The sequence below is a fragment of the Streptomyces sp. 135 genome (assembly GCF_020026305.1).
Classification (GTDB): Bacteria; Actinomycetota; Actinomycetes; order Streptomycetales; family Streptomycetaceae; genus Streptomyces.
In genome coordinates this window covers 7907913-8023255 of record NZ_CP075691.1, presented here as the reverse complement: position 1 = coordinate 8023255, position 115343 = coordinate 7907913, and the positions used below count along the sequence as shown (strand labels likewise).

Sequence of the window (115343 nt, the reverse complement as noted above, 5' to 3'; positions counted from 1 at the left end):
TCCCCGCGATCTCGCCCTTCACCGAGGAGGAGGGCAGCACGCCCGCCGTCTCGTCGTCGATGCGCTCGGCGGAGCCGGTGGCGGTGGCCTCGGTGACCGCGCGGTCGTGGGCGGTCTTGGCGGCGCGGCGCTCCTGGCGGCGGCGCTGCTTCACCGTGCGGTAGATCCCGGCCGTCGCGCGGCGCACCGCGATCGCGTCGGGGTGGTCCACGTCCAGCTTGTCCAGCTCGTCGAGCACGCTGAGGCAGACGGCGAGACGGTCCGGGTCGATGCCGGGGCCGTACGCGACGGTCCCCTCGTGGCTTTCGTCTGTCACCGTCATCGCCGCTGTCCTCGTGTCATTCCGTGCCGCGGTCCGTCCGGTCGTCCGCAAGCTCTCAAAAGCGGAACTTTACGTAGCTCAGGGCCCCGTCACCAAACCCGTGACCTGGCGCACACCGTCCCGTGGGCTCGCGCACACCGCCACGAGGGCCTCGAGCTCGTCCCGCACGCTCCGCGCGAGGAGGTCCAGGTCGGGTACGGCGGCGGCGTCCGCGACCAGGCCGTAGTGCACCCGGCCCCGGTACGTGGACACGGCGACGGCGAGCGACTGGCCCCGGGCGAGCGGCGCGAAGGGGTAGACCTCTGCCAGACGGCTGCCGCCGAGCCGCAGGCCGATGCCGGGCAGCGGGACGCTGGTGACGAGGACGTCGAAGAGCAGCCGCGCGGCCTGGGCCACGACCGGGCCGACGAGGCGGTGCCCGAGGGACGGCACGTGTTCGGCGAGCAGGGCGAGGGCCCCCGCGCCGCGCTCGGGCCCCGCCTCCTTGTTCCGGTCCATGGCGGCACGCACGCCGCGCAGCCTGGCCAGGGGGTCGTCGTCACCGACGGGGAGCCGGACCAGATAGCCCGAGAGGCGGTTGCCCGGCGGCTGGGCGGTGCGCGGGCGGCGCCGCGAGACGGGGATCAGGGCCCGCGGCTCGACGCCCTCGCTGCCATCGCCGCGCTCGTCGAGCCAGCGCCGCAGGGCTCCGGCGACCACGGCGATCAGTACGTCGTTGACGGTGCCGCCCACGGCCTTGCGGACCTGGTGCACGTCGTCCAGGTCCAGGACGATCCCCGCGGTGCGGCGGGTGCCGGTGGCGGACGAGGTGAGGGCGGCGCAGGAGCGGACGCCGAGGCCGGCGCGCGCGACCGAGGCGCCGATGCCGAGGGCCCGGCCCAGTTCCGTGACAGCGGCGCGGGGGTCGTGTTTCTCGCCGGGGAAGGGAGGCGTCGGCTCTGACGTCACCTGCGGAGTGTCGTCCGGTTCGCCTGCACGGGGGTCGTGCTGGCCCTGTGCCGGTGGAAGGCCTCCTGCGAAAGTCGGGCATGGCCGCACCGCGTTCCGCACGGCCGGCCAAGATCGTGACGTGCGTCGGGTTCCCTGCGCCTGTGAGGACAAACGGGAGCAAACGGCGTCTTTGGGTTCGGCCGGGTAGGCGGGACTTCGGGGGGTGCCGGTGGCGTCTTCGGGGGGCGCGGGCTTCAGGGGGACGCCCCGCTATGCGGGTCACGCATAGCCTTGGAGCCCCTCGGCGGCCACTCCCCCGACCCGCGCCCAACAGCCGCTCACTCGACCCGTTGCCCCTTCCCCAGCGCGATCACCCCGCCCTTCGAGACCGTGTACAGCTCCTCGTCCCGCTCGGGGTTGACACCGATCGTCGCGCCGGGCGGGACGTCGACGTTCTTGTCCAGGACCGCGCCGCGCACCACCGCGCCCCGCCCCACCCGTACGTTGTCGTGCAGCACCGAGCCCTGGACCACCGCGCCCTGCTCGATCGTCACGCCGGGCGAGAGGACGGAGCGGGTGACCTGGCCGCGGATGACACAGCCGGGGCTCACGACGGACTCGCCCGCGATGCCGCCCGCGCAGAACTTGGCGGGCGGCAGCCCGCCGGAGTGGGTGTAGATCGGCCAGAGCCGGTTGTCCAGGTTGAAGACCGGGTGGTCGGAGATCAGATCCATGTGGGCCTCGTAGTACGAGTCCAGGGTGCCGACGTCACGCCAGTAGCCGTGGTCGCGCGGCGTCTCGCCGGGCACGTGGTTGCCGTCGAAGTCGTACACCTGGGCCAGCCCCCGTTCGGTGAGCATGGGCAGGATCGAACCGCCCATGTCGTGCGCCGACTCCTCGTTCTCCGCGTCCTGTTGGAGTGCGTCGACGAGAATCTTCGTGGTGAACAGGTAGTTGCCCATCGAGGCGAAGACCTGGTCCGGGGCGCCCGGCAGGCCGGGAGGATCGGCGGGCTTCTCCAGGAAGCTCTCGACACGCGTCCCGTCGCGCGCCGGCGTGATGATGCCGAACGACGGCGCCTCAGCGCGCGGCACCCTGATCCCGGCGACGGTCACGGCCGCGCCGTTGTCGATGTGCTGCTGGAGCATCTGCCGCGGGTCCATGCGGTAGACGTGGTCGGCGCCGAACACCGCTATGTAGTCGGGCTGTTCGTCATGGACGAGATTGAGCGACTGGAGGATCGCGTCGGCACTGCCCGAGAACCAGCGCGGGCCGAGGCGCTGCTGCGCGGGCACGGGTGTGACGTAGTTGCCGAGCAGGCTCGACATCCGCCAGGTCGTCGTCACATGCCGGTCCAGGGAGTGGGACTTGTACTGCGTCAGGACACAGACACGCAGGATGTCGCCGTTGACGAGGTTGGAGAGGACGAAGTCCACGAGGCGGTACGTCCCGCCGAACGTGACCGCTGGTTTGGCCCGGTCGGCGGTGAGCGGCATCAGCCGCTTCCCCTCCCCGCCGGCAAGCACGATTCCGAGCACCGAAGGTCCACCGCGCATACCAGTCTCCTACCTGTCGGCGTGCAGGATCTCCTCGTACACCTCGACCGTGCTCCGGGCGACGGCGTCCCAGCCGAATTCCCCGACGGCCCGCCGGCGTCCGGCCGCACCCATGGAGGCGGCCCGTCCGGGGTCGGTGGCCAGTTCGTTCAGGAGCAACCCGAGGTCACGTTCGAAGCCGTCGGGGTCCTTCGGCTCGTAGGGGACGAGCAGCCCCGTCGTGCCGTCCTGTACGACCTCCGGAATGCCGCCGACGCGCGAGGCGACCACCGCCGTGCCGCAGGCCATCGCCTCCAGGTTGACGATGCCCAGCGGTTCGTACACCGAAGGGCAGACGAACAGCACGGCGTGGCTGAGGAGTTGGACGACCTCGGGGCGCGGCAGCATCTCTGGGATCCACTGGACGCCCGCACGGCCGCGGCTCAGCTCCTCGAAGAGCACGCGGAACTCGGCGTCGATCTCCGGGGTGTCGGGGGCTCCGGCGCACAGGACCAGCTGGACGCCCGGGTCCAACCGGCGCGCGGCGCGCAGCAGATGGGGCACACCCTTCTGCCGGGTGATGCGGCCGACGAACAAGACGTACGGGCGCCCGGAGTCGATGCCGAGGCGCTCCAGGACGTCCGTGGCGGGGTCGGGACGGTACAGGCCGGTGTCGATGCCGTTGTGCACGACGTGTACCTTCGCCGGGTCGACGGCCGGATAGCAGGCGAGGATGTCCTCACGCATCGCGCCGGACACCGCGATCAGCGCGTCGGCCGACTCGGCGGCCGTGCGCTCGGCCCAGCACGACAGGGCGTAACCGCCGCCCAGTTGCTCGGCCTTCCAGGGCCGCAGAGGCTCCAGGGAGTGCGCCGTCATCACGTGCGGAATGCCGTGCAGGAGCTTGCCGACATGGCCCGCGAGGTTGGCGTACCAGGTGTGGGAGTGGACGAGTTCGCGACCGGCGAGCGCGGCGGCCATGGCCAGGTCCACGGAGAAGGTGCGCAGCGCGTCATTGGCGCCGTCGAGCTCGGACCAGGCCCGGTGGCGCACCAGACCCTCGGACGCGCCGTCGCCCCAGCAGTGCACGTCGAGGTCGACGAGGGAGCGTAACTCCCTTGCGAGGAACTCGACATGGACGCCCGCCCCGCCGTACACATCGGGCGGGTACTCCCGGGTGAGCAGTCCCACTCGCACGCAGAACCCTCCGTCGTCCGCCTGATGTCGGCCGCGCCCCCTCATGGTCACCCAGACGCGGCCCCGGGGGAAGAGCGCTGCGGCGGCCGGTCGAAGCAGCAGTCGCCGCACACGCCGCCGCCGGGGCACCGGTAGTACAGACAGCAGCTGCGGCGCCGGAACGCGGTGCCGTCCAAGGTCCCGCTGCCGCGCAGGTCAGGGTGGTCGAAGAGCGCCGAGGCCAGGCCGAGCGCCTGCTCCCCCACGTCCTCGCGCCCCTCCCGCACCGCCCAGCCGTGCAGTTCCCGCGCGGCTCCCGCGAGCGCGGAGCCCGCGTTGCCCCACAGCAGCCCGGCGGAGATCCGGTACCGGGAGCGCAACGCGTCGGTGAGCGGCGCGAGATGCCCGTGCTGCACGACCTCCCGCACGGTCCCGGCGTCGGCGGACAGGGTGCGGTTGCCGCCGAGCCACAGGTCGTCGGGCGAGGTTCCGTCGGCGTCCCAGCACAGCAGGGCCGGGTCCAGGTCGGGCACCGCGCCGTACAGCGCCGCGGAGCCGAGCGCGACGGACCAGAGCCGGGCGGCGAGCCCCAGCTGCGCCACGGACACCGCGATGCGCTCCTCGGGGGCGCCGAGCCGCAGCGCCACCTTCCCGACGCGGAAGGCCAACGGGTCGGCGCCGGTCGGTGGGTCGTACACCTTTGTGAGGGGCACGGCGCCGACGGGCCCGGGAGCCGGGCGCAGCGCGAAGAAGCCGCCGACGGATGCGAGTTCTGCCAGGTCGATGGGGGTGTTCACGAGAGCAGTACAGCAAGCCCCCCGCCGCCCGTGCTCCGCGGGGCCTCCGCCTCTGCCCGTAGGCGCCGCACGCCTTGGGGAGGACACGGGCGGGGGCGTACTCCATCGGTAGTAGGACCGATTGCCTGCTCAGGTACGACGACGCGAGGCGATCCGCGCGGCATCGTGGTAACCATGGAAGCCGACCGTTCGCCTCGCCGGGACCACCGGACGCACCGCACGCCGGGGAGCACCTCATGAGTGCCCTCGCGCTGTCCGTGCTGCTCTCGCTCGTCTCCGCCGTTGCGTACGCCGGCGGGGCGATCCTCCAGGAGCGCGTGGCGGCGACCACGCCGGAGCGGCGGTACGCCCCGCTGCGCCGCGGCACCTGGTGGACCGCTGTCGCGCTGAACGGCCTTGGCGCCCTCCTGCACGTCGTGGCGCTCGCCTACGGTCCGCTCAGCCTCGTCCAGCCGCTGGGCGCCCTGACCATCGTCTTCGCCCTGCCGATGGCCGCGCTGTTCGTACGCCGCCGGGCCGGGGCCACGGCCTGGCGCGGCGCGCTCATGGCGACGGTGGGGCTCGCCGGGCTCCTCTCGCTCACCTCGGCGTCCGGCGCGCAGTCCCTGGACAGCGCCGAGCGCGTCGTACTGGCCCTGGCGACGGGCGGCGGCGTACTCGCCCTGATGGTGGCGGCACACGCGGTGCACCGGCACCCCGTGGTGCGCAGCGTGCTGCTGGCCTGCGCGGCCGGCGCCGCCTTCGGCATCGCCTCGGTCTTCACGAAGACGGTGGCGGTGGACTGGGAGGACGGCATGGCGTTCGGCCGGCAGCTGCCGAGTCTCGGCGTCATCGCCGTACTGGCGGCGGCCGGGGTGCTGATCTCGCAGGCCTCGTACCGGGGCGCGGGTCTCGCGGCGCCGCTCTCCACGGTGACCGTCGTGAATCCCGTGGTCGCTGCCGCGGTCGGCCTGACCCTCTTCGGAGAAACCTTCCGCTACGGCACCATGGGCACCGTTCTGGCGCTCGGCTGCGGTGTCGTCGCCGCGGGCGGCCTGATCCTGCTGACCACGGAGCGGATCGCCAGGGAGACGTCGACCGCCCCTGAGGCCGGGGCCCCGGAGGCCGGGCGGCTGCCATCGGCGGCTGTGGCGTCACCGGGGTTCCAGGGGGCTCCGGGGTCCCAGGGGTCGCTGACGCCCTCCGCACCGGCGCTGCCGGCACCCGCGCCGCCGGTCCCGGCCCCGGCCCCGGTGGAGCCACTATTCAGGCCCGAGGCGGCGCTTCCCGCCGTGCCGTCACAGCTCGTTCCGCCGGTGACGGCGCCGACGCACCGCCTGGTGTCGCACCGGCGCCCGAGGCGCCGGGAACACATCGGGTCCTGAGCGGCATCGCCGCACCGCGGCGTCCTGGAGCCGGCCCGCCTCAGATGCGCACGCCTCGGGCCCGCAGGTAGGCGAGCGGATCGATGTCGGAACCGAAGCCGGGCCCCGTCCGCACCTCGAAGTGCAGATGCGGGCCAGTGCTGTTGCCGGTGGACCCCGACCGGGCGATGCGCTGGCCCGCGCCGACCTGCTGCCCGGCCCTCACCGAGAGCGCCGACAGATGCCCGTACTGGCTGTACTTCCCGTCGGTGTGCCGTATGACCACCTGGTAGCCGTAGCTGCCGCCCCATCCCGCGGAGACGACCTGCCCGGCGGCGACGGCCTTCACGGACGTTCCCGTGGGCACGGCGAAGTCGACACCGGTGTGATAGCCCTTCGACCACGAGCCGCCCGCCGCGCGGTAGGGCGTGCTGGGGGACGCGGCGATCGGGGCTGAGGCGGCCGACGAGGTGGCGGGCCGGGCCTGCTTGGTGGGTGCGGAGGAGGCCTTCGAGGAGCGCGGCTTCTCGCGCTCCTTCTCGGCGGCTTTCCGCTCGGCGGCTTTCTTCTCTTCCGCCTTCCGCTCGGCAGCTTTCCTCTCCGCGGCCTTCTTCTCCGCGGCCTTCTTCTCCACGTCCCTCTGTCGCGCCGGAGCCCCGGCCCGGTCCTCGGCGCGCCGATCGGCCTGGTCCGTGCCGTGGGCGACGCGCCCGCCCTGACCGTGTACGGAGAGCCGCTGCCCCGGCGTGATCAGGTCGGGATCGGCGCCGATGACCCGCCGGTTCGCGTCGTACAACTGCTGCCAGCCGCCGCGGACCCGGCGCTCGTCGGCGATCCCCGAGAGCGTGTCGCCGCGCACCACGGTGTACATCTCGGCGGTACCGGCGGTGGACTGCGGGGTCACCTCCGGCTTGACGTCCCTGACGTCGCGCTTGGGCGGCTTCGGCTTGCTCGGGGCGCGGGCCGGGGCGACGTCGGGCGAGCCGCCGCCCTTGGTGAGGCCCGCCTTCGCGGAGCACACCGGCCAGGCGCCGGGGCCCTGCGCACCGAGAACCTTCTCGGCCACGGCGATCTGCTGGTCCTTGGTGGCCCGGTCGGCACGCGAGGCGTAGGCCGTGCCACCGTACGCCTCCCAGGTGGACTGCTTGAACTGGAGGCCGCCGTAGTAGCCGTTGCCGGTGTTGATGCTCCAGTTGTTGCCGGACTCGCACGCCGCCACCTTGTTCCAGGTGTCGACGTCGGCGGCGCCGGCGGTGCCCGCCACGGTCAGCGGGAGCGCCATGCCCGCGCCGCCCGCGGTGACCGTGAGCGACGCACGGTTGATGCGGTTCGGCTGATACTTGCGGTGCCGGCCCCGTACGGCCATGGCGAGCCCCCTCGGACACACGTCATCACGGATTGCACACATCGGACACACGACAAGCCCGCAAGCTAGCCGGTCGGACCAATCCATGACAAGGGCCGGGCATCGAGGGGGCGTTGACAAATCAGCCCTTCAAGTACCCTTCGATCCAGCGGAGCTGGACTCCCTGCTGGTAGGGGCCACCGCCCTCGTGATCGTTGAAGGAGTACACCTCCATCGAACGCTCGCTCCCCGCGTACGCGTTGAAGGCGGCGAACACCGTGGAGGGCGGACACGTCTGGTCCTCCAGGGCGGCGGAGAAGAGGGCGGGCGCCCGCCCCCGGGCGGCGAAGTGCACGCAGTCGAAGTAGGAGAGTGTCTGAAAGACGCGCTCCTGCCCGCCCCGCCGGGCCTTCAGATACAGCGCGATCTCGTTGTACGGCGGCCGGTCGGTGAGGGTCGTGGCGCGCGGGAAGTCGCACAGGAACGGCACGTCGGGCGCGATGGCGGCCAGGTCCGGCACGAGACCGCCGACCGCGAGCGTGAGGCCGCCGCCCTGGCTGACGCCGAGCGCGGCGACCCGCGAGGCGTTCACGAGGGGGTGGGCGCGGACGGCCTCGACGGCCCGGACCGCGTCGACGTAGAGCCGCCGGTAGTAGTACTCGTGCGGGTCCTCGATGCCGCGCGTCATGTACCCGGGGTAGGCGGGCCCGCTGCCCACGGGGTCCGGGGTGTCGCCCTGCGCCCACCCGCCGCTGCCCTGCCCACGGGTGTCCATGACGAAGTGCGCGTACCCGGCCGTGGCCCACAGCAGATGCATGTGCGGCAGGCCGCGTCCGCCGCCGTATCCGATGTACTCGACGACGGCGGGCAGCTGTTCCCTCGCGCCTGCGGGCAGAACCAGCCATCCCTTCACGGGATGCCCGCCGAACCCGGCGTACGTGACGTCGAAGACCCGCACACCCTCCAACGGCAGTTCCACCGCCTCGAACCGCGCGTCCAGGTCGTGCTGCCGCGCCTCCAGCAGTGTCTTCTCCCAGAAGGCGTCGAAGTCCTCGGGCTCCGGCAACTCGGGGCGGTAGTGGCGCAGTTCGTCAAGGGGCAGATCGAATTGGGGCACGGGCGGCTCCTCCTTCGTACACGGCGTCGGAGCCTCACGCTATGCCAGTCGTCCCGCGCCCGGCAGGGGCGCTGACACGCCACAGGGGCGGGACCGGTCGGTCCCGCCCCTGTGGGCGCGTGTCAGGACACCCTGTGCGCATGTGTCAGGACAATGGCCCCGGCTGGGGCTCGGGCGGCGTAGGTTCCGGTCCCGGCGGTGTGGGGATCGGGGACGGCGACGGCTCCGGTGCGGGCCGGGGCTCCGGCCGCGGCACGGGCTCCGGGTCCGGGAAGGGCCTGTCCGGCCCCGGAGACGGCGGTCCCGGAGAGGGCGGCGCCGGCGGTACGGGATCAGGGAACGGATGGGTCATTGCGATCCTCCAGCCAGTGGTTCGTCGGCTTCTCCCCCGCCTACCCGACACCCCCGGCCCCAAGCCTGACACCATTCCGGATCCGTCGCCCAGCCGGTGGGGCAGACGCGCGACCGCCCCTGGGCGCTATCGGACCCCGGCCGGACCCGCCGCATTCGGCGCCGTCACCCCGGGCGCCTCACCCGCACCGTCCGCGACGACGGCGGCCGCGGCAGCCGCGAGCCCCACCCGAGGGCTGGCGAACACCGGCACCGGCCCGTCGGGGACGAGCTCCGACGCCGCCGCCATGGACGCCTGCGCCAGCACGACCGCGTCGGCGTCCCGCACACCGCGGATCGCCGCCGCCACCGCCCGCGCGTACCCCTGCGCATCCCCCGCCAGGAACCGTGCCCACGCTCCGTCGACCACGACAGGGCGCACCACGACCCCGCGTCCCGCCGTGCGCGCCTCCTCCTCGACCAGCGCCACGGTCGGCGCCAGGGTCGACTCGACGGTGGCCAGTACGACGACACGCGAGCCGGCGGCGACGGCCGCGGCCGCCATGGGCCGGTCGACCCGCAGCACGGGAACACCCACCTGCGGGCCGAGGGCCTCGGCGACCGCCCCGATGCTGGAACAGGTGCACAGAACGGCCCGCGCCCCCTCCCCCACGGCCTTCACCAGAGCGTCCCGCACCGCCGGAGCGACCGCCTCGGGCCCTTCCCGCCCGGCCCGCTCCAACAGGGACTCGTCGACGTGATGCCGGAGCGCGAGCCCCGGATGGTGGGCGTCCCGCAGGCCGTCGAAGACCGGCACATGGACGGACGACGTATGTAGCAGCCCCAGGGTCACCATGCCGACGGGTCCGTCCGGACCTCGTCCAGCGCGGCCCGCATCAGCGCGTCGGAGGCCGCCGGGGCCTGCTCCGGGTGGCGCTCGGCCCACTTCACGACGTACGAACACAGCGGCGCGACCGCGGCGCCCTCCCGTGCGGCGATGGCGTACAGCTCCGCGGTGAGCTCGCCCGCGATGCCCTTGCCCTCATGGGCGGACGCCACTTCCGTGTGCACGGGCACGAGCGCGGTCTCGGCCGCGCCGCCGGGCACCTCGTCGGACTCGGTGCCGGGCACGTCCAGCGTGAAGTAGTCGATGTGCCCGACGACCTCACCGCCGTCGGACGCTTCGAGCACTCCGCGGGCCCGGTCGTCACGGATCTCCACGCTCATCGCCTCTCCTCGCAAGTGACGCGGGACGCGCGCCCCGCTTCAGACGCTCAGCGGACTCCGCGCCGTCTCCGGGTCCCCGGGCACGGCCTCGGCGGGATCGTCACCGAGGGCGACCACCCGATTGGCCTCGTCGACGTGCACGACCCGCGGCCGCAGCGCCCGCGCCTCGGCGTCCTCCACCTGGGCGTAGCTGATGATGATCACCTTATCGCCGGGATGGACCAGGTGCGCGGCCGCGCCGTTGATTCCGATGACACCGCTCCCGCGCCGCCCCTCGATGGTGTACGTCTCCAGGCGGGCGCCATTGGTGACATCAACGATGTGCACGAGCTCGCCGGGCAGCAGATCAGCGGCGTCGAGAAGGTCGGCGTCGATGGTGACGGACCCCACGTAGTGCAGGTCGGCCTGGGTCACCGTGGCGCGATGGATCTTGGACTTGAAGAGAGTACGCAGCACTTCGGACTCCTGTAAGACGGCTCCCTGCCTGCTTTCTGCAGGTCAGGTGCGCTTTTCACTGTACATCTGATGCCGTTCTCCGCGGTCGGAGCGGACATGCGCGGTGAGCACGCTCTTCTACGGCAGCGGCGTCAGGACCGGCGCGGTCACCTCGCGCAGGCGCCTGCGCATGTCGCCGTGCCAGGTCAGCCGCCGGCCGCCCGCGCCCTGGGCACTCGCCTGCCACCGCGGGTCCGCCTGTGCCGTGAGGTCCAGTTCCTCCAGGATGTCCGTCCCGAAGAGGGCGTCGGTGTGCGCGCAGACCCAGGCCATCGGCTCGGCCAGGCCGAACTCCGCGACGGCGGCCCCGACGTCGCGGCGTACCTGAGGTGACGAGCGCCGCCACTGCCGCAGGATGTCGGCGAACTGCGACAGCGCGAGGTCCTTCGTCACGATCGTCCGCTGGAGCCATCCCTCCCGGAAGACGTGCAGGCACAGGAAGAGGAAGGCGTGGGGTGTGCTCAGCGCGGGCAGGACGCCGCCGACGACGGGTACGGGTGCGATCTGCTCGACCACGCGGCGCATCGGCACCTGCCACGCGCTGCCGTGCCAGGTGAGGCTGTTGGCGACGTCCACGGAGACATGCGGTACGCAGATGTCCTCGGTGAGCAGCCTGAAGTGCGGGAGGTGGTCCGGTGACATCCGGTACGACCGCCGGTCGAGCCGGGGCATCTCCTTCAGTTGCCCGGTCTCCGGGTCGAAGACGGCGTCCGGCGTGTAACCGAGGTCGATCAGTGCCGTCCTCGTCCGCTCGCGGTCCTCCGGAGCGATCATCAGGTCGATGTCGTTGAAGGAACGCACCGCGGTGTCGTCGTACAGGGTCGTCTGGAGCGTCACCCCCTTGGTCCAGGCGGCTCGCACCCCGGCGCGGGCGAGCCCGTCGGAGACCCGGGCCGCCTCCCGGGTGAGCAGTCGGCCCCGGTGCTCGCTCAGCCGCAGCTGGTTCAGCACGGGGGTGCGCAACCGGTGCGGCAGTGCCTTCCGCAGCCCGTGCCGGTTGAGGAAGTCCGCGAGGGCCGGCAGCAGGTTGTGGCGCATCGCCTGCTGGATGAGCTCTCCGTGGTCGAAGTCCGGCCGCTGCAGATGAGTGGCGCGGGCGTCCGGTTCGGCGTCCAACCCCTGGTGCTCGGCGACCAGTTCGATCACGGCCCAGGCGGTGTCGTGGCCGCCGAGCGGATCGAGGCGGTCCCGGGAGTACCGCACCGTCATCAGGCGCCGTATCCGTGGTGCTCCCCCACCGGCCCGGCGGTGGAACGGCGCAGATCATGCGAGACGCGCATGCGTCGGCGGGCCTCGGCGCGGTCGATCGGGTGGCTGTCGTCCCAAGCGATCGAATTGCGCATCAGCGCGGCGAGCGCCGGGTCGATGCCGTCGAGGTATCCGGGGTGGCGCATGTACGAGTACGAGGTCTGGCCGCCGGTCGGTTCCTCCATGGACTGGACGTTCATGTGCAGGGTCCTGCGGAACTGGTCCGGTGCGCACGATCCCCGGTGCAGCATGTGGTAGTTCATGTAGATGACGTCACCGGGGCCGCACTCCACCTGGACCTCACCGGGCAGCGGGCCGGTACTCCGGGCGTAGACGGCCTCGCGCTCGACCTCGGTGAGGGGCCGCCGGTGGGAGCCGGGGATCGCCCGGAACGACTTGTCATCGGTCAGGCAGACGTTGAACTGCACGTGTCGGGGCTTGCCGTTGGGTTCGAAGTGCTCGTGCTCGTGGTTGTCCTTGTGCCAGTTGAGCTCGTAGGGCATGAATTCCGGCGACCAGAGCAAGTGGGCCGCCCAGAAGCGCAGGTTCGGGCCGAGCACGGCATGGCTGAACTCCATGAACTTCCGGTGGCCGAACACCGCGCCCAGTTCCGGCTCGTAGAGGTTCGGCGCGAACATGTTGTCGACGCCCCAGGTATCGACGGCGCCCTCGACCCTGTTGGTGTATCGGGGTACGGTCGGCGCGTCGAAGGCCGACGGATCAGCCCGCACTTTGCCGACCACCCGCTCGCTCGCGGCGAGCATGCCGGCTACTTCTTCGGGAGCGAACACGTCCCGGACAACTGTGTATCCCTGGACGGCGAACCGCTCCACATGAGCTTCCAGGGTTTCTTCCGTCGGTGCCGCACTCATCTGAGCCGCCGCCTTCCCGTCGAAACGGTTCGGACTCGATTCCTTGCGGGCTGAGGTTATCAGCGCTTTACCCGACCGGCACCGACTTCAAGTTTCCGTTTAAAGTCCCACGCCGCAGGTAGAAGGCGGCCGCTTCGCACCCGTACAGTCACAGGGAATTGGAGCCCTTCATGCCAACGACAGTGCTCGTGACCGGCGGAGCCGGTTTCATCGGCAGCCACACCTGCGTCGAACTCCTGAGGAACGGCCATTCCGTGGTCGTGGTCGACGACCTTTCCAACAGTTCACCGCAGGCCCTTGCGAGGGTGGATCAGATATCAGGGAAGCCGGTCCACGCATTCCACCGGGTGGACATCAGGGACCGGTCCGCTCTCGCCGACGTGTTCACCCGCCATCGCCCGGACGCGGTGATCCACTTCGCCGCTCGAAAGGCGGTCGGCGAATCGGTCGCCCTGCCTGTCGAGTACTACGACACGAACGTGGCCGGAACTCTCACCCTGTTGTCCGTCATGCATGAGCACCATGTGCGGCGCCTGGTCTTCTCGTCGTCCTGTTCGGTCTACGGAAACGCGACCAAGGTACCCCTGGGCGAGCTGGACCCGGTCGGACCCACGAATCCGTACGCCGCGTCGAAGCTCATCTGCGAGCAAGTGCTCGCCGATCTCTGCCGGCGTCTGCCGGACTGGCAGGTGCTGGCCCTGCGCTACTTCAACCCGATCGGCGCCCACGCCAGCGGCCTGCTGAACGAGGAGCCCCGGGGCGCGCTGAACAACATCATGCCGCTCCTGACCCGCATCGCGGTCGGCCGGCTGGACCGGCTCGACGTGTACGGGGATGACTACCCCACCGCTGACGGCACGGGCGTGCGCGACTACATCCACGTCGTGGACGTCGCGGAGGCTCACCGCACGGCCGTGGAGCGCATCGGCGAGGCGAACGGCATGCGCACCTTCAATCTCGGCACCGGCCAGGGCACGTCGGTCCTCCAGCTCGTGCGCGAGTTCGAGCGGGTGTCGGGGCGCACCATTCCCTACCGGGTCACGGGGCGCCGCCCGGGGGACGTGGCCGTCCTCGTCGCCGATCCGACCGCGGTCGCCCGGGCGTGGAACTGGACCACCACCCGGGACCTCGCCGCCATGTGCCGCGACGCCTGGCGGGCCCAGCAGCGCAATCCGGTGGGCTACCGCGCCTGACGCACGGCGGGCTACCTCGCCTGACGCGCATCGCACCGCAGCAGATCGCGCGGGTCCACGGTCTCCAGGTAGGCGCCGAGAGGCCGGTCCAGGCAGACGCGGGCAGCCGCGCGGGCAGCCGTGGAGCAGCCCTGGACGGCGACGCCGACGCGGCTGGCCGCGAGCAGGTCGGCGTCGTTGTCGCCGTCCCCGAAGGCGACCACTCGGCTCAGGTCCTGCTCGCCGAAGCGTTCGGCGAGCAGTTCGGCCAGGCCGGTCGCCTTGCCCCGGCCGGCCGCCGTGAACACCGTGGCGTCGAAGGCGTTGAGGGGCCGTCGTCGCGTGCCGGCGACGTCCGCAGGTGCGGCGTCGAACACCACCAGCCGGCTGACGGGTCCCGCCGGTGCGGCGACGTCGATGTCCCTGCGGGGGATGCGGTACGCCATGGCGTACGCAGCCGCGGCGCGGCGACTGGAGGCGACGAGCCGGCCCCCGCCGCACGAGGCGACGACGTCCGCGCAGGCCCGCACCACCTGGTCCACGGCCGGCAGGGGCAGCGTGGCCGCCGTCCGGCAGTGCCCGCCCGCTCGGTCGAGGACGACGTCACCGTCTTCAAGGAGCACCTCGGGGTGGAAGAGGGTGAGCAGCGGGTCGGCCCCGGCCAGCCGCAGGAACCCGGGGAGCGATCGCCCGGTCACGACGATCGGGAGCAGGCCCAGGTCGCGCAGCCTGGACGTCCCGGCCAGCACCGCCGCGGTCGTCGCGCCGCCCGCGTCGAGCACCGTGCCGTCCAGGTCGAAGGCTGCGTACCGCAGTCCGCCTTCGGCGCGGTCGGGCAGCGCGGCGCCTATTCCGCCACCTTCTTGTCGAGGAGGCCGACGATGCTTTCGAGGGTCGCGAAGTTCTCTATGCCCAGTTCGTCGTCCTCGAAGAGGACACCGAATTCATCTTCCAGATACAGGGTCAACTGGACACTGGTCAGGGAATCGAGGCCGTGCGCGGAGAGCAGATCGGTCTCCGGGAAATCGGTGGGCGAGTTCAGCAGGGCACCGACGTTTTTCCGGACCTTCTCGGTTATCTCGCTTCTTTCCAATGGAGTCCTCACAGCCTCGCGAAATGGGCAGCCATTTCGGATCAGCCTAGGATCGGCCTCGGTTACCGTCAACGACATTCAGTCTCCGCTGGATGACCCCAGATTTCGTTGGCGCGGGTTTGTGTCCGCTGCTACGATCCACGACCGGCTCGCGTGCCATCGGCGCAACCGGACCTTTTCGGGCGAGAAAGAGGTAAGCACTCCGTGATCATCCGAACCGAATACGCCAAGCTGTACATGGATACGCAGTTGAACCACAGCTCGGGGTATTTCACCGACGCCGACATGTCGTTGGACAGCGCTCAGCGGGCCAAGACCGACGCGGTGTTGCGCAGTTGTCGGATCCGGCCGTCGATGCGCCTCCTGGACATCGGCTGCGGCTGGGGCTCGACCGCGCGCGCCGCGGCCGACGCGTACCGGGCCGAGGTGACCGGCATAACGCTGAGCAGTGAGCAGCACGCGTACGCCGTCGCGCGGGAGACGGACCGACCGGCCGGCCGGCGCGTCGATTTCCGCCTGCAGCGGTGGGAGGAATTCGACGAGCCGGTGGACCGCATCATCTGCGTCAACGCATTCGAGACCTTCGAGAACAAGGACTCGTTCCTGCCGCACTGCCGTGCCCTGCTGCCGCCCGGCGGGGTCATGGTCATGCTCGCGGTGACGGCGGAACGGCCGATCTTCCGGGTCACCCCCAAGGGCCGGGTCGTCACGCTCGGCGAGAGCGCCGGGTTCGATGTCGCCGTCTCCGATTCCCTGAGCGCGCACTACGCGAGGACCCTTGAGCTCTTCGTCGAGAACCTCCGGCGGAACAGGGCGGAGGCGGTCGCGCTCGCGGGTGAGGTCGAAGTGGACAAGCAGGTGGCGCACTACGCGCAGTGCGCGGAGTTCCTCCGGCGCGGCATGAACGACATGTTCGAGTTCGTGTTCACCGCTCGATGAGCTCCGCACGGCCCCGGCGACCCGGCCGCTCAGGTGATGCGGAGGGGAACCGCGGGCGGGCCGTCGGCCAGCACCGCGCGCACGAGGGCCACGAATCCGGGCGGGCGCACCACTTCCGACGAAGCCGCCAGTTCGTCCAGTGGCCACCACCGGGTCTCCTTGATGACCTCGCGCTCGCTGTCGGTCATGAACTCGCCGGTGGTGCGGGTCTCGCGGCTGAGGCAGAGGAAGTAGCGCTCGTGGCTGCGCACCCGTCCGTGCTTCGGCAGGTCCAGTTCGAGCTCGCGGAGCCACACTTCCCTGCCGATCTCGACGCCGACCAGACCGGTCTCCTCGTACAGCTCGCGGGTGAGCGCCTGCTCGGCCGTCTCCCCCTCCTTCACTCCTCCCCCGGGCGTCACCCAGTAGTGGAGCAGGTGCGGATTGGCCGGGTCCACCGGCGTCGAGTCCTCGGCCCGCAGGAGCAGGACCTCAGCGGATTCGTTGAGCACCAGACCCCGCGCCGAGGGCCGTACGCGCATGTGTCCGTCCCTCCTCATGCCGCCGCGGCACGCGTGTGCCGGCGCAGTCGCTCCGCACCGGCCGCAATCTTACGGAACGCCTCTGCCATGCCCGTCAGCATCCGTGTCGACAACGGCTGCGGATAGGCGGGCAGCCGCCAGGCCGATCTCACGTACTCCTCGCTCCGCGGCAGGTCACCGGCCCGGTACAACCGCCGGTCCGGGTCGACGGGGTACGTGGTGATGCCGGTCTCGGCGCGGGAGAAGAACGGTTCCCTGTGCAGGGGCAGCGACGTCGGCACGGTGGCCGGGACGCCCTCGGCCCGCAGGGCGTCGATGAACACCGAGCGGGGCAGCCCGCCCCACTCCGCCGGGTCGTACAGCGGCTGATAGCTGTAGCCGCCGTGCCGGGAGACGTGGTCCTGCCGGGGCGCCGGGGCGAGTCCCGGTGTGTCGCGGAGGATCTCGTCGTACGCGCGGAAGTTGCCCGCACGCCATTCGAGGTGCTGGTCCAGCCGTTCCATCTGCCCGATGGCCAGCGCCGCGCCGAGCGGATGCATGCGGTAGTTGAGGCCGTAGCCGAGTTTCGCGAAGGGCACCAGGTCCGGTGTGCTCACCTCCGTTTCGGACCGCGCCGCGAAGTGGCCGAGCATGACCGCACGCTCGTAGACGGTGGTGTCCGATGTGACGAGCATCCCCCCTTCGCCGGCGGCGACGAGCTTGCGCCCCTGGAGGCTGAACGCCGCGACGTCGCCCCTGGTGCCGACCTCCGCCCCGGACGTCGCGGCGCCGTGCGCCTGGGAGCAGTCCTCCACCACCTTGAGGCCGTGGCGGCGCGCGAATCTCAGGGCGCGCTCCATGTCGACCGGGTGTCCGGAGAGATGGGTCACCACCATCGCGCGCGTACGCGAAGTGACGTGCCGTTCCGCGTCGTCGATGTCGATGTTGCCGGTGTCGGGTTCGGCGTCGACGAGGACCGGTGTCGCGTTGCACGCGACGATCGGCATGACGGTGGCCAGATAGGTGTACGTCGGGGCGAGCACCTCGTCGCCCGGGGCCAGCCCGATCCCGAAGAAGGCCGAGTGCAGGGCCGCCGTGCCCGAGCTGGTGGCCAGCGCGTAGGGGCGGTCGAGCCTCGTCTCGAACAGGCCTTCCAATTCGGCGACCATGCCCTCGCTGGCGTCGTACGAGATCTCGCCCCGCCGGGCGGCGTCGGCGACGCGGGCCACGTCGGCCTCGCTGACGACGGGCCACACCGTCCGGGCCGGTTCGCGCACCGTCGGCTCGCCGCCGAAGATGGCCAGTTCACTCATGCGTGGGCTCCTTTTCCAGGGCGTCCGCCGTGCGCAGCGCACGGACCAGGGCGTCCGCGTCCGGGTGTCGGACGCGGATCAGCCGGACACCGAGAGGTGCCAGGCGCCGGAACAACTCCTTGTTCGCCCGGCGTTGTTCGCGGTGGACGCAGATCGCGTACCAGATGATCGAATCGGGGCCGATCGCGTGCCACCACGTCTCGACGTTGCCGGCCGACCACAGCGGCTGGCGGCGCCGGGCGCGCCCCACCGTCCGCCGGACCAGGCGCGGCAGGCCGACCCGCAGCGGGGTGTCGACCCAGACGACCACGTGCGCCCGGGCGGCGTACGCCTGGACCGCGGCGCCGTACTGGCCGTCGACCACCCATCCCGGCTCGTCGGTCCGCGCGGCCACCGCGTCCAGGAACTCGGCGGTGTCGGTCGGCACCCATCCCGCGGCCCAGAACGCGTCGTCCAATTCGACGTGCCGCAGTTCGAGCGCGGACGCCAGCCGTCGCGCGAGGGTCGACTTGCCCGCGGCCGGCGTACCGACCACCCAGACGTTCACTCCAGCGCTCACGTCCGGTCCAGGGCGGCTACGAACTTCACGGCGTCCGTCCAGTCCATGTCCTCGGTCAGTTCGAACAGCGGACCCGTGTGCTCCCCGCTCTCGACATCGGGGTCGCCCGCCACCCACGCGACCGCCTCGGCGGACAGGCCCGCCTCCGTCAGCCGCCGCCCGAATGCGGTGTCCTGCGGACGGATCGCGGAACCGCCGACCGAGAAGTAGCGGACGATCGTGGCCATCCCCTCGGGCGCGCCCGGGGAGACGTGGACGCCGTTGCAGCGGGTCGACACCCGGTCCAGCCCGAGCGACCCGCGCTCCCTGAGCAGGATGCCCTTGATCGAGTGCGGCTCCGCGTCCCTCGGGTCGGTCGCACCGATGAGGTCGCGCCGGATCACCGGCAGCGCCAGCTCGGACCAGCATTCGAGCAGCGCGATCGCCCCGCCCGGCGCCGTGAAGTGGGCGACCTGCTGGGGGTGGAACGGATTCAGCACGACCAGGTCTTCGCCGTCGACGGACGCCCGGATCGCGTAGGTGCCGGTGCCCAGCTTCGCGACCTCGGTGTTGCGGGTCAGCAACTCCAGTGCGAAGGGCGTCAGTTCCGGGACCTCGCCGAGCAGCTGGAATCCCCCCACGACGCGGCCGCCCGCGGCTCGGAACCCGGGGTAGGTCTCGTCCAGACGCTCGACGGCGGCGGGCGACATGCCGGCCTCGCCCGTGCGGGCGATGCGGTTGAGCGCCGGGTAGTGCGACTCGACGACGGCGTGCCGGGCGACGAACCCGCTCGACAGGACACGGACCGCGCCGATCTCGACGCCGCGCTCCGTCAGGACGTCCAACACCCGGGCGAGCGGCCTGGAGCCGTCACCGCCCCGGGGGAGCACCAGCTCGGGTTTGAGCATCACCAGGAACTGGTGCCGGTCGGCATGGCCGGCCGGTGCGTACGGCCGGACCCATGCCTCGGTCTCCGCCAACGGCTGTGCGGCGCACCGCCGGACGGCGGCGGCGATCGTGGCGGCGAGTTCGTTCACCACATCGTGATCCCGTCGAAGACGAGCTCCCTGGTCACGTCGCCCATGTTCGCCAGCCGCTTCGCGATGATGGCGTCCGCGACCGAGCGCTGATCCTCGCTCAGCTCGCCGTGCGCCTCCACCACCACCTCGTCCGGTTGGTCCAGGCGGGCTTCCTTCGAGGTGAAGATGTGCGTGTCCACCGGCAGGCCGATGGCCTCGCTCACCTCCCTGGCCAGTTGGTGTGCGAGCACGCCGTACAACTTGCCCGTGTGGTCGAGCGGGTTCTTGCCCGCCGGGGCCTCGATGCTCATCGAACGCATCGGTGTGATGAGGCCGTTCAGCCGGTTGCCGCGGCCGACGACACCGACGTCCCCGGTGTCCGCGACCGAGCCGAGCGCGGTCAGGTAGGGCCGCTTGTTCCGGTCGGTGGGGTTGAACAGGAGGTCGGGCTCCAGGCCGAAGGTCTCGCGCAGGTACTCCGCCACGTGCTGCCGGCATTCGGCCTTGCGCCGCAGGTAGGTCTCCATCGAATCGATGTGGCGCGCGAGGAAGGGCATGTTGACGATCAGCCGGTACTCGTCCTCGCGGCGGCTGCCGAAGACCTTCACGTCCCACCCGGTGTCCGGGTGCTTCTCCTTGAACCCGGCCCCGTTGATCAGCTGTTCCGTGCCGTGCACCATCGATTCGAGCGTGCTCAGCGGGTAGTAGCCGTGCAGCAGGTTGCAGTCGTTCGACACCAGGTCGGTGTCGCCGATCTCGATCAGGTCGTCGATGACCTGCGGGCGGTAGCGGGAGTGCCCGCGCCCCGATCCCTGGTGGTCCACCACCTCGCACTGGACGGTGAGGTGGCGCTTCGGGTCGAACCCGGTGGTCACCTCGGAGAGTGTGTCGGCCGCCGCCCGGAACAGGATCTCCTCGAGCGGGATCGGCTGGTCGGCGTAGCGGTACGCGCCCTTGCCCGCGTACAGCACGGTGTAGGGCTTGGTCAGTTCGCCCTCACCGAAGTCGATGGTGGCCTCGCCGCCGAAGAGCACGACCTTGTCGAACCAGTGGTGTGCGACCCGGCCGAAGTGCTCGACGCAGTACTGCGCGTAGTAGCGCGAAGCGCGTTCGGCGATCGCGTCGCACATCGTGTCCGGATGGCCGACCCCTTTCCGTTCGACGAGTTCGTAGGCGGGTGTCGCCGCACTGCCGTGGGAGGCGGAAACGATGGAGACAAAGGTCCCGGTCACCGGGTTCCTCCGTGAGTAGGTCCGACGGGAACGAGTGGTTGCTACAGGGGGAGTTCGATCCGGCGGTGCCGCTCGAAGACGTACCAGTGGCGGTGGCCGAGTTCCCGGAGCGTGCGGCGTACTTCCTCGTGCTCCTCGCCGACGCGTTCGGGGTCGTGCGCGTCGGACCCGAACGTCATCCTGACGCCGTAGTGGGCGGCCATCTCGAGGATGTCCGGGTCCGGGTACCAGCCGCCGCACTCCTTGGTGCTGCCCGACGTGTTCACCTCGACCACCACGTCGGTCTCGGCGAAGGCGCGCACCATCCGTTCCGTCGCCGGGGTCGCGATGGACGACATGGCGGGGCACGCCGCCTTCACGGCGTCGACGTGGCCGAGTACGTCGAACAGCCCGCTGCGGGCCGACTGGGCGACCAGGTCGCAGTACTTCTCCTTCGCCCGCTTCAGGTCGTCGTCGGTGGCGCCCTGCCAGCGTTCCGGCCGGAAGAGGTCGACACCGTCCATGACGTGCACCGACCCGATGACGTAGTCGAAGTCGTAGCGGCGCAGCGTGTCGCCGTAGAGGCCCGCGTGCTCGGGGAAGAAGTCCGACTCGACGCCCACCAGGATGCGGATCCGGTCCGCGTACTCCTTGCGCAGTTCCTCGGCCTCGGTGACGTACCGGGGGAATTCGCTCTTCGCCATGGCCACCCAGGGGCGGTGGTGGTCCTCGGGCTCGGCGAAGAAGGGGGTGTGGTCGGAGAAGCCCAGTGTGTGGAGTCCGGCGTCGATCGCGGCGTGCACGTAGTCGCGCATGGTTCCCCGCGCGTGGCCGCACCGTTCGTGGTGCGTGTGGAGGTCGAACATCCGCGATCAGTCCCGGGCGACGCTGTCGACGTACTCACGGAACCTGCGGATGCCCACCGACTCCGGTGCGCCCTGCGGCGGGTTCTTGAACAGGAAGGCGCACACCTCGTCGACACAACCGGCGTGTCCGCGTTCGGCGGCGGCCTTCGCGATGCGGACCGCGTTCACCAGGACCCCGGCCGCGTTCGGGCTGTCCTCGACCCGCATGCGTACGTCGAGCACGAGGTTCGAGTCCAGTACCGAAGCCGCTTCGATGGAGATGAAGCAGGTCTTCTCGTCGCCCAGGAACTCCACGAAGCCGTTGGGGCCCGCCGAGACGGTGCTGGCGTCGATGCCCGCCGCGCTCAGGGCGCTGCGCTTCGTCCGCACCTTGCCGGCCGCGCGCCCCGGGTCGGAGAGGTTGAGGAAGTCGGTGTTGCCGCCGACGTTCAGCTGATAGGTGTTGACGACGGAGAGCCCGCGCGACTGGAGCAGTTCGATCAGCGCGGTGTGCAACGTGGTGGCGCCCAGGTGGCTGCGCAGGTCGTCGCCGAGGAGCGGTACGCCGCCCGCGACGAACGCCGCGGCGAGCTCGGGCTCGTGGGCCACCGGCTCGGGCGTCGCGTTGACGAAGGCGACGCCCGCCTTCACCGCCGCGCGGGCGTACGCCTGTACGGCGCGGGTGGAACCGGTCGGCAGGAGGCACACGAGTACGTCCGCCGCGACCTCGGTCAGCCGGTCGGCCACGTCGTCGACCGTCACCTCACGGCTCGTCGGGTGCGGCTCGATGACGCCTTCCAGGTTGCCGCCGACGCCGTCGAACAGCGGGCCCGGCTCCACGATGACACCGGTCGGCTCGACGTCGACGTGGAGCACCGCGGCCACCGGCGGGCTGGTGATCGCCTTCACCACGTCCAGGCCGACCTTGCGGCGATCGACGTCGAACGCCGCGACGAAACGTATGTCGTTCACCCGGTACCCGCCGATGCGCGCGTACATGATGCCGTTCATCGGTCCGGTGCCCGCCGGGGTGAGACCGGCCGTCTGCACGAGACTCGAAGCGCACGATCCTATTCCCGCGAGAGCAACTCTGATTTCGCCCATGGGTCCTTCCGTCCGCATAAGTAGGGTGAACGCCTGGCCGGCCGCTCAAAGGCCTCGCCGGATCACATAGCGGTGTAACCACCATCGATCATGAGATTCTCCCCGGTGATGAAACTGGCGTCATCGGAAAGAAGGAATGCGATCGGACCCGCTATCTCCTCGGGGTCCGCCACCCGCTTCAGCATGTGCCGACCGCCGATCTCGGGGTCCTTTTCGGCGTTTTCCCGCGTCATTCCCAGTACGTCGCGGTGGAAACGTTCGTTGTTCGCGTTCCACACCGTTCCCGGGTTGACGGCGTTGACCCGGATCTTCCGGTCCGCCAGGTCCAGGGCCATGCAGCGGGTCATGTTGGCGACAGCCGCTTTCGCCGCGTTGTACACCACGTAGTCGGGTTGCGCGATGTGTCCGGAGATCGAGGCGATGTTCACGATCGCGCCGCCCCGGTCGGCCATGTGCGGCACCACGTGCTTGACGCACAGCGCCTGGCCCATGATGTTCACGTCGTTGCTGCGGCGCCACTCGTCGACCGTGGCGTTCACGCCGCGCATGATGAACACGGCGGCGCAGTTCACGAGGAAGTCGACCCGGCCGTGCCGCTGGACCGTGCCTGCCACCGCTGCGGCCACCTGCTCCTCGTCCGACACGTCCGTGAGTGCGTGCCAGGCGGTGCCGCCCGCGGCCGTCACCTCGGCCTCGGCCGAGGGACCGAACTCCGGATGTGCGTCGGCGATGGTCACCGCGACGCCCTCGTGGACCAGCCGGTCGACGACGGCTCGGCCGATGCCCTGGGCGCCGCCGGTGACGACGGCGACCTTCCCGTCCAACCCGCGCATGACGAAGTCTCCTTGTGTCGGATGGCGGCAGCTCGGGCTGCCCGGTGTCGGCTTGCCGCGGGTCACCATGCCCACGCTTCGGGTGCCGGTCCCCCCTTTCCCGGCGGTGGGAACAGCTCGTCGAGCCGGGCGGTCACCGCGTCGTCGAGTTCGAAGGTGAGCGCCGCGGTCGAGACCGTCAGCTGTTCCGCGGTCCGGGGGCCGATGATGGGCGCGGTGACGCCGGGCCGGCCGAGCAGCCAGGCGAGCGCGACCACGGAGGGGTCCTGGCCGAGCTCGGCGCAGAGCTTCTCGTACGCGGCGATCGCCCGTGCCCCGCGCCGGAGGTCGTCGGCAGCGCGGGCGCCGGTGGAGCGCACCGTGGAGCCCTCGGCCTGGCGGCGCAGCACTCCGGACAGCAGACCGCCGTGCAGCGGGGACCACGGCAGCACGCCGAGGCCGAGGGCGGACGCCGCCGGGACGACTTCGAGCTCCACGTAGCGGGCGAACAGGTTGTACAGGCACTGCTCCGACACCAGGCCCAGGAGGTGACGTTCACGTGCCACGGCCTGGGCCGCGGTCAGGTGCCAGCCCGCGAAGTTGCAGGAGCCCACGTAGCGCACCTTGCCCTGCGCCACCAGCGTCGCCATCGCCTCCCAGATCTCGTCCCACGGGGTCGAGCGGTCGACGTGGTGCATCTGGTAGACGTCGATCCAGTCGGTGCCGAGTCGTCCGAGGGAGGCGTCGCACGCCTTGATGATGTGCCGCGCGGAGAGGCCGCGGTCGTTGGGCCAGTCGCCGGTCTTGCCGTACACCTTGGTGGCGAGCACCACCTTGTCGCGCCGGCCGCCGCCGTGGCCGAACCACCGCCCGATCAGGGCCTCGGTGCCGCCGGGACCGGACTTGCGACCGTAGATGTCGGCCGTGTCGAAGAAGTTGATGCCGAGGTCGAGCGCACTGTCCATGATCGCGTGACTGTCCGGCTCGCTGGTGTGCGAGCCGAAGTTCATGGTTCCCAGGCCGAGTCGGCTGACGACGAGCCCGGTGCGTCCGAGGTGGGTGTGTTCCATCAGTTCAGTGCCGCCAATGAATGCCCCTCAAATGAATTCCGCCGGGAAATCCGGGAAAGCCGACGTCATTCTCTGAATTCGGATTCGGCGGGTCATGTCGCGTCATGACGCTCGCTTCACCGCACCGGTAAGATCGATCACGGATCGTAGCAGCGGGTTCGGATACGCGGCAACGAGATCCAGGGTCATCCAGCTGTGACTAAATGTTGTTGACAGCCCATGCGGCCGATCCTAGGCTGCCCGGAACTGACCATTCCTTTCTTCGCTTTCGTTCGGCGGTCGCCGCTCCCGCATAAAGAACACCGCAACTGTCGTGCAGCGCGCCGCATTCGGGATTCGTTTAAAACGGAGGGCAGACCGGGTGAGTTCGGAGGGCAGGATCGTCGCCCGATGCGCCGGTGCCGACGTCGGCACCGGCGGACGGACGGTCGAGGTCGAAGTACCGGTCGGCGTCTGGCCGGTCGTCGAGGAATACCTGTCCGGATTCGTCACCACCGGGCCCGCCGGCCCCGAGGACGGGCGCTGGCGCGTCGCCCTGGCCGTCCGGCCGGAGGGCACGCGCGCCGCGACGGCGGCGCACTACGGCGACTACGACGACACCGGCGTCTGGCGCGAGGTCGACGGCGCGCACCGCTCCGTCCGGCTCACCGCGGCCACCGCGTCGGCCTACGCACCGGTGCACGTGGTCCGGATCGTCCGTACGCTGCTCCGCCTCGACGCGGCCGAGCACGACCCGTCGGCCCTCTTCCTCCACGCCGGAATGGTCGCGTGGCGGGGTCTCGGCATCGCGCTGGTCGGCAACAAGCGCAGCGGGAAGACGTCCACGGTGATCGCCGCCACCGCGGCCGGCGCGCACTTCGTCAGCAACGACGACCTGTCCTTGCACGAGGGACCCGGCGGACCGACCGGCGTCGGCTGGCCGCGTTCCGTGTCGATCCGCCTCGACACGGTCGAGCCGCTCGGACTCGCGCTCCCTGCCCGGCCGGTCCACCCGGCCAACGCGCACCGCAGCGAAGCGCGGTTGCTGATGCCTCACGAGATCGGCGGGATGTTCGACGGCCGGGTGGCGCCGAAGGCACCGCTCTGCGCCGTGGTCTTCCCCTCGTTCGCGGCGCACGGCAGCGCCGTGCTGACCCGCGTCGCCCCGGACGAAGCGGCCGAGCGGCTCTTCGCCAACCTCCTGGCGCCGCCCGTGAAGGACGACGAGCTCACCTCCTGGTTCAAGCTGCCGGACGCGGCGGAACTGGGTGCGCGGGCGCGCCGGATCGCCGCCTCCGTCCCCGCCTTCGAACTGCGCCAGCGCCTGGACCACCTGGGAAACCGTCCGGCACTCGCCCGTGTCCTCGACGAGGCGGTGGCGTGGTGAGGCTGCGCGGGGGCGACGACAGCGCGCTGCGCCACGTGGACAACGTCTATTACGACGGCCCGCACTACGACCAGCGCTACGCGACGTACACGCACGACATCGGCTTCTGGCGCGAGGCGGCCCGGTCCAACGGCGGACCCGTACTCGAACTGGCAGCGGGCACCGGCCGGTTGAGCCTGCCCATCGCCGAACACGGCATCGACGTCGTCGGCATGGACGTCGCCCCGGGCATGATCGACCAGGCCGTGCGCAAGCGCGGCCCGTCCAGGGCCACCCCGACGTTCCTCGTCGGTGACATGCGCCGCTTCGAGCTCGGCCGGCGTTTCGGCCTGGTGATGATCGCGTGCAGCAGCGTCTGCCACCTGCTGTCCGACGAGGACGCGCTGAGCTGCTTCACCTCCGCCGCGCGGCACATGCGGCCCGACGGGACCTTCGCCATCGACGTGGCGGCCCCCCGGCACGAGACCGCACGCGCCGACGCCAGGTGGAAGAGCCGTTTCTCCTACGACCACCCGGTGACCGGCCACCTGGTGACGGTGCGCGGACGTCGGACGTACAGCCCCGCGTCCCGGCTGCTGACGGACGAGATGGAGTACACGTTCACCGAGGACGGCAGGACCGAGCACGCCACCCGCGTGAGCCGGATGTACTCCGCCGACGACCTCGCCGAGCTCCTGGGCCGGGCAGGTCTGAGGGTGGAACGCACCTTCGGAGACTTCGACGGCGGCCCCCTCACGGCCGACTCCACGACTCACATCCTCATGTGTTCGCTCGGCGGCCCGGGCCGCACGCCCTGAGCCGCCACCACCAGGAGGGCAAGACATGCTGTCCGAACTCGCTCGCTACCGTGTCGACTGGACCGACCTGGGCAAAGTCCACCTGCAGAACTCCGAGTTCCTCACCGCCCTCTCGGCGGACAAGGAGGCCATGCGGGAGCTGGTCGACGGGGTGCGCGCGGAACCGCGCCTGTGGGACATGTGCGAGCACAACCGGCTGTTCGACAAGCTCGTGCTGCACGACGCCCCGGACCGGGGCTTCCGGATCCGGCTCCACGTGTGGTCGAACATGGAGGTCGCCGCGCCCCACGACCACCGCTGGTCGTTCACGACGCGGCTGCTGACCGGGTCCTACGACCACGTGCTCTACCACGTCGTGGAGGACGCCGACGCGTCGGTCGCCCCGGCGTTCGAGCAACGGTTCCAGTCCACGGAACGGGCCGGCGACTCGTACACCATCCATCACGAGACGGTCCACGCGACGACCACGAAGGCGAACACCATCTCGCTGCTGGTGCGCGGACCGGCGGAGAAGGACGTTTCGCGCCGGATGGACCCGAACACCGGGAAGCTGTGGTTCGGTCTCGGTCGCAAGGACCAGACGGACGCCGACGTCGCCCGGCGCCGCATGACGGTCGAGCACTTCGACGCCATCCGCGCCCAGCTCGTCGACGCCGGAATCATCTGAGTCCGCCCCGCCCCCGAGCCCGACCGAACGCCTACGAAGGAAGTCGGCCACCCCATGGGTCTGTACGCGTCGCTGATAGCCAGGCCGGAGCGGATCGGCGCCCTCCCGCCGCTCACCGTCGACTGGTACCGCACGAGGCTGCGGGTGTGGACCCGCGACCCCGCCGCGCACCGGCACATAGCGAGCCAGCACCAGCTCGTCGCCCCGACCCACCGGGTGCCGGCGCCCCACCCGGTGGCCGAACTCCACGCCGTGGCCGACCCGGAGCTGATCGCCGGACTGCGTCTCGGCGCCCCGACGGGCCGCCGTCAGGCGTTCACCGGCGAGTGGTACGCGGAGCACGCGGGCCACGGCGGCGAGACGGTGCTCGTCTCCGAGGACACCGACAAACACCCGCACGTCCTGGTCACACCGGACTTCCGGTCCTGGGCGGTGGTGGCCCGCGAGTCCGGCAGCGTCGGACTGCTGGCCGGCCGCACCGTCCGGGAGCTGGTCAGGGAGGCGGTCGTCGCCGACGGCGCCCTGATGTTCCACGGAGCCGCGGCCCAGCGTCCGGACGGGCGAGGGGTCTTCCTGGCCGGTGCCTCGTCAGCGGGCAAGACCTCGTCGGCGGTGTGGCTCGGCCGGCGGGGCGGCCGACTGGTGGGCACCGACCGGACCTTCCTCGCCCCCACCGGTACCGGATGGCTCGCCGTCGGACTGCCGGTCTCGACGCGGCTCGGCGCCGGGTCGGTGGAGGCGCTCGGCATCCTCGACGCGGTGCGCGACCGCGTGCCGGTCCGAGCCATCAACCCCTTCAGGACAGGCGGGAGCGCCGCTCCGGCGCCGCGGTCGGAACCGGGAATGCCCATGGACAAGGTCTGGCTGAGCAACGGCGAGATCAGGGAGATCGTCGGCTCGCCGTTCACCGCGGCCACGCGCCTGGACACCGTCGTCGTCCTGGAGCGGGCGGCGTGTGCCGAGCCCCGCGTCGAGCGCCTGGACGCCGCGGACGCCGCTGCCGCGCTGCGCCCGCACCTGTTGGCCCCGGACCCCGACTACCGTTCGCGGTGGCTGGCGCGCGACGCGGCGCCCGAGACGGCGGAGCGTGCGCTGTCCGGCCTGTCCGCGCTGCTCGGCGAGCACACCGTGGTGCGGCTCAGCTGGGACCCGGCACGGCACTGCGACGCCCGGCTGCCCCACCTCATGGACGAGGCCGACGCCCTCGCGCGGGACTCCGCCGTCGTGGAAGGGATGGCCCGCCCGTGAGCGCCGGCTGGCAGGCGGACGTCGTGGGCGAGGCGCGCCACGTTCTCGAAGCGACGTACGGCATCAGACCGCGGTCGGTCGAGCGGCTGACCCGCGACAGCCCCAACCAGATCTGGCGGTGCGCCACGGCCGACGGGACGTACACGCTGAAACGGCTGGGCCGGCCGGGGCAGGACCGCTGGCTGGCCTTCCAGGACGCGGCCATCGCGCGCGCCGCGCGGTACGGCGTGCCGGCCGAACCCCTGATCCGGGCGGCGGACGGCTCCCCCACCGCGGCGGCGGACGGCGCCCTGTGGCAGTTGCGCCGCTACGTACCCGGCCGGCACTTCAGGGACGGCGACCCGGCGGACCTGCGCGCGGCTGCCGAGACTGTCGCCGCCGTCCACGCGGTACCGGTGGACGGCCTGCCGGAGGCCGGTGCCAACCCGATCCAGGACATGGAGTTCTGGCTCGCCGCCGATGAGTCGGCCGTCGACGAGCTGGGCGAGCTGGTGTCCGCGGTCGCGTCCTCCGCACTGTGGGACGAGGTGAACGACGCCTGGCGCACCGCCTACCGGCGGGCGCGGGCCACCCTGGACCTGCCCGCGTACCAGTCGCTGCCCGTGACGCTCACGCACGGCGAGATCGCCGGCTCCAACCTCGTCTTCGACGACGAGGACCGGCTGATCTCGCTGCTCGACTGGGACGGCGTGGACGTCCGGCCACGGGTCTACGACCTCGCCCGGGCGGTGCTCTTCCTCGCCCGGACCGGCCGGGGGAGTTTCCGTGTCCACCGGGACCTCGCCGCCGACCTGGTGCTGCGCGCCACGGCGGCGGACCCGCCGGGACCCGACGAACTGCGGGCGATCGTGCCCGTTCTCGAACTGTACTGCGTCCCCACGGCCCGTTACGTGCGGCAGATGGCGAAGACCGGCCCCGCCACGCTCACGTGGTACCTGCGGTGGACGGCGGAAGGGGCCCGCACGGTGCGGGACAACGTCCTGCCGGCCGTGACCCGGCTCGCCGAGCACCTCGAACGCACGGGCGCGGTCCGGGCGGACCGCTCCTAGTCTGGAGGACCCATGACTGTCGACGTCCCGGCCCTCGCCTCCGCCGAGTTGGTCCACGACCTGCTCCTGCGCGCCGCCGACGTCCACCGGGACCGCCCCTCGGTCCGGGACCACGACGGCGCCTGGTCGTACGCGGAACTCCACGAGAACGCCCACCGCGCGGCCGGCTGGCTCGACGGTCTCGGGCTGCGGCGCGGGATGCGGCTGCTCTGCCTGCTCCCCGGCAGCCGTGATTTCGCGGCGCTGCTCTTCGGCGCGATGTCCCGGGGCGTCATCCTTGTTCCGGTGGCCGAGCACGCGTCCGCGTACCAGCTGCGCCACCTGCTGGCGGACGCGGACCCGGCCGCGGTCGTGACCACCGCGGACCGGGTTGCGGAGCTCACCGACGTCACGTCGGTGCCGGTGCTCGCCCCGGCGTACGCCGATGTGCCGCCCGCGGCGGCGACCGGGCCGGCGGCGACGCCCGACGATCCGGCCCTGCTGGTGTACACGTCGGGGACGACCGCCCGGCCCAAGGGGATCGTGTGCCCGCACGGGGCGGTCGTCTGGGCCGCACGTGCCGTCGCCGAGCGCGTCGGGTACCTGCCGACCGACGTCGTGTACTGCCGGGTGCCGGTCTCCTTCGACTACGGCCTGTACCAACTGTTCCTGGCGGTGCTCGCCGGGGCCGAGGTGGTCTACCCGCACGGCGCGGCGTCCGCGCGCGAACTGGTCGCGATCCGCGGCGCGGGGGCCACCGTGGTGCCCGTGGTGCCCACGCTCGCCCTCCTCCTGGCGCGGCTCGGCGAGCGCGACCCGCGCCCCACGTCGGTGCGGTTGCTGACCAACACCGGCGCCGCCCTGACCGGCCGGGACGCCGAGCGGGTCCGGGCCGCTTTCCCGGACGCCGCCCTGATCTGCATGTACGGCATGAGCGAGTGCAAGCGGATCTCGATCGCCGCGCCGGACGAGGACCTGGCGTTCCCCGGTACGGTCGGCCGACCGCTGCGGGGAACGCGGCTCTTCGTCGTCGGCCGGGACGGCGAGCCGGTTGCGTGCGGCGGCGTCGGTGAGATCGTCGTCGCCGGGCCGCACGTGATGGCCGGGTACTGGGGGCCCGCGGCAGCAGCGGAGCAGCGCGAGCGCTTCGTCGCCGCGCCGGACGGCGTGGGCAGGGCCCTGCGCACGGGCGACTTCGGGTGGGTCGACGAGGGCGGCAGGCTCTACTTCCACGGTCGGCGCGACGACCTCTTCAAGCGGCGCGGCTGGCGGGTGAGCTGCCAGGAGGTGGAGAGCGCCGCCCAGGACGTCGAGGGGGTCGAGCAGGCGGCGTGCGTCCCGCCGGGCCCGGACGGAACGTTCACCGTCTGGACGACCGGGGCCGCGGCGCCGGACGAGGTGCTGCTCGGCATCGGCGCACGCCTCGGCGCGGCCAAGACGCCTGATCGCTGTGTCCCGGTGGAGCGAATGCCGCTCACGGCGAACGGGAAGGTCGACAAAGCGGCATTGGAGGCCGGCTCCTTCGGCGGCTGACGCGAGCCTTCGAGCTATTCGTAACTCCGTTCACTGGGAACGGACTTGGCGGCAAGGATAGGGTGCGGGGATGAGTTTTCGGTTGGCGGCCTACGCCGTGTGCATCAAGGACGGGCGGGTCCTGCTCGCCCATCACGTGTCGGGCAACTGGACGCTGCCCGGCGGCAGGGTCGAGCACACGGAGGACCCGTTCGACGCGGTGATCCGCGAGGTCGCCGAGGAGACGGGCTGCGACGCCGTGGTAGAGCGGCTGCTGGGCGTCGACTCGCGGGTGATCCCCGCGTCCGAGCGCAACAGCCCCGGTGACGGCCCGCACCAGAACATCGGCATCTTCTACCAGGTGCGGCTCACCGGTGGCCGACTCAGGCCCGAGCCGAACGGCGACACCTCGGAGTCGCGCTGGACCCCGGTCCCCGACGTCACGGGGCTGCGGCGGTCCTCGCTCGTCGACGTGGGGCTGGCCCTCGCGCAGCAGCTTCCCGCGACCGGCCACGTCCCTGCCGTCCCGGTCGGCGACCTGATCCAGCATTGAGAGCGCGCCGCACGCGGGGCCGACCAGTCCGGGATTCACCAGCCGCCCGGGCCGGTCGCGGTGCCTGCGGCGTACGCCGCCCGGTGGTCCCGTACGTCGACCACGGCTCCGTCGGTGCCGAGGACCACCTCGGTGGCGACGGGATGGCTGAGGAACCCCGTCAGGCTCGCCGACAGGCCGTACGCGCCCGTGTTGTCGATGCGCAGGACGTCGCCGACACGGGGCAGCGGCATCTTGGCGGCACGGGCGAGGACGTCGAGCGGCGTGCACAGCGGGCCCACCAGTGTCACCTCGGCCAGGCCGCCCGCCGCGGCACCGCCGTCCGGGTCGGCCGTGGGCCGGACCGCGGGGGTCAGGAGCCGTCCGATGCCGGACATGCCGCCGAGCACGTTGACCCCGGCATCGAGGACCGCGTAGGTGGTACCCCGGCTCTGCTTGACGTCGAGCACCGTGGTCAGCAACGAGCCGCAGTCGGCGGCGAGATGGCGGCCCGACTCGAAGGCGATCCCTGGCCTCCCCTCGCGCCAGCTCGGCACCGCCCCGTCGAGCAGCTCCTCCAGGACCGCGCGCAGCCCGGTGTACGCGGGCCGCTCGCCCGGTGCGGCGAACGGCGCGGCGAAGCCACCGCCGAGGTCGATCAGCGCAGGGGTGCTCCCCGCGGCCTCGAACGTGCTCAGCGCCGTCCGCAGGACCGCCCGGAACTCCTCGACCAGAGCCCGTTCGTCGACGATGTTCGTGGCGGAGAACAGATGCGCACCGGCGGCGTGCGCACCGGGCGCGGAGTCGAACATGCCGGCCGCGAGGGCGGTGTCGGGGTCGGTGCCGAACTGCGAGGAGCGCCCCGTCATGCGCAGGCCGGTGCCGACCGCCCCGGCCTGGGCGTTGAGGCGGACGAGGTAGTCGAAGGCGACTTCGGCCCCGGTGCCCAGCTCCGTGACGCGGCGCAGGTCGGTCGGTGATTCCACGGAGAACAGGCGCACCCCGGCCCGCAGCGCGGCGGACACCTCGGCGGCGGTCTTGCCCGGGCCGGTGTAGAGGCAGTGCTCCGCCGGATGGCGGACGTGCTGCGCGACGGCCAGCTCACCGGGCGAGCTGATCTCCAGGTGCAGGCCCAGTCCGCTCAGCTCGCGCACGAGGGCCGGGTGGGGGTTGGCCTTGAGGGAGTAGTAGAGACGGGCGCCGGTCGGCAGTGCGCCGAGCAGGTCCAGCGCAGCGCGCCGGACCCGGTCCAGCCGGTAGACGTACAGCGGTGTGCCGAAGCGTTCCGCGAGTCGGCTCAGCGAGTTCACTGGTGGTCAGCCTCCGGTGCCGCTCCGCTCGGGGGCGAGGTCGGACGGGTGGTCGGGAGAGGGGCCGTTCGCGTGCGCGGGACCGGTTGCGGTCCCCTCCTTGAGCAGGCGCCGCAGGATCGGCCCTGTGGACATCGTGGTCAGCACCGCCATGGTCACCAGGAGCGTGTAGCTGACGTCGTCGAGCAGGCCCAGTTCCCGGCCCGCGGTGAGCACGATGAGTTCGGTGAGTCCCCGCGTGTTCATCAAGGCTCCCAGCGCCGCGGAGTCCCGCGGCTTCAGCCCCAGCAGCCGCCCCGCGGCCATCACGGCGAGGAACTTGCTGCCGCCGGCCGCGACCAGCAGGATCACGAGGTCGAGCAGGTGGGACGCGTCCAGTCGTGACAGGTCCACCTGCCAGCCCGCGACGACGAAGAACACCGGCATCAGGACCCGGCTGTCGAGGGAGCCCAGGCCACGGCGGAGTTCGGCGTCGGCCTCCGGCCCGTGTTCCTTTCCCCGCCCCCTCAGGGCGTGCGTCCGCACGACGCCGAAGACGAAGGCGCCGACGATGAAGTGGAGCCCCATCCACTCGGTGGTAGCCGCTGAGGCCAGGACGCCGATGCAGGTGAGGGACAGGTCGAGCGAGGTGTGTCCGGAGCGTGTGAGCCTGCGGAGCACGGGACACACCACGGCCACCATCACGAGCAGGTACGGGACGAACCACAGCAGGCGCCAGGGGGTGTCGACGCCGCACAGCACCATGACGACGCCGAGCATGGACCAGGCGAGCACGTCGCAGAGCGCGGCGCTGGCCACGGCCAGTTGACCGAGCGGAGCGCGCGAGAGGCCCCGGTCCTCGATGATCCGGGCCAGGACGGGAAACGCGGTCACCGACAGCGCGACCCCCATGAACAGCACGGGGGCGACGCCTTGCGTCGAGGAGCCACCCGGATGCCACCAGAGGCCGAGCCCCGCGCCCACCACGAACGGGAACACCATCGCGGCGGCCGCGATGCCCGCCGATGCCCGCCGCATCGAGCGCCCGGCGGCCCATTCGGACTCCGCTCCGAGCTTGAACATGAAGAGGGCGAGCCCGAGGTCGGCGAAGGCCCCGAGCTCGCTGCGCACCTCCAACGGGAAGACGTGCTGGGACAGTTGCCCGCTCAGCACGGTCGGTCCGAGCAGGATTCCGACGACGATCTCACCGATGACGGCCGGCTGACCGCAGCGTCTGGCGACGGCCCCGGCCAGGTGGGCCAGGGCGACGATCAGGGCGAGGTCGACGAAGAGGACGGTGAGCCGGCTGCTGGGCACGGCGCTTCCCCGCCGGCTCGCCTAGTTCCGCGCCTGCGCCCGCATGGCCGCGAAGTACTCGTTCTGCGTGGGGAGTTCCTCGACCAGTCGGCGGGCCTTGTCGCGGATCGCCTGGAACTCCAGGAGGGCCGCCTTCTCGTCGGCGAGGTCCAGGGCGGGTGAGGGCCGCACCGGGATGCCGCCGGTACCGAGCAGGATGCAGTTGTACGAGTACGGGGGGAGCCCGTGGTAGTAGGGGAAGACGGTCTCGGAGTCCGGCAGTTTGGACTGCCACCGTGCCATCCGCTCGGCCAGTGCCTCGGGGACCTCACGGGTCTTGGTGTCCCGCCAGTACTGGTTGTCCGCGCGCTTGGCACCCCGGTAGTGCAGGACGAGGAACTCGCGGACGCCGTCCATGACGTGGGCCACCGAGTTGTTGTAGAGCGTGCGCAGGGAGGGGTCCCAGTCCCCGCCGGGGAAGAACTTGACCAGCTGCTCGATGGCGTGGTGGATGAAGAAGATGCCGGTCGACTCCAGCGGCTCGACGAAGCCGGAGGAAAGTCCGATGGCGACGCAGTTGTTCACCCATGACCGCCGGGTTCGGCCGATGCGCATCCGGATGTGGTTGGCGGGGACGTCGGCGGCCTCGGGGCCGACGAATTCGCGCAGCGTGCGCTCGGCCTCCTCGGGCTCCAGATAGTCGCGGGCGTAGACGTATCCGGTGCCCACCCGGCTGATCAGCGGGATGGTCCAGATCCAGCCGGCGTCCTGCGCGGTGGCGGTGGTGCACGGGCGCAGGGGCTCTCGGTCCATGTCCAGGGGAACCTGCAGTGCCACCGCGCTGTCGTTGGGCAGGGAGTCCTGGTAGGACTCGAAGGGCTCACCCAGCGCCTTGTTGATCAGCAGCCCCTTGAAGCCGGTGCAGTCCACGAACAGGTCGCCCCCGACGGCGCCGTGCTCCTCGGTGCGCAGGCGCTCGATCCAGCCGCGGTGGTCGCGCTCGACGTCGAGGACGTCGTCGACGACGTGTCGTACGCCGCGCTCGATGGCGTAGTCGCGCAGGAACTCGGCGAGCAGGCTGGCCTCGAAGTGGTACGCGTAGGGGAACTGGGCGCCCTGGAACTCGGCGATGGTGGAGCGGGCCAGGGGCTTGTCGCCGCGCTCCACGAAGTCCTGGTCGATCAGCGTGCCGTCGAGGTAGCGGGGGCTGCGGTTGGCGTCGCACAGGGAGGCCATCACGAAGCAGTCCGTGTCGAACCGCGTGGTGGTGGGGTGGCGCAGCCACCAGTCGGTCAGCGGGAAGCCGTCCACGGAGCGCAGCTGTTCGAACGGGTGGTAGAAGTGGTGGCCCGGCTCCCGCCAGTTCTCGAACCGAACCGCGAGCTTGTACGTGGCGTTGCAGGCCGGCATCCAGTCCTTCTCCTCCAGTTGGAGGAACTCGAAGAAGTGCCGGATGTCGCTGAACGTCGCCTCTCCGACGCCGATCGTGCCCACCCGTCCGGATTCGACGAGCGTGACGTCGACGCGGTCGCCGAAGGCGGCGACGAGGTAGGACGCGGTCATCCAGCCCGCGGTGCCGCCGCCGACGATGACGACCTTGCCGATGCGCCCTGTGGTTTCGCCCTGCCCCTGCTGTGCCATCGAAATGCACTCCCCGGGATGAGATCGCGCCGCGGAATTCCGCGGCCTGCAGAAGTGATGCGGTGCGCGGGCTCGCTGAAGGAGCCTTTTTGAGGAGGTCCAATGGTCCTGTGGAGGAGACCGGAGACATCGGAGAATGCGTGCTCGGAATCGGACCTCCGGTCACGCTAGCCGGGCGGCCACCGAGGCGGAAAGCATTTCAGTCACGGCTGACGGACGGGCCTTCCGCCGTTTCCGTTCGGCCAGACGTCGGGCACGAGGCGCCGGCGCGCGGCGCGCCACAGGTACGCGGCGCCGTCGGACCCGGCGGTCCCGGTGCCGCCGCCGAGGAACCGTTCGGCGAGCACCGCGTGGCGCGCCCGCCAGACGGCGAAGGCTTCGTCGAAGTCGAGCAGCGCGCCGCGTACGCGCTCGACGGACTCCCGCTCCGCTTGGCCGGCGGCGAAGTCGCGGTACGCCTCCTGGACGGATCGCTCGTCCAGGCGTGCCCGCAGCCGCTTGCGGTCGGCGTCGGTGAAGCCCGCGGTGTTGAGGAAGCGGGAGTCGCGCAGGCCGCAGAGGTATTCGATCTCACGGTACTGGGCGGACTGGAAGCCGCTGGCGTCCCCGAGTGCGTCCCGGACGGCGTGGAACGCCTCGGGAGGGAGCGTCGCCAGGCCATCGAACTGGTGCACGAGGGTGGCGACCAGCACGGGCAGCGGCGCGGCGCGACGCACCGCCAGCGCACCGTCACGGGCGTCGAGGGCGGCCCGTACCGCCTCCAGGTGCCGCAGCACGACGGCGAAGTAGATCTCGCAGGACTGGTGCGTGGCCAGGAACAGGACGTGGTCGACGTCGTCGTCGTGCACGCGCGCGACCTGCAACAACTCGTCCAGTCGGAGCACCTGTCCGTAGGGCAGGGACGCGTTCGGGCCGCTCATCGGCGGTTCTCCTTCTTCAGGGACCGGTCGGTCCTCGCCGGTGTGGATGCCCACAGGAATTCCAGCAGCGCGCGGTTGACCGCGTCGGGCCGCTCCAGGTAGCCGAGGTGTCCGCAGCCCTCGATGACCTCGAAGCCCGCGCCGGGCACGGCGGCGGCGACCTCCCGGCCCGCGGCGGGCGGCGCCATGACGTCGTCGGCGAAGGCGATGACGTGGCAGGGTGCGTCGATGCGCCGGTAGGCGTCGAGGCGGTCCGGCATCGGGTAGAGGCGCCGCTGGTCGCGCGCGGCGCGGCCGGGAGGCGGGGCCAGCTCGAACACCTCCAGCCAGTCCGTGAGCGCCTGTTCGTCGGCGAAGCCGCGCGGTGACAGCTCGGTCAGTGCCTTGACCACGGCGCGGTAGCGCGGCGGCAGTTCGATGCCCCGGTCGTCCAGTTCCTGTTCGGCGAGGCTGAGCGCGGTGTGCAGCGGGTCGCTGCGGCCCCTGGTGGCCATCAGGACGAGGGCGTCGACCAGGTCGGGGCGGGCGAGCGCGAGTTCGGCTGCGAGGCGTGCACCCAACGAGGTGCCCACGACGGTGCACGGTCCGAGGTCCAGCCGGGTGACGAGCCCGGCGATGTCGGCGACCAGGTCGTCCACGGTGAGGCCGGGGGCGCCCGGACCGTCGGGGCCGAACCCGCGGTAGTCGAAGGTGACCACCCGGTGGCCTGCGGCGACCAGGGCGGGGACCTGGTGCAGGTGCCAGGCGCTGCCGGTGGCGCCGGCTCCCATGACCAGCAGTACGGGAGGACCGTGACCGAGGTCCTGGTATGCGAGCCGTACGCCGTTGACGGCTATCACGGGCATGGCACTCCTCGCTTCCGATGGACTGCCTGAACAGTTTCGGGAATCCCGGCCGATGGGCAAGAACCATTACCCCAGACTGAAAGACTTCCGCTTCGTCCGATCGCTGTTACGTTGCGCTGCGGGGGGTCGCGGCAGCGCTCCCTCGTCATTTTCCGATCCTGCGGAACCGAAAGGGCGAATGAATGCCGTACAGCGATGTCGACCGATTCGCCGGCGAGTCGATACCCGTTTCCGAGGATGCGGTGCCGGTCGTGGACGCGGAGGCGGCGGCCGGGGACGGCCCCGGTTGGCTCCGTGCGCACGCCGGCGCGCTGCGGTCCGTCGCGGTCGAGCGGGGCGCGGTCCTGGTGCGGGGGCTGGGACTGCGCGAGCCGGCCGACGCGGCCGGGGCGAGCCGGGCCCTCACCTCGGAGCTGATGACGGAGTTGGAGGGCTTCGCCCCGCGCACGGCGCTGCCGGGCGGGGTGTACTCGTCCTCCCAGTGGCCGCCGGACCAACCCATGTGCATGCACCACGAGTTGTCGAGCGCGGCCCGCTACCCGAGGTGGCTCGTCCTGTCCTGCCTGGAGCGGGGCAGCAGCGGCGGAGCGGTGTCCGTCGCCGACGCGCGGGCGGTCCTCGCCGACCTGCCCGCCGACGTCGTCGCGCCGTTCGAGCGGGACGGCTGGCAACTCGTACGCAACTACAGCCCGTTGCTCGGGGTGGCGCTCGCCGACGCGTTCGGCACGGACGACCGGGCGGCCGTGAGCGCGTACTGCGCGGCACACGGCATCGCCCACGAGTGGACGGACGCGGGCGGGCTGCGCACCCGCCAGACCCTGCCCGCGGTGGTCGAGCACCCGCGGACCGGTGAGCGCTGCTGGTTCAACCAGATCGCCTTCCTCAACGAGTGGACCATGGACCCGGCGGTACGCGAGCTGCTGCTCTCCGAGTTCGGTGCCGACGGCCTGCCCTTCACGACGTTCCGGGGCGATGGTGCCGCCCTGGACCGGGCGACCGTCGACACCATCAACGAGGTGTACGACCGGCACACGGTGCCGGTGCCGTGGCAGGAGGGCGATCTGCTCCTGATCGACAACATCGCCGCCGCGCACAGCCGCGCGCCCTACCGCGGGGAACGGCGCGTCGTCGTGGCGCTGGGCGATCCACTGGCGCGCGTTGGGCCGTAGGTCGCTCAGGCTCTCCGCACCCACACCGACCTCACTCCGTCGTGGACACCCTCATCAACCCGTTCCCGCCCGTCAGGGGTCCTGCCGGAATCCCAGCGTCAGGTAGGTGGCCACGTTTCCGGCGAGGTCGAAGCAGCCCCGTGACGCGTGCACGACCTTGCGGGCCCACTGCGGGTCCGAGCGGTCGACGAGAATGCCCAGGGACGTGCCGCTGTGTGCGACGACGACGCCGAGACCGCCGATCTCCTCGCACAGTGCGATCATCCGGTCGAGCGTCCGCTTGGGCCGCAGCACCTGGTTGAGCACCGCGCTGCGGGTCGCGACGGCTCCGGCCTCGGCGAGGTCGTTGACGCGTACCGCCTCGGTCAGGCGCGCGAGCAGCCGCGCGTACTCCCTGCGGTCCGCGTCGGAGAACGGTTTGGGGAGCCGGTTGAAGGCGACGGTGTCGACGGTGCCGCCTTCGTCGATCCCGACCACGGACATGGGGTGCAGCGCCCCGAGCGCGCGGCGCAGCTCCACCCGGCGGTGGTCGAAGGCGACGATGCCGTCGTAGAGGACGCCGTCGGTGGGCTCGATGCGGCGCAGGTACGACTCGATCCTCGCCGGCGGCATGGCGATGCCCAGTGCGTTGCCCACGGCCCGTGCCGTGGCCACCAGGTCGGCCGACGAGCTGGCGAACCCCTTGCCTTCCGGCAGGGTGCTCTCCAGGACGAGCACTCCGCCGACGGGCACCGGATGGTCGTCGAGGATCATCGACAGCAGGCGCCGCGCCTTGTGCTTGTGGTCCGGTACGACCCGCAGCCGGCGCGCCGCGGGGTCGCTGCGGAAGGTCGCCACGCTCCAGCGCGCGATGGGCAGCGTGACCAGGAAGTCCTCGCCGCCGGGCAGGACGCCTTGGAGCAGTTCGCCGAAGGTACCGAAGGCGGTGCTGACCCCCGTCATGCCGCGGTAGGGAGGCCCGACCCAGCCGCGTTCGGTCAGCAAGGCGTCCTCGCCCAGGTGATGTCCGCGAGCGCCTGGTCCGGCTCGGCGGCGCGCAGCAGGTCATCGGCCGCGGGCACGGGGTGGCCTGCTTCCTCGGCGATGCGCTGGAGCCGGGCACGGATGCGTTCGAGCACGGGGAGGTTCTTCTTCTGCTGGTCGGACCCGAGCAGTCGCGCCATGCGGGCGCGGTCCCCGGGCAGTTCCTGACCCGCCATCACCCGGCCCCCAGCGGGCAGGCAACGCTGCGGTGCACCGCTTCGATCCGGCGCATCGCGTGGAGTACCTGCTCGACGAGGGCGGACAGGTGATAGGCGGAGCTGATGCTCTGTGCGGGCTTGCCGAGTTGCCGAACGGTGCCACCGCTGGCCCCCAGTCACATCGATCGGAATGCCCGAATGGGACGACGCGCTCGTGGATCAACGGTGCCAGTGACGCGTCAGCGGTGTCAACGAGCTGTACTTGAGGCGGAAAGTGCCTGCGCACGGCTGGCTCCACGGGGTTGAGGACCGCGTCTGGGCATTGGGTAGCCTCGGCGGGTGATGTGGCGTACCGACAAGGGCGGATGGAGTGCGGGCCGCCGGGTCCCGGCTCGTTTGGTGGCGGCGGGGCCGGTACTGCGCGACGTGGCGCTGTGGCTGTTGCTCTCCGGGGTCGGACTCGTGTGGTTCCTGGAGAACGACACGGCCTCCTCCGCGCTCCTGGACGTGGTGGTGCCCGCGCTGGTCCTCGCGGTGGCGGTGCCCGGCAGCCGCAAGCGCCCCGGTGCGGCGCTGCTGGCCGTCAACGGTCTCTGCGCGCTGGGCCTGATGCAGGGGACCAGCCCGGCGAACCCGTACCTCCTGGCGCTCGCGGTGTCGAGTTACCTCCTGGGTGCGGGCTCCGCCACGACCAGGACGTCGCTGCTGGCGTTCGGCGGTTCCATAGCCGTCGACCTGGCGCTCTGTGCCGCGTTGCGGGTCCCCCTCGTCTGGTGGTTCTACGTGGTGACGATGGTGCCGGCGGCACTGTTGCTGCCCTGGCTCGTGGGCCGGTACCGCCAGGCTCGCGCGGCCCTGGTGAGGGACGGCTGGCAGCGGGCGATGAGCCTGGAGCAGCGTCAGCGCGCGGTGGCGGAGGAGGCCCGGCTGCGGGAGCGCACCCGGATCGCGGCCGACATGCACGACTCACTGGGGCACGAACTGAGCCTGATAGCGCTGCGTGCGGGCGCCCTCGAGCTGGAGCCCGACCTGTCGGACCGGCACCGGGCCGATCTGACCGAACTGCGGACGGCCGTCTCCGACGCGATGGACAACCTGCGGGACACCATCGGCGTCCTGCGCGAGAGCACCGATCCCGTGTCGACGGCTCCGACGGCGGAGTCGGTGGAGGACCTCGTGCACCGGGCCGCCACGTCCGGTGTCGAGGTGTCCTTGGTGCGCGAGGGCGCGGCGCCTTCGCTGGCACCGCTGGTGGACCGCGCGGTGTACCGGGTGGTCCAGGAGTCCTTGACCAATGCCACCAAGCACGCGCCGGGCAGCAGGGTGGAGGTCCGAATCCGGCACGAGGCCGGGGTGACCGAGGTGCGCGTGGTCAACTCGGCGCCGCCCGGCGCGGCTTCCGCCGGACGCGGTCGCCGGCCGACGCCGGGCAACCGCGGTCTGACGGGTATGCGGGAGCGGGTGGCGGTGATCGGCGGAACGCTCCGGGCGGGCCCCCGCGGGGACGGCTTCGAGGTGAGGGCCACGGTGCCCGACCGGGTGAGCGCGGACCGGTCGCACGCAGCCGGGGGCCCCGCACGGGCGACGGGTTCTGCATCGACGCGGCAACTGGCGGTGGCGCAGCGGCGGGCCCGGCTGCGCTTCGCAGCCGCGTTCGTGGTGCCCGCGGGAGTGGCGCTGACCGCGCTCCCGGCGGCGGTCGTGTTCGCGTACCAGCTGAGCACGTGCGTCCTGCGGCCCGGGGTCTACGAATCGCTGCGCGTCGGGCAGGAGCGCGCCGAGATCCAGCAGCGACTTCCCGAACGGCACTTCCCCTATCCGACCGACGACATGCGGGCGGCCCCGAGACCTCCCGGCGCCACCTGCGCGTTCTACCGGTCCAACGGAAACCTCCTGGAGGAGGTGGACGTGTACCGCCTCTGCTACGCGGGCTCCCGGCTCGTCGCCAAGGACGTGCTGCCGGGCCGTTCGGACGGCTCCTGAGCGCCGTTCACCGAGAGCCGTGCGGCCAGTGAGCGGCCGATGGTGGCGATGTGGGCGGGCACGGTGAGCAGTTGCTCGTGCTCGGCGTCCACCGGGTGGTCCTCGATCACGCCGTCCACGAAGGGCCGCCAGGCCGTGGCGTCCACCCGGCCGCGCAGCTCGAGGGGCAGGTGCACGGCCGAGAACATCAGCAGGTCCCCGCGGTAGTGCCCGGGCCGGTGGGTGGCGAGGAGCCTGCTGTGGTGTATCCACGCGTCCTTCATGGCCAGCAGTGTGCGGTCGCCGACGGCGGCGAGCGGATGCTGCCGGGCGTGCAGGAACTCCAGGTAGCGCGCGACGAGTGCGTTCCGGTCGCCCGCCAACTCCGCCTCCTCGAAGGGGAAACCGGCTGCGGTGAGATTGTCGACCAGCAGCTTGTCCTCCAGTTGCCGCAGGGCGCCTTCCAGCACGTCCTGCTCAAAGACCCCGGATGCCCCGGAGCCGTCCGTGCCGTCGGAGACGTTGGGGTAGGAGTCCACGAGGCCGAGCAGCTCCACCTCCTCCCCCTCGTGCTGGAGCCGTACCGCGATCTCGTGGGCGACGACCCCACCGAAAGACCAGCCGAGCAGCCGGTACGGGCCTTCCTGCTGGATCTCGCGGATCTGCTGGAGGTAGTCCGCGGCCATCTCGCCGACGTCGGCCGGCGCCTCCCCCGGCCGGCTCAGCGCGCGGGCCTGGAGCCCGTAGACCGGGATGTCGCTGTCCAGGTGGGTCAGCAGGCCGGAGTAGCACCAGGCGACGCCGCCTCCCGGGTGCACGCAGAACAGCGGGCGTCCCTCGCCCTTGGTCCGCAGCGGCAGCAGCGGGGCGAAGGAGTCGCGGGTGCCGCGGCTCTCCACCGCCCGGGCGAGGTCTGCCGGGGTGGGTGCCTCGAACAGGTCGCGCACGCCCAGCTCGGCCTCCAGCTGCTCGTTGACCCGCACGGTGACCTTGGTCGCGAGGAAGGAGTGCCCGCCGAGGCGGAAGAAGTCGTCGTCGGGCGTGACACGGTCGATGCCGAGTACCTCCGCGAAGATCGCGCAGATGCGCTTCTCCGCCTCGGTGGCCGCCGCACGGGCCGTCGGCCTGGCGATGTCCATGCCCAGCAGCGCCCGGCGGTCGAGTTTGCCGTTGCGGGTCAGTGGAAGCGCGTCCACGACGACGAAGTCGGCGGGCACGAGGTGATCGGGCACGGTACGCAGCATCCTGGCCCGCAGCTCGCGCGGGTCGGGGGCGCCACCGGGGGCGGGGGTCACGAAGGCGATCAGCGAGGTGGCGTCGCGGGCGAGGACGGCGGCGGCGTTCACCTCGGGGTCCCTCCGCAGCGCTGCGGCCACCTCGCCGGGCTCGACCCGGAAGCCCCGGATCTTGACCTGGTCGTCGACCCTGCCCAGGTGGTGCAGCCGCCCGTCGGCGGAGCGGCGGACCCGGTCGCCCGTACGGTACATCCGCTCCCCGGGCGCACCCGAAGGACAGGCGACGAAGCGCTCCGCGGTGAGCCGGGGGCGCCCCCGGTATCCGCGGGCGACGGCCGCCCCCGACACGTACAGCTCCCCCGGTACGCCCGGGGGGACGGGCCGCAGCCGGTGGTCGAGCACATGGACGCGCACGTTGGGCAGCGGACCGCCGATGGCGGGGGCGGCCGGCCAGTGCGCGGGGTCGACAGGCAGGGGCTCGGCCGTCACCACGTGGGTCTCGGTGGGCCCGTAGTGGTTGTGCAGCCTCGGCCGGTGGGTGGCCGCCGACCAGTGGCGTCCGATGGCGCCGTCCGTGAGCAGGGCCTCACCGGCCTGCGCGACGTGCCGCAGTGCCGTCAGCTCCACTCCCGCCTCCAGGGCGCTCGCGCACACCGCCTCGATGACGAGAGTGGGGGCGAGCAGTTCGTGGACGCCGGTTTCCTTCAGCCAGGCCACCATGCGGTCGGGGTCGCGGCGGACGCCCTCAGGGCAGATCGCGAGGGTCTTGCCGCAGAGCAGGGCCGACAGGATCTCCTGCACGCTGACGTCGAAGCCGGTGTCGGTGAACTGCGCGGTGACCGATCCGTCGGGGGCGGGGAGCGCCTCCTGGTGCCAGTGCAGCAGGTTCTGCACAGCGCGGACGGGCATCTCGACGGCCTTGGGCTCCCCCGTGGAGCCCGAGGTGTACATGACGTACGCCAGGTGTTCCGGCAGCAGGGGGCCGCCGCGTTCCTCGTCCGTCACGGAAGCCTGCGGCGCTGCCGCGAGCGTGGTGTCGTCGAGCAAGAGCGTGCTGTGGTGCCGCGGCAGCCGCGCGGCGATGTCCCGAGTGGTGAGCAGCACCGCAGGTCGGGCGTCGCGCAGAACGAACTCCTGCCGGGCGGGCGGCAGTTCGGGGTCCAGGGGAACATAGGCGGCCCCCGCCTTGAGCGTGCCGATGACCCCTCGGACGAAGTCGGCGCCACGGGGCAGCGCCAGGACCACGACGGCGTCCGGGCCCGCACCGTGGGCGAGCAGGGTCCTGGCCAACGCGTTCGTCTGCGCGTCCAGCTCGGCGTAGGTGAGGGTGCCGTGCTCGTGCAGGATCGCGGGGTGCTCGGCGCGGCGTCGCGCCTGGGCGCCGAACAGCTCCGGCAATGGAGTGGAGGGCACGTCACGCGCGGTGTCGTTCCAGGCCCGCATCGCCTCCAGTTCGTCGGGGAGCGTGATGCGCGTGGCCCCCGCGGTCAGTTTCGGGTCGCCCGTCACCTGTTCGAGTACGGACGCCAGGCGCAGCGTCAGGCGGTGGGCGGTGGACGCGTCGAACTGAGCCGTGTCGTACTCCAGCGCTCCGTTCAGCCCGTCCGGCTCGCCATGGGCCGTGCGGAGTTCACCGAAGGACAGCAGCAGGTCGAACTTCGCGGTGGCGGTTTCGGCAGCCAACGGCCTGACCGTCAAGTCGCCCCCGGCGGCGGCCGCGCCGGTGATGCCTGCCGTGTTGTTGAGGGTGAGCATGACTTGGAAGAGGGGGTGGCGGGACAGGGACCGCTCGGGGTTGAGGATCTCCACCAGCCGCTCGAAGGGCAGATCCTGATGCGCGTACGCCTCCAGATCCGTCTCCCGCACCCGCGCCACCAACTCACGGAACGTCGGATCCCCCGACACATCCGTACGCAACACCAGACTGTTGATGAACAACCCCACCAAGTCATCCACCGCATCATCACCACGCCCGGCGACAGGGGTGCCGATGGGTATGTCCTCACCCGCGCCTGAACGCGCGAGCAACACACCCAACGCCGCCTGCAACACCATGAACACGCTCGCACCGCACTCACGAGCCAGCCTCGCCACGCCGGCGTGCACAGCCGCGGGCACGGTGAACTCCACCCGATCACCACGCTGCGAGGGAACCGGTGGACGCGGACGGTCAGCAGGCAACGCGATCTCCGCGGGCAGGTCGGCGAGCTGCTCACACCAGTACGCGACCTGCGCCGAGACCAGGCTCTCCGGATCGTCCTCCGAGCCCAGCATCTCCCGCTGCCACACCGCGAAATCCGCATACTGCACCGGCAACACCGGCCACCGCGGGGACTGACCGCTCGCCCTCGCCCCATACGCGGCGACGAGGTCGCTGACGAAGGGGCGTAGTGACCACGCGTCGGTCGCGATGTGGTGCACGAGCAGGAGCAGGGCGTGCTCATCGGGACCGAGCTCGAACAGAGTGGCCCGGACCGGAACGTCGACCGTCAGATCGAAGGCATACCGAGCAGCCTCCTCCAACCGCTCCGAAAGCTCCTCCTGCCCACACGACGAAACAGACCACGGAACCGCGACTCCCGCATCCAGCACGACCTGGTACGGCCCCTCAGTGTCCTCCGCGAAGATCGTGCGCAGGCTCTCGTGCCGCCCCACCACATCACCCAGCGCCAACCGCAGCGCCTCCCGGTCCAGCCGGCCGCTCAACCGCAACGCCAACGGCACGTTGTACGCCGCCCCCGGCCCCTCCAGCTGATGCAAGAACCACAACCGCTGCTGACCGAACGACAACGGCAACCGCCCCGGACGACCCCCCGCCCGCAGCACCGGCACACGACTACGGCCCGCACCCTCCACCACACGATCCAACCCCGCAACCGTCGGAGCCTCGAACAACTGCCGCACCGACAACTCGGCATCCAGAACAGCACGCACCCGACCCACCAGACGCGTCGCCAACAACGAATGACCACCCAGAGCAAAGAAGTCATCGTCAATACCCACCGCCGGCACACCCAGCACCTCGGCGAACAGGCCACACAGAATCTCCTGCCGAGGAGAACGCGGCCCACGCCCGGAAACCACAACCGCCTCAGGCTCCGGCAAAGCCCGCCGGTCCACCTTCCCATTCGGCGTCAACGGCACCTCATCCAGCACCACCAGCGCGGGAACCATGTAATCCGGCAGACGCCGCCCCAACTCCACACGCACCGCAATCAAATCGAGAACCACACCATCCTCGGGAAGCACACCGGCAACCAAGCGACGGTCCCCCGCCACATCCCCCCGGACCACCGCGACCGCGCGGGCCACACCCGCACAACCCATCAACGCCGCCTCGACCTCACCCAGTTCAATACGGAAGCCCCGCACCTTCACCTGGTCATCGACCCGCCCCACGTACTCCAACACCCCAGCGTCACGCCACCGCACCACATCACCCGTGCGATACATCCGCTCACCCACACCACCAAACGGACACGCCACAAAACGCTCCGCCGTCAAACCCGCCCGACCCCAATACCCCCGCGCAACACCCGCACCCGCCACATACAACTCGCCAGCGACACCCACCGGCACCGGCCGCAAAAACCCATCAAGGACGAACACCCGCGTATTCGCCAGCGGCCTTCCGATGGTGACGTCCGGCCCTGAAATCTCGGTCGCGGTTGCGTAGACGGAGGCTTCGGTCGGTCCGTAGCCGTTCCATACGGAAGCCAGGGATTCCACCAGCGTTCCGGCCATGTCGTCGGAGAAGGGCTCACCGCCCAGCATCGCGTGAACGTGCTTCAGCCGATCCCCCGCAACCGCCAGGATCTCCCGCCACAACGACGGCGTCGCCTGCACCACCGACACACCCGACGACACCACCAAATCCACCAACAACCCCGCATCACCCACCACTTCCGAAGACGCCAGAACCACACAACCACCCGCCGTCAACGGACCGAACAACTCCAACACCGCAATATCAAAAGCGAAAGTCGTCAACGCCAGAACACGACCCGAACCCGAACCCACCACACCCCGCAAACCCGCCAACACATTCACCACACCACCCTGCGACACCACCACACCCTTCGGCCGCCCCGTCGACCCCGACGTATACAACACATACGCCGCCTGCTCCCGACCAGAAACCACCCCCAAAGAACCCGAAGAAACCTCACCAAGCCGCGACACCACCACCGGATCATCCAACAAAACCACCGGCACACCACCACACCCGGCAACCCCGGCCCCCGACACCGAAATCACCACCGACGGCGCACAATCCCCCACCACAAAAGCAATCCGCTCCACCGGATACGACGGATCCACCGGCACATACGTGCCCCCCGCCTTCAACACCCCCAAAAACGCCACCACCGCATCCACCGACCGCGGCAACGCCACCACCACACGCGACTCCCCACCCACCCCCAACAACCTCAAAAACCGCGCCAAACGATTCGCCCGCCCATCCAACTCCCCATACGACACCACACCACCCTCGAACTCCACCGCCACAGCACCCGGATCCCGCACCACCCACTCCTCGAACAACCCCGCCAACGACGCCTCCGGCAGGGCCAGGTCCTCCCCTCGGTGCGCGGCAGGGTGCAGGCGCTCGGCGGGAGCGCGTACGTCGAGACGGCCGACCGGGATGCGCGTCTCGTGGACGACGGCGCGCAGGGCCTGGAGGAGCTGCTCGCCCAGCGACCGCGCCCCGGCTTCGTCGACGGTGTCCGTGCGGTGTTCGAGGCGCAAACGCAGGCGCTCCCCGGGGTGGACGAGAAGGGTCAGGGGGTAGTGCGTGGCGTCACGGCCGCGCATGCCGGTGATGCGCAGCTCGCCGCCCGCTTCGGCGCCGCCCACCGTGCCGCGTGGCGCGGCCGGGTAGTTCTCGTACACCAGCAGCGTGTCGAACATCTGGGTGGTGCCCGACAGGCCGCTGAGTTGCCGGATGGAGGACAGGTCCAGGTGGTGGTGCGGCAGGAGCCGGGTCTGTTCCTCCTGGACCCTGGTGATGAGGTCGGCGAGGTGCTCGGCGGGCCGCAGGCGCACGCGTACGGGGACGGTGTTGATGAAGAGACCGACCATGGTTTCGACGCCTTCGACGTCCGCGGGACGCCCGGACACCGTCGCTCCGAAGACGATGTCGTCCTTGCCTGTGAACTGGGCGAGCACGAGGGCCCAGGCGGTCTGGACGAGAGTGCCGGCGGTGACTCCGAGGCGGCGGGCGACCGGAGCGAGAGCGGCGGTCGTGGCGGAGTCCAGCTCCAGTTCGAGCTCGTCGGGCAGCTCGGGGGCGGGAGCCGTCCGCGCGGCCGGTGCGATCAGCGAGGGTTCGTCGAAGCCGCCCACGGCCTCGGCCCACGCCGCCCGGTCGGCGGCGCGATCCCGCCGGGAGAGCCACTCCAGGTGGTCGCGCGGCGAGCGCACCCTCGGCAGCTCCGAGTCGTCGCCCCCCGTGGCGTACAGGGTGACGAGGTCGCGCAGCACGATCGGCAGCGACCACCCGTCGAGCAGCAGGTGGTGGTTGGACATCACGAAGACGTGCCGGTCCTGCGCCACGCGGATGCACAGGAAGCGGACCAGGGGCGGGGTCGCGAGGTCGAAGCGCTCGTAGCGGTCGGCGCGCAGCAGTTCCTCCAGGCGCCGGTCGCGCTCCGCCTCGGGGACGTCCGTCAGGTCGTACTCACTCCACGGCAACGGGACTTGACGCGGTATCAGCTGCACCGGTCTGCTGAGCCCCTCGTACCGGAAGGCGGCCCGCAGGCCGGGGTGCCGTGCGAGAAGGGCCTGCGCCGCCTGCTTGAGCGAGGGCACGGAGAGGTCACCGGTCAGCTCGACGACCAGTTGGACGGCGTACACGTCGGGGGCGTCGCCGCTGTAGAGACGGTGGAAGAGGAGACCTTCCTGGAGCGGGGAGAGCGGCAGGATGTCTTGCAGGCCCGAGGTGTTCACAAGGTCCTCCACTCGGCTTCGAGAGCGTCGATCTCGTTCTGGCTCAGTCCTGCTCCGAGCAGGTCCGACGGGGTACGGCCGCCCGCGTCCGGCGCGGCGGCGTGGTCGGCCAGGGCGCCCAGGACGTCGAACCAGGTCCTGGCCAGTTCTTCCATGCGGTGCTGTTCGAACAGTCCGTCCGCCCAGGTCCAGACGGCGACGAGGTGGGTGCCGGTGTCGTCCTCACGCACCATCGTGTTCAGTTCGACGGCGTGGGGCAGGGGGATGCGGGCGTCGTCCGTACCACCCAGGCCCTCCAGCCTGCCCAGGCCGTGGCTCGTCCGGTCGGCCGAGCCACGGGTGCGGCCGAGGTTGTTGTATCCGATCTGCGCGGTCGGCAGCGCCTTGAGTGCCTCGGCGGTACGAGGGTTGAGGTACCTGAGCAGTCCGTAGCCCGACCCGTCGCCCGGTACGGCCCTCAGCTGTTCCTTGACCGTCTTCAGCGCCTGCCCGGCCGCGGGTCCTGCGGCCAGCGCGCCGGCGATGTCGACGCCGGCGAGGTCCAGACGTACCGGATGGATGTCGGTGAACCAGCCCACGGTCGTCGTCAGGTCAGCCCCCGGCACCAGCTCCTCGTGCCTGCCGTGGGTCTCCACGTCCACGAGGAGGCCGGCTCCCGTACCGCGCCAGTGCGCGACGGCCAGCGCCAGGCCGGTGAGCAGCACGTCGTCCACACCCGCGTGGAACGCCGCGGGTACGGCGTCGAGCACCCGCCCCGCGACGTCGGGGGGCAGGGTGAGGGAGAGGCTCCGCGCGCTGCCCAGCGTGTCCTTGGCCCGGTCCAGGGGGCGGCTGCCGAGTTGCTGGTCGGGGCCGGACAGTAGCCCGACCCAGCCGTCGGCCTCGGCCGTGCGCTCGGGGCTGTGGGCCGCGGTGTGCATCGCGTGGGCCCAGCGGCGCAGTGACGTGCCGATGGGGCGGAGTTCGGGGGTGCGTCCCTCCCGGTGCGCGTTCCAGCACTCGATCAGTTCGGGCAGCAGGATGCGCCAGGACACCTCGTCGACGGCGAAGTGGTGGATGACGATCAGGACCAGGCCCGGCTCTCCGGCGCCGCGGTCGAACCACACCACCTCGACGAGACGGCCCTCGCGCGGGGAGAGCCGGGCCCGGGCGGCGTCGGCCTCGGCGGCCACGCGGGCGGACACGTCGTCGGGGGATTCGCCCGGCTTGCGGGGCAGGTCGACGCGGCGCACCGCTTCCGCGATGTCCATCGTGTCGGGTTCCCGTACTTCGAGGACCTGGTCATCGCCGTCACCGGCCAGGCGCAGCCGCAGCGCGTCGTGGCGGCGCACGACGGTGTCCACGGTGGCCACGAGCGTCCCGATGTCGCTTCCCTGCGGCAGCTCCACCAGCCGGGACTGGGCGAACCGGTCGATGGGGCCGCCGAGTTCGATGAAGCGCCGCAGCACGGCCGTGGGCCACAGCGGCCCTTCGTCGTCGGTGTGCTCCAGGGCGTCGGCCCGGTCCCGCGAGCGCGCGGCGGCGGCGAGCGCGGCGGGCGTCTGGTGGGTGAACACGTCGCGCGGGCTCAGGTCGAGTCCGGCGGCGCGCGCCCTGCCGACGAGCGAGATCGAGGAGATGCTGTCGCCCCCGATGTCGAAGAAGCGGTCGTCGGGCCCGGCCGCTTCGAGGCCGAGCACATCGGCGAAGATCGCGCACAGCAGGGTCTCGCGGCGACCGCGCGGCGTGGCTCGTGCGGCGTGCTGCGGCCTGGGCAGTGCGGCGCGGTCGGCCTTGCCGTTCGGGGACAGCGGCAGCTCGTCCAGGACGACGAAGGCCGAGGGCACGGCGTGGCCGGGCAGAGTGGCCGATGTGAACGCCCGCAGGGCCTCCGCGTCGAGCCCGGCACCGGGTTCCGGCACGGCGTAGCCGACCAGCCTGCGCTGTCCCGGCCGGTCCTCACGGACGGTGGCCGCGGCCTGCGCGACGCCGGGGCAGCGCAGCAGCACGGACTCGATCTCGCCCAGCTCGATCCGGAATCCGCCGAACTTCACCTGGTCGTCGCGGCGACCGGCGAACTCCAGAGTGCCGTCGATCCGTCGGCGTGCGAGGTCCCCGGTGTCGTACATCCGCTCTCCGGGGCGGCCGAAGGGGTCGGCGACGAATCGCGCGGCCGTGAGGTCCGGTGCCCGGTGGTAGCCGCGGGCCAGTCCGGTGCCCGCGATCCACAGCTGCCCGACGGTGCCCGGCGGCACCGGCCGCAGTCGGGTGTCGAGTACGTATACCCGCTTGTTGCGGAACGGGACGCCGATCGGCACCGAGCCGGTCGATCGCCCTGTCTGTTCGGCGCCCGGGGCGGGGCCGGTCGCTTCGGGGCCGGCGGGCCTGATCTCCCCGGCGGTGGCCGCGATGGTCGTCTCGGTGGGCCCGTAGCCGTTGAACAGCCGGTGCCGAACCGACCAGCGCCGCGCGGTGGCCGGCGGGCAGGTGTCACCCGTGACGGTGATGACCAGGCCGGGCGGCAGCTCCTCCTCCGTCAGGCTGGCGACAACGGCGGGCGGCAGGGTCATGTGGGTGACACCCGCGGTGGCGACGAACCGGGTCAGGTCCTCGCCCAGGGCCTGGTCCGCCGGTGCCAGGACGAGCGTCGCCCCGGAGAGCAGCGCACCGAACACGTCCCACAGGGAGGCGTCGAAGCTGGTGGACGCTATTTGCAGGACGCGGCTGCCGCGCCCCAGCTCCCAGCGGTCGACGGCGGTGGACACCATGCTCGGCAGACCGCCGTGCGGGATCACCACGCCCTTGGGGCGGCCGGTCGAGCCGGAGGTGTAGATGACGTAGGCGGCGCTGTCCGGGCCTGTGGGGGTCGCGGTGTGGCTGGTCCCGAGCCCAGCGCCTTGGTCGGGATCGGGGTCGATGTGGGGGGCGGGATCGAGGTGAGGGACGAGGTCGTGGTGAGGGTCGGGGTCAGGGTCGAGGTCGGCCGTCAGCGCCGTCGTCACCTCCGGCGCGTCCAGGATCAGCAGGGGCGTGTCCTCGTACGCGATCCGCTGGCGCAGGCCCTCCGCGGTGATGACCAGCTCCGGCGTGCTGTCCTGGAGCATGAAGCGCAGGCGGTCGTCCGGGTATCCGGGGTCGAGGGGCAGGAACGCGCCGCCCGCCTTGAGGACCGCCAGGATCGCCACCACCCACGCCTCGGAGCGCTCCAGGGCGATGCCCACGAACGTCTCCGGTCCGATGCCCCGTTCGACGAGGAGGCGGGCCAGGCGGTCGGCGCGCCGGTCCAGGTCGGCGTAGGTCAGCGTCGTGGTGCCGAAGACTACGGCCGGGTCGTTCGGGGCGGACGCCACGCAGGCGTCGAACATCGCTGTCACCGTGGTGGCGGCCACGGCGTGACGTGTGTCGTTCCAGCCGTGCACGACGTCGTGCCGCTCAGTCGGGGTGAGGACGTCGTAGGCGTCCAGTCGCTGCTCGGGGTCGGCGGCGAGTGAGGCCAGGAGGTGTACGAGGCGTTCGGCGAGCGCGGCGCAGGTCGCCCGGTCGAACAGGTCGGTGTTGTACTCCAGGATGCCGTGGAGGCCGTCGCGTTCGGGGGTTCCGCCGCCGGGGCTCTCGGCAGCGGGCAGGCCGACGAAGGCGAAGGTGAGGTCGTTCTTGGCCTCGCCGGTTTCCACCGGCTGCGGCCGCACCTCCAGCCCTGCCAGCTCTTGGATTTGCTGGGACGCGGAGGCCACATCCGTGTTGTTGAGGGTGAGCATGACTTGGAAGAGGGGGTGGCGGGACAGGGACCGCTCGGGGTTGAGGATCTCCACCAGCCGCTCGAAGGGCAGATCCTGATGCGCGTACGCCTCCAGATCCGTCTCCCGCACCCGCGCCACCAACTCACGGAACGTCGGATCCCCCGACACATCCGTACGCAACACCAGACTGTTGATGAACAACCCCACCAAGTCATCCACCGCATCATCACCACGCCCGGCGACAGGGGTGCCGATGGGTATGTCCTCACCCGCGCCTGAACGCGCGAGCAACAAACCCAACGCCGCCTGCAACACCATGAACACACTCGCACCGCACTCACGAGCCAGCCTCGCCACGCCGGCGTGCACAGCCGCGGGCACGGTGAACTCCACCCGATCACCACGCTGCGAGGGAACCGGTGGACGCGGACGGTCAGCAGGCAGCGCGATCTCCGCGGGCAGGTCTGCGAGCTGCTCACACCAGTACGCGACCTGCGCCGAGACCAGGCTCTCCGGATCGTCCTCCGAGCCCAGCAGCTCCCGCTGCCACACCGCGAAATCCGCATACTGCACCGGCAACACCGGCCACCGCGGGGACTGACCGCTCGCCCTCGCCCCATACGCGGCACTCACGTCACGCACCAGGGGACGGACCGACCACCCGTCGCTCGCGATGTGATGCACCAGCAGGAGCAACACATGCTCGTCGGCGTCCAGCTCGAACAGCATCGTCCGAAGAGGCGGGAACCTCGTCAGGTCGAAGGGGTGCCGCGCTGCGGCTGCCAGTTCCGTCGCCAGTTCCTCCGCCGAGACGCGGACGCTGACGACCTCCGGTTCGCTGTCGACTACGTCACGTACCACTTGGTAGGGGCCTTGGGCGTCTTCGGCGAAGACCGTGCGCAGGCTCTCGTGCCGCGCCACGACATCACCCAGCGCCAGCCGCAGCGCCTCCCGGTCCAGCCGGCCGCTCAACCGCAACGCCAACGGCACGTTGTACGCCGCCCCCGGCCCCTCCAACTGATGCAAGAACCACAACCGCTGCTGACCGAACGACAACGGCAACCGCCCCGGACGACCCCCCGCCCGCAGCACCGGCACACGACTACGGCCCGCACCCTCCACCACACGATCCAACCCCGCGACCGTCGGAGCCTCGAACAACTGCCGCACCGACAACTCAACACCCAGAACAGCACGCACCCGACCCACCAGACGCGTCGCCAACAACGAATGCCCACCCAGAGCAAAGAAGTCATCGTCAATACCCACCGCCGGCACACCCAGCACCTCGGCGAACAGGCCACACAGAATCTCCTGCCGAGGAGAACGCGGCCCACGCCCGGAAACCACAACCGCCTCAGGCTCCGGCAAAGCCCGCCGGTCCACCTTCCCATTCGGCGTCAACGGCACCTCATCCAGCACCACCAGCGCGGGAACCATGTAATCCGGCAGACGCCGCCCCAACTCCACACGCACCGCACTCAAATCCAGAACCACACCATCCTCAGGAAGCACACCGGCAACCAACCGACGGTCCCCCGCCGCATCCCCCCGGACCACCGCGACCGCACGGGCCACACCCACGCAGCCCGCCAACGCCGCCTCGACCTCACCCAGTTCAATACGGAAGCCCCGCACCTTCACCTGGTCATCGACCCGCCCCACGTACTCCAACACCCCAGCGTCACGCCACCGCACCACATCACCCGTGCGATACATCCGCTCACCCACACCACCAAACGGACACGCCACAAAACGCTCCGCCGTCAAACCCGCCCGACCCCAATACCCCCGCGCAACCCCCGCACCCGCCACATACAACTCACCAGCGACACCCACCGGCACCGGCCGCAGGAACGCGTCGAGCACAAACACCCGCGTATTCGCCAGCGGCCGACCAATAGAAACATCCGAACCCGACACCACCACCCCACTCGTCGACCACACCGTCGTCTCCGTCGGCCCATACACATTCACCACCGACGCCACCGAACCCACCAACAACCCCGCCACATCACCCGGCAACGCCTCACCCCCCACCAAAGCGTGAACATGCTTCAGCCGATCCCCCGCAACCGCCAGGATCTCCCGCCACAACGACGGCGTCGCCTGCACCACCGACACACCGACGACACCACCAAATCCACCAACAACCCCGCATCACCCACCACTTCCGAAGACGCCAGAACCACACAACCACCCGCCGTCAACGGACCGAACAACTCCAACACCGCAATATCAAAAGCAAAAGTCGTCAACGCCAGAACACGACCCGAACCCGAACCCACCACACCCCGCAAACCCGCCAACACATTCACCACACCACCCTGCGACACCACCACACCCTTCGGCCGCCCCGTCGACCCCGACGTATACAACACATACGCCGCCTGCTCCCGACCAGAAACCACCCCCAAAGAACCCGAAGAAACCTCACCAAGCCGCGACACCACCACCGGATCATCCAACAAAACCACCGGCACACCCCCACACCCGGCAACCCCGGCCCCCGACACCGAAATCACCACCGACGGCGCACAATCCCCCACCACAAAAGCAATCCGCTCCACCGGATACGACGGATCCACCGGCACATACGTGCCCCCCGCCTTCAACACCCCCAAAAACGCCACCACCGCATCCACCGACCGCGGCAACGCCACCACCACACGCGACTCCCCACCCACCCCCAACAACCTCAAAAACCGCGCCAAACGATTCGCCCGCCCATCCAACTCCCCATACGACACCACACCACCCTCGAACTCCACCGCCACAGCACCCGGATCCCGCACCACCCACTCCTCGAACAACCCCGCCAACGACGCCTCCGGCAGGGCTGCACCCGTCGCATTCCACTCCTCCAGAACCCGACACCGCTCCTCAGGCACCAATACATCAAGCCCACCCACCGGCACATCCGGGGAATCCACCGCCACACCCAACAACCACAGCAAACGCTCCACCAACAACTCAGCAGACCGCCGATCAAACAAATCCGCCGCAAACGTCAACCCACCCCGCAAACCAGAAGAAGAGTCGGGCGAGAAGGCAAAGGAGAGATCGACCTTGGCGCTCTCGGTGTCTGTCCCTATCGGGCTGACGGAAAGCTCCGGAAGAACGGGCAGCATGCCGTTTTCCGGAGCGTTATTGAGCGTGAGCATGACCTGGAAGAGGGGGTGGCGGGACAGGGACCGCTCGGGGTTGAGGATCTCCACCAGCCGCTCGAAGGGCAGATCCTGATGCGCGTACGCCTCCAGATCCGTCTCCCGCACCCGCGCCACCAACTCACGGAACGTCGGATCCCCCGACACATCCGTACGCAGCACCAGACTGTTGATGAACAACCCCACCAAGTCATCCACCGCATCATCACCACGCCCGGCGACAGGGGTGCCGATCGGAATATCCCCGCCCGCGCCTGAACGCGCGAGCAACACACCCAACGCCGCCTGCAACACCATGAACACACTCGCACCCGACTCCCGCGCGAACCCCGCCACCCGCTCCATCACATCCACGGGCACCACGAAATCCACCCGGCCACCCCGGTAACTCGCCACCGCCGGACGCGAACGATCCACCGGCAGCTCGATCTCCGCCGGCAACCCCGCCAACCGCTCCCGCCAATACGCGATCTGTGCCGCGACCACGCTGTCCGGGTCATCCTCCGAACCGAGGAGATCCCGCTGCCACACCGCGAAGTCCGCGTACTGGACCGGCAGCATGGGCCACTCGGGCAGGACGTCATTCACCCTGGCCCCATACGCGATACTCAGGTCACGCACCAGTGGGCGCACTGACCAGCCATCGCTCGCGATGTGGTGCACCAGCACGAGCAGCACGTGCTCCTCGGCATCGAGCTCGAACAGCACCGCTCGTAGCGGGAGTTCTCGTTCGAGGTCGAAAGCGTGACGTGAGGCAACCGCCAGTTCCGCCGCCAGCTCGCCCTCCGAGCAGCGGACCACCGCCAACTCTGATTCGCAGTCGGCCACTGCACGTATGACCTGGTACGGCCCCTGTGGGTCTTCGGCGAAGATCGTGCGCAGGCTCTCGTGCCGCGCCACGACATCACCCAGCGCCAACCGCAGGGCCCCCCGGTCCAGCCGGCCGCTCAACCGCAACGCCAACGGCACGTTGTACGCCGCCCCCGGCCCCTCCAACTGATGCAAGAACCACAACCGCTGCTGACCGAACGACAACGGCAACCGCCCCGGACGACCCCCCGCCCGCAGCACCGGCACACGACTACGGCCCGCACCCTCCACCACACGATCCAACCCCGCGACCGTCGGAGCCTCGAATAACTGCCGCACCGACAACTCAACACCCAGAACAGCACGCACCCGACCCACCAGACGCGTCGCCAACAACGAATGCCCACCCAGAGCAAAGAAGTCATCGTCAATACCCACCGCCGGCACACCCAGCACCTCGGCGAACAGACCACACAGAATCTCCTGCCGAGGAGAACGCGGCCCACGCCCGGAAACCACAACCGCCTCAGGCTCCGGCAAAGCCCGCCGGTCCACCTTCCCGTTCGGCGTCAACGGCACCTCATCCAGCACCACCAGCGCGGGAACCATGTAATCCGGCAGACGCCGCCCCAACTCCACACGCACCGCACTCAAATCGAGAACCACACCATCCTCGGGAAGCACACCGGCAACCAACCGACGGTCCCCCGCCACATCCCCCCGGACCACCGCGACCGCACGGGCCACACCCACGCAGCCCGTCAACGCCGCCTCGACCTCACCCAGTTCAATACGGAAGCCCCGCACCTTCACCTGGTCATCGACCCGCCCCACAAACTCCAGAACACCATCACGACGCCACCGCACCACATCACCGGTGCGATACATCCGCTCACCCACACCACCAAACGGACACGCCACAAAACGCTCCGCCGTCAAAGCCCCCCGACCCCAATACCCCCGCGCCACCTGCACGCCCGCCACATACAACTCGCCAGCGACACCCACCGGCACCGGCCGCAGGAACGCGTCGAGCACGAACACCCGCGTATTGGCGACCGGCTTTCCGATGGGGGCGGGCCGGTCAGGGCCGTCGTCCTCGCAGTGCCAGTAGGTCACGTCCACCGCGGCCTCGGTCGGCCCGTAGAGGTTGTGCAGTTCGACCCCGAGCGTGCGGTGGAACAGTTCCTCGGTGGCAGCGGACAGGGCCTCACCGCTGCACACGACACGCTTCAGTCCTGTGCACGCCGCAGCCGTGGGCTCACGCAGGAAGGCATCCAGCATCGACGGCACGAAGTGCACCGTCGTGATGCCGGCGGACTGAATGAGCCCCGACAGATACGCCGGCTCTCGGTGTCCTCCCGGCCGCGCGAGGACGAGCGTCGCTCCGCTCAGCAGGGGCCAGAAGAACTCCCACACCGAGACGTCGAAGCTCGCCGGGGTCTTCTGGAGGACCCGGTCCCGAGAGGTGAGGCCGTATTCGTCCTGCATCCACCGCAGTCGGTTGACGATGCCCCGGTGCGGTACGAGGACGCCCTTGGGCTCTCCGGTGGAACCCGAGGTGTAGATCAAGTAGGCCGCCTGCGACGAGGAGACCAGGGCGAGCGGCGGGTGCTCCCCGGTGAACGACTCCGTCTGCCGTCGCGTCGCGGGGTCGTCCACCACGACGACCTGGAGACCGGTGGGCGCGGGGAGCCCGCCCTTCAGTTGCCGAGTGGTGAGCAATGCCGTGGGTTCCGCGTCGGCGAGCATGAACGCGATGCGCTCGGCCGGGTACTCGGAATCGACGGGCAGGTAGGCGCCGCCCACCTTGAGTACGGCGAGCAAAGCCACGACCAGGTCGAGTGATCGGGGTATCGCCACCGCCACCCGGCTCTCCGGCCCGGCTCCCATGGACCTGAGCAGGTGGGCCAGGCGGTTGGCGCGCGTGTCGAGCTCCCGGTACGACAGCGCGGAGTCCTCGAATTGCAGGGCACAGGAGTCCGGAGTCCTGGCCGCCTGCTGTTCGAACAGTTCCGACAGCGACGTCTCCGCCGTCCCCGCCCTTTCCGCGGCGGTGTCGTTCCACTTCTCCAGGATCTGTCGCCGCTCGCCCTCCAGCAGCATGTCCGCCCGGCTGACGGGGACATCCGGCGACTCCGCGATCACAGTCAACAACCGCACGAGGCGGTCCGCGAGGAGCTGGGCGGACTCGCGGTCGAACCGGTCGGTGCTGAAGTCCAGGACGCCTCGCAGCCCACCGGTGTCCCGGTGCTCGCCCAGGTGGAAGTTGAGGTCGTAGCGCACTGTGCCGGTCTCCACCGGGTGCAGCACGACATCGAGGGCGCCTGCGGCGTCGGTGCCCTCGCCGTGCTCCGGTGCTGGGGTTGCGTCCGCGTTGTTGAGGGTGAGCATGACCTGGAAGAGGGGGTGGCGGGACAGGGACCGCTCGGGGTTGAGGATCTCCACCAGCCGCTCGAAGGGCAGATCCTGATGCGCGTACGCCTCCAGATCCGTCTCCCGCACCCGCGCCACCAACTCACGGAACGTCGGATCCCCCGACACATCCGTACGCAGCACCAGACTGTTGATGAACAACCCCACCAAGTCATCCACCGCATCATCACCACGCCCTGCCACCGGCGTACCGATGGGTATGTCATCACCCGCGCCTGAACGCGCGAGCAACACACCCAACGCCGCCTGCAACACCATGAAGACGGTGGTATTGGTCGACAGGGCGAACATCTGGATCCCGGCGTGCACGTCCGCGGGCACGCTGAACGTGACACGGGCGCCGCGGTGGGAAGCAGTGGCCGACCGCGGGCGGTCCGCAGGCAGCTCGATCTCCGCCGGCAGGTCGGCGAGCCGCTCCCGCCAGTACGCGATCTGCGCCGAAACGAGACTGTCCGGATCGTCCTCCCAGCCCAGCATCTCCCGCTGCCACACCGCGAAATCCGCATACTGCACCGGCAAGTCCGACCACCGCGGCTCACGGCTCGCCACCCGTGCCTCGTAGGCCGCGACGAGGTCGCGGCGCAGAGGGCCGACCGACTGGCCGTCACCGGCTATGTGGTGCACGAGCAGGAGCAGGGCGTGCTCATCGGGACCGAGCTCGAACAGAGTGGCCCGGACCGGAACGTCGACCGTCAGATCGAAGGCATACCGGGCAGCCTCCTCCAACCGCTCCGAAAGCTCCTCCCGCCCACACGACGAAACAGACCACGGAACCGCTACCCCCGCATCCAGCACGACCTGGTACGGCCCCTCAGTGTCCTCCGCGAAGATCGTGCGCAGGCTCTCGTGCCGCGCCACCACATCACCCAGCGCCAACCGCAGCGCCTCCCGGTCCAGCCGGCCGCTCAACCGCAACGCCAACGGCACGTTGTACGCCGCCCCCGGCCCCTCCAGCTGGTGCAGGAACCACAACCGCTCCTGGCCGAACGACAACGGCAACCGCTCCGGACGCACCTGTGCCCTGACCACCGGCACCCGTCCCCGGCCGGCCCCGTCCAACACCCCATCCAGCCCCGCGACCGTCGGAGCCTCGAACAACTGCCGCACCGACAACTCAACACCCAGAACAGCGCGCACCCGACCCACCAGACGCGTCGCCAACAACGAATGCCCACCCAGAGCAAAGAAGTCATCGTCAATACCGACCGCCGGCACACCCAGCACCTCGGCGAACAGACCACACAGAACGTCCTCACGCGGCGACCGCGGCCCACGCCCCGCCACCGCCTCGACCCGAGGCTCGGGCAGCGCCCGCCGGTCCACCTTCCCGTTCGGCGTCAACGGCACCTCATCCAGCACGACCAGCGCGGGGATCATGTAATCGGGCAGACGCCGCCCCACCTGCGCACGCACCGCACTCAAATCGAGAATCATACCGTCCTCGGGAAGTACACCGGCAACCAAGCGACGGTCCCCCGCCGTGTCCTCCCGGACCACCGCGACCGCACGGGCCACACCCGCACAACCCGCCAACGCCGCCTCGACCTCACCCAGTTCAATACGGAAGCCCCGCACCTTCACCTGGTCATCGACCCGCCCCACGTACTCCAACACCCCAGCGTCACGCCACCGCACCACATCACCCGTGCGATACATCCGCTCACCCACACCACCAAACGGACACGCCACAAAACGCTCCGCCGTGACGTCGCTCCGGCCCCAGTAGCCGCGGGCAACACCCGCACCCGCCACATACAACTCACCAGCGACACCCACCGGCACCGGCCGCAGGAACGCGTCGAGCACAAACACCCGCGTATTCGCCAGCGGCCGACCAATAAAAACATCCGAACCCGACACCACCACCCCACTCGTCGACCACACCGTCGTCTCCGTCGGCCCATACACATTCACCACCGACGCCACCGAACCCACCAACAACCCCGCCACATCACCCGGCAACGCCTCACCCCCCACCAAAGCGTGAACATGCTTCAGCCGATCCCCCGCAACCGCCAGGATCTCCCGCCACAACGACGGCGTCGCCTGCACCACCGACACACCCGACGACACCACCAAATCCACCAACAACCCCGCATCACCCACCACTTCCGAAGACGCCAGAACCACACAACCACCCGCCGTCAACGGACCGAACAACTCCAACACCGCAATATCAAAAGCAAAAGTCGTCAACGCCAGAACACGACCCGAACCCGAACCCACCACACCCCGCAAACCCGCCAACACATTCACCACACCACCCTGCGACACCACCACACCCTTCGGCCGCCCCGTCGACCCCGACGTATACAACACATACGCCGCCTGCTCCCGACCAGAAACCACCCCCAAAGAACCCGAAGAAACCTCACCAAGCCGCGACACCACCACCGGATCATCCAACAAAACCACCGGCACACCCCCACACCCGGCAACCCCGGCCCCCGACACCGAAATCACCACCGACGGCACACAATCCCCCACCACAAAAGCAATCCGCTCCACCGGATACGACGGATCCACCGGCACATACGTGCCCCCCGCCTTCAACACCCCCAAAAACGCCACCACCGCATCCACCGACCGCGGCAACGCCACCACCACACGCGACTCCCCACCCACCCCCAACAACCTCAAAAACCGCGCCAAACGATTCGCCCGCCCATCCAACTCCCCATATGAAACCGCCTCCCCACCACACTCCACCGCCACCGCACCAGAAGCACACCGCACCTGCTCCTCGAACAACCCCACCAACGACGCCTCCGGAGCCTCAGCCGCCGTATCGTTCCACCCCTCCAATACCCGCCCACGCTCACCCGGGACCAATACATCAAGCCCGCCCACCGGCACATCCGGTGAACCCACCAACACGCCCAACAACCACACCAACCGCTCCGCCAGCAATTCAGCGGACCACCGCTCAAACACATCCAGCGCGAACGTCAAACCGCCCCGCAACCCATTCTCTGGGTCCATCTGAGCGAATTCGAAGGTCAGGTCGAAGCGGGCTGCGTCATGCGTCGCACGGATTTCGCTCACGTCAAGGTGCGAGGCATTCGATTCGACCCCGGCGGGCGTCTGGTTGTTAAGAATGAGCATGACCTGGAAGAGGGGGTGGCGGGACAGGGACCGCTCGGGGTTGAGGATCTCCACCAGCCGCTCGAAGGGCAGATCCTGATGCGCGTACGCCTCCAGATCCGTCTCCCGCACCCGCGCCACCAACTCACGGAACGTCGGATCCCCCGACACATCCGTACGCAACACCAGACTGTTGATGAACAACCCCACCAGGTCGTCCACCGCATCATCACCACGCCCCGCCACCGGCGTACCGATCGGAATGTCCTCACCCGCACCCGACCGCGAAAGCAACACACCCAACGCCGCCTGCAACACCATGAACACACTCGCACCCGACTCCCGCGCGAACCCCGCCACCCGCTCCATCACATCCACGGGCACCACGAAATCCACCCGGCCACCCCGGTAGCTCGCCACCGCCGGACGCGAACGATCCACCGGCAGCTCGATCTCCGCCGGCAACCCCGCCAACCGCTCCCGCCAATACGCGATCTGCGCCGAAACGAGACTGCCCGGATCGTCCTCCGAACCCAGCAACTGCCGCTGCCACACCGCGAAATCCGCATACTGCACCGGCAAGTCCGGCCACCGCGGCTCACGCCCAGCGACGCGCGCCTCGTACGCGCTCGTGAGATCACGGACCAAGGGCCTCAGCGACCAGCCGTCCGTGGCGATGTGATGCACCAACAGCAGCAGGACATGGTCCTCGGGGCCGAGCTCGAACAGGGCTGCGCTGACCGGGATCTCGGTGGAGAGGTCGAAGGCATGCCGGGCAGCAGTCGCCAGCCGCTCCGGCAGCTCGCCCTCCGTCACCTGGGCGACGGTCCACGGAACCTCGACTCCCGCGTCCCGCACGACCTGGTACGCACCCCGGGCGTCCTCGGCGAACACCGTACGCAGACTCTCGTGCCGCCCCACCACATCACCCAGCGCCAGCCGCAGCGCCTCCCGGTCCAGCTCACCGCTCAGCCGGACCGCCGAAGGAACGTTGTAGGCCGCCCCCGGCCCCTCCAGCTGGTGCAGGAACCACAACCGCTCCTGGCCGAACGACAACGGCAACCGCTCCGGACGCACCTGTGCCCTGACCACCGGCACACGCCCCCGACCGGCCCTGTCCAACACCCCATCCAGCCCCGCGACCGTCGGAGCCTCGAACAGCTGCCGCACCGACAACTCAACACCCAGAACAGCGCGCACCCGACCCACCAGACGCGTCGCCAACAACGAATGACCACCCAGAGCAAAGAAGTCATCGTCAATACCGACCGCCGGCACACCCAGCACCTCGGCGAACAGACCACACAAAATGTCCTCACGCGGCGACCGCGGCCCGCGCCCCCTGACGACTCGCACCCCGGGCTCGGGCAGAGCGCCGCGGTCCACCTTTCCGTGGGGAGTCAGCGGCAGCGCGTCCAGCACCACGACCGCGGACGGAACCATGTACTCCGGAAGGCTCCGGGCGCACTGCGCGCGCAGCGCCGCCCCGTCCACCACCGCGCCCGGCTCCGCCGTCACGTATCCGACCAGTCGGCGGTCGGCCTCGTCGTTCACTCGTACTGTCGCGACCGCGCGGGCCACACCCCCACAACCCGCCAACGCCGCCTCGACCTCGCCCAGTTCGATACGGAAGCCGCGCACCTTCACCTGGTCGTCCACCCGGCCCACGTACTCCAACACCCCGGCGTCACGCCACCGCACCACATCACCCGTGCGATACATCCGCTCACCCGCGCCCCCGAAGGGACACGCCACAAAACGCTCCGCCGTGACGTCGCTCCGGCCCCAGTAGCCGCGGGCGAGCGGCGCACCCGCCACGTACAGCTCGCCGGGCACCCCGACCGGCACCTGCCGCAGGAACGAGTCCAGTACGAAGACCCGTGTGTTCTGGAACGGCGTGCCGATCGGCACGGCGCCCCGCGGCGTCGTACCGCCCGGGTCCAGGCGCCACTCCGTGCAGTTCACCGTGGCCTCGGTGGGACCGTACGCGTTGTAGACGGTGACGTCGGGGTGACGGCGGCGCCAGGCGTCCAGTACCTCGCCCGTCAGCGCCTCGCCGCCGACCACCAGGGTGCCGGCCGGAGCGACCACGTTCTCGTGGTCCTCCATCAGCGCCAAGTGGCTCGGGGTGACCTTCAGCAACGTCGCTCCGGCCCCGTCCTCCAGGTCGTCCAGGCGCACCCGGCCACCGCTCACCAGCGGCGTGAACAGAGCCGTCACCGTCAGGTCGAAGGAGAGCGAGGTGTGGAGCACGGAGTTCCCGGTGACCCCGGCGTACGTCTGCCGGTTCCGCAGCAGGTAGGCGCCGAGCGAACGGTGCTCCACCACGACGCCCTTCGGCCGTCCGGTCGAACCCGACGTGTACACCACGTACGCCGCCTGGTCCGGGCGCCGCTCCAGCACGTCGGGCGGGGTCGAGGGGAGTCCGGCGAGTCGAGCCGCCAGTTCGGGGGCGTCGAGCAGGACAAGCGGTGCGTCGTCGTGCCCGGCGCAATCGGTGCCCTCGGTAGGTCCTGTGCACGGGACCGGGCCGCACGAGACCGAGCCGCCCGGGACCACGCCGGTGTCCGAGGACGAGATCACCGCCGCCGGCTCGCAGTCCTCCAGCATGAAGGCGATCCGCTCCGCCGGGTACGACGGATCCACCGGGACGTACGCGGCCCCCGCCTTGGAGACGGCCAGCAGCGCCACCACCGCGTCCACCGATCTCGGCAGTGCCACCACGACGCGCGACTCCGTGGCGACCCCCAACGAGCCCAGGTGGCGCGCCAGACGATTGGCCCGCGCGTCCAGCTCGCCGTACGACACGGCCTCCCCTGCGGACTCCACCGCCACGGCTTCGCGGGCACGTGCCGCCTGCTCCTCGAACAGGGCGGGGAGGGAGGCCCATGGCACGTCGGCCGCCGTGTCGTTCCACTCCGCCAGCAGCAGCCCTTCGCCGGGCAGCGACACGTCCACACCGCCCACGAGGCGTTCCGGAGCGCGGGCCATGGTCCGCAGGACGCGCGTCAGGACCTCGGCGATCTTCTGGACGCGGTCGGCCCCGAAGAGGTCGGGGCGGTGCACGAGACGGCCGCCGATCCGCTCGCCCGTGCCGGAGATCAGTGTGAGCGGGTAGTGCGTGGCGTTGCGGGACCGGACGTCCCGCACGCGCAGGGCGGCCCCGTCCCCGTCGTCGGTGTGCCGGGGGAAGTTCTCGAACACCATGCCCGCGTCGAACAGTTCGTCCATGCCTGCGGCGCGCTGGATCTCCGTGAGGCCCAGGTGGTGGTGGTCGAGCATGCGGGCCTGCTCCTGCTGCACCCGGACGAGGAGACCGGAGAGGGACTCCTCGGGCCTCAGCCGGACGCGGAACGGAACGGTGTTGATGAACAGGCCGACCATGTGCTCGGCACCGTCCAGCTCGGCGGGGCGACCGGAGACGGTCATGCCGAACACGACGTCGTCACGGCCGGTGAGGCCCCCGAGCACCAGCGCCCAGGCGCACTGGAGCGCGGTGTTGAGGGTGATGCCGCGGGCCCGGGCCACGTTCACCAGGGCCGCGCCGGTCTCCTCGTCCAGAGCGAAGTCGAGGCGTTCGGGCAGCACGGTGGCGGGAGAGGCCCCGGGCGCCAGGAGGCAGGGGCCGGGGAGCTCCGCCAGGGCCTCGCCCCAGGCCCGCTCGGCGGCGGCCCGGTCGCGGGTGCGGAGCCATGCGAGGTGGTCGCGGTGGGGACGGACGGCGGGCAGCTCATCGGAGACGGCGCCGTTGCGGTAGAGCACGAGCAGTTCGCGCAGCAGCACCGCCATGGACCAGCCGTCCACCACGGCGTGGTGCGCGGTGAGCACGAAGCGGAAGCTCTCCTGCCCGAGGCGCAGCAGGGTGAAGCGGATCAGAGGGGCGGCACCGAGGTCGAAGCGCCGCAGGCGGTCGGCCGTCACCTCGGCCTCCAGGGCCTCCTGCCGCTCGGCTGCGGGGAGCCGGCTCAGGTCGTGCCGGTGCCACGGCAGCCGTACCCGGCGGCGCAGGAGCCGCACCCATTCGCCCGTGCGACGCTGCCGGAAGGAGGAGCGCAGGTTGGCGTGGCGCCGCAGGAGTTCCGCCGCGGCGGCGCGCAGGGCCGCTTCGTCCAGGGCGCCGTCCAGGTCGAAGGCGACCTGAGCGACGTAGGAGTCCGGTGCGCCTTCGTCGTAGACATGGTGGAAGATCATGCCCTCTTGCAGCGCGGTCACCGGCAGGATGTCCTCGATCGACTGTGCGCGCGCGTTCACCACGGACGTCCCTTCGGTCCACGACACGATGCGATGCGTCAAATGCGACGCGTCAAATGTGATGCGTCAAGAGAGGAGCGGGGCAGGGGCACGTGAACTGGCGGCTCCCCCGGTTCCTCGATGCTTTTCCCGTACACGGGAAATGTGAAGCTAGTTGCCCTTTGAAGAGCGCGTCAAGACTTTCAGGAAGCGCCGAAATCCGTGGTTTTACGGGAATGGATCGGGGCCGCCGGGGGCGCGGCGGAGGAATCCCCGGGGGGTATTCGGTGGGCTGCGCTCAGCCGTTCGCCGCGGCTGCGCCGCCGATGATGTCCGCGGTCTCCTGCGGCCGGGTGCCGGTGAAATAGTGTCCGCCTTCGGTGAGTTCATGGAGCTCGACCTGGTCGGCGATGACCTTCCAGTCCCGGTAGCGCTCCGGACCCCGCTCGGTGGACGGGTCGTCCGCCGCGAGGACCACGTGGACGGGGGCGTTGAGACGGTGCGCCTGCGGGTCCTCGTGCAGGGCCAGCAGGTGGGCGTTGGTGGTGCACACGTCGTGGCGGTACGCCGTGCCGACGAGGTCGGCGCGTTCGGGCTTCAGCCCGTCCAGTTCCACGTAGGCGCTCTCCGCCAGCAGCCGCTGGGTGATCTCGGCCGCGCTGAGTGCGCTGACCTCGGTCGTCTCCGCCTCCAGGACGGCCACCGGGTCAAGGAGCATCGCCCCCAGGAACACCCGGGTCAGCTCGGCTCCGCTCGCCTCCAGCAACCGTGCGGTCGCCAGTGCGTGGGCGCTGCCGGCGCAGTGTCCCCAGAGCATGACGGGGCCGGTGACGTCGCGTCGTACCTCGTCGTGGACGCGGTGGGCGATCTGCGCGACGTCCTGGGGGAGTTCCGCGGTTCCGGTGAAGTCGCGGGCGGATGGTTCCACGCCGAGGACCGTGATGCGACGCTCGGCGAGCCGCTTGGCCAGGAGCTGGAAGTTCACGGCGTTGCCGCCCGCGTAAGGGAAGCAGACCAAGGTGGCCACCGCGTTCGGCACCGGGTCCGCCAGCCGTTGCAGCAGATCGTGCCCGGGTGCTTCGGCCGCCGCGCCGGAGTCGATGAGCCGGGCGAGGTCGGCGAGTACCGGCGTGCTGATGAGCTGCTTGAGCGAGATGGCCCGGTCGAGCTTGACGACGAGGCGTACGGCGGTGAGCGAGGTGGCGCCCAGGTCGAAGAAGTGGTCGCGGCGGCCGATCCGTTCGACCGGGATTCCGAGTGCCTCGGCCCATTCCGTGGCGAGCCGCTGTTCGGTGGGGGTCTCGGGGGTGGCCTGCGAGCCCTGCGCGTGCCCCAGGGTCTGCGCGAGCGCCGCGAGCGCCTGCTTGTCCACCTTGCCGTTCTCGTTGAGCGGCAGTGCGTCCAGGCGGTGGATGGGCGAGGGGACCATGTACGCGGGGAGCAGCGCCGCCAGATGGCGGTGCAGTGCCTCCTCCTCGACGTGCTTCCCGGCCGCGACGAACGCGACCAGGCTCTTCTCCGTGCCGGTGGTGTGCTCGACGAGGACGACGCAGTCCCGCACGCCCGTCGCGGCGCGCAGCTTGTTCTCGATCTCGCCGATCTCGATCCGGTAGCCGCGGATCTTGACCTGCTGGTCGCGGCGGCCGAGGAACTCGATGGTGCCCTCGGGCAGCCAGCGGCCGAAGTCTCCGGTGCGGTACATCCGTTCGCCCGGCACGTACGGGTCGGTGACGAACGCCTGCCGGGTGCGCTCCGCGTCGTTGATGTAGCCGCGTCCGACGGACACGCCGGCGAAGACGATCTCGCCGGGTGTGCCCAGGGGCGCCAGCCGTCCGTGCTCGTCGAGCACGTAGGTGCGGACGTTGCGCAGCGAGCGGCCCACCGAGACGAAGTCGCGGACCGGTGGCGCGGTGAGTACTTCGTGCATGGTGTCGTCACTGACTTCGGTGGCCCCGTAGGCGTTGACCAGTTGCACGTGCGGCTGGACCGCGAACCAGCGGCGGACCGGGTCGAGCTTGAGTGCCTCGCCGGTGATGGAGATCGAGCGCAGCACCCCGAGGTCGCGGGGCCGGCGTTCCAGCTCGCCGAGCAGGATCTCGAAGTACGAGGGCACCAGCTGTGCGACGGATACCCCGGCCAGGTCCAGTTCGGCGAGGAAGTGCTCGGGGGCGAGCTGGGTTTCGGTGTCCACGATGCGCGCCGACGCACCGACCAGGAGCGGTGCGACGAGCTGCCACAGGGAGATGTCGAAGCACTGGGAGGCGGTCTGCGCCACCACGTCGCCCTCGTGCAGGTCGACGGAGTCGATCTTGGCATGGAGGTGGTTGACCATTCCGGCGTGTTCGCACTGCGCGCCCTTGGGTGCGCCGGTGGATCCGGAGGTGAAGTACACGTAGGCCAGCTGGTCGGGGCGGATCTCGACGCCGGGGTCCGGGGCGTCGGCGCCGTCCTGGAGGAGGTCGTCCACGAGGAGGCAGGTCCTGGCACGGCCGGACACCTCGGCGGTGTCCGCGAGGAGCGGCCGCGCGGACCCCTGGCCGAGGACGAACCGGCACGCGCTGCGGTCGAGCTGGGTCGCGACGCGCCGTGCCGGGAAGTCGGGGCGTACGGGCAGATAGGCTCCGCCGGCCTTGAGGACGCCCAGGACGGCGGCCGCCCACGGCAGCGTGCGGTCCATCACCACGGCCACCACGTCCTCGGACCGCAGCCCCTGCGCCAGCAGTGCGGCGGCGATGCGGTTCGCCGCGGCGTTGAGGCTCGCGTAGTCCCATGTGGTCTCGCCGTGGGAGACGGCGGCCGCATGCGGATGGGCGTGCACCCGCGCCTCGAAGAGCTGGGGGAACATGGCATCGGGCAGGGGCAGGACGGGACCGGCCAGGCCGGTGATGTGGTGCTCCCGCTCCTCGTCGGAGAGCAGGTCCTGCAGGTGGTGCGCGGCGTCCGGGTCGGTGGTCAGCTGCTCGAAGGCCGTGCGGACGTAGGCGCCGAGCCGAGCCGCGTACGTCGTGTCGATGGCGTCCGTGCGGTACTGCAGGCGCAGTCGCGGCCGGGTGGCGTGCGCTGCCCACGTCACGCGGAGCGCGGTGTCCGGCGCGAGCGGGGTGGGCCCCTCGGGGTCCTCCGCTGCGGCCGGGGGGCGCAGGTCGAGCACGATGTCGTGCGGGGTGGCGCCGGGGTCCGCCCGGCAGTCGGCGGGCACCTGCTCCCGTTCCGCGGCCACCGCCGCCACCGCCGCCACGACACCGTGCCAGGACCCGTCCGGTATCCGGACCGTCAGGGTGTGCGGCGTCGTCGACCCGCCCGGCGCGGCAGCGGGGAAGTACCCGACCGTGACGGTCTTCTCGGCGGTGACCGCGCTGAGCACCTTCGTCAGGACGGCGAGGCGCAGGGTCTCCGCTGGTGCCGTCGGCCCCGTGACCGCGGCGTCGGCCGGGGTCCGGCCGGCGGGCAGTCGCACCGTCAGCTCGCGCACCGCGGCCGGTGCTCCTCCGCCGGGGGCGACCCACCGGGGTATCCGTGTCGGCGCAGGACGATGAACTCTGGACATGCCTCAACCCCCGTCTCCGGGCGGATGCGCCCGTGGCCCGACCGAACGTGCGGACTGTGACTCACCAGCTGGCGTCCTGCTGCCGCGGCCTTCAGCCACCCATGGCCTCGATGAGGCTCTTGGGGCGCATGTCGGTCCAGGTTTCGTTGACGTAGTCGAGTGCCGACTGGCGGTCCGTCGATTCGAGGGCCACCGTCCACCCGGCGGGCACTTCGGCGAACGTCGGCCAAAGGGAGTACTGCCCTTCGTCGTTCACCAGAACCAGGTAGGTGCCATCGGGGTCCTCGAAGGGATTTACGCTCATGGTCCGGCTCCTTCGCTCCTTCTTCACGCGCGGGTTTGCGCGGCACACAGGACCGAAGTGTACGAATCCCGGTGTGCCGGATCACCGGCTGACGGGAATTCCGGCGGGGATTCAGGAACGGCTTAATGATGGCGGAGGAGGCGAGCCGGAGCCGTCGCCTCAGTCATTCACCACCGGTGAAAATCCGTGACAGTGGTGGGCGCGCTTGCCACAGTGAACCGACACCCCGGGAGAGCGCCCGGGCCCGTGGAAAGGCGGCGCGAACGTGGACACCGCGCATCCCGCCACAGCGACGAGCGGTGAGTTCCGTTCCTTCATGACGTGCTTCCCGTCGGGGGTCGCCGTCCTCACCACAGCCCTGCCGGACGGGACTCCCCTGGGCATGACGTGCACGTCGCTGTGCAGCGTTTCCCTCTCGCCACCGGTGCTGCTGGTCTGCATCAGGAGTGCGAGCCCGACGTTGAAGGCCGTTCTGGAGCGGGGCGTCTTCGCGGCGAACCTGCTGCACGAGGACGCCCGGGACACCTCCGAACTGTTCAGTTCCGGTGCCCCCGACCGGTTCGACCGGGTGGCCTGGACACCCGGTCCGGGCAGTGGTGTCCCGCATCTGACCGACGGGGCCCACGCGATCGCCGACTGCACGGTGCGGCAGTACGACAGCATGGGCGACCACCGGGTGGTCTTCGCCGAAGTGACCGGGGTGCGGATCGCTTCCGGTCCGCCCCGGCCTCTGCTGTACGGCCTGCGCCAGTACGCGGGGTGGCCGTCCGGCTGACGGCCGCCCCGCTGGGCGGGTGACGCCGTTCAGGCGCGGGCGCCCGGCCCCGGTCCGCACGTGGTGCGCGCGGCTCCGCACGTGGTGCGCGCGGGCTCGGCCCTGCCGGAGTCAAGGGCAGGGCCGCCGACCATGGCGAGGGCCGAACCGAGCGCCGTGAGGGAGTGCAGCATCGTGTTCGACCGTCTTCGGCTGGTCACCAGGCCGGCTTCGCGCAGCACGGTCGCGTGCTGACTGGCCGCGGCGGGCGAGATGCCGAGCCTGCGGCCCAGTTCGCTGGTGCTGCACGTCTCGGTCAGCGCCTGGAGCACCTTGGCCCTGGTCCGGCCGACGAGGGCGGCCAGGGCGCGGTCCCCGGCCCTCGCGGCGCTCCACAGGCTGTCCGCCGTGTCGAGGTCCAGCGGTGCCGGGTAGACCAGCACGGGTGCCCGGTCCGTTCCCGCGGGGTCCGCGAAGACCATCGGCTGGGCGAGGAAGAGCGACGGCACGATGACGAGGCCGTTGCCCCGCAGCTCGATCTCCTGCTTACGGCCCGACGCCACGGTGAGCACGGGCGGGGACCAGTCGATCCAGGCGTGTAACGTGCTGAGCAGGTGCTCTATCCCGCCACCGACCAGGAGTCGGCAGCGCCGGTCCCGGTCGAGCTGGAGATGGGTGCGCGCCTGTGCCCAGTACGGGGCGACGCCCAGGTCGTGGACCCGCTCCATCACGGGGTCGAGGCATTCGACGTCGTCGGCCGCCCCTTCCGACGACACCAGGTCGAACAGCCAGCTGCCCCGGGCGCGCTGCTGCAGCTCCCCGGTTTCGGGAGCGGGTCGGGGCCGCAGTCCGCCCGGCCCCGTCAGCGCGTCGGCTGACGAGCGGGCCCGGCGCATCCTGAGACCGACCGCCTCGCGCCATTTGGCGAAGGGCGCTCCTCCCGCTCCCCGTCTCAGGAGATCGACCGCGAAGACCGCCTCCGCAACGGGACCCACCGTCGGCACGATCTTCAGTTTGGCGAGGTCATCAATGGTGAAGTGCACGTTCTGCATGGATCGATCCCCCAGGGGCGAGCATCCGCCGCTGGGCCGGCGGACGCGCACGCGAACGTCTTGCGGACAGGATCGGCGCGATCCACGGGGACGCGCCGGTATATGCCGGTCAACACGTCAGCCACATCCGCTGCATGACGGCACGTCAGTTCGACTGCCTCCGCGGAACGGCTTGACGTCGACACGCTGAGGTGCGGGGAATCCGTCGGTGGCCCGGCGGCCACGCCGCTTGAGCGGCCCCGCATCATCAAGGAGCACGACGGGAGCGGGATGCCAGGAACTCAACGACATCCACCCCCATGGAGAAGTGCTTCAACTGTCCACACTCTAAGGGCTCAATACGGTAAAGGTAACCACTATTTCAGGGCTACTTATCTACCTCATACAGCGTAGGGACGGCGATAGGCGTGACAGAAGGACGGCCCGGTCCGCCACCGCCGCGGGGGATCGACGGTGACGGCCGGAGCCGGGACCTGGCAGCGCGTCGGAATGCGGTCAGGCATCCCGTCGACGCAGCACGGCCAGGCCGATCAGGTGGGCCGCGACGGCCCAGGACAGGACGATCAGGAGGCCGACCAGCGAGGGGTACGGGTCACCGTCCCCCCTCATGAAGTGGTCGCCCGCGCTCTGCGGGAGGGCGTCGTTGATCTTCCGGAGCACCTCGCTGCCCGGCCCGAGCAGGACGAACGGCAGCCCGGCCAGCAGGAAGAAGAGGGAGGCCAGCGCGCCGACGGCGGACCTGCACACAAAGGCGACACCGACCGAGAGCATCGCGACGAGGGCCAAGTAGGCGCCGATGGACAGCAGTTGGACCACCGCCTCCCCCGTCTCGAACGACGCGTGCCCGCGGAAGGGGACCCACGCCACGGCCATGCCCAGCGCGCCGAGCAGCACTCCGCCGACGAACGAGACGGCTCCGGTGACGGTCGCCTTCGCCAGCTGCACCCGGTGCCTGACCGGAACCCACTGCAGCGAGGTGCGGATGCTGCCCGTGGCGTACTCGCTCGTCACGGTCGTCATCGCCAGGACGACGACGATGAACTGCAGCAGGATGACGGAGGCGATCGGCGCCTTGCCGACCGCCTGCACCGGCTCGTCGTTGATCCGCGCGATGGATCCGTAGTAGAAGGCGAACACCGCCGTCAGCCCCACGCCCACCGCCATGCAGACGTACGGCGTACGGGTCGTCCACAACTTGCCCCACTCGGCGGCGACGGCTCCCAGGAGCCCGCCACCCGTGTGCTCCGTGCGGGACCGCTCGGGAGCGTCCGCACGTGTCGTACGTGTCACGGTCGCCATTCCCTCACGCCTCCGTCTTCCGCTGGGTGGCCGGTACGCCGAAGACCGTGCGCGCCGTGCCGTATTCAACGCTCTCCGCCGTCAGTTCCATGTACGCCTGTTCCAGTGATGCGGACACCGCATTCAAGCCATGCAGCCGTACGCCGAGTCGGTGCGCCAGGTCGCCGACTTCCTCCACCGTCCAGCCGCTGACCACCACCTCGTCGTCGCCGGCCGGCTCCACCCGCGCGCCCTCGGAGGCCAGCAACTGCTCGGTCAGCGCCCGCAGTCCCTCGGCGTGGGGGCTGCGCACGCGCACGCCGGCCCGGGAGCTGCTCGCCAGCAATTCCGCGATGGGGGCGTCGGCCAGCAGCTTCCCCCTGCCGATGACGACGAGCTGGTCCGCGGTCAGCTGCATCTCGCTCATCAGGTGGCTGGAGAGAAAGACGGTCCGGCCCTCGGCGGCCTGGGTCCGCACGAGTTCACGGACCCACCGCACGCCGTCGGGATCCAGGCCGTTGACCGGCTCGTCGAAGATGAGGACCTGGGGGTCGCCGAGCAGGGCGCCCGCGACGCCGAGCCGCTGGTACATGCCGAGCGAGAACGAACCGGCTCGCCTGCGCGCCACCTTCGTGAGGCCCACCGTCTCCAGCACCTCGTCCACGCGGCGCGCCGGGATGCCGTTGCTGCGCGCCATGGTGAGCAGGTGGTTGCGGGCCGAACGGGCGGGGTGCAGCGCCTTGGCCTCCAGGAGGGCGCCGACCTCGCGCACGGGGTGGCGCAGCGAGGAGTAGGGCTTGCCGTCGATGAGGGCCTCGCCGTCGGTGGGGTTGTCGAGGCCGAGGATCATGCGCATGGTCGTCGACTTGCCCGCACCGTTGGGGCCGAGGAAGCCCGTCACCTGCCCTTCCTTGATGTCCAGCGTCAAGCCGTCGACGGCGAGCGTGTCGCCGTACCGCTTGGTCAGTCCTCGCAGGGTGATCACGTGTTTCCCTCGTCCGTTCCCTCGGAATCCCTGTTCCGGGATCAACCGTAGGAAGCGCGCGGCCCGCGCACATCTGCCGTTCGGCAGCGGCTCCCCTTACCAACGGCACCACCGTCCATGACTTTCGTCAGGGGGCTCGCCAATGAGCCATCAGCAGGCCGCTTCTGACGGCTCGCCAGAGTGGGCGTCCGTATACTGCACCGGTGATCCAGGTGCTGCTGGCAGACGACGAGGCCATGATCCGTGCGGGTGTCCGGGCGATCCTTTCGAAGGACCCCGGCATCGAGGTCGTCGCCGAGGCGGCCGACGGAGACGAGGCCGTCCAAGGGGTGCGCCGGCACCGGCCCGATGTGGCGCTGCTCGACATCCAGATGCCGCGGCTCGACGGCATCGCGGCCGCTGCCCGGATCCACCGCGAACTGCCCGGAACGGCCGTGCTCATGCTGACCACCTTCGGCGAGGACGACTTCATAGCCAGGGCGCTCCAGGAGGGTGCGAACGGCTTCCTGCTGAAGGCGGGTGATCCGCGGGAGCTGATCGCGGGGGTGCACGCGGTCGCCGCGGGCGGGGCGTACCTCTCGCGGAAGGTGGCGGACCGGGTGGTCGCGGGGCTCCGCGGTGGCCACATGGCGAACGGGGCGTCCCGCTACCCCGTCGGGGACCTCACGGAACGGGAGCACGAGGTCCTGGCGCTGCTGGGGACGGGCCTGTCGAACGCCGAGATCGGAGCGCGTCTGCACCTGGTGGAAGGCACCGTGAAGGCGCACGTCAGCGCGGTACTCGGCAAGCTCGGGGTGCGCAACCGGGTCGAGGCGGCGATCGCGGCCTACGAGGCGGGCCTGACCGGCCGTCGTGACCGGTGACCCGGGTCCGACGTCCGCCATCAGGCTCCCGGCGTGAATCCGAAGTCCGCGGCGAGGTGTGCCACGCTCGGGGGACGGCCGAGGCAGCTGCTGACCGCTGCCGCTTCCACGGCCCGCAGGGACTGGCGGGCCAGCTCGGCCGGCAGCACCTCGATGTCGGTGAGCAGGGTGACCCAGACGTCCGACCCGCGGCCGCGCACCCGCAGGGTCTGTTCGGTGCCGTGCGCCTGGAAGGGCTCGGAGCAGGTCACGTCCGAGCCGAGCGGCTCCAGTTCGGCCCGCGTCGGGGCGGCGTCGAGCACGGCGCCCGGCTGTTTGTCGAGGCAGTCGAAGAGCCGCTCCAGGCGCACGGGGCCGTGCTCGGCGGCGGCCTCGGCGAAGAGCCGCTCGACGCTCGTGATGTCGTACTTGCCGTGGTGGTACGCCTTCAGCAGGTCGTGCTGGCAGCGGCGTGCCGCCTCCATGACGGTCTCGGTGCGCGCCGTGTGCAGGACGGTCAGACCGGGCTGGCACATGCAGGCGAGGCTGCTGCCCGTGCCCGGTTCGAACCGGTTGGTGACCATCACTTTGAACGGTATCCGCTCCTGGCCGGTATGCGCCGCGAACAGCGAGCAGAAGGGTGCGAGGACCAGCGCGCCCAGGGAGACCCGCTCCGCGTGCCTGAGCCAGCGGGACGCGGTGCGCAGGGCCGTGGAGTACAGGTCGACGCGGACCATGGTCCTGGGCCGCTTGCCCGTCATGCCCTCGGCGCCGGCCGGGACGTGTGGGCTCACCGGTACTTCGAGGTACTTCGCACGCAGGTACGCCAGGGTGCGCTGGTGCCTGCGCCGGCCCGACGGGGAGTTCTCGGAGGCGGCGATGTCGCAGGGCTGGGCGCGCTGCTCGTCCTGCCGCCACTCCCGGGGCAGTGCGGCGAGCAGTTGGTGGAACTCGCTCCTGAGCAGGGCGTGGGCGAACGCGTCCGATGCGCTGTGGTTGACCACGCAGAGGACCAGCCAGACGAGCCCGTCGCCGTCGCGTACCAGCCCGAACCGCACGGGCAGGTCGCGGCTCAGGTCGAATGACGCCCCTGAGACCTGCTTGACCAGCGGGTGCTCCAGCATGTTCGTGTCGCGGTCGGCGACGGTGTCGACGGGGACGTCCAGCGGTCCTACCTCGTGCACCCGCTGTACCAGCCCGCCCGCCGCCGGGTCGTCCACCAGCGTCGTCCTCAGTCCCTCGTGGCGGCGCACCAGTTCGGCGAGCGCCGCCCTGACGGCCGGTTCTTCGGCGGGGACCGCCGGCTTCCACCACTGGCACAGGTTGAACAGGTGCCGCCGCTCCGGTGGCGCCGCCATCTGCTCGTACCACTGCGCCCGCTGTCCGAAGGTGGCCGGCGCGCTGCGCACGACGTCGTCGCCGGGCCCGGTCTCGTCGAGAGGAGTGATGGCGGTCGGCCTTCCGTCGGGGCGGGTTTCCGCGGTGGTGCCGGTCATGCCGTGGTGTAGGCGTCGGCCTGCAGTGCGTACATGTCCGCGTAGCGGCCTCCGCTCGCCATGAGTTCGGCGTGCGTGCCCTGTTCCACGATGCGGCCCTGGTGCAGGACGACGATGCGTTCCGCCCTGCGGACGTTGACCAGGCGGTGGGTGACCAGGATCGTGGTCCGTGATCCGGTGCCCTCGCCGTCCAAGGCGCTGGCGCGGCGCAGGCCCTCGAAGACGACGGCCTCCGCCTTGGCGTCCAGTGCGGCCGTGGGCTCGTCGGCGAGGAGGACGGCGGCGTCGCGGTAGACGCCGCGGGCGACGCCGAGGCGCTGCCACTGGCCTCCCGAGAGGTCCCGGCCGCCGACGAACTCCTTGGACAGGATGGTGTCCTCGCCCTTGGGCAGGGACCGCACCACCTCGTCCGCGCCCGACGCGGACACCGCCCGCCGCCAGCGCTCCTTGGACGTGTCGTCGTACTCCAGGCGCCCCATGCGGATGTTGTTTCCCGCGGTCATCGGCCAGCGGGCCGGTTCCTGGGAGATCAGCGCCACCTGGTCGAGGACCGACTCCTCGGTCGTGGTGGCGATGTCCACCCCGTCCCACAGCACCGCGCCGGACGTGGGCCGGTACAGACCGGCGATGATCTTGCTGAGAGTGGTCTTGCCCGACCCGTTCTCGCCGACGAGTGCCACCACTTCGCCGCGTCTGATGCACAGGTTGATGTCGCGCAGGGCGTGCTGGGTGCTGCCGGGGTAGCTGAACTCGACGTTCTCGATGCGGATCTCGGTGGGGTTGTGCGGGGCCAGGGCGGCGCACGGGGGGTGGTGGCGGCCCGCGGCGTCACTCAGGAGGCCGTGGTAGAGGTCGATGTAGTGCGACAGTTCGTACACCCGGTTGAGCGAGCGCATCGTGGCCGCGAGCCCGGTGTTGGCGTTGCGCATCGCCAACACGGCCGTGCCCGCCAGGGCGAGGGGCATGACCCCCTGGTGCAGCAGGAGGCCCAGCAGGACGTAGGCGAGCCCGGTGCTCAGACCGCTGAGGGTGCGGCCCACCAGCTGGACGAACCCCTTCTTCGTCTCCAGCCGCACGGTCTCCTCGGTCAGCTGGGAGGCGACGCGGCGGTGCTCGGCCATGAGCTGGTCCTGGAGGCGGTACGCGCGCACTTCCGCTGCCAACTCGCGCTTGACGATGAGGTCCTGGACCACGCCGATGCGCAACTGGCGGGTGGCGTTGCTCAGGAAGCTGAGGAAGTCCAGTTTGCCGACCTGGGTCGCCGACCACATCTCCGCCAGCGCGGCGAGCAGCATGACCGGCAGCAGCCACAGGCTCAGCACGGCGGTGGCGACGAGCGCGGACGCCATCGTCACCACCGATCTGAGCGCTTCGGCGAGGAGCCGGATGCTCTGGTCGATCGACGGCAGGCCGCGTCGTATGCCCTGCCGGATCAGCTCGCGGAAGCTGGGGTCGTCGAACGCCTTGAGTTCGACCGCGACGACCGCGCTGTTCATCGCGTCCTGGGCCTCTTCCATGATGCGGGGCCGCAGCCGGCCCTGCAGGACGGTGGCCGCGCTGTCCATCAGGGCGCGGGTGGCGTACGAGGCCACGACGGCGAGCACCGACGGCAGGGATTCCACCACGCGGTCCGGGGTGGGCCCCTCGGACAGCAGGACGGTCAGGACGTTCGCCGTGGCGAGCAGGCCGACCGCGGCCACGGCACCGGCGAGCAGCTGGGCCACGCCCACGACGACGGTGAGTGCGGGCGAGGCGCGCCAGGACAGTCGCACGATGGCCGTGATGGCGGCGGGGACGGCACGCAGGGTCGCGGTGACACTGCGCTGGGCGGCCGTCTCGCCCGGGGTGGCCCAGGTGGGCTTCGCGAAGTCCTCCGTGCCGATGAGGGAGGGCGTTCGCTGCGCCGGTCCGTTCTCCACGGGTCTCCTCAGCTTCTCGGCGGGATCGGCGTGCGGGTGAGGTGGACGGCGATGCGGTCGAGTCCGGTGCGCAGCTCGGCCCGGTCGCGTACGAGCGCGATCCGGACCCAGCCGTGGCCGGCCTCCGGCGGCGCGAAGAAGGACGCGCCGGGGGCGACGAGGACCCCGGCGTCCTCGACCAGCCGCCGGGCCAGCTCCCCCGAGTCACCGGCCAGCGCGGCCGTGCCGGCCAGGACGAACCAGCCGCCCTGCGGGGCACGCACCGTGCAGCCGGTCCTGCGCAGCGCCTCGCACACCAGGTCGCGGCGGTCCTGGAACAGCGCGCGAGCGGTGGCGACCGACGCCTCGTCGGTGGGCCCGAACGCCACCGCGCCACGCTGCAGCGGGTGGGGCGCGCCGAGTGTGGTGCGCTCGTGCACCCGGCGCAGTGCCGCGGTGAGGTCGGGCGGTGCGAGGCAGTAGCCGAGCCGCCAGCCGCTCATCGCCCGGGTCTTGGAGAGGCTCCCGACGACCACCGAGCGGTGGCGCAGGGCCGTCAGGTCGCCCACGGGTGACAGGTGCCGGTGCCCGTCGTAGACGAACCGGTCGTAGACCTCGTCGGTGATCAGCGTCAGGTCGTGCCGTTCGCACACGGCGGTGAGCGCGTCGAACTCGGCCCGGTCGAAGACACGACCGGTGGGGTTGTGCGGGTTGTTGAGGAGCACCGCCCGGGTCCGGGGCGTCACGGCGGCTTCCAGCGCATCCGCTTCGAGGCGCCAGACGCCGTCGGTCAGGGGCACGAAACGCGGTACGGCACCGGCCAGTTCGACGACTCCGGGGTGGTTCTCGAAGAAGGGCTGCGGGACGAGCACCTCGTCGCCCGGGTCGGTGGCCGCGATGAGCGCGACCAGCACGCCTTCGGTGGCTCCGGCGCTGATGGTGATCTCGTGCTCGGCGTCGACCGGCACGCCGCGCACGGCGGTGAGTTCCGCCGCCAGGGCGCGCCGGAGTTCCGGCAGCCCGGCGGGGTCGGCGTACTGGTTGCCCCCGGAGCGCAGGGCCGCGACGGCGGCTTCGACCGCGGCCTCGGCCGGTCCGCCCTGGGGGATGCCGAGGGCGAGGTCGATGGCCCCGCCCGCGCGCGCGGCGGGCAGCAGCGCGGCGAGCGCCATCGGGGTGACCCGCGCCGTACGCCGGGACAGCCGGGTCATGCGGGGCCTTTGGTGGTGCGGTCCGCCGCGCTCACAGTTCGCAGTCCGCCCGGTCGATCGGGTCGCCCATGGCCACCAGGACCTCGCGCTCGCCCTTGAAGGGTTCGCGGCCGTGGGCGAGCCGTATGTTGTCGACGACCATGAGGTCCCCGCGCTGCCAGCGCTCCGCGGTCCTGACCTTCTCGTGGGCGTCGTTGAGCAGTTCGATGGTGGCCCGGTCCACCGGTTCGCCGTTGCCGTGGAAGGTGCGGAAGGGCAGGTCGTCGCCGCACTCGTCGCGCAGCAGCTCGCGCACGTCGTCCTGGAGGCTCCACTCGCTCCAGAAGGCGACGTGGTTGAACCAGGAGGTGTCGCCGCTCTCCGGGTGGCGGATGAGCGCGGACCGGTGCTGCGTGGTGGTGAGCCGGTCACCGTGCCAGCTCGTGGTGAGCCCTTGCGCCGCCGCGTACTTCTCCACCTCGTCGCGGTCGTCGGTGGCGAACGCCTCCTGCCAGGTCAGCCCGTAGTACCCCCAGTAGTTGCGCACCAGCGTCCATCCTTCGTCGGCGAAGCGCCCCACCAGGGCGTCGGGAAGGAGATCGGTGATGGCGCGCATGTCCCCGAGGAAGGTCTCCCCGCCCGCCGTGGGCGGGGTCAGGCAGCCGAACACCAGGAGCTGGGGGAAGCTCAGCGCGTAGCTGTTCTCGTTGTGCAGCCGGATGCGCCGCCTGGCGGGTACGTCGGTGGCGGTGAACACTCCCTTTCCGTACGCGCTGCGGGGCGTCGCCTTCTCCACGTAGTCGGCCGGGCGCCCCACGATGCGGTCGCGCAGCAGGGCGAACTCGTCCGCCGTGGTGAACGGCAGGCCGCGCAGCAGCACCGCGCCGTGCTCCCGGCGCAGGGCGTGCAGGTCGTCGAGGTGCGCCGTGATCCAGTCGGCCGCGTCGGCCACCGTGCGGTGGCGCTCGGTGCCGAGGACGAACGGGGCCTGCTGCGGGTCGGGGTGCATGGGGATCTCCTCCGGGTCGGTGGGTCAGCGTCCGGAGCTGACGGGCAGGTTCAGCAGGCCGCGCAGCGCGGCCGTCGGCCGGCGCCGCAGCCGCCCGGCGCGGCGCAGTTCGGGGAGCCGCTCGGCCAGGACGCTCAGTGCCACGTCGGCCTCCATCCGGGCCAGCGGGGCGCCGACACAGTAGTGGGCTCCACTGAGGAACGCCAGGTGCTGGCCCGCGTCGGGCCGGGTGATGTCGAAGCGGTGCGGGTCGGGGAAGACGTCGGGATCGCGGTTGGCGGCGCCGAGGACGAGCATGAGGACGGTGCCCGACGGCAGCGTCACTCCGCCGAGGTGCAGGGTGTCGCGTACGACGCGGATCGAGTACTGCACCGGCGGGTCGTAGCGCAGCGACTCCTCGGCCACCGCCGGGGCCAGCTTCGGGTCGGCGACGAGGGCCTCCCACTGCTCGCGGTCGGACAGCAGGCGCAGTACGGCGTTGGACACCAGGTTCGTCGTGGTCTCGAACCCGGCGGTGAGCAGGAGCTGGCAGGTGCCGATGATCTCCTGTTCGGGCAGCCGCTCGTCGCCCTGCGGCCTCAGCAGGTCGCTGACGAGGTCGTCGCCGGGTTCGTCGCGGCGCCTGCGGACCAGGGCGGTGAACATGGCGTCGAGTTCGCCGGCCGCCTCGCGGAACTCCGTGGCCTGCCGTACCGAGCGGACCCCGTCGATGGCCCGGCCCGTCACGAGGCCGTAGTGGGCGAAGCGGTCCACGTCGACGTCGGTGATGCCGAGCAGTTCGCTGATCACGGTGATCGGCAGGGGGGAGGCGAAGTCGGTCACGAGGTCGAAGTCGCCGCCCCTGTCCAGCGCGGCGTCGAGCAGGCGGTGGGCGACCTCCTCGGTGCGGTGCCGGTACTCGGCGATCTTGCGGGTGCGGAACGCGGGGGCGACGAGCCGTCGCCACCGCATGTGGTCGGCCACCTCACCGTCCAGGAAAGAGGCGTTGCCGCCCCCGGCCGGGGCGTCGGCTGCGGCGGGCTCCGCCGTGCCCGCGTCCTCGTTGCGGCGCCCGAACGCGGAGTCCCGCAGCACCTGGCCGCACAGCTCGTGCGCCGTCACGGCCTGGACTCCGGCCCTGCTCCGGTACACCGGCCCTTCGGCCCGGATGCCCTCGTACAGCGGATAGGGGTCGGCCAGGTGCTCGTGCAGCATCAGCCGGCAGACGAGGTCGCCCCTCCTCGCGTGGCTCCAGAGCACGGCGCGCTTGTACTGGAGCCTGGCGGCGCTGCGGAGCTTCTCCGCGTTCGGCATGTCGGTACCCCCGGGTCGGTGGATGCCCTGACTCTTCCAGTGCGACGGCGGTCGGACCAGACCGTTTAGACGGAGCGAAAAGACCCCCCGGCCCCGGCCCTTCACCCGGCCCGCTCGTCGAGGTCGTCGAGGTCGTCGAGGTCCAGGGCGAACTCGTCGATCTCGTTCTGGCTCATGTGCGTCACGGCCACGTCGGCGGGGGTGAGGCCGCCGTGAGCGCCGGGGCTCCGGGCGAGCACGTCGAGCGCGGCGATCCACAGGTCGGCCAGCTCGCCGATCCGCTCGCGGGACAGCGCGGTCGACGGCCAGGTCCACGTGGCCGACAGCTCGGGCCCCTCGTCGCCGTCCGCGACCAGGGCGGTCAGTTCCAGGAGTTGAGGCAGGGGCGCGGCAGGGTCCTGATCGCCACCCGTGTCGTGGCCGGCCACGGGAGCGAAGGCGTCCGTGCCCGTGGCGAGGCTCCGGGTGATCCGGCCCAGATAGTTGAAGGCCAGCTCGGGCGCGGGCAGCTCCGCGAGGAGCGGGTGCGCACCGGTGTGGCGCAACAGCCCGTATCCCGCGCGGCGTTCGGGCAGTTCGGCCAGCTGCTCGCGGACGTCGCCGAGGAGTCGCCCCGCCGCGCCCGGGTCGGACCAGGCCCGTGCGCGGTCCGGGGCGGGCAGTTCGAGGCGCGTGGGATGGGTGGTGGTGAACCAGCCGACCGTGCGGGACAGATCGGTGCCGGGCAGCAGGTCCTCGTCGCGGCCGTGCCCCTCGACCTCCACGACGACGGCCGCGGCGCCGCCGGCGTCCCGCCAGTCGGCCACCGCCCAGGCGAGGGCGGCGAGGAGGAGGTCCTTGGTCTCGCACCTGTGGGCGGCGGGGGCGTCCGTCAGCAGCAGCGCGGTCGTCTCCGGCGACAGCCGTGCGGTGTGCCGGCGCGCCGTGGCGACCAGGTCCACGGCGGGGTTCAGCGGGCGGTCGGCCAGGGCGACCCTGGGCCGGCGCAGCGTGCGGGCCCAGCGGGTCGCGTCGGTGGCCAGTGCGGGGTCCCGCGCCAGTTCGGTGAGGCGCCGCGCCCAGGTGCGCAGCGAGGTGCCCACCGGCTGGAGGCCGGGGCGCCGTCCGTCCCGCGCCGCCCGGCACGCCTCGGCGAGGTCGGGCAGCAGGATCCGCCAGGAGACGGCGTCCACCGCGAGGTGGTGGACGACGAGCAGCAGCATCCCGTCCCGGTCGGGCCCCCGGTCGAACAGGACCGCCTGGAGGACTGCTCCGCGCGTCGGGTCGAGCCGGGCGCGGGCCTCCTCCCCCTCCCGGGCCAGTACGCGCCGCAGCTCGGCGTCGTCCGCGGCGCGGACGTCCACGTGCCGCAGGCGGTCCGCGGCGCCGGTCGGGTCCGCCTCGCGCACGTGCAGTTCCCACCGGCCGTCCTCGGCGGCCAGGGTCAGCCGGAGGGCGTCGTGGTGGTCGGCCAGCGCGGCGAGCGCGGTCGCGGTGTGGTCGGCGGTCAGGCCGGGCGGGGTCCGGACGAGCGTGGACTGGCAGAAGCGGGCGACGGGCGTCCCGCTGTCGCGCAGCCAGGACACGATGGGAGTGAGCGGCACTTGGCCCACCCCGCTGCCCGCCGGTTCCCCGACCGCCCCTGCGGCGTCGGTCGCGACGGACGCAAGCCCGGCCGGGGTGGCGTGCTCGAAGACCTGGCGCGGCGTCAGTACGAGGCCGGCGCGGCGCGCCCGACCGACCAGGTCGATGGCGAGGATGCTGTCACCGCCCAGGTCGAAGAAGCCGTCGTCGACACCGACCCCCGGCACGCCCAGGACGTCCCCGAACAGGCCGACCAGCGTCTCCTCGTGCGCCCCCCTGGCCGCGCGGGACCCGGCCGCCGGAGTGAAGTCGGGTGCGGGCAGCGCGGCGCGGTCGACCTTGCCGTGGGCGTTCACCGGAAGGGACGGGAGCACGAGGACCGCGGCGGGCACCAGTTGGCGCGGCAGCAGGCGGGCGGCGTGCGCGCGGACCGCGGCGGGGTCGGGGGACGCACCCGGCTCGGGCGCGACGTGGGCGACCAGGCGCGGCACGTCGCCTGCCGTGTGCAGCGTGACGACCGCTGCGGCCACTCCGTCGGCGGCGGCCACCGCGGCCTCCACCTCGCCCGTTTCGACGCGGACGCCCCGCAGTTGGACCTGGTCGTCGCCGCGCCCCAGGAAGTCGAGGCGGCCGTCGCGGCGGCGGCGGACGATGTCACCGGTGCGGTAGGCCCGCTCGCCCGGCGTCCCGTACGGGAGGGCCACGAAGCGCTCGGCGGTGAGCCCGGGGCGCCCGAGGTAGCCGCGGGCCACCCCGTCGCCGCAGACGTAGAGCTCGCCGGGGACTCCGACCGGCACCGGCCGCAGAGCGGCGTCGAGTACGTACACGCGGGTGTGGCGGACCGGTCGGCCGATCGGCACGCCGTCGTCGCCGTCGAGCGGGTCGGACGCGCAGGCCATCACGGTGGACTCGGTGGGCCCGTACGCGTTGACCACGCGGCGCCCGGGGGCCCAGGCCCTGACGAGTTCGGGCCCGCACGCCTCGCCGCCCACCACGAGCGTCGTGAGGGAGGCCAGCCGGTGCCGGGGCACGGTCGCGAGCGCGGCCGGCGGCACCAGGGCGTGCGTGACCCGGTGGGCGTCGACGGTGTCGGCCAGCAGGTCGCCCGCCAGCGGCCCCGGCTCCGGTACGACGAGGGTGGCACCGGCGGTGAACGTCATGGTCAGTTCGAGCACCAGCGCGTCGAAGCCGGGCGCGGACAGTTGCAGGACCCTGCTGTCGGGCCGCACCGCGAACCGCTCCCGCTCCTCGGCGGCCAGCGCGGCCAGACCGGTGTGCGGAACGACGACCCCCTTGGGGGTGCCGGTGGACCCCGACGTGTGCAGCACGTACGCGGCGTTGTGGTGGCGCAGCGGCCGGACCCGGTCGCGGTCCGTGGGCGCGTGCCGGGGCCCGGCACTCGGGTCGAGGTCCCGCACGGCGACCGCGGGCACGTCCCCGGCGCGTGCGGCGCCGGACCGGTCGGTGAGGACCAGGGCGGCGGCGCAGTTGGCGAGCAGGGCCGTGACGCGGGCGTCGGGCAGGGCGGGGTCGACGGGGGTCCAGGCCGCGCCCGCCTTGCCGACCGCCAGGACGCACTCGATCAGGGCCGCGGACTTCGGCAGGAGGAGGGCGACGACGTCCTCGGGGCCGATACCGCGGGCGATCAGCTCGTGGGCGAGGCCGTTGGCCCTGACGTCGAGTTCGGCGTAGCTCAGCTCGCACACGCCCGTGACGAGCGCCGACGCGTCCGGGGTGCGCCGCGCCTGGCTCTCGAACAGCTCGGGGAGGGTGGCGCTCCGGGTGCCGTCGGCGGTGTCGTTCCACTCGGTCAGCAACAGGTGGCGTTCGCCGGACGGCAGCAGTTCGAGGCCGCCGACGCTCCGGTCGGGTTCGGCCACCGCGGAGGCCAGGAGCCGCACCAGGCGGGCCGCGATCAGCTCGGCGCTCTCCCGGTCGAACAGTTCGGCGCTGTACTGGAGTGACCCCGTGCACCCGCCGTCGGGGCGCTCGCCGAGGCCGAAGGACAGGTCGAACTTGACGGCTCCGGTGCCCACGGGGACGGGTTCCGCCGTCAGCCCGGGGACGCTCGGCACCGGGGGCGCGCTGTCCGCGTCATCCGGTTCCACGGTGAGCGACACCTGGAACAGCGGGTGGCGGGCCGCGGAGCGCTCCGGGTTGACGGCCTCGACCAGCCGCTCGAAGGGCAGGTCCTGGTGGGCGAACGCACGCAGGTCCGCGTGCCGCACGCGGTCCACGAGTTCGCGGAAGGTGGGGTCGCCCGACACGTCGGTGCGCAGCACCAGCGTGTTCACGAAGAACCCGACCAAGCTTTCGAGCGCCGCGTCACCGCGGCCCGCGACGGGCGCGCCGACCGGGATGTCGTCCCCCGCGCCGAGCCGTGACAGCAGCAGGGCCAGCGCGGACTGCACCACCATGAACACCGTCGCACCGGACTCGCGGGCCAGTCGCGCCGCGCCCGCGTGCACGTCCGCGGGCACCGTGAACTCCACCCGGCCCCCGTGCTGGACGGCCACGACCGGCCTCGGCCGGTCCACCGGCAGGTCCAGCTCCAACGGCAGGTCCACCAGCTCCGTGCGCCAGAAGTCGAGCTGACGCGCGAGGGTGCTCCGCGCGTCGTCCTCGCTGCCCAGCACCTCTCGCTGCCACAGGGCGTAGTCCGCGTACTGCACCGCGAGCGCGGGCAGGTCGGCCGCCGTGCCCGCGCACCGGGCCGCGAACGCCGCCGCGAAGTCCCGGGCGAGCGGACCGACCGACCAGCCGTCGCCCGCGATGTGGTGCATCACGAGCAGCAGTACGCAGGTGTCGGGGGCCGTGCGGAACAAGAAGGCCCGCAGGGGGATTTCCCCGGACAGGTCGAAGGGGCTGCCCGCGGCCCGCTCCAGGTGCTCGGCCAGCTCCTCGTCCGGCACGTCCTCGATGTGCCAGGGGACGTCCGTGCCCGCGGCGAGTACCCTCTGGTGCGGTCCTTCGGCGTCCTCCGCGAAGACGGTGCGCAGGCTCTCGTGCCGTGCCACGACGTCGCGCAGGGCGGCCCGCAGCGCCTCCCGGTCCAGACGTCCGCGCAGCCGCAGCGCCATGGGGACGTTGTACGCCGCCCCCGGGCCGTCCAGCCGGTGCAGGAGCCACAGCCGGCGCTGGGCGTACGACAGCGGCAGCCGCTGCGGGCGCGGGCCCGCGCGCAGCACGGCTGCGTCGGCACCCGCTGGACGGTCGACGAGCAGTGCGGCCGTGCCCGCCGGGGTCGGGTGCTCGAAGAAGCCGGCGATGGTGAGGTCGACGCCGAATGTGGCGCGGACCCGGTTGACCAGCCGGATCGCGGCCAGGGAGTGCCCGCCGTGGTCGAAGAACGAGTCGTGGGGACCCACCGCTGCCACGTCCAGGAAGTCGGCGAAGAGGCCGCACAGGATCTCCTCCTGCGGGGTCCGCGGCGCCGTCGGGCGCACCGGGACCGGCGCGCCCGCGCCCCGCCGGGCGGTTCCGCTCCCGCCGCCGGTGCCTCCCGCGTCGCGTCCTTCGGTCTCGCCGTGGCGCAGGAGTTCACCGTCGGCGGTCCAACGGCCCCGCTCCCCCGTCGCCCTGAGCCACCGGCCGCGCGGGCCGAACGGATCGGCGAGCAACCCGTCGCCGGGCTCGTCGGTCAGCTCGTGGATGTCGCCGGTCAGGCCCACCGGGAGCGGACGCAGTCGCACGTCCAGGACGTACGCACCGGCCTGCCGTCCGTGGCTCAGCACCCGTTCCCGCTCGGCGGCGTCCATCAGCGGGAGGTCGGCCGCCTTCGCGTCGGGGTCGGCCGCGGCAGCCGCGAGGAGGTGCAGCAGCCGGTCGACGAGGGCGCGCGCGGTGTCCTGCTCGAACCGGTCGACGCTGTAGGCGAGGGTGCCGGTCATGCCCGCCGGGGTTCCGTCGGCGAGGGTCTCCCCGAACTCGAAGTCCAGGTCGAACTTGGCTGCGCCGGTGTCGACGGGGACGGGCTCGGTGCTCAGCCCCGGCAAGTCGCCCGCGGCGTCGAGCGCGGCGATGTCGTCGGCGGTGTGGCAGGTCAGCACGGTCTGGACGAGGGGGTGGCGGGCGGCGGAGCGTTCGGGGTTGAGGATCTCCACCAGGCGTTCGAAGGGCAGGTCCTGATGCGCGTACGCCTCCAGGTCCCGCTCCCGTACCCGCGTCACCAGTTCGCGGAAGGTGGGGTCGCCTGACACGTCGGTGCGCAGCACCAGCGTGTTCACGAAGAACCCGACCAAGCCCTCGAGCGCCGCGTCACCGCGCCCCGCGACGGGCGCGCCGACCGGGATGTCGTCCCCCGCACCCGAGCGCGAGAGCAGCACCCCGAGCGCGGCCTGCATCACCATGAACACCGTCGCACCCGCCGCGCGGGCCAGACGCACCACGCCGCCGTGGACGTCCGCGGGCACGGTGAACTCCACGCGGTCGCCTCGCCCGGACGCGGTGGCGGGGCGGGGGCGGTCCGCGGGCAGATCGATCTCGGCGGGCAGGTCGGCGAGCCGCTCCCGCCAGTACGCGATCTGCGCCGCGAGCGCGCTGTCCGGGTCGTCCTCCGAGCCGAGCGCCGCCCGCTGCCGGACGGCGAAGTCCGCGTACTGCACCGGCAGCTCGCGCCACCGCGGTTCGCTGCCCCGCAGCCGCGCGCCGAAAGCGGCCTTCAGGTCGCCCACCAGGGGGCGGACGGACCAGCCGTCGCTCGCGATGTGGTGCACCAGCACGAGCAGCACGTGCTCGTCCGCGCCCAGCTCGAACAGCGCCGCCCGCAAAGGCAGTTCCGCCGTGAGGTCGAAGGCGTGCCGTGCGGCTGCCGCCAGTTCCGCCGCCAGCTCCGTCTCCGGGCACCGGACCACCGCCAGCTCGGGTTCGGCGTCGGCCACGTCCCGTACGACCTGGTACGGGCCCTGGGCGTCCTCGGCGACCACGGTCCGCAGGCTCTCGTGCCGCGCCACCACGTCGCCGAGCGCCGACCGCAGCGCCTCCCGGTCCAGCTCACCGCTCAGCCGCAGGGCCAACGGCACGTTGTACGCCGCGCCCGCACCCTCCAGCTGGTGCAGGAACCACAGCCGCCGCTGCCCGAACGACAGCGGCAACCGCTCGGGGCGCACCCCCGCCCGCAGCGCCGGACCCGCTGTCCCGGCCCGCGCCACCCGGACGGCGAGCCGGGCGGCCGAGGGCGCCTGGAAGACGTCGCGCACCGAGAGCTCCGCGCCCAGTGCGTCGCGGATGCGGGCGACCAAGCGGACCGCGGTGAGCGAGTGGCCGCCCCGGTCGAAGAAGCTCTCGTCGACGCCGACCGCGTCGAGGCCGAGCACGTCGGCGAACAGGCCGCACAGGATCTCCTCGTGCGGGGTGCGCGGAGCGCGTGCGGCGCGCGTGGCCCCGGCACGGGGGACGGTCAGCGCTGCGCGGTCGAGTTTGCCGTTGCGGTTCAGCGGCAGGTCGTCCACGAGCAGTACGGAGGAGGGGACGAGGTGGGCGGGCAGCCGCCGGGCGAGCGCGGCCCGCAGCGCCGCCGGGTCCTGGTCGGCTCCCGGTTCGGCGACGACCAGGGCGACGAGGCTCTCGCCGTCCGCCGTCACGGCGCAGCGGGCGCCCCCGGCCTCCTGGCTCAGGCATGCCTCGACCTCGGCCGGTTCGACGCGGAACCCGCGCACCTTCACCTGGTCGTCGGAGCGGCCCACGAAGTCGAGGGTGCCGTCGGCCCGCCGGCGCACGAGGTCGCCGGTCCGGTACATGCGGCTGCCGCCGGGGGCGGCGACGAACCGCTGGGCGGTGAGCGCGGGGTTGTTCAGGTAGCCCCGGGCGAGGGCGGGTCCCGCGAGGTACAGCTCGCCGGTGACGCCCGGCGGCACGGGCCGCAGCGCGAAGTCCAGGACGTGGACCGTGGCTCCGGCGATGGGGCGGCCGATCGGCGGCGCCCCCGCTTCGGGCGCCAGCGGCTCGGTCATGGTGGCGCAGACGGTGAATTCGGTCGGGCCGTAGGCGTTCACCAGGCGGCGGCCCGGTGCCCAGCGGCGTACGACGTCGCTGGTGCAGGCGTCGCCGGCCACGGTGACGGTGACGCCCGGGGGGACGGCGCCGTCGGGCAGGACGGCGAGCACCGCCGGGGGCAGGGTGACGTGGGTGATGCGCGCCTCCGCGAGGAGGGCGGTCAGGCCGGGGCCCGGCAGCAGCCGGTCGGCGGACGCGAACACGGCCGTGCCGCCGGACAGGAGGCCGAGCAGGAGTTCGGAGACGGAGGCGTCGAAGGTGCTGGACGCGAACTGCAGGACGCGGCTCTCCGGGCGCACCGCGAACCGTGCGATCTGCCCCGCGGCGAGTGCGGCCAGGCCCTGATGTGTGACGACCACCGCCTTGGGCCTGCCCGTGGAGCCGGAGGTGTGCACGGCGTAGGCGGCGTGCCGCGGATGGAGGGGGCGGCCGAGTTCCCCGTCCCGTACGTCGTGGGCGGGCAGCGCGTCGAGGTCGCGTCGGGTGCCGGGGGCGTCGAGCACCACCGTGGGCACGGTGTGGGCTGGGAGGTCGACCTCGCTGGTGGTGACCAGGAGTACGGGCGCGGTGTCGTCGAGCACCAGCCTGGTGCGCTCGTCGGGGTGCGCGGGGTCGACGGGCACGTGGGCGGCGCCCGCCTTGGCGACGGCGAGGAGGGTGACGGCGAGGTCGGCCGAGCGGGGCACGGCCACGGCGACGAAGCGCTCGGGTCCGGCGCCGCGGGCGATCAGCAGGCGCGCGAGCCGGTTGGCCCGCTCGTTCAGTTCGGCGGTGGTGAGGGAGGTCCGCCCGTCCGTCACCGCGGTGCTGCCGGGGCTGCGGGCGGCGCGCTGCTCGACCAGCCGGTGCCAGAACGCGTGCGGCGGCGCATCGGGGCCCCGGCTCCAGGCCGCGTCCAGGTGGGCGGTCTCGCCGGGGGTGAGCAGTTCGGTGGCCGCCACCCGCCGGTCCGGTGTGCGGCAGATCTGGCGCAGCAGGTGGGTGAAGCGGTCCGCCACCGAGGTCAGTTCGCGGTCGTCGAAGAGGTCGGGGGCGCAGTCGAGGCGCAGCCGCAGCACGTCGTCGGGTTGTACGGCGAGGGCGAGGGGGAAGTGCGTGGCGTCGTAACCGTCGACGGCCGTGACCGTGAGGCCGGGGACGACCTCGGCGGCCTCGGCGCCCGCGGGGTAGTTCTCCACGACGAGCGCGGTGTCGAAGAGTTCGCCGTGGCCGGCCACCCGCTGGATCTCGGCCAGCCCCAGATGCTCGTGCGCCAGCAACCGCGCACGCTCACCCTGCACCCGCACCACCAGATCCCCCAGACACTCCGAAGGATCCAACCGCACCCGCAACGGCACCGTATTGATGAACAACCCCACCATCGACGCCGCACCGTCCAACTCCGCCGAACGACCCGACACCGTCACACCGAACACCACATCCCCACGCCCCACCAGACCACCCAGCAACACCCCCCACGCCGCCTGCACCACCGCACCCACCGTCACCCCACACCCCCGCGCAAACCCCACCACCGCGGCGGAGGTGGTCGCGTCGACGGTGGTCTCCAGGCGGCGGGGCCGCTCGGCCGTGCCCTTGGGGGCGGGGGCGAGCAGCGTGGGCGCGTCGAGGCCGGCGAGCGCGTCGCGCCAGGCACGCACCGCCGCGTCCCGGTCCTGCCCCGCCAACCACGCCAGATGATCACGGAACGGACGCACGTCCGGCAGCCCGCACGACTCCCCCGCCCGGTAGAACTCCAACAGGTCACGGAAGAGGATCGGCTGCGACCAGCCGTCCCACAGGACGTGGTGGTTGGTGATGACGAGCCGGTGCCTGTCGTCGGCGACGCGCAGCAACAGGCAGCGCAGCAGCGGCCCGTTCGCCGGGTCGAACCGCTGGTTGCGCGCGTCGTCCGCGAGACGCGCGGCTTCTGCCGCGGGGTCCTGCCGCCCCCGCAGGTCCGCCTCCGCCCAGGGCACGCGGACTTCCCGGGGGACGACCTGGACGGGCGTACGCACGCCATCGAACCGGAAGTTGACCTTCAGGTTCGGGTGGCGGGCCAGCAGCAGGTCCATGGCGGTGCGCAGGCGGGCCGCGTCGAGCGTGCCCGTCAGGTCGGCGCTCGCCTGGGCGTTGTAGACGTCCGGCGCGTCCTGCCCGAGGGCGTGGTGGAACAGCAGCCCTTCCTGCAGCGGGGTCAGCGGCAGCACGGCCTCCAGCGGGGGCCCTGTGGCCACGAGACGATCGTGCTCGGCCGGTGTGAGCGGTGACAGGTCCACGTCGGCGGGGGCGAGGCGTACGGGTCCCGACCCCGGCGCCGACGGGCCGCGGGAACCGGGCCCGCCGCCCCCGCCGCCGGTGTCGCCGTCGTCGGGGCCGTCGCCCGGGTCGCGGGTCAAGGTGCGCAGGGCCTCGGTCCACAGCGCCTCCAGATCCGCGACATCGTCGTCGCGCAGCAGTTCGCCGGCCCACGACCAGGTGGCGGCCAGGCGGGGGCCCGACCCGTCGTCCACTGCGACCGCGTCAAGGCCGAGCACATGGCCGGGCGCCGTTCCCGTGTCGTCCGCGGCGTCGAACCCCTCGGCCAGCACGGACCATCCGCTCTCCTGCGGCGCGGCCACCCGGCCCAGGTAGTTGAACATGATCTGCGGCGTCTGCATGCGTGCCAGCACGGGCGCGGTACGGGGGTTGAGGTGGCGCAGCATGCCGAATCCGACGCCGCCGTCCGGAACGGCCGCCAGGCTCGCGGCGGTCTCGCGCAGCGCGGTGCGCGCCGCGTCGTCCGCGTCCGGTCCGCCGGTCGCGATCCGCAGCGGGTGGACGCTGGTGAACCAGCCCACCGTGCGCGACAGGTCGGCGCCCGCCACCAGGTGCTCGGCGCGGCCGTGCCCCTCGATGTCCACGAGCAGGCCGGTGTCGTGCCGGTGGCCCCGTGCGGCGCGCCAGCCGCGCACGGCCACGGCGAGCGCGGCGAGCAGCAGGTGGTCGGTGCGGGAGCCGTCGGCGAGCACCGCCCGGCCGAGCGCGTCGGGGAGGGTGACCGTCTTGCGGCGCAGGGTGCCCGGTCCGTCGAGCTCGGGGTCCAGGGGGCGTGCGCCGATGAGCGGGTCGGGGGCCTCCAATATGTCCTTCCACAGCCCGAGTTCGGTGCGCCGGGACGCGGCCTGCTCGGTGAGCTGGTCGGCCCAGGTGCGCAACGACGTCCGTACCGGGGGAAGTTGCGGCCGCTGTCCGGCCGCGCGGGCGCGCACGGCATCGGCGAGGTCGGAGAGCAGGATGCGCCAGGACACCCCGTCCACGGCGAGGTGGTGCACGGCGAGCACGAGCAGGTCGGGCCCGTCGCCTCCGACGGCGTGCACCGCCCGCACGACGGATCCGGTGCCGGGCGCCAGTCGCGCCGTGGCCCGGGCGGTCAGCGCGTGCACGTCGTGGCCGGCATCCGCCGCTTCGGCCGCGCTCAGGTGCTCGGTGCAGGACGCCGCGTCGACCGTGCCGCGCGGCCGTACCCGGAGCATCCAGCCCGCGTCGTCGGACTCCAGGACCAGGCGGAGCGCGTCGTGGTGGTCGACCAGGTCCTGGAGGGCTCCGGTGAGGTGCTGGTGGGCGATCCCCGCGGGCAGCCGGACAGCGGCGGTCTGCGCGTGGTCGTCGACGCGGACGCCGGACTCGGCGAAGCGGACCATGACGGGGGTGAGCTGCACCTCGCCCACCCCGTCGTCCACGGGGGCGGCGCGCTCCGCGTCCCGCGCCCGGACCGAGGCGGCGGCGAGCCGGGCCGCGGTCCGGTGCTCGAACACATCGCGCGTCGAGAAGGCCAGTCCGGCCTTGCGGGCGCGGCTGACCAGCTGCATGGACAGGATGCTGTCACCGCCGAGGCCGAAGAAGTCGTCGTCGACCCCTGCCCCTTCGACGCCGAGGACGTCGGCGAACAGCTGCCGCAGCACGGCCTCGCGCTCGGATGCGGGAGCGCGGCCGGGGGCGGTGGTGGCCGGTTCGGGGGCGGGCAGGGCCCGCCGGTCCAGCTTGCCGTGGGCGGTCAGCGGCAGCTCCTGCAGCACGTGGACGGCGGCCGGAACCATGTGGTCGGGCAGTTTCGACGCCGCGAAGGCCCGCAGGTCCGGGAGATCGCCCCCGGTGCGCGTGGCGGACGGGACCACGTAGGCGGTCAGCCGCCGGTCGCCGGGCCGGTCCTCGCGGACCGTCACGGCGGCGGCGGCCACCCCGGGGTGGCTCTCCAGCGTGGCCGCCACTTCGCCCGGCTCGATCCGGAAGCCGCGCAGCTTCACCTGGTCGTCGGCGCGCCCGGCGAACTCCAGGGTGCCGTCCGGCCGCCAACGGGCCAGGTCGCCGGTTCGGTAGAGCCGGTCCCCCGGGGCGCCGAACGGGTCGGCGACGAACCGCTCCGCCGTCAGGTCGGGCCGCCCCAGGTAGCCGCGGGCCAGGCCCGCGCCCGCGACGTGGAGTTCGCCGACGACTGCGGGGGCGACCGGGCGCAGGGCGGCGTCGAGCACGTGGACCCGGGCGTTGGGCAGGGGGCGGCCGATGTGCGGGGTGTCCCCCGCGCCCACCGTCGCGGCCGTGACGTCGACGGCGCACTCGGTGGGGCCGTACAGGTTCCAGGCCGTCGTGGGCGCGTCGGCCAACCGGTCCCAGGCGGCGGGGCCGACCTCCTCCCCGCCCAGGGCGAGGACGGCGGGGACGTGCTCGCCGCGCAGCAGGCCCGCGTCCACGAGCCGGTCGAAGTACGTGGGCGTGGCCTGCAGGAAGTCCAGGCGCCGCGTGCGGGCGCGGGCGACCACCGCGTCCGGGTCGAGCCGGGTCGCCTCGTCGAGGACGTGCAGCTCGTGTCCGTCGACCATCCACAGCAGCGGGTTCCACGCCGCGTCGAAGGAGGCGGGACTCAGGTGGGCCACCCGCAGGGTCCTGTCCCGGCCGGGTCGGAACAGCCGGGCACGGTGGCTCGCGTACAGGTTGGCGAGGGCCCGGTGCGGGACGACGACGCCCTTCGGCTCGCCGGTCGAGCCCGAGGTGTGCACGACGTAGGCCGGGTGCTCGGGCAGCACGCCCCGTTCGCCCGGGTCGTCGTCGCGGTGGCGTGCCAGTGCCTGTTCGGTCTCGACGCCGTCGAGCACGAACAGCTCGGCCTTCACCGCCGAGCACGCAAAGGCGTGCTCGGCGCGGGTGACGACGGCGACGGGGCCCGTGGCGTCCAGCAGCCGGCCGACGCGTTCGGCGGGCTGCTCCGGGTCGAGCGGCACGTACGCCGCACCCGCCTTGAGCACCGCGAGGAGCGCGACGGTCCACTGGGTGGTGCGGGGCAGCAGGACGGCCACGTAGGTCTCGGGCCCCGCACCCGCCTCGATGAGCGCGTGGGCCAGGCGGTTGGCCCTGGCGTCGAGCTCGGCGAAGGTCAGGGAGGCGTCGTCCGCCACCACGGCGACGGCGTCGGGTCTGCGGGCGACGGTGGCGCGGAAGTGGTCCGTGACAGTGCCCGGAGGCACCTCGCCCGTCGTGCCGTTCCACTGCTCCACGGTCGTTCGCCTCTCGTTCTGCCCGGGGATCTCGGCCTGCGCCACCGGTGTGCGGGGCTCGACGGCCGTCAGCCGTACGAGCCTGGCCAGCCGCCGGGCGGTCGCCCGTGCGGTGGCCTCGTCGAAGGCGCCGCCGGGGTAGCGCAGTTGGAAGCGCAGCCGCGCTCCCGGCATGACGGTCACGGTGACGGGGTAGTGCCCGGCGTTGCTGATGTCCGCCGTGCCGAGCCGCAGTCCGGCCGCCGCGGCGGTCCGCTCCAGCGCCTGCCCGTCCACCGGGTAGTTCTCGAAGACCGTGGTCGTGTCGAAGAGTTCGCCGTGGCCGGCCACCCGCTGGATCTCGGCCAGCCCCAGATGCTCGTGCGCCAGCAACCGCGCACGCTCACCCTGCACCCGCACCACCAGATCCCCCAGACACTCCGAAGAATCCAACCGCACCCGCAACGGCACCGTATTGATGAACAACCCCACCATCGACGCCGCACCGTCCAACTCCGCCGAACGACCCGACACCGTCACACCGAACACCACATCCCCACGCCCCACCAGACCACCCAGCAACACCCCCCACGCCGCCTGCACCACCGCACCCACCGTCACCCCACACCCCCGCGCAAACCCCACCACCGCGGCGGTGTCGTCGGCGGAGAGCTCGGCGACGGTCTGGGCGGGGTCGGCGGAGGTCCAGCCGGGCACCAGTCTCGTGGGCGCGTCGAGGCCGGCGAGCGCGTCGCGCCAGGCACGCACCGCCGCGTCCCGGTCCTGCCCCGCCAACCACGCCAGATGATCACGGAACGGACGCACGTCCGGCAGCCCGCACGACTCCCCCGCCCGGTAGAACTCCAACAGGTCACGGAAGAGGACGGGCAGCGACCAGCCGTCGAGCAGGATGTGGTGGAGCGTGATGAGCAGGCGGTGCTCCTCGCGCGCCGTCCGCTCCACGGTGAACCGGAGCAGGGGCGGCCGGGTCAGGTCGAAGCCCGCCGCGCGCTCGGCGCGCGCGGTGGTGTCGAGCGCGGTGCGCAGCTCGTCGGGGGACAGACCGGTCAGGTCGGCGTACCGCCAGGGCGCCGGGGCCGCTTCGGGGACGACCTGCACAGGCCGGTCGAGTCCTTCGTGGCGGAAGGCGGCGCGCAGGTTGGCGTGCCGTCGCAGCAGGTGGTCGGCCGCCCCGCGCAGCCGCCCGGGGTCGAGGGGCCCGCCGAGGCCCACCGCGCACTGCACCACGTAGTCATCGGGGCCGTCGGGCGCGCCGTCCGCCGTGCCGTGGTGCACATGGTGGAAGAGCAGCCCCTGTTGCAGGGGTGACAGCGGCAGGACGTCGTCGAGGCGGGGGTGCAGCTCGGCGAGTGCGGCGAGATCGGCCGCCGTGAGACCGGGCGCTGTGACATCAGGGGGTGTCAGCGCCGGTTCCTGGTCGGCGAGTTCGCCCAGTGCGGTGAACCAGAGGCCGGCCAGGTGCCGCGCCCGCTCGTCGGGGACCAGCTCGCGCGCCCAGGTCCACGACGCGGTCAGCGTCGGCCCGGCCGGGCCGTCGACGGTGACGGCGTCGAGGGCGACGGGGTGCAGGAGGGGCGTGGCCGGGTCCTGCTCGTCGAGGGCGGCGCCGTCGTCGGCCGCCGTCCAGGGCCGCGCGCCGTCGGCCTGGACGCGGCCGAAATAGTTGAAGCCGAAGTCGGGGCTCGGCGCGGCGGCGAGCCGTGGGCCGGTGGCGGGGTTGAGGTGGCGGAGGAGGCCGTGGGTGATGCCGCCGTCGGGCACGGCGCGCAGGCGTTCCTTGACGTCGGTGAGGGCTGCGAGGGGTCCCGCGCCCGGTCGCAGCAGCAGCGGGTGGAGCGAGGTGAACCAGCCGACGGTCCTCGTCAGGTCCGCTCCCGGCACGGCGTGCTCCGTGCGGCCGTGGCCCTCCACCTCGACCAGTACGTCGGTGCGCCGCGGGTCCCAGCGGGTCACGGCGAGCGCCAGTCCCGCGAGGAGCAGTTCCCGTGCGTCGCAGCGCAGGGCCGCGGTGGCGTCCAGGACGCGCGCGGTGGCCTCGGGCGGCAGCGCCAGGGTCACCCGGCCCGCTGTCGCGGCCACGTCCTCGGCGGGGTCGAGCGGCCGCCCGCCGACGGGGAGCGACCGGCGGGCGTGCCGCTCCAGCCACGCGTCCAGTTCCGCTTCCCGCGCCGGGTGCACGGCCAGGGCCTGGAGCTCCCGCGCCCAGGCCCGCAGGGGTGTGCCCACCGGCTGGAGGCCGACCGGCAGGCCGTCGCGGCGGGCCTGCCACGCCTCGGCGATGTCGGGCAGCAGGATGCGCCAGGACACGCCGTCGACGGCCACGTGGTGGGCCACGAGCAGCAGCCGGCCGGGATCGTCGCCGAGGTCGAACCAGACGGCGTCGAGCACCTCGCCCCGCTCCGGGGCGAGACGTGCGCGCGCGGTCGCGGCCTCGTCCCGCAGCAGTCGCGGCAGCGCCGCGCCGTGGGCCGGCACGCGGCGCACGTGGTCCCGTACGTCGACCGCGCCCGGCGGCAGCACCCGCAGCCGCCATGTCGGTCCGGTCGTCAGGGCCAGGCGCAGCGCGTCGTGGTGGTCGACCACGGCCGCGATGGCCTCGGTCAGTTCGCCCAGACCGATGCGCGGCGGCACGGACACGACCACCGACTGGTGGAACGAGCCGACCGGGCCGCCCAGTTCGCGCAGCCGGTGGACGACGGGAGTCAGCGGTACGTCGCCGGTTTCGGAGCCCGGTCCGCCGACGGCCGCCGCCGGGGCGAGCGCGGCGAGACCGGCAGGCGTGGGGTGCTCGAACAGGTCCCGCGTGCTGACGGCGAACCCGGCGGCGCGTGCCCGGTTCACCAGCTGGATGGAGAGGATGCTGTCGCCGCCGAGGTCGAAGAATCCGTCGTCGGGGCGGACCGTTTCGACCGACAGGACGCGGGCGAAGAGCCGGCACAGGAGGCGCTCGCGGGCGTCGCGGGCCTCCCGCCCCCGAGGCCGGGTGGTGTCGGGCCTCGGCAGCGCGCGCCGGTCGACCTTGTCGTTGACGGTCAGCGGCAGCGCGTCGAGCAGGACGTACGCCGAGGGCAGCAGGTAGGCGGGGAGCCGCAGGCCGAGCCACTCGCGCAGCTCGGCGATGTCGGGGCGACGGCCGGGGACGGGCACCGCGTACGCCGTCAGGCGCCGGTCGCCCGGCGTGTCCTCGCGTACGACGGCGACGCTCTGGGCGACCAGGGGGTGCGCGGTCAGTGCCGCCTCGACCTCGCCGGGCTCGACGCGGAAGCCGCGCAGCTTCACCTGGTCGTCGACCCGGCCGAGGAACTCCACCGCCCCCGCCCGGTTCCATCGCACGCGGTCGCCGGTGCGGTACATGCGCTCGCCCGGCCCGCCGTGGGGGCAGGCGACGAAGCGTTCGGCGGTGAGCGGGGCGCGCCGGTGGTAGCCGCGGGCCAGGCCGCCCGCGATGTACAGCTCCCCGGCGACGCCGGGGGGCACGGGGAGCAGCCGCTCGTCCAGGACGTACAGGCGCTTGCCGTCGAACGGGGTGCCGATCGGGACGGTCCCGGTGGCCGGAGCGGTCCCGTCGGCCCGTACGGTTCCGTCGGTCCGCTGGGGTGCGCAGTCCCAGATCGCGGCTCCGACGGTCGCCTCCGTGGGGCCGTAGCCGTTGAGTATCCTGCGGCCCGGCAGCCAGCGGCGCACCAGGTCGGGCGGGCACACGTCCCCGTTGAGGGTGAGGGTGACGCCTTCGGGGAGGCTGCCTTCGGGCAGGTTGGCGACGACCGCGGGCTGCACCGCGAGGTGGGTCACGCCGACCTCGCGCACGAAGTCGGCCAGGTCCTGGCCGAGCGGCGTGTCCTGGGGTGCGAGGACGAGCGTCGCGCCGGAGAGCAGGGCGCAGAAGGAATCCCACAGCGAGGTGTCGAAACTGGTGGACACCAGTTGCAGGACGCGGCTGTGCGTGCCGAGCCCGAGCAGCCCGGTCTGGAGCGAGGAGAGCGCGGCGATCCCGGTGTGCGGGGTGACCACTCCCTTCGGTACGCCCGTGGAACCCGAGGTGTAGATGACGTACGCGGCGTGCTCGTGGCGCAGGGGCGCGGTCCGGTCCGCGTCTTCGAGGTTGCCTGCGGGCCTGCGGCGCAGCGACGCGGCGACCTCGGGACCGTCGAGCAGCAGGCAGTGGGCGCCCGCCGTGCGCAGCCCGCCGTGGAGTGCCCTGGTCGTCAGAACCGTCCGGGGCGCGGCGTCCTGGAGCATGAGGCGGATGCGCTCCGGCGGATAGCCGGGGTCGACGGGCAGGAAGGCGGCGCCCGCCTTGGCGACGGCGATCCAGGCCACCACCCAGTCGGCCGAGCGCGGCAGGGCGACGCCCACGAACGTGTCCGGCCCCGCGCCGAGTTCCACGATGTGCCGGGCCAACCGGTTCGCCCGCTCGTTCAGTTCGCGGTAGGTGAGGGCCTCCCCGGCGGCGCCCTCCTGTACGGCGACGGCGTCCGGCGTCCTGGCCGCCTGCGCCTCGAACAGGGCGGGCAGCGTCCGCGGTTCGGCCCCGGGGGCACCGCTCGCCCACTCCGTGAGCACGGTGTGGCGCTCGCGCTCCCCGAGGACGTCCAGGTCCCCGACGGGCGCGTCGGGGTCGGTGACGAGGGCGTCGAGCAGGCGCACGAGCCGTGCGGCGATCGACTGCCCGGTCTCCTCGTCGAACAGGTCCGACCGGTACTCCAGTTCGCCGAGGAGTCCGCCTTCCTGGCCGCCGTTCGCCGTGAAGGTGACGCCGATGTCGAACTTGACCAGTCCGGTGTGGATGTCGCGGACGCTCACGTCGAGGCCGGGGAACCGGGCTCCGGGCGCGTCGACGACCGCCTGGGCCGGAGCGTCGTCGAAGGTCAGCATGGTCTGGAACAGCGGGTGGCGCGCGAGCGAGCGGGCCGTGCTCAGCTCTTCGACGATCCGCTCGAAGGGCACGTCCTGGTGTGCCTGGGCCCGCAGGTTCGTCTCGCGCCCGGCGGCCAGCAGGTCGCGGAAGGTCGGCGTCCCCGAGAGGTCGCAGCGGAGCACCACGGTGTTGACGAACGCGCCGACCGCCTCGTGGAACGCCGCGTCCGTACGGCCGGACACGGGGCAGCCCACGGGGATGTCCCGGCCCCCGCCGAGCCGTGAGAGCAGCACGGACAGCGCGGCGTGGAGGCCGACGAACGGGGTGGTGCGGGCCGCACCGACCAGTCCGAGCAGCGCACGGTACGCGGCGTCCGGCACCCGGAACGGCACCCGTCCGCCCCGGTCGGACACCGCGGCGGCGCGCGGCCGGTCCAGCGGGAGCGGGATCTCCTCCGGCAGCCCGGCCAACGCCTCGCGCCAATAGTCCAGTTGTCGGGAGCCGAGGCTGTCCGGGTCGTCGGGCGAGCCGAGCCGGGCGGCCAGGCCCAGGGTGTGGTCGGCGTACTGCGCGGCAGGCTCGGGCCAGTCGGCCGCCGCGCCCTCGCGCCGCGCCGCGTAGGCGTGCGCCAGGTCGCGCACGAGCGGAGCGACGGACCAGCCGTCGCCCGCGATGTGGTGGGCGACGAGCAGCAGGACGTGCTCGTCGGCGCCGAGCCGGAAGAGCGTCGCCCGGAACGGCGGCGCCTGCCCCAGGTCGAACGGCCGCAGCGCTTCCCGCCGCAGCAGCTCGTCCAGCTCGTCGGCGGCCGTCGCCACGGGGGCGAGCGGGTACGGCGCGCCGGGCGGCGGCTGCACGAGCTGGTGCGGACCCTCGGCGTCCTGGGCGAAGAGCGTGCGCAGGATCTCGTGGCGGGTGATGACGTCGGCGAGGGCGGCGGCGAGCGCGTCGGCGTCCAGGGCGCCCGTCAACCGGAGCGCCATGGGCATGTTGTACGTCGTGCGGGACGATTCGAGCTGGTGCAGGAACCACAGGCGGCGCTGGGCGGGGGACATCGGGACGCGCGCGGGCCGTGGCGCCGCGCGCCCGGCGGTCCCTTCGGAAGCCTCCGGTGCCGCCGGCCGGCCCAGCACGACGGCCAGTTCGGCGGGCGTGGGCGCGTCGAAGACCTGCCGCACGGACACCTGCGTCCCCAGCGCGGCGCGGATGCGGCCGGTCAGCCGCGTGGCCATCAGGGAGTGGCCGCCCAGGTCGAAGAAGTTGTCCTCGGGGCCGACCTCCGCCACCCCGAAGACACCGGCGAACAGCTCGCAGAGCGTCTCCTCCCGGTGGCCGCGCGGGGGCCGCCCGACCGGCCGGTCCGCGACCGGGTCGGGCAGCGCCGACAGGTCGAGCTTGCCGTTGGGGGACAGCGGCAGTTCGGGCACGGCGCGGAAGGACTGCGGCACCGCGTGTCTCGGCAGGTGCCGACGCGCGTGCTCGCGGAGCTCGGCCGGCGTCACGGCGGCGCCCTCGCGCAGCACCACGTACGCCGCGAGACGTTCGGCGCGCACCACCACCCCCGCCCGTACGACGCAGGGGTGGCCGCCCAGGACGGCCTCGACCTCGCCGGGCTCCACGCGGAAGCCGCGTACGTTGATCTGGTCGTCGGCGCGGCCGAGGTACTCCACCTGGCCGTCCGCGAGGCGGCGCACGAGGTCACCGGTGCGGTAGGCCCGGGTGCCTGGCGGGCCGTAGGAGCAGGCCACGAACCGCTCCGCGCTCAGGTCGGGCCGCCCCAGGTACCCCCGGGCGAGTCCGGGCCCGGCCAGGTACAGCTCACCGGGCATGCCCACCGGCACCGGGCGCAGCGCACTGTCCAGGATGAGGGCACTGGTACCGCGCACCGGCCTGCCGATCACCGGGACAGACGAGTCGGCCAGGTCGGCGGCGAGGGCGTCGACGGTGAACTCGGTGGGTCCGTAGAGGTTGTGGGCGGCGACACCCGGTGCCGAGCGCAGCCGGGTCCACAGCCTCTCCCCCGCCGCCTCTCCGCCGAGCAGCACGACCGACGGGCGTTCGGCGCCGTCGAGCAGGCCCTCCTCCAGCAGGATCTCGGCGTACGACGGCGTGACGTCGAGAACGTCCGCACGGGTACGCCGGAGGTGGTCGACCACGGCGGCGGCGTCGCGCCGGGTGGCGTCGCCGAGCAGGTGCAGCTCGTGGCAGCCCAGCATCCAGATCAGCGCCTCCCACGAGGTGTCGAAGGACAGCGAGGCGGTGAGCACGAACCGCAGGCGGCGCCCCGCGGCCCGCCGGGTCTCCGGGCCGACCAGGGCCTCGTGGTGGTGCGTGATGAGGTTGACCACCCCTCGCTGTTCGATGACCACGCCCTTGGGGCGGCCGGTCGAGCCCGAGGTGTACATCACGTACGCGGCGTCGGCCGGGGAGAGCGGCCGGGTGCGCTCGGCGTCGTCGACGGGTCCGGCCGTGCGCCGGGCCACGGCAGCCGTGGTGGCCGCGTCGGCCAGGTCCACCCGCGGGGCGTCTCCGACGGGCCGCCGCGCACCCGCCGTGACGACGAGGGCGGGGCGGGCGCTCCGCAGGAGCCGCTCGATCCGCAGCTCCGGCAGGTCGTCCTCGATGGGCAGATAGGCGGCGCCCGACTTGAGGACGGCGAGCAGGGCCACGATGAGGTCGGCGCTGCGCGGCAGGAGCAGTGCGACGACGGTGCCGGGTCCGGCGCCCAGGCCGATCAGGTGCCGTGCCAGGCGGTTCGCGCGGGCTTCCAGCTCCGCGAAGGTCAGGGGTGCCTCACCCTCGCACACCAGCGCGGTGGCGGCGGCCGGGGCGGCCGACATCTGCCGGTGCACCAGGTCGGGAACGGTCAGGGGCGACGGCTCCCGGCCGGCGGGAGCCGTGCCCGCCCGCGCGTCGGCCAGGAGCTGACGGCGTTCCGCGGGCGCCAGCAGGTCGAGCCTGCCGAGCGGCAGCCGCGGCTGCGCCACGACGGCTTCGAGGACCCGCGCGACGCGGTCGGCGACGGCCGCCGCGCTGTCCGGTACGCCGGGCGCCGGGCGGCGTTCCACCTGGAGGACCAGTTCGTCGCCGAGCGTCACCGTCAGGGCCAGGGGGTAGTGCGTGGTGTCGTGGAAGCCGGTGCCGGTGATCCGCAGGCCGGCCGCGTCGGCCGCCGACGCCAGTTCGGCGCGGCCGGGCGGCTGGTTCTGCACGGACAACAGGGTGTCGAAGAGCTGCTCCACGCCTGCGGCCCGCTGTACGTCGGCGAGCCCGAGATGCTGGTGCGGCAGCAGTGCCGTCTGTTCGCCCTGAAGACGGACGAGCATGTCGAGCAGCGGCTCGCCCGGCCGCCAGGCGACCCGCACGGGCACGGTGTTGACGAACAGACCCACCATCTCGGCATGCCCGTCGAGCTCGGCGGGCCGGCCGGCGACGGTGTTGCCGAAGACCACGTCGGTGCGGTCCGTCAACACGCCGAGCACCTGCGCCCAGGCACCCTGGAGGACCGTCGCGAGCGTGAGTCCCGCTGCCCGTGCCCGGCGTTCGAGCAGCAGGGTGGCGCGGCGCGGCAGCCGCACCAGGGCCACGTCGGACGCCTCGGATTCGACGGGGCCATCCGGTGCCACGAGGGTCGGCTCGACGGGTCCCGCGAGTGCCGTGCGCCAGGCCTCGACCGCCGCCCGCGGGTCGCGGGCGGCGAGCAGCCGCAGGTGCTCGATGAACGGCACCGGCGCGGGGAGGTCGGGTGCGCCGTCGGCCCCGGCCGCGTACAGGTGCAGCAGTTCGCGCAGCAGCACCGGCAGCGACCAGCCGTCGAGCAGCAGGTGGTGGTAGGTGAGCACCAGGCGGTGCCGGTCGTCGCCGAGGGAGATCAGCCGTGCCCTGAGCAGCGGGGCGCGGGACAGGTCGAACCTCGCCGCGCGGTCTTCGTCGGCCGCCCGCCGCGCGGCCTGCTCCCGGTTGGCCTCCGGAAGCGGGGACACGTCGGTGCGCTCCCACGGGGTGGGCACCCGCACCGGGCAGAACACCACGGGCGTGCTCAACGCCTCGTGCAGGAAGGCGGACCGCAGGGTGGCGTGGCGGTCGATGAGGCGTCCGACGGCGTCCCGCATCCGTGCCGGGTCCACCGCGCCGGTCAGGTCCAGCTCGCACTGCACCACGTAACGGTCGGGCCGGTCGGGGTCGTCCAGCAGTCCGAGGAAGAGCAGGCCCTCTTGCAGCGGGGTGAGCGGAAGGACCTCGCCCGGTCCCTGTGCGGCCGCGACGGCCGCCAGTTCGTCGGGCGGCAGCGGCGCGGGGAGCGGCCCGGCCGGGGTCCGCTCGGGGCCCACGGGTTCCGCGAGGGCCGCGAGGGCCGCCGGAGTGCGGTGTTCCAGCACGTCGCGGGCGGTCAGGGCGAGCCCGGCCCGCCGGGCCCTGCCCACCAGGGCCAGTGCCTTGATGCTGTCGCCGCCCAGGTCGGTGAAGCCGTCGTCGGCCGACACCTCGCCGGCGTCGAGCAGTTCCTCGAAGAGGGCGCACAGCGCGGTCTCCCGCGGGCCCGACGGGCGGCGCCCGGTGCCCGCGGCGGTGTCGGGCACGGGCAGCGCGCGCCGGTCGACCTTGCCGTTCGGGGTCAGCGGGAGGGCGGGGAGTACGACGACGTGGGAGGGCACCGCGGGGCCGGGCAGCACGGTGGCGAGGTGGCGGCGGACCCCGGCGGCGACGTCGGCGTCGAGACCCTGGCCCCGGCGGCCGAGCTGTCGGCGGCGCGGGTCACGTATCCCGTCAGGCGGCGGTCGGCGGGGCGCTCCCCGTGCAAGGCCGCGGCGGCGCCGCCGACGCCGGGCGCGCCCAGCAGGGCCGCCTCGACCTCGGCGAGCTCGACCCGGTGGCCGTGCAGCTTGACCTGAGCGTCGGTGCGGCCGACGAACTCCACGCCGCCGCTCTCGCGCACCCGCACGCGGTCGCCGGTCCGGTACATCCGCTCGCGCGGGGAGCCGAAGGGGTTGGCGACGAACCGCTCTGCCGTCAGGTCCGGGCTGTCCAGGTAGCCCCGGGCGAGGCCCGCGCCCGACAGGTACAGTTCGCCCGTCTCCCCGGCCCGCACCGGCCGCAACTGGTCGTCGAGCACGTGGGCCGTGGTGTTCCAGATCGGTGTGCCGAGGGCGACGTCGGGCCCTTCGCAGGTGGCGAAGAGGCTGTCGCCCGTGGCCTCCGACGAGCCGTACAGGTTCAGGAGCGTGGCGTCCGGCAGGGCCCGTGCGAACCGCTCGGCGTCCTGCCCCGTCAACGCCTCCCCGCTGCTGACCCACAGGCGGCAGGCGCTCAGCCGGTGGGCGTCCGCGCCGTCGAGCAGCGCGCCGAGCAGGCTGGGGACGACGGTGACCCGGCCGATGCCGTGCCGTTCGACCAGGTCCGTGAGGCCGTCCGCCGCCGCCACCGCTCCGGCCGGGGCGAGGACCAGCGGCAGGCCGTTCAGCAGGGCACCGAACAGCTCGGTCGTGCCGTCGATGAAGCTCAGCGACGTCTTGCCGAGCACGGCCTCCCCCTCGCGGTGGGGGAAGGTCCCGCCGAACCAGCGCACGCGGTTCAGCACCCCCGCGTGCACGCCGACGACGCCCTTGGGCCGGCCGGTCGAACCGGAGGTGTGAATGACGTAGGCGGCCGATTCCGGCGCTGCGGCGGGCCGTTCGGCGCAGGTCAGGTCGTCCTGTGCCGCAGCCGTCAGCTCGCGCAGCACGTCCGCGTCGTCCAGCGCGACGACCTGCGCCGAGGTCCGCGGCAGCGCGGCGGCGAGCGCGGTCGTGGTGAGCACGACGGCCGGGGCGGTGTCGGACAGGACGAACTCGACGCGCCCGGCCGGGTAGTCGGGGTCCAGCGGCACGTAGGCGCCGCCCGCCTTCGCCACGGCGAGCACCGCGGTCACCTGTGCGAGGGAGCGCGGCAGGTACAGGCCCACCGGCGACTCCGGGCCCACCCCCCGGGCGAGCAGCAGTCGGGCCAGTCGGTTGGCACGGGCGTTCAGTTCGCCCGCCGTCACGCGTGTGGTGCCTTCGACGACGGCCGGCGCGGTCGGCTCGTGGGCCGCGCGCCGCTCGAAGGCCGCGGCGAGGTTCGGCCCGAAGGGGGCCCGCGGGACGCCGGCGCCCCGGAGCGATCCGTCCGGTGCGGCGTCGCGGTCTACGGAGCGCGGGAGCATCGCGCCCACCGGGCGTCCGGGGTCGGCGGACGCCCGCAGCAGGTGGCCGATGAGGTCGTCGCGGATCGCGGCCAGCTCGGCCTCGGAGTGCTCGTCGGCGTGGGCGTGCAGGTCGAGCGCCAGGCCGCCGCTGCCGTCGGGCGCGCCGTGGACGTTGAGGGTGAGCCCGTGCACGGGCCCGGTGGACAGCTGGTCGGTGACGGCCTCGACGGAACCGAAGCGCAGCGTACGGTCGAAGGCCATCACGTTGACCATCAGGGCGCCGAACCCGGCCCCTGTCCAGCCCAGTTCGCGCCGCAGTTGCTCGCCGCGGTAGCGCTGGTGGCGCAGCGCGGGGCCGAGCGCCCCGCGCACCCGGCCCACGACGTCGGCGAGGGTGTCCCAGCGGCCGACCGCGAGGCGCAGCGGCAGTTCGTTGGCGAGCATGCCGGGGGTGGTCAGCGCGGCGCGGCCGACGCGAGTGGTCAGCGGCAGCCCGAACAGCACCTCGTCCCGGTCGCCGACCGCCCTGCGGTAAGCGGCGACGAGCGCGATCACGAGGACCGTCCAGGGCACTCCGGCCGCGCGGGCCGCCTCGACGACTGGCCTGGTCCGCTCCTCGGTCAGGCGGCCCCTGCTGCGCACTCGCGGGCCGGCGCCCCGGTACCGGCTCGGCCCCGGCGCGTCGGCCCCGGCCAGCCTCTCCAGCCAGTACGCCCGGTCGTCCTCGCGCCTGGCGGACTCCTCGTAGGCGCGGTCCTGTTCGACCAGTGCGGCGAGGCTGCCCGCGGTGGACCCCGGTACGGTGCGGCCCGCCGCGAGGGCGGTGTAGACCTCGGCGATCCGGGCGGTGTGCAGACTCTGGCCGTAGCCGTCCAGGACGCCGTGGTGGTACGTCAGCACGAGGCGGTGCCTGGAGGGGGAGAGCCGCAGCAGCGCGTGCGCCACGAGAGGGTCGCCGCCGACCAGGGCCGGGGCCGCCGCGAGCCGGTCGGCCGCCCAGGCGCCGCGGCGGCCGGGTCCAGGCCCCGCTGAGGTCGACTTCCGCGAGAGCGGCCTCGGCCTGCGCCGCGGCGGGCGCCATGACGTGCTGCAGCAGCCGGTCGTCCCGCTCGGTGAAGCGCACCCGCAGCGTCTCGGCGTCCGCGACGGCTCGTGCGACGGCGCGCCGGAGCAGGTCGGTTTCGACGTGTCCGGTCAGTTCGAGCACGGCCCCGCAGTGGAACGCCCCGGCGTCCCCGTCGAGCTTCTCGGCGATGTGGACGCCGCGCTGCGCGGCCGTCGCGGGCAGCGGGTCGTGGCCCGCCCGGCGGATGTTCACAGGGCATGCTCCTGGTCTGCGTGGACGGGTGGTGTGGACGCGCTTGTCAGGACGGGATCAAGGGGCCTGTGGTCCGGTGAAGAACGCGGCGAGGGCATCGACGCTGGGGTGGTCCCAGACGATGGCCGGGTCGACCTCGATTCCGAGCCGGTCCTCGATGGCGGCGGCCAGGGTCAGGCCTGCGATGGAGTCCAGGCCGTACTCGTTCATGGACGCGGCGCGGTCGACGGTCCCGGTCGGGTCGCCGAGCAGCGCGGCGACCTCGCCGGCCAGCCAGTCGCTCAGTTCTTCACATGCGCGGTCCGCGCGGGCTTCGGTCATGGCCGGTTCTCCTCCTGCGACATGGGGCGTGGCGTGCGGTGCGGGTTGCGCCCTGCGGTACCGGTCACGGCGTCGCTCCCCGCGCGCCGTCCGGGAGCTGTCGGCCGGTGAGGTCGAAGGAGCGTCCGGCAGCGAGGCGGTCGAGAAGCTCGGCGACGAGGGGCTCCGCCAGTTCGTCGGGCAGCGCCGTGGGGCGGCCGGTCAGCCGCCCGTGCAGCCGGGTGAGCAGGGCCTGGAGCCACCGCGGGTCGCTGTGCCGGCCGCCGAGGTGGCGGTTGTGCCGCCAGATGCCGAGGCAGGCCGAGGCGGCGAGCAGGTGCCCGGTGCGGGTCACGAGTTCGGAGGTGTGCGGCCCCGCGGTGACACCCAGCTCGGACAGGGGAAGGGCGCGGCAGTCACGTGTGAGCGCGTCGTGTTCGGCGAGGAACAGCGCGCCCAGCTCGGCGGAGCGCCCGCTCAGCTCCGGCACCGAGGCGCGCAGCGTCCCGGTGAGATGGTCGTTCCCCGACCCGCTGAGCTTGAGCCGGTCGAACCACAGGGGCGGCAACGGTACGTCGAGCCGGAACAGCTCCTCCGGGGCTCGCTGCGGTTGCGTCGAGGCCCAGGAACGCCGGGCGAGGACGGGGAGCTGCGGCAGGACGTTCGACTCGCAGGCCCCGCGCGCCGCGTGCCCGAAGCTCACGACGCGCACGTCCCGCAGCAGTTTCTGGAAGATCGCCGACGGCCCGCCGCGCAGGTAGAAGTGAGCGCCCATCAGCTCGGAGAGGGTGTACATGACGTCCAGCAGCAGCGCGGAGCCGAAGTGCTTGAACACCGATGCCAGCACGCTGACTTCGGCGGGCAGCACGTGGACGGCCCGCAGCACGGTCGCACTCAGGCACTCCACGGCGAGCAGGTCGGCGTACGCACCGGCGAGAGCGGAGCGCAGGTACGGCAGGTCCAGCGCCGACCGCCCGTACAGCGACCGGCCGAGCAAGTGGCGCAGGGTCACCCGCAGCCCCGTCTCCACCGGTCCGCACATCACGGCCGGCAGGACGGTGCGGGTGATCTGGAAGGACCGCAGGGCGGTCTCCAGGCCGCCGCCCGTGCGCCCCAGCACACTGCCGGGCGGCAGCGGACAGTCGTCGAACTCGATGCCGTGCAACTGCACCCCGCGCATGCCCGAGCTGGGAAAGCGCGGCAGGTCGTGTACGCGCGCGAGGTCGAGGTCGCGCTTGTCGACCAGCACCTGCGAGTGGCTGCGGCTGCCGCGGCGGTCGTCGGTGCGGGCGAACACGACCAGGGCGTCGGCGCGCCTGATGTTCGTCACGACCTCCTTGCGGCCCCGCAGCACGCGCCCCGCGCCGGTCTCGGCCACCGCGCACTCCACGCCCGCCATGTCGTTGCCGTGCGCCAGTTCGTGGTAGGCCGCCGCGATCCTGCGGTCGGAGAGCAGGAGGCGGGCGGTGGCCCGCTGCTGCCGCTCGTCCCCGGCCAGCCAGACGTTGACCGCCGCGATGAACGAGCTCATGCCGTAGCCGAGCCCCAGGCAGGGGTCGCGCCGGTACACCGCGCGCAGGGCTGCCACCAGCTCGTCGATGCGGGTCAGCCGCCCGCCGAGTGCGGTGGGTACGAAGTCGGCGTTGAGCCCGTGCTCGTCCAGGGCCCGTTCGCCGGCGGCGCACATCTCGCCGCGCTCGTCGGCCCGGAGCAGGGCGGCGAAGCCGAGGGGGTTGGCCTCGTCGAACGGGTCGCCCAGCCGGTCCTCCAGCGTGTCCACCAGAGTGGGCGCGTCGAGGGCCGGGCCGGCACCGGGGCTGTCGGCGGTCATGACTCCTCCGTCCCGGACAGCAGGGAGAGGCCGTCCGCATCGGGGCCGGCGTGGAGCAGTGCGGCGGCGAGCAGGTCGCGGGCGTCGTGCCCGGCGGGGGGCGCCAGGCCGAGGCGGGTGAGCACGGTCGTCAGACAGGCCCGTATCCAGAGCGCGTCCTGCCACCAACGGGTGTCGTGCGAGGGCGCGTTGTGGAGCCACAGGGCCAGACAGGCCGCGCCGGCGAAGCACCATTCGTACCGTTGGACGAGGTCGAACGCGGCGGGCGGCACGCCCCCCGCCGTGCGGCAGGCGGCGATCTCCTCGTGCAGCCGCTCCGACTCGGCGGCAAGGGCTCGGGCCGCGTACGCGACGTCCGGGGGCCCGGCGTCTCCGGCGAGGTCGGCCGCCAGGGGCAGCGACTGGACGAGGCTGCACCCGGCGCTGGTCAGGGCCAGGCGTGCGAAGTCGAGAGGGGGGCGGCGCGCGCCGTGCCCGGCGGCGTCGATGACACCCGTGATGTCGCGGGAGCCGCTCCTGCGGGCGCGGGCGCGGGCGAGCAGCGGGAACGAGGTGGCGAGCGCGTGGCGGTTGACCGCTGTACTGCCGTCGAAGATCCCCACGATCCGGTGGTCGCGGTCCAGTTTGGCGAAGGCGCCGTGTTCGAAGACCGTGGTGACGAAGCCGCGCACGCCGAGCAGGTCACCGAGCTGGTCGAGCGCCCGCTGCACGATCGTGGGCACGAACGCCTTGGTGACGGCCGAGACCACGCCGAGTTCACCCGGCAGGGTCTGCGCCGCGCGTCCGGCGAACACCGCGACCGCCTCGGCGGCCAGGATCGCCGCCGCCGCGTCGCCGAGGACGCGGCGTACGCGGGGCAGGTCGGCCAGTCGGTGCCCGTAGAGCTCGCGGTCGGCGAGGAAGCGCAGCGTGAGTGGCAGCGCGTGGTCGGCCGCGCCGAGCGAGAGCGCGGTGGCGAAGATCCGGGTGACCTGTAGCGACTTGAGGGCCGACTCGAACCCGGAGCCCTCCGGCCCGATGAGGGACGATCCGGGGGCCGGTGCGCCGTGCAGGACGAACCCGCTGATGTCGGCCCCGCGGATGCCGTGGGTCGGCTCCTTGGGCAGCGCCCGCCAAGTGCCGTCCGGCAGCGTCGACCTGTCCAGCAGGAAGAAGCTGAGGCCCCGGGGCCCGCCCTCGTCGCGGGTACGTGCGAGTACGCAGGCGTACCGCGCCCGGGTGCCGTTGTTGATCAGCCACTTCTCGCCGTCGAGCCGCCAGTCGCGGCCGTGCGGCCGTGCGGTGAGCCGGCTCGCGAGCAGATCGCTGCCGTGGCCGCGCTCGGTCATCCCCCAGCACACCTCGGCGCCGGACGTGATCGCGTCGGCGAGCTCCGCCGCCTGCCGGTCGGTGCCGGCCACCCAGGTGGGCACCGCGCCCAGGAAGGTCTTGCCGTGCGCGACGGCGAGGGTGAGGTCGTGCCGGGCGACGACGCGCAGGACGGACCAGAGGCCGTCGAGGCCGTGCAGCAGGCCGCCGTGGCGGCGGGGCACGTAGTGGGCGGCCACCCCGGCCTCGCCGAGCAGGCGGTGCGCGGCTTCCGGGAACGCCTCGACCTCGTCCCACGCGGCGAGCACAGCGGGGTCGAGGGCTCCGCCGGGCCGTGCCGCCCGGTGGAGCAGTTCCCTGAGCCGGCCGGCGGTGACGGCTTCCCGGGCGGTGCTCGTCATGCCGGACGCCCCTCCCCTGCCGATGCCGGTGCCGATGCCCCTGCTTCCGCCACGGCCGCGCCGAGGCCGGGGTCGTACTCGGCGAAGAGAGGTTCCACCCCACCGGACAGGAACAGGTCACGCATCACGGAGCGCTGCACCTTGCCGCTCGTCGTGCGCCGTACGGCGGCCCTGCGCAGCAGCGCCACCCCGGCGGCGCGCACCCCGAACTCCCGGGACACGGTGTCGCGCATCGTGCGGGCGAGCAGCCGTGCGCTGTCCTGCGAGGGCCTGCCGCGCACCTCCTGGAGCACGACGAGCGCCTCCTTGCCCGGCTCTTCCTCGTGCGCGAAGGACACCGTGAAGACCGCGCCGGGCAGTCCTGCCAGGTCGGCGTGGTCCTCGCGCAGGGCGTGCTCGACGTCCTGCGGGTGCAGGTTGCGGCCGTTGATGATCATCAAGTCCTTGCGCCTGCCGGTGACGTAGAGCTCGTCGTCGAGCAGCGCGCCCAGGTCTCCGGTCCGCAGGAACGGGCCGTCGCCTTCGGCGGTGCGCGCGCCGAACGTCTCGGCCGTGGCGTCGGGTCGGCCCCAGTAACCCCGGGCGACGCTGGCGCCGCGCAGCCAGATCTCGCCGACGTGGCCCGGGGCCACCTCGGTGCGGCTGTCCGGGTCGACGACGCGCACCTCGAAGTCCCGGATCAAGCCGTTGCTCGGCAGCTCGCGCCCCGGTGCCGTGGGCGCCACCCGCCGCAGCTCGCCGCGTTCGAGGAGGTCGGGGTCCACACGGGCCACGACGAGTCTCCTGCCGGACGCGCCCGAGACGAAGACCGTTGCCTCGGCGAGGCCGTAGCAAGGGCTGAAGACGTCGTCCCGCAGCCCTGCGGCGGCGAAGCGCCGGGTGAAGCGCCGGGCCGTGGAGACCTGGACGGGTTCGGCGCCGCTGAGCACGTGGCGCCACCGGGACAGGTCGAGCGCGGCAAGCTGCTCGTCGGTGACCTTCTCGACGCACAGGGCGTGGGCGAAGTCGGGGGCGGCTGAGCACGTCACGTCGAAGTCGTCGATCACCTTCAGCCACAGGTGGGGGCGCTTCACGAACGTCACCGCCGACATGAGCACCGTCGTGGCGGCCAGCGCCAGCGGTGCGAGCGTCTGGAGGATGAGCCCCATGTCGTGGTAGAGCGGGGCCCAACCGCCGAGGCGCATCGGGGCATCGGGCGAGATGGCACCGGTGAACGCGAGGACGTTGTGCAGCAGATTGCCGTGCGTGACCTCGACGCCCTTGGGGTCGCTGGTGGACCCGGAGGTGTACTGGAGCAGCGCGAGCGTCGCGCGGTCCGCCGGTGCGGGAGCCAGTCCTTCGCCCTCGGTGATCAGGTCCGTGGCCACGGTGCGCGGCCCGGGCCGGTCGGCGGCCTGCGCCCATGCGCGCACCTCTGCGACGTTCGCCGCGTCGGTGAGCACCGCGCCGATGCCCGCGTCGGCGGCGATGGAGGAGAGCCTGCGACGGTCCTGCCGGTAGTTGCCCGGCAGCGGTGCCACGACCGCGACCATGCCCGCGTACAGGCATCCGAAGAACGCCGCGACGCACTCGGTGCCCTGCGGGTAGAGCAGCAGCACCCGGTCACCGCGCTCCAGGGTCGCCGTCAGTTCCTCCGCGATCAGGGCGGCGCGGCGGTCCAGCTGGGCGTAGGTCAGCGTGTGCGCCCGCGCCTCGGCGGCGTCGTGGACGAAGATGACGGCGTCGCGCTCTGCGTGGTCGCGCGCGTGCTCGCGCAGCAGGGTGCTGAGCGCTTCGGCGCGTGCGACGTTCTCGGTCATGGTGTGCCCCACTGAGGTCTTCTCCCTGGCGGTGGCCGCCTGTCGAGGTGGGTGTCAGTTCCGGCGGGGCCGCTCGTCCCCCGTTCAGGACACGCCGCTGCGCTCCAGCAGCGTCTCGCCGCGCGCCTTGCCGTCGTTCAGCAGGGTCGAGCCCAGCGGGGTCAGCGAGTGCAGCACCGTGTTGAGGTTGCGGCTGCTGGTGACGAGCCCCGCCGCCCGCAGCACCGTGGTGTGCTGGCTGGCGGCGGCGACGGAGATGCCGAGCCTGCGCCCGAGCTGGGTGGTGGTGCAGCTCTCGGTCAGCGCGTGCAGGATGCCCGCCCGGGTGCGGCCCATCAGCGCGCCCAGCGCCTTGCCCTGGTGCGTCGGGCCGTCCCACAGGGTCGCGGCGGTGACCGTGTCCAGCGGTACGGGGTAGACCAGGACGAGCGTCGTGCCCTGGGCGCCGGGGCCGGTGCGCACGACCGGCCTGCCGTGCAGGAACAGCGACGGCATGAGGGTCAGGTCCATGCCGTCCGGATAGATGTCCTCGTCGAGTCCGTTGTCCAGCTCCAGGACCGGGGGGCGCCACCCGGCGCGCGTGTGCAGGGTTGCGAAGAGGCCCTCGACGCCGCTGCCGAGGAAGATGCGCCCGCGGTGCGCGGCGTCGGCCTTGAGGTAGGCGTTGACGCGGCGCCAGTAGGGCGCGACGGCCCTGTCGCGGAAGGCGGCTGCTGTCTCCCCGCCGAGGCCCGGGGAGCGCCGGGCGCCGGGGGGCAGCCCGGTGGTGCGGGAGAAGGAGCGGGCGGGTCCTGGCAGGCCCGGGCGGTGCGCGAGATGTCGTAGCGCCGCCGATTGCCCCACCAGGTCTCGCCAGCGGGCGAAGACCGCGCCGCCGCCCCGGCGCAGTAACAGATCGGCCGCGAAAGCCGTTTCCATCACGGGGTCCCCACCGGGCGCGATGGTGATTCGCGTCAGGTCTTGCACAGAGAAATGGATTCGCTGCACTGGTTCCCCCCTGATCGGTGGATTAAAACCCGGTCCCAGTCACCGAGTTCGCAAAGCCCCGGCAGTCTTACCGGCCGCGAACAGCACCGCAATAAGTTTCAGATGGCGGCGAAAATGCCTACCACCCGCTTACGGAAAACGTCCCGGGCGGGGCATACTCCGCGAGTGGGCCACCGGAGCGGGCGAACCCGGCGCCCGAAGTGCGGCTTCACACCGCGTGCCGCGCCACGGTGTCGGCCACGAGGTCCAGCCGCCGCCGGTCCCTGTGCCGCAGCAGCCGCTCGATCCGCTGCCCGTGCGCGCGGGTCAGGCACGGCACGGGGTGGACGATGTCGGCCCCGTCGGCGACGAGTTCGTCGACCAGCGGCTGCGGTCCGTCCGGCCGCGGCCCCGCGTGGAGCGTGTCCCACTCGCCGAGCGCCTCCTGGCACGTCACGCCGGGCGGCAGCGCGGCCCGCTCGGACGACAGGATCTCCGCCAGCCAGTCCCGGGTCGACGAGCGGTGCAGCTCGTGGAACCGTTCGCGCAGCGGCGCGGAGCGCAGTTCGTCGAGGGTTGCCCGCGCCGCGCGCGCGGAACCGGCGCGGCCCAGCACGATCGGGTGGGCGTCAGCGGCGTACGCGTCGGTGTGCCGCATCGTCGTCAGACCGGCCCTGATCCGCACCGTCGCCTCGCCCGCGATGGCGACGGGCTGGCCGTCGTCGGTGAACCGCAGCCACAGCTCCCAGTCGTCCCGGTTGATCCCCTGGCCCTCGGACCAGCCGCCGAGCCGGTCGAGCAGGGCGCGGCGGTGCGCGACCCTGGAGGGCTCGAAGAGGGAGGCGAGGACCTGGAGTTCCGGATGCCACACGCTGCCGAGTATGTGGGCGGGCACTTTCACGTCCCCTTGGTCGTCGACGTAGGTGCCGGCCGCCACCACCCAGGACTCGCCGGCGTCGAACCGGGCCAGCACCTGCGCGAGGTGGGTGGGGCTCCAGCGGTCGTCGTCGTCCAGGTAGGCGACCAGCGGAGCGGACGAGGCGGCGAGGCCCACGTTGCGCGGCCCGCCGGGCCGCCTGCGCGGGGTGCATTCCAGGAAGGTGATGCGCGGGTCGTCGTACTCGGCGACCACGTCCGCCGTGTCGTCGGTCGAGGCGTCGGAGACGATCACGAGGTGCCAGTCCCGGACCGTCTGGGCCAGCACGCTCTCGATGGCCCCGCGAAGCAGCGCAGAACGGTTGTATGTGG

64 protein-coding genes and 2 pseudogenes (2 of these 66 cut by a window edge) are annotated in these 115343 nt (G+C 72.1%); 14 read left to right on the top strand and 52 right to left on the bottom strand.

Annotated elements, in window-relative coordinates; all coding sequences use genetic code 11:
* From KKZ08_RS35525 to KKZ08_RS35505, 5 genes and pseudogenes are all read right to left on the bottom strand, one after another.
* Positions 1-322, bottom strand: partial view of an SDR family NAD(P)-dependent oxidoreductase gene (locus KKZ08_RS35525; RefSeq protein ID WP_223778345.1) — the beginning only. It extends 1157 nt beyond the left edge of the window; the window shows 322 of its 1479 coding nt (coding positions 1-322); it begins with the start codon at positions 320-322; its stop codon lies beyond the left edge, outside the window.
* A 78-nt stretch (positions 323-400) separates the two neighbouring features.
* Positions 401-1222, bottom strand: a pseudogene (locus KKZ08_RS35520) (WS/DGAT domain-containing protein); the annotation flags it as partial.
* Between the two features lie 368 nt (positions 1223-1590).
* The gene (gene glgC, locus KKZ08_RS35515; RefSeq protein ID WP_223778344.1) at positions 1591-2808 is read right to left on the bottom strand and encodes a glucose-1-phosphate adenylyltransferase; all 1218 of its coding nucleotides are present in this window, start codon (positions 2806-2808) and stop codon (positions 1591-1593) included.
* 9 nt (positions 2809-2817) lie between these two features.
* Entirely contained in the window at positions 2818-3984 is a 1167-nt protein-coding gene (gene glgA / locus KKZ08_RS35510) for a glycogen synthase (protein WP_223778343.1), read from the bottom strand.
* A gap of 47 nt (positions 3985-4031) precedes the next feature.
* Positions 4032-4760 carry a (2Fe-2S)-binding protein gene (locus KKZ08_RS35505; protein ID WP_223778342.1) on the bottom strand — a complete coding sequence of 243 codons (729 nt, stop codon included), beginning with the start codon at positions 4758-4760 and terminating at the stop codon, positions 4032-4034.
* A 236-nt stretch (positions 4761-4996) separates the two neighbouring features.
* On the opposite strand from KKZ08_RS35505, the gene KKZ08_RS35500 reads away from it, so the two are divergent.
* A complete protein-coding gene (locus KKZ08_RS35500) occupies positions 4997-6124 on the top strand; it encodes a DMT family transporter (RefSeq protein ID WP_223778341.1) in 1128 nt (375 codons plus the stop codon).
* Positions 6125-6164: 40 nt separating this feature from the next.
* Here KKZ08_RS35500 and KKZ08_RS35495 read toward each other — a convergent pair whose 3' ends face one another.
* The 7 genes from KKZ08_RS35495 to KKZ08_RS35465 all read right to left on the bottom strand — a co-directional run bounded on the left by KKZ08_RS35495 (position 6165) and on the right by KKZ08_RS35465 (position 12737).
* A complete protein-coding gene (locus KKZ08_RS35495; protein ID WP_223778340.1) occupies positions 6165-7469 on the bottom strand; it encodes a transglycosylase family protein in 1305 nt (434 codons plus the stop codon).
* Between the two features lie 121 nt (positions 7470-7590).
* On the bottom strand, positions 7591-8565 hold the full coding sequence (locus KKZ08_RS35490; RefSeq protein WP_223778339.1) for an acetylxylan esterase: 975 nt from the start codon (positions 8563-8565) through the stop codon (positions 7591-7593).
* Between the two features lie 478 nt (positions 8566-9043).
* Positions 9044-9751 carry an aspartate/glutamate racemase family protein gene (locus KKZ08_RS35485; RefSeq protein ID WP_223778338.1) on the bottom strand — a complete coding sequence of 236 codons (708 nt, stop codon included), beginning with the start codon at positions 9749-9751 and terminating at the stop codon, positions 9044-9046.
* Positions 9745-10122 (bottom strand): GNAT family N-acetyltransferase, encoded by a 378-nt coding sequence (locus KKZ08_RS35480; RefSeq protein WP_223778337.1) that lies wholly within the window; start codon positions 10120-10122, stop codon positions 9745-9747. Before KKZ08_RS35480 ends, KKZ08_RS35485 begins: the two co-directional genes overlap by 7 nt.
* Before the next feature lie 39 nt (positions 10123-10161).
* Entirely contained in the window at positions 10162-10578 is a 417-nt protein-coding gene (panD, locus tag KKZ08_RS35475) for an aspartate 1-decarboxylase (protein WP_223778336.1), read from the bottom strand.
* Between the two features lie 117 nt (positions 10579-10695).
* Complete coding sequence (locus tag KKZ08_RS35470) at positions 10696-11826, bottom strand: nucleotidyltransferase family protein (protein ID WP_223778335.1); 1131 nt, start codon at positions 11824-11826, stop codon at positions 10696-10698.
* Entirely contained in the window at positions 11826-12737 is a 912-nt protein-coding gene (locus KKZ08_RS35465; RefSeq protein WP_223778334.1) for a phytanoyl-CoA dioxygenase family protein, read from the bottom strand. Before KKZ08_RS35465 ends, KKZ08_RS35470 begins: the two co-directional genes overlap by 1 nt.
* A gap of 170 nt (positions 12738-12907) precedes the next feature.
* Here KKZ08_RS35465 and galE point away from each other — a divergent pair, with 170 nt between their 5' ends.
* Positions 12908-13930, top strand: a complete 1023-nt coding sequence (gene galE, locus KKZ08_RS35460; RefSeq protein WP_223778333.1) for a UDP-glucose 4-epimerase GalE — start codon at positions 12908-12910, stop codon at positions 13928-13930.
* A gap of 11 nt (positions 13931-13941) precedes the next feature.
* Here the strand turns inward: galE and KKZ08_RS35455 are convergent, their stop codons facing one another.
* Positions 13942-14691: an HAD hydrolase family protein gene (locus KKZ08_RS35455; protein WP_223778332.1), complete on the bottom strand. Its 750-nt coding sequence runs from the start codon at positions 14689-14691 to the stop codon at positions 13942-13944.
* Between the two features lie 65 nt (positions 14692-14756).
* Positions 14757-15080 carry an acyl carrier protein gene (locus KKZ08_RS35450; RefSeq protein ID WP_223778331.1) on the bottom strand — a complete coding sequence of 108 codons (324 nt, stop codon included), beginning with the start codon at positions 15078-15080 and terminating at the stop codon, positions 14757-14759.
* 126 nt (positions 15081-15206) lie between these two features.
* Between KKZ08_RS35450 and KKZ08_RS35445 the strand changes: the two genes are divergently transcribed.
* Entirely contained in the window at positions 15207-15941 is a 735-nt protein-coding gene (locus tag KKZ08_RS35445; protein WP_223778330.1) for a class I SAM-dependent methyltransferase, read from the top strand.
* 29 nt (positions 15942-15970) lie between these two features.
* Here the strand turns inward: KKZ08_RS35445 and KKZ08_RS35440 are convergent, their stop codons facing one another.
* The 9 genes from KKZ08_RS35440 to KKZ08_RS35400 form a co-directional block, all read right to left on the bottom strand.
* Positions 15971-16462, bottom strand: coding sequence for an NUDIX domain-containing protein (locus KKZ08_RS35440; protein WP_223778329.1), 492 nt, complete (start codon positions 16460-16462; stop codon positions 15971-15973).
* Positions 16463-16476: 14 nt separating this feature from the next.
* Positions 16477-17754 (bottom strand): DegT/DnrJ/EryC1/StrS family aminotransferase, encoded by a 1278-nt coding sequence (locus KKZ08_RS35435; RefSeq protein ID WP_223778328.1) that lies wholly within the window; start codon positions 17752-17754, stop codon positions 16477-16479.
* Positions 17747-18313, bottom strand: a complete 567-nt coding sequence (locus KKZ08_RS35430) for a hypothetical protein (RefSeq protein ID WP_223778327.1) — start codon at positions 18311-18313, stop codon at positions 17747-17749. Before KKZ08_RS35430 ends, KKZ08_RS35435 begins: the two co-directional genes overlap by 8 nt.
* Positions 18310-19329: a hypothetical protein gene (locus tag KKZ08_RS35425; RefSeq protein WP_223778326.1), complete on the bottom strand. Its 1020-nt coding sequence runs from the start codon at positions 19327-19329 to the stop codon at positions 18310-18312. Before KKZ08_RS35425 ends, KKZ08_RS35430 begins: the two co-directional genes overlap by 4 nt.
* A complete protein-coding gene (locus tag KKZ08_RS35420; RefSeq protein ID WP_223778325.1) occupies positions 19326-20543 on the bottom strand; it encodes a methionine adenosyltransferase in 1218 nt (405 codons plus the stop codon). Before KKZ08_RS35420 ends, KKZ08_RS35425 begins: the two co-directional genes overlap by 4 nt.
* 41 nt (positions 20544-20584) lie before the next feature.
* Complete coding sequence (locus KKZ08_RS35415; RefSeq protein WP_223778324.1) at positions 20585-21388, bottom strand: histidinol-phosphatase; 804 nt, start codon at positions 21386-21388, stop codon at positions 20585-20587.
* A gap of 6 nt (positions 21389-21394) precedes the next feature.
* On the bottom strand, positions 21395-22417 hold the full coding sequence (locus KKZ08_RS35410) for an inositol-3-phosphate synthase (protein ID WP_223778323.1): 1023 nt from the start codon (positions 22415-22417) through the stop codon (positions 21395-21397).
* A 116-nt stretch (positions 22418-22533) separates the two neighbouring features.
* The gene (locus KKZ08_RS35405; RefSeq protein WP_223778322.1) at positions 22534-23304 is read right to left on the bottom strand and encodes an SDR family oxidoreductase; all 771 of its coding nucleotides are present in this window, start codon (positions 23302-23304) and stop codon (positions 22534-22536) included.
* A 62-nt stretch (positions 23305-23366) separates the two neighbouring features.
* A complete protein-coding gene (locus KKZ08_RS35400) occupies positions 23367-24353 on the bottom strand; it encodes an aldo/keto reductase (RefSeq protein ID WP_223778321.1) in 987 nt (328 codons plus the stop codon).
* A 361-nt stretch (positions 24354-24714) separates the two neighbouring features.
* Between KKZ08_RS35400 and KKZ08_RS35395 the strand changes: the two genes are divergently transcribed.
* The 7 genes from KKZ08_RS35395 (at position 24715) to KKZ08_RS35365 (ending at position 31524) form a co-directional block, all read left to right on the top strand.
* Positions 24715-25719: a hypothetical protein gene (locus KKZ08_RS35395; protein ID WP_223778320.1), complete on the top strand. Its 1005-nt coding sequence runs from the start codon at positions 24715-24717 to the stop codon at positions 25717-25719.
* On the top strand, positions 25713-26516 hold the full coding sequence (locus KKZ08_RS35390; RefSeq protein WP_223778319.1) for a class I SAM-dependent methyltransferase: 804 nt from the start codon (positions 25713-25715) through the stop codon (positions 26514-26516). Before KKZ08_RS35395 ends, KKZ08_RS35390 begins: the two co-directional genes overlap by 7 nt.
* 25 nt (positions 26517-26541) lie before the next feature.
* Entirely contained in the window at positions 26542-27183 is a 642-nt protein-coding gene (locus KKZ08_RS35385) for a hypothetical protein (protein ID WP_223778318.1), read from the top strand.
* Between the two features lie 54 nt (positions 27184-27237).
* The gene (locus tag KKZ08_RS35380; RefSeq protein WP_223778317.1) at positions 27238-28431 is read left to right on the top strand and encodes a hypothetical protein; all 1194 of its coding nucleotides are present in this window, start codon (positions 27238-27240) and stop codon (positions 28429-28431) included.
* On the top strand, positions 28428-29480 hold the full coding sequence (locus KKZ08_RS35375; RefSeq protein ID WP_223778316.1) for an aminoglycoside phosphotransferase family protein: 1053 nt from the start codon (positions 28428-28430) through the stop codon (positions 29478-29480). Before KKZ08_RS35380 ends, KKZ08_RS35375 begins: the two co-directional genes overlap by 4 nt.
* 12 nt (positions 29481-29492) lie before the next feature.
* Positions 29493-30992, top strand: a complete 1500-nt coding sequence (locus KKZ08_RS35370) for a class I adenylate-forming enzyme family protein (protein ID WP_223778315.1) — start codon at positions 29493-29495, stop codon at positions 30990-30992.
* Between the two features lie 70 nt (positions 30993-31062).
* Positions 31063-31524, top strand: a complete 462-nt coding sequence (locus tag KKZ08_RS35365) for an NUDIX domain-containing protein (RefSeq protein ID WP_223778314.1) — start codon at positions 31063-31065, stop codon at positions 31522-31524.
* A 35-nt stretch (positions 31525-31559) separates the two neighbouring features.
* Here the strand turns inward: KKZ08_RS35365 and KKZ08_RS35360 are convergent, their stop codons facing one another.
* The 5 genes from KKZ08_RS35360 to KKZ08_RS35340 all read right to left on the bottom strand — a co-directional run bounded on the left by KKZ08_RS35360 (position 31560) and on the right by KKZ08_RS35340 (position 37494).
* The gene (locus tag KKZ08_RS35360; RefSeq protein WP_223778313.1) at positions 31560-32813 is read right to left on the bottom strand and encodes a type III PLP-dependent enzyme; all 1254 of its coding nucleotides are present in this window, start codon (positions 32811-32813) and stop codon (positions 31560-31562) included.
* A gap of 6 nt (positions 32814-32819) precedes the next feature.
* On the bottom strand, positions 32820-34109 hold the full coding sequence (locus KKZ08_RS35355) for a cation:proton antiporter (RefSeq protein ID WP_223778312.1): 1290 nt from the start codon (positions 34107-34109) through the stop codon (positions 32820-32822).
* A 21-nt stretch (positions 34110-34130) separates the two neighbouring features.
* Entirely contained in the window at positions 34131-35729 is a 1599-nt protein-coding gene (locus tag KKZ08_RS35350) for a tryptophan halogenase family protein (RefSeq protein ID WP_223778311.1), read from the bottom strand.
* A 203-nt stretch (positions 35730-35932) separates the two neighbouring features.
* On the bottom strand, positions 35933-36649 hold the full coding sequence (locus KKZ08_RS35345; protein ID WP_223778310.1) for a tryptophan 2,3-dioxygenase family protein: 717 nt from the start codon (positions 36647-36649) through the stop codon (positions 35933-35935).
* On the bottom strand, positions 36646-37494 hold the full coding sequence (locus KKZ08_RS35340; protein WP_223778309.1) for an alpha/beta hydrolase: 849 nt from the start codon (positions 37492-37494) through the stop codon (positions 36646-36648). The genes KKZ08_RS35345 and KKZ08_RS35340 overlap by 4 nt, the downstream gene beginning before the upstream one ends.
* A gap of 182 nt (positions 37495-37676) precedes the next feature.
* Here KKZ08_RS35340 and KKZ08_RS35335 point away from each other — a divergent pair, with 182 nt between their 5' ends.
* Entirely contained in the window at positions 37677-38663 is a 987-nt protein-coding gene (locus KKZ08_RS35335) for a TauD/TfdA family dioxygenase (RefSeq protein WP_223778308.1), read from the top strand.
* 72 nt (positions 38664-38735) lie between these two features.
* Here the strand turns inward: KKZ08_RS35335 and KKZ08_RS35330 are convergent, their stop codons facing one another.
* Both KKZ08_RS35330 and KKZ08_RS35325 read right to left on the bottom strand, forming a co-directional pair.
* Entirely contained in the window at positions 38736-39605 is an 870-nt protein-coding gene (locus tag KKZ08_RS35330) for a kinase (protein ID WP_223779324.1), read from the bottom strand.
* Between the two features lie 35 nt (positions 39606-39640).
* A complete protein-coding gene (locus tag KKZ08_RS35325; protein WP_223778307.1) occupies positions 39641-39862 on the bottom strand; it encodes a hypothetical protein in 222 nt (73 codons plus the stop codon).
* 324 nt (positions 39863-40186) lie between these two features.
* On the opposite strand from KKZ08_RS35325, the gene KKZ08_RS35320 reads away from it, so the two are divergent.
* Positions 40187-41827, top strand: coding sequence for a histidine kinase (locus KKZ08_RS35320; protein ID WP_223779323.1), 1641 nt, complete (start codon positions 40187-40189; stop codon positions 41825-41827).
* Here KKZ08_RS35320 and KKZ08_RS35315 read toward each other — a convergent pair.
* The 6 genes and pseudogenes from KKZ08_RS35315 to KKZ08_RS35295 form a co-directional block, all read right to left on the bottom strand.
* Positions 41767-48990 carry a non-ribosomal peptide synthetase gene (locus KKZ08_RS35315; RefSeq protein ID WP_223778306.1) on the bottom strand — a complete coding sequence of 2408 codons (7224 nt, stop codon included), beginning with the start codon at positions 48988-48990 and terminating at the stop codon, positions 41767-41769. The two genes, KKZ08_RS35320 and KKZ08_RS35315, sit on opposite strands and share 61 nt — an antisense overlap.
* Positions 48987-53735, bottom strand: a complete 4749-nt coding sequence (locus tag KKZ08_RS35310) for a non-ribosomal peptide synthetase (RefSeq protein WP_263303415.1) — start codon at positions 53733-53735, stop codon at positions 48987-48989. The genes KKZ08_RS35315 and KKZ08_RS35310 overlap by 4 nt, the downstream gene beginning before the upstream one ends.
* A 165-nt stretch (positions 53736-53900) precedes the next feature.
* Positions 53901-54824 (bottom strand): annotated as a pseudogene (locus tag KKZ08_RS38790) (non-ribosomal peptide synthetase); the annotation flags it as partial.
* Positions 54767-66499, bottom strand: coding sequence for a non-ribosomal peptide synthetase (locus KKZ08_RS35305; RefSeq protein ID WP_263303383.1), 11733 nt, complete (start codon positions 66497-66499; stop codon positions 54767-54769). The gene KKZ08_RS35305 and the pseudogene KKZ08_RS38790, both read right to left, overlap by 58 nt.
* Before the next feature lie 235 nt (positions 66500-66734).
* Positions 66735-69908 (bottom strand): amino acid adenylation domain-containing protein, encoded by a 3174-nt coding sequence (locus tag KKZ08_RS35300; protein WP_223778305.1) that lies wholly within the window; start codon positions 69906-69908, stop codon positions 66735-66737.
* Positions 69909-70074: 166 nt separating this feature from the next.
* Positions 70075-70287, bottom strand: coding sequence for an MbtH family protein (locus KKZ08_RS35295; RefSeq protein WP_223778304.1), 213 nt, complete (start codon positions 70285-70287; stop codon positions 70075-70077).
* Between the two features lie 316 nt (positions 70288-70603).
* Between KKZ08_RS35295 and KKZ08_RS35290 the strand changes: the two genes are divergently transcribed.
* Entirely contained in the window at positions 70604-71062 is a 459-nt protein-coding gene (locus tag KKZ08_RS35290; RefSeq protein ID WP_223778303.1) for a flavin reductase family protein, read from the top strand.
* Between the two features lie 29 nt (positions 71063-71091).
* Here the strand turns inward: KKZ08_RS35290 and KKZ08_RS35285 are convergent, their stop codons facing one another.
* From KKZ08_RS35285 to KKZ08_RS35275, 3 genes are all read right to left on the bottom strand, one after another.
* Positions 71092-72093 (bottom strand): winged helix-turn-helix domain-containing protein, encoded by a 1002-nt coding sequence (locus KKZ08_RS35285; protein ID WP_223778302.1) that lies wholly within the window; start codon positions 72091-72093, stop codon positions 71092-71094.
* Positions 72094-72588: 495 nt separating this feature from the next.
* Complete coding sequence (locus tag KKZ08_RS35280; RefSeq protein ID WP_223778301.1) at positions 72589-73392, bottom strand: ABC transporter permease; 804 nt, start codon at positions 73390-73392, stop codon at positions 72589-72591.
* Positions 73393-73396: 4 nt separating this feature from the next.
* Positions 73397-74356 carry an ABC transporter ATP-binding protein gene (locus tag KKZ08_RS35275; RefSeq protein ID WP_223778300.1) on the bottom strand — a complete coding sequence of 320 codons (960 nt, stop codon included), beginning with the start codon at positions 74354-74356 and terminating at the stop codon, positions 73397-73399.
* Positions 74357-74568: 212 nt separating this feature from the next.
* On the opposite strand from KKZ08_RS35275, the gene KKZ08_RS35270 reads away from it, so the two are divergent.
* On the top strand, positions 74569-75219 hold the full coding sequence (locus tag KKZ08_RS35270) for a response regulator transcription factor (RefSeq protein ID WP_276573924.1): 651 nt from the start codon (positions 74569-74571) through the stop codon (positions 75217-75219).
* A 20-nt stretch (positions 75220-75239) separates the two neighbouring features.
* Here KKZ08_RS35270 and KKZ08_RS35265 read toward each other — a convergent pair whose 3' ends face one another.
* From KKZ08_RS35265 to KKZ08_RS35200, 13 genes are all read right to left on the bottom strand, one after another.
* Entirely contained in the window at positions 75240-76694 is a 1455-nt protein-coding gene (locus KKZ08_RS35265; RefSeq protein WP_223778298.1) for a condensation domain-containing protein, read from the bottom strand.
* On the bottom strand, positions 76691-78613 hold the full coding sequence (locus tag KKZ08_RS35260) for an ABC transporter ATP-binding protein (protein WP_223778297.1): 1923 nt from the start codon (positions 78611-78613) through the stop codon (positions 76691-76693). The genes KKZ08_RS35265 and KKZ08_RS35260 overlap by 4 nt, the downstream gene beginning before the upstream one ends.
* 8 nt (positions 78614-78621) lie before the next feature.
* Positions 78622-79803, bottom strand: a complete 1182-nt coding sequence (locus tag KKZ08_RS35255) for a pyridoxal phosphate-dependent aminotransferase (protein ID WP_223778296.1) — start codon at positions 79801-79803, stop codon at positions 78622-78624.
* A gap of 31 nt (positions 79804-79834) precedes the next feature.
* On the bottom strand, positions 79835-80791 hold the full coding sequence (locus tag KKZ08_RS35250) for a TauD/TfdA family dioxygenase (protein ID WP_223778295.1): 957 nt from the start codon (positions 80789-80791) through the stop codon (positions 79835-79837).
* A 24-nt stretch (positions 80792-80815) separates the two neighbouring features.
* A complete protein-coding gene (locus tag KKZ08_RS35245) occupies positions 80816-82084 on the bottom strand; it encodes a cytochrome P450 (protein WP_223778294.1) in 1269 nt (422 codons plus the stop codon).
* A gap of 101 nt (positions 82085-82185) precedes the next feature.
* Positions 82186-104682: a non-ribosomal peptide synthase/polyketide synthase gene (locus tag KKZ08_RS35240; protein ID WP_223778293.1), complete on the bottom strand. Its 22497-nt coding sequence runs from the start codon at positions 104680-104682 to the stop codon at positions 82186-82188.
* Positions 104625-107117: an amino acid adenylation domain-containing protein gene (locus tag KKZ08_RS38785; protein WP_263303382.1), complete on the bottom strand. Its 2493-nt coding sequence runs from the start codon at positions 107115-107117 to the stop codon at positions 104625-104627. The genes KKZ08_RS35240 and KKZ08_RS38785 overlap by 58 nt, the downstream gene beginning before the upstream one ends.
* Before the next feature lie 430 nt (positions 107118-107547).
* Positions 107548-107811, bottom strand: coding sequence for an acyl carrier protein (locus tag KKZ08_RS35225; protein ID WP_223778292.1), 264 nt, complete (start codon positions 107809-107811; stop codon positions 107548-107550).
* 64 nt (positions 107812-107875) lie between these two features.
* Positions 107876-109621 carry an acyl-CoA dehydrogenase gene (locus KKZ08_RS35220; protein ID WP_223778291.1) on the bottom strand — a complete coding sequence of 582 codons (1746 nt, stop codon included), beginning with the start codon at positions 109619-109621 and terminating at the stop codon, positions 107876-107878.
* Positions 109618-111330, bottom strand: coding sequence for an acyl-CoA dehydrogenase (locus tag KKZ08_RS35215; protein ID WP_223778290.1), 1713 nt, complete (start codon positions 111328-111330; stop codon positions 109618-109620). The genes KKZ08_RS35220 and KKZ08_RS35215 overlap by 4 nt, the downstream gene beginning before the upstream one ends.
* Positions 111327-113129 (bottom strand): fatty acyl-AMP ligase, encoded by a 1803-nt coding sequence (locus KKZ08_RS35210; RefSeq protein ID WP_223778289.1) that lies wholly within the window; start codon positions 113127-113129, stop codon positions 111327-111329. The genes KKZ08_RS35215 and KKZ08_RS35210 overlap by 4 nt, the downstream gene beginning before the upstream one ends.
* An 84-nt stretch (positions 113130-113213) precedes the next feature.
* A complete protein-coding gene (locus KKZ08_RS35205; protein WP_223778288.1) occupies positions 113214-114047 on the bottom strand; it encodes a winged helix-turn-helix domain-containing protein in 834 nt (277 codons plus the stop codon).
* Positions 114048-114324: 277 nt separating this feature from the next.
* Positions 114325-115343: the 3' portion of a glycosyltransferase family A protein gene (locus tag KKZ08_RS35200; protein WP_223778287.1), read on the bottom strand. Its footprint extends 37 nt past the window's final position; the window shows 1019 of its 1056 coding nt (coding positions 38-1056); the start codon falls outside the window, past its right edge; it ends in the stop codon at positions 114325-114327.

Bases quoted from the DNA above. Each gene is read 5' to 3' on its own strand.
- glgC (WP_223778344.1), bottom strand. From the start codon at position 2,808: ATGCGCGGTGGACCTTCGGTGCTCGGAATCGTGCTTGCCGGCGGGGAG.
- KKZ08_RS35500 (WP_223778341.1), top strand. From the start codon at position 4,997: ATGAGTGCCCTCGCGCTGTCCGTGCTGCTCTCGCTCGTCTCCGCCGTT.
- KKZ08_RS35495 (WP_223778340.1), bottom strand. From the start codon at position 7,469: ATGGCCGTACGGGGCCGGCACCGCAAGTATCAGCCGAACCGCATCAAC.
- KKZ08_RS35485 (WP_223778338.1), bottom strand. From the start codon at position 9,751: ATGGTGACCCTGGGGCTGCTACATACGTCGTCCGTCCATGTGCCGGTC.
- KKZ08_RS35480 (WP_223778337.1), bottom strand. From the start codon at position 10,122: ATGAGCGTGGAGATCCGTGACGACCGGGCCCGCGGAGTGCTCGAAGCG.
- KKZ08_RS35470 (WP_223778335.1), bottom strand. From the start codon at position 11,826: ATGACGGTGCGGTACTCCCGGGACCGCCTCGATCCGCTCGGCGGCCAC.
- KKZ08_RS35465 (WP_223778334.1), bottom strand. From the start codon at position 12,737: ATGAGTGCGGCACCGACGGAAGAAACCCTGGAAGCTCATGTGGAGCGG.
- galE (WP_223778333.1), top strand. From the start codon at position 12,908: ATGCCAACGACAGTGCTCGTGACCGGCGGAGCCGGTTTCATCGGCAGC.
- KKZ08_RS35450 (WP_223778331.1), bottom strand. From the start codon at position 15,080: ATGTCGTTGACGGTAACCGAGGCCGATCCTAGGCTGATCCGAAATGGC.
- KKZ08_RS35440 (WP_223778329.1), bottom strand. From the start codon at position 16,462: ATGCGCGTACGGCCCTCGGCGCGGGGTCTGGTGCTCAACGAATCCGCT.
- KKZ08_RS35435 (WP_223778328.1), bottom strand. From the start codon at position 17,754: ATGAGTGAACTGGCCATCTTCGGCGGCGAGCCGACGGTGCGCGAACCG.
- KKZ08_RS35415 (WP_223778324.1), bottom strand. From the start codon at position 21,388: ATGTTCGACCTCCACACGCACCACGAACGGTGCGGCCACGCGCGGGGA.
- KKZ08_RS35405 (WP_223778322.1), bottom strand. From the start codon at position 23,304: ATGCGCGGGTTGGACGGGAAGGTCGCCGTCGTCACCGGCGGCGCCCAG.
- KKZ08_RS35400 (WP_223778321.1), bottom strand. From the start codon at position 24,353: ATGGAACACACCCACCTCGGACGCACCGGGCTCGTCGTCAGCCGACTC.
- KKZ08_RS35385 (WP_223778318.1), top strand. From the start codon at position 26,542: ATGCTGTCCGAACTCGCTCGCTACCGTGTCGACTGGACCGACCTGGGC.
- KKZ08_RS35380 (WP_223778317.1), top strand. From the start codon at position 27,238: ATGGGTCTGTACGCGTCGCTGATAGCCAGGCCGGAGCGGATCGGCGCC.
- KKZ08_RS35370 (WP_223778315.1), top strand. From the start codon at position 29,493: ATGACTGTCGACGTCCCGGCCCTCGCCTCCGCCGAGTTGGTCCACGAC.
- KKZ08_RS35365 (WP_223778314.1), top strand. From the start codon at position 31,063: ATGAGTTTTCGGTTGGCGGCCTACGCCGTGTGCATCAAGGACGGGCGG.
- KKZ08_RS35350 (WP_223778311.1), bottom strand. From the start codon at position 35,729: ATGGCACAGCAGGGGCAGGGCGAAACCACAGGGCGCATCGGCAAGGTC.
- KKZ08_RS35345 (WP_223778310.1), bottom strand. From the start codon at position 36,649: ATGAGCGGCCCGAACGCGTCCCTGCCCTACGGACAGGTGCTCCGACTG.
- KKZ08_RS35340 (WP_223778309.1), bottom strand. From the start codon at position 37,494: ATGCCCGTGATAGCCGTCAACGGCGTACGGCTCGCATACCAGGACCTC.
- KKZ08_RS35335 (WP_223778308.1), top strand. From the start codon at position 37,677: ATGCCGTACAGCGATGTCGACCGATTCGCCGGCGAGTCGATACCCGTT.
- KKZ08_RS35330 (WP_223779324.1), bottom strand. From the start codon at position 39,605: ATGACGGGGGTCAGCACCGCCTTCGGTACCTTCGGCGAACTGCTCCAA.
- KKZ08_RS35325 (WP_223778307.1), bottom strand. From the start codon at position 39,862: ATGGCGGGTCAGGAACTGCCCGGGGACCGCGCCCGCATGGCGCGACTG.
- KKZ08_RS35320 (WP_223779323.1), top strand. From the start codon at position 40,187: ATGTGGCGTACCGACAAGGGCGGATGGAGTGCGGGCCGCCGGGTCCCG.
- KKZ08_RS35295 (WP_223778304.1), bottom strand. From the start codon at position 70,287: ATGAGCGTAAATCCCTTCGAGGACCCCGATGGCACCTACCTGGTTCTG.
- KKZ08_RS35290 (WP_223778303.1), top strand. From the start codon at position 70,604: ATGACGTGCTTCCCGTCGGGGGTCGCCGTCCTCACCACAGCCCTGCCG.
- KKZ08_RS35285 (WP_223778302.1), bottom strand. From the start codon at position 72,093: ATGCAGAACGTGCACTTCACCATTGATGACCTCGCCAAACTGAAGATC.
- KKZ08_RS35280 (WP_223778301.1), bottom strand. From the start codon at position 73,392: ATGGCGACCGTGACACGTACGACACGTGCGGACGCTCCCGAGCGGTCC.
- KKZ08_RS35265 (WP_223778298.1), bottom strand. From the start codon at position 76,694: ATGACCGGCACCACCGCGGAAACCCGCCCCGACGGAAGGCCGACCGCC.
- KKZ08_RS35255 (WP_223778296.1), bottom strand. From the start codon at position 79,803: ATGACCCGGCTGTCCCGGCGTACGGCGCGGGTCACCCCGATGGCGCTC.
- KKZ08_RS35250 (WP_223778295.1), bottom strand. From the start codon at position 80,791: ATGCACCCCGACCCGCAGCAGGCCCCGTTCGTCCTCGGCACCGAGCGC.
- KKZ08_RS35245 (WP_223778294.1), bottom strand. From the start codon at position 82,084: ATGCCGAACGCGGAGAAGCTCCGCAGCGCCGCCAGGCTCCAGTACAAG.
- KKZ08_RS35225 (WP_223778292.1), bottom strand. From the start codon at position 107,811: ATGACCGAAGCCCGCGCGGACCGCGCATGTGAAGAACTGAGCGACTGG.
- KKZ08_RS35220 (WP_223778291.1), bottom strand. From the start codon at position 109,621: ATGACCGCCGACAGCCCCGGTGCCGGCCCGGCCCTCGACGCGCCCACT.
- KKZ08_RS35215 (WP_223778290.1), bottom strand. From the start codon at position 111,330: ATGACGAGCACCGCCCGGGAAGCCGTCACCGCCGGCCGGCTCAGGGAA.
- KKZ08_RS35210 (WP_223778289.1), bottom strand. From the start codon at position 113,129: ATGACCGAGAACGTCGCACGCGCCGAAGCGCTCAGCACCCTGCTGCGC.
- KKZ08_RS35205 (WP_223778288.1), bottom strand. From the start codon at position 114,047: ATGGAAACGGCTTTCGCGGCCGATCTGTTACTGCGCCGGGGCGGCGGC.